The following is a 114,640-nucleotide window of genomic DNA, read 5'->3' as shown; positions in this document are numbered from 1 at the left end:
GCGATCCTGATGACGGTGGTGTGCGGCGTCCTGCTCGCGATCACCGCGGCAGGCATCGTGGGCCTGTCGAGCTTCTGGGTGGGCCAGCGTCGCAAGCAGATCGGGGTGCGCCGCGCGCTGGGTGCACGCCGCGCCGACATCCTCAGCTACTTCATGACCGAGAACTTCCTGATCGCGCTGGGGGGTGTCGCCGTCGGCACCGTGCTCGCGCTCGGCCTCAGCCAGTGGATGTTGAAGTACTTCGAGATGCCGCGCGTGTCGTTCACCTATGTCGGTGTTGGCATCGTGCTGTTGCTCGCGCTCGGCCAGGCGGCGGTGTTCGCACCGGCCCTGCGTGCATCGAGGGTGTCACCCGTGGAAGCGACGCGAAGCGTCTGATCACCACCCCTGGGAGTTGTGATGTTTGGTTATTACCTCGAGCTGGCCTTGCGTAGCCTCAAGCGAAGCAAGGCCCTCACCGCCCTGATGGTGCTTGCCGTGGCCATGGGGATCGGTGCGTGCATGACCACCCTGACGGTGCTGCACGTCGTGTCGGGCGATCCCATCCCGAGCAAGAGCCACAGGCTGTATTACCCCCAGCTGGAGCCGCGTGACACCGACAACGGCTTTTACACGAAGGGCGAGCCGCCGGACCAGATCTCCTGGCAGGATGGCATGTACTTGCTCAAGGCCAGGCGAGCCAACCGCCAGGCGCTGATGACCGGCGGTATCGCACCGGTACAGCTGCCTGGCTCGAACCTCGAGCCCTTCTTCGCACGGGCCCGTTACACCACCGCGGATTTCTTCCCGATGTTCGAGGTGCCCATGCGTTACGGGCACGCGTGGTCGGAGAAGGAAGACGAGGCGCGTTCGCGAATCGCGGTCATCAGTACGACGTTGAACGAACGGCTGTTCCATGGCGAAGACAGCACCGGCAAGACCGTACGCTACAACGGCATGGACCTTCAGGTGGTCGGTGTTATCGACCCATGGCGAGCGCACCCGCGCTTCTACGATCTGAACGACAGTTACGCCGATGCGGAAGAGCTGTTCATTCCGCTCACCACGTCACGTGACCTCAAAGGCCCGCGCAACGGCTCACGTGATTGTTGGGGGCAGGGTGGCAAGGTGACGGAAGATGCACTGGAGACGGCCAATTGCACCTGGCTCCAGTTGTGGGTCGAGATCGATGATCCGGCCCGGGTCGCCGATTACAAGGCGTTCATGACCCATTACTCGCAAGACCAGGTCGCAGTAGGACGTTTCCACTTGCCGCCGAATGTCCGCCTGCGCGACGTGCTTGAATGGCTCGACTACAACCACGTGGTGCCCAGCGATGTGCATCTCCAGGTCTGGCTCGCGCTGGGATTTTTCGCGGTTTGCCTGGTGAACACGGTGGGTCTCATGCTCGCCAAATTTCTTCGTCGTTCCTCGGAGATCGGCGTTCGGCGCGCACTAGGCGCGTCGCGCGCCAATGTGTTCGCGCAGTTACTCATCGAGGCCGGCATGATCGGCCTGACGGGCGGCATCGCGGGCTTGCTGATGGCGCTGGGCGGTTTGTGGCTCGTGCGCCAGCAGCCGGATGCCTACGCCTCGCTCGCCCACCTGGACATGCCGATGCTTGCCGCAACGTTTGCGATTGCCATTGGCGCCACGCTGATCGCCGGCCTGCTGCCGGCGTGGCGTGCTTGCCAGGTTACCCCCGCCCTGCAGTTGAAGAGTCCGTGATGCTCGATATCCGACCGATCCTCTCGACACTGAAGCGCCACAAGGTGACGGCGATCCTCCTGGTGCTTGAGATCGCGCTGACCTGCGCCATTGTGTGCAATGCCGTCTTCCTGGTGCGCCAGCGCCTGGACTGGATGAACACGCCCAGCGGTATCGATGAAGCTCATGTGGTTGAGGTGCGGCCGGTGAACATTGGCTCCACGCCCGCCATGCATGGCAGGGTGGATGAAACGCTGCAGGCACTGCGGCAGTTGCCGGGTGTGCGTTATGCCAGCCTGGCCAACGAATTGCCCTTCGGGTTCGAGTCCTGGAACGATGGGATAAAGCTGGATAAGGACGTGGTTGCACCCGTCATGCACGTCACCGCGTTCTACGGGGAAGGCCTCATCAATTCGCTGGGCATCCAGTTGCTCGAGGGGCGGGATTTCACCCCGGATGAGTATGCCTGGCTCGATGACATCACCAGCGGTCGCAAGGATGTGGTGATTCCCCACGTGGTCATCATCACGAAGTTCATGGAAGACCGCTTGTTCCACGGCAGTGCGCTGGGGAAGACGCTGTACTACGGCGGCGAGCCCATGCGCGTGATCGGCGTGGTTCGCGATGTGGCCCGACCCAACGTGATGGACCGCTCACTCACCTACGGAAGCATGCTCCTTCCCGTCCGCATGAGTGAGGGCATCGGCGCGACCTATGTCATGCGCGTACAGCCGGGGCAGGGTGATGCGGTACTCAAGGCCGCAAGTACGATGCTGCGCGAGATGGACCCGAACCGCGTGATCCAGCGCAAGCGCCACTACAGCGAAGTACGCGCGGCCTATTTCGCCAGTGACCGCGCGATGGCAGGCCTCCTGGTGGGTGTCTGCGTCGCGTTGCTCATCGTGACGGCGCTGGGCATCGTGGGCCTGGGTAGTTTCTGGGTGTCGCAACGGCGTCGCCAGATCGGTGTGCGCCGCGCACTCGGTGCCACCCGTCAGGACGTCCTTCGTTATTTCCAGACCGAGAACTTCCTGCTGGCCACGATGGGTATCGCACTCGGGATGGTGCTTGCTTACGGCATCAACATCGTGCTGATGCTGCGCTATGAATCGCCGCGGTTACCTGCTGCCTACCTGCCGCTCGGCGCGATAGCCTTGTGGTTGCTTGGCCAGGCCGCCGTTTATGCTCCCGCGCGGCGTGCATCGCGTGTTCCGCCCGTCGAGGCCACCCGTGGGAACTGAGTTCTCGTACTACCTGGAAATGGCGGTGCGCAGCCTGCGCCGCAATCCGGTGCTTACCGCCTTGATGGTCGTCGCGATAGCCTTGGGCATCGGCGCGTGCATGACGACGTTGACGGCCCTTCACGTGCTGGATGGCGATCCCTTGCCTGGCCGCAGCGGCAGCATCTATATGCCTCGCATCGAGCCACGCGCCTCGGATGCATCGAACGAAGTGCTTCGCCCCGATCAGCTCACCTGGACCGACGGGATGGCGTTGTTGCACGCCGCGCGCGCCACGCATCAGGCGCTGATGGTGGGTGGCGAGGCAACCATCCGGCCGGGCGATCCCGGCGTGGATCCCTTCATCATGCCCGCCAGGTTCACTTCGGCAGATTTCTTTCCCATGTTCGGTGCGCCCTTCCAGTTTGGCCAGGGCTGGTCGGCCGCGGACGATGAAGGTCGAGCCCACGTGGCGGTCATCAGCGATGCGCTAAACGCGCGGCTGTTCGGCGGTGCTAATAGCGTGGGCCGCTCAATCCAGGTTAACGACACGTCGCTGCGCATCATTGGCGTGCTCGCACCCTGGCGTCCCGTGCCGCACTTCTACGACCTGAACACCGGAGCGTACGCCAGCCCCGAGGATATTTACCTGCCCTTGACCACGGCGCGTGCCACGCAGCTGCCGCGTGCCGGTGGCATCCAGTGCTGGAGCACCGGCAGCACGGAAGAGGCGCTGATGGAATCGGCCCCGTGTGCCTGGCTGCAGTTCTGGGTCCAGTTGGATAGCGCCGATGCGGTGAAGGCCTACCTTGCCTACCTCAATGATTATGTTCATGTCCAACATGCATCGGGCCGCTTCGAATTGTTGAAGCCCGCTGAACTGACCAGCGTAAAGGGGCTGCTCGATGAGAAGCAGGTCGTGCCTGGCGATGTTCGCCTGCAGTTCTGGCTTGCCTCCGCGTTCTTCGTCGTTTGCCTCGTGAACACAGTGGGCCTCATGCTCGCGAAATTCCTGCGCCGCGCAGGCGAGTTGGGTGTGCGCCGGGCTCTCGGCGCATCGCGCCGGCACATATTTGCCCAACTGCTGGTCGAGGCGGCGATCGTCGGGCTCGCTGGCGGTGTCGTAGGGCTCGGCCTCGCCTGGGCCGGGCTTGGGCTCGTCCGCCTCAACCCCAATCGCAGTGCGCAGCTTGCCCACATGGATATATCGATGCTGCTGACGACATTCGTGCTATCGGTGGTGGCGGCGTCGCTCGCCGGCCTGTTTCCCGCGTGGCGCGCCTGCCAGGTGCCGCCTGGCCTGCACTTGAAGAGCCAGTGACATGCGCCTGGATATCGCACCCATTCTTTCGGCGCTGCGGCGTCATCGCATCACATCGACCTTGCTGGTGCTGCAGATAGCCCTGACGTGCGCGATCGTGTGCAATGCGGTGTTTCTTGTATCGGATCGGCTCCATTGGATGCACACGCCTAGCGGTATCGATGAAGACCGTATCGCGGCCATTCGCCTTTCGGTGCCGGGGAAGGGCGTCGATATTCACTCACGGGCCGAGACGGACCTTGCGACGCTGCGTGCGTTGCCCGGTGTTGAGGCAGCCTCGACGATCAATTCGCTGCCTTTTAGCGGGCGCTCGTGGACGACCGGCATCCGCCTTGACCTCAGTGAAAAGGTGCCCCGCGCCGACATGGCGCAGTATTACGGCGAGAACGCGGGCCAACTGCTGGGAGCCAAGCTGCAGGAGGGCCGTTGGATCCGCCCGGACGAGTACGCGTGGATTGATGATGTCGCGACCAAAAGGGTGGCTTCCCCGCACGTCCTGATGCTGACCGAGCCGGCGGCACGCCGGCTGTTCCCGGGAAAGAGCGCCGTGGGCCAGGTCATCTACATGGGCGACGAGGGCTATCGTGTCGTGGGTGTCGTGCGCTGGCTGGCCAGTGCCGAAGGCAACCGGCAGACGATTGGCGAGGCGATACTGACCCCCTTCCGCATGGTCCCGACCTACGGCGCGGGCTATGTCATCCGCACCGCCCCAGGACGGGCGGGTGAGGTGCTGGCGGCCGCCGCTGCCGCATTGAAGAAGGTGGATCCACGGCGCGTGGTCACGGAAAAGACGACCTTCGCAGAGATTCGCAGTGACTTCTTCGCGAGCGACCGCGCCCTGGCGGCAATGCTCACGGGTGCTTGCCTTGTGCTGTTGGCGATCACGGCGTTGGGCATTGTCGGACTGGCAAGCTTCTGGGTCGCGCAACGCCGTCGGCAGATCGGAGTGCGCCGTGCGCTGGGTGCGACGCGCGGCGATGTCCTGCGTTACTTCCAGACCGAGAACTTCCTCCTCGCGACCATGGGGATCGCTTTGGGCATGGTGCTGGCCTACGCCATGAACATCATGCTCATGCTGCACTACGAGGTCCCCCGCCTGCCGTGGGGATACCTGCCGGTGGCGGCGCTGACGCTATGGCTCTTGGGGCAGGCCGCCGTACTGGCCCCGGCCCTTCGGGCAGCGGCGGTTCCCCCCGTGGAGGCCACCCGTGGCTAGAATGGGCATTGCAACCTTTTGGGGAGGAGCTGCATCCATGACACCATGGCAAGGGACAAAATGCGCTGCGTACTGATCATTGACGATAACCCCGCAGTCGGCGAGGCGCTTTCGCTCGCCCTGAGCCTGCGCGATATCCGCCCCCTGGTGGCGCTCACGCCCGACGAAGGCCTGGCCACGCTGGCGCGCGAGCGCGTCGATGTGGTCATCCAGGACATGAACTTCACTGCCGACACCACCTCGGGTGAGGAAGGTGCGGCGCTGTTCAAGGCCATCCGGGGGCGCCACACCGATCTGCCGGTGATCCTGCTCACCGCATGGACCCATCTCGAAGCGGCCGTTGAACTGGTGAAGGCGGGGGCGGCGGACTATCTCGCCAAGCCCTGGGACGACACCAAGCTGCTCGCCACCGTTGAAAACCTCCTGGAGCTCTCCGAAACCACCCGCGAGGTGACCCGGGCGCGCAATGAGCGCCGCCGCCGTCGCGAGGCTCTCGAGAGCAAATACGATCTGGATGGGCTGGTTTTCGCCTCCGAAGCCATGAGCCGTACGGTCGAGCTCGCCTGCCAGGTGGCGCGCTCCGACGTGCCGGTGCTCATCACAGGTCCCAATGGCGCAGGCAAGGAGCGCATCGCGGCCATCGTGCACGCGAATTCACCCGTGCGCCGTGGTCCCTTCGTGGCGGTGAATTGCGGCGCGTTGCCGGGCGAGCTGATCGAAGCCGAACTGTTCGGCGCGGATGCCGGCGCCTATACGGGGGCCAACAAGGCACGTGAGGGCCGTTTTGAACTGGCCGACGGCGGCACGCTGTTCCTCGACGAGATCGGTAACCTGCCACTGCCAGGCCAGATGAAGCTGCTGCGTGCGCTCGAGACCGGGCAGTTCGAACGGCTCGGCTCAGGCCGCACCCGCCAGGTGAAAGTGCGTGTGGTCAGCGCGACCAACGCGGACCTGAAAGCGATGATCGCCGCAGGCACGTTCCGCGAAGACCTCTACTATCGCCTCAACGTCATCGATGTGAACCTGCCGCCGTTGGCGGAGCGCACGGACGATATCCTGCCGCTCGCCGAGTTCTTCCTGGAGGGCAAGGCCGAGCTGAGCGAAGATGCGCGCGAAGCATTGCTGGCCCACGCGTGGCCAGGCAACGTGCGCGAACTGAAGAACGCCATGGCGCGTGCGGCCCTGCTGGCCGCGGGCAGCCGTATCGAACCCTCGCACCTCAACCTGCCCATGCCCACGGCGGCCACCAACCGTAACCTGGATGAACCCAGCCGTGAGTCCGTGGAGGCGGCGCTGGCCACGGCCGGTGGCGTGATCAGTCGCGCCGCCAGCAGCCTGGGCCTTTCGCGCCAGGCGCTGTACCGGCGGATGGAGCGCTACGGGTTGGCGGTCTGATACGTTCTCACCCATGAGGCGCTTCTCGCTCGAAGGTCGGATGGCCATCGTCGTCGGTATGTCGGCGATCATTGGCGCGCTGGTATTTGCCGGCGTCGCCATCTGGCCGTTCCCACAGGCCGTGGCCTGGCTCGATGAGCTGTCCAGGAACCCCGGGCACGCGGTGGTCCCGGGGCCTTCGGCGCCAGTCGATACCCGCACGGCACTGATCATTTGCCTGCTGCTGCTCGTGCCGCTTTCGGCATGGATGGCACATGTGCTGGTCGAGCCCATCCGCCGGCTCATGCGAGCGTTGGAAAGTGCCGTCGCGAGTTACCGCGATGGCGACTACAGCATGTCCATCGGCACCGACCGCATGGACGAGCTGGGCGATCTCATCCGCATGCACAACCAGTTGGGCACCATCCTGCGTGAGCAACGGCAGAACCTGGCCCAGCGTGAGCTGCTGCTCGATACCGTGGTGCAGAACACCCCGGTGGCGTTGGTCCTCACCGATGGTTCGGGCAAGGTGACCTACGCAAACATCGCCGCCCGCCATTTGTTCAACGAGGGGCGGACGCTGGCGGGACTCGATTTCGCCACCGTGCTCGAGGCCATGCCGGAGAACCTGCGCGCTGCGGCCGCCGCCGGTGAAGATGCCTTGTTCACGGTGGAGATGGAGGGTAGCGAGGAGACCTTCCACCTGTCCCAGCGTGGCTTCCGTTTGCAGGGACGCCCGCATCGGCTGCAGCTTTACCGGCGCATGACGCGGGAGCTCTCGCGGCAAGAAGTACATACCTGGAAGCGGGTCATCCGCGTCATCAGCCACGAACTCAACAATTCGCTGGCGCCGATTTCTTCGTTGTCGCACTCGGGCGCCGAGCTGGCCCGTCGCGGTGACCTTGCACGCTTGCCGGGTGTCTTCGCATCCATCGGCGACCGCGCGAAGCACCTGCACGGGTTCATCTCAGGCTATGCCAGCTTCGCCAAGCTGCCCGCACCGCAAGCCCGTGAGATCGCGTGGGAGCCGTTCCTGGAGGCCCTGGGGCTGCATGCCCGCTTCCAGCTCAGTGCACCGCCGCCGAAGCAACCCGGCTGGTTCGACCCCACCCAGATCGAACAGGTACTGATCAACCTGATCAAGAACGCCCACGAAGCCGGTGGCGACGAGAACGAGGTGTCGGTGGGTGTGCACGTGGTCGGCCGCGATTGCCTGATCGATGTGTCCGATCGCGGTCCCGGCATGAGCGAAACCGTGCTGGCCCAGGCGCTCCTTCCGTTCTATTCCACCAAACGCTCGGGTACGGGCCTTGGCCTGGCGCTGGCACGCGAAATTTCGGAAGCCCATGGCGGCCGTATCGCGCTCGCCAATCGCGATGGCGGCGGCCTGCGCGTGACCCTGGTGCTGCCCGCCGGCCCGCACTGATTCGCTTCGCCTATACTCCCGGTCAATCAACGCCGAAGGGAGTAGGGCACCATGGGAAGCATCGTCGCACTGGTCGTGATCGTGGTCGCGGTCATCGTCCTGGCCAAGCTTATTCGCATCGTGCCGCAGGGCTACGAATGGACCGTGGAGATGTTCGGCAAATACACGGGCACGCTGACGCCCGGCCTGCATTTCCTTATCCCGTTCGTCTACAACATCGGCCGCAAGATGAACATGATGGAGCAGGTGCTCGATGTCCCCTCACAGGATGTCATCACCAAGGACAACGCCGTGGTCCGCGTGGATGGCGTGGTGTTCTACCAGGTGCTGGATGCGGCCAAGGCCGCCTACGAGGTGGCCAACCTCGAAGCTGCCGCCCTCGCGCTGATCATGACCAACATCCGTACCGTGCTGGGCTCCATGGACCTGGACGAAAGCCTGAGCCAGCGCGATGCCATCAACGCCAAGCTGCTTACGGTGATCGATGAAGCCACGCACCCGTGGGGCGTCAAGGTCACCCGTATCGAAATCAAGGATATTTCGCCGCCGCGCGACCTGGTCGATGCGATGGCGCGGCAGATGAAGGCCGAGCGTGAGAAGCGCGCGAACATCCTCGATGCCGAGGGCTTCCGCCAGGCCGCCATCCTCAAGGCCGATGGTGAAAAGCAATCAGCCATCCTCGAAGCCGAGGGTAAGAAGGAAGCCGCGTTCCGCGAGGCCGAAGCCCGCGAGCGCCTGGCCGAGGCGGAAGCCAAGGCCACGACCATGGTCTCGCAGGCCATCGCCGGCGGCGATGTGAATGCGCTGAACTACTTCATCGCCACCAAATACGTGGATTCGCTGGTGGAAATGGCCAAGAGCCCGAACCAGAAGACCTTGCTGCTGCCGATGGAATCGGTGGGTATCCTTGGCTCGCTGGCGGGCATCGCCGAACTGGCGAAGGACTCGCTCACCAGCCAGCGCGCGCAGGTGCAGCCGGCCCCGCAGCCGCCGCGCACGCCGCCGCTGGCACGCTGATCACCATGGGGGAGGTCGCCATGCATTACATCTGGTGGATCGTGGCGCTGCTGCTGATCGGCGGCGAAGTGATCATGCCCGGTTACTTCATGCTGTGGATCGGCATCGCCGCGGCAGCCATGGGTATCGTGCTGTTTGCGGTGCCCGATCTCGGGCCGCTCGCTCAGGCCGTGCTGTTCGCCCTGTTCACGTTTGTTTCGTGCTTTGCCTACTGGAAGTTCGTGCGGCCCCGCATCGCACGCGTGCCCTCGGGAAACGAGCGCCTTAACCGCCGCGGCGAGCAGCTTATCGGCCAGCGCTTCACGCTGTGCGACGCCATTATCAATGGCCGGGGCAAGGCGCGCGTGGGCGATGGCATGTGGCTGGTGAACGGCCCCGACCTGCCGGTAGGCGCCACCGTGGAAGTGACGGGCATCGATGGCACCACCCTGCGCGTGAAGGCGGTGGACGTTGGCTGAGGTTGTACCGCTGACGGTACCGGTAAGCTTCGCCACCACGGCGATCAATACCCGTATCGCCTTCCTGACCGAGCTGGCGCGACGCCTGCACCAGTACGGTACGACGGCACCCCGACTGGAAACCGCCATCGCCAAATCGGCGCAGCGGGTGGGCCTTTCGGCGGAGGTGTGGTCCAGCCCCACGGCGATCATCGTCTCGTTTGCCGACCTGGGCCAGGGCGAAGAGAGCGTGGCCCAGGTCACCCAGGTGATGCGCTTGCCACCGGGAGACGTGAACCTCGCACGCCTCGTGGAGGCCGACCGTATCGCGGATGCAGTGATCGACGGCCAGATGGACCTGCGCGAAGGCTTCCACCTCCTGCGCAAGCTGGGGGCGCCGGAAACGTTCCGGGCGGAACTGGGCGTGATCGCCAGCTACGGTCTCTGCGCCGCCAGTGTCGTGGCGCTCCTCCTGCACAGCGCCTGGCCCGATCTGATCACCGCGGGGATCATCGGCGTGATCATTGGCTGCATCACCGTGGCATCCGGCAGCCGCCCGCGTCTTGCCGCTGCCAGCGAAGCCATCAGCGCGATGGTCGCCACCATCATCGCCACGGTGGTCGCGGCCTATGTCGTGCCGCTGGCGCTGAAGTCGGTCATCCTCGGCAGCCTTATCGTGTTGCTGCCGGGCATGGCACTGACCACTGCCGTCCGCGAGATCTCCAGCCAGCACCTGGTGGCCGGCGTCGCGCGCATGGGCGGTGCGGTGGCGACCTTGCTCAAGCTCACCTTCGGTACGGTGGCCGCGACCCAGCTTTGCGAAGCGCTGGGTATCGTGCCGCACGACTACGCGTTGCCGCCGCTACCCTCGTGGGCGGATTGGCCATCGCTGGTCCTGGGCGCATTTTCGTTCGCCATCCTGTTCCGTGCCGCCCGGCGCGACTGGCTGGTGGTCATGGGGTCCGTGGTGCTTGGATACCTCGCCACGCGTTGGGGCGGCCAGATCTCCGGCTCGATTCCCGGCGCGCCGTTCGGCGTGTTCATCGGTGGCGTGCTGCTTGGCTCGCTCAGCAATGTCTATGCCCGCTATGCGCAACAGCCGGGCGCGGTCGTGCGCGAACCCGGCATCATCCTGCTGGTGCCGGGCTCGGTGAGCTTCCGCAGCGTGTCGTACCTTCTGGATCACGATACGTCGCTCGGCATGGATACGGGCCTGCTGGGCGTTACCCTGCTGGTATCGCTCGTAGCCGGCCTGCTCTTCGGCGACCTGATCGTGGCCCCGCGCCGCTCTCTTTAGGGGCGCGCCAGCTCATGGCGCGTACTGCGCCACTCCATTGCCAAACGACCAGTTTTCCTTCTTTACCTCAACAAGGTTGATGAACACGTCACCCGGCTTCACGCCCGGCGCCTTGCCAAGGTTTTCGGTGATGGCCTTGTACAGCTGCTTCTTCTGCTCGAGCGTGCGCGTGTCGTTGAAGGTGATCTGGATGAACACGACATCGTCGGTGCGCTGGATGCCGAGGTATTGGGGGTCGTAGACCAGGCCTTCGGGATCGTGCTCGGCGATGACCTGGAAGCGGTCATCGTGGGGGGCGCCGATGGCGACCAGGGCATCATGGACGGCGTGGCCCAGTGCGGTGCGGTAGGCGGCATCCTTGCCACGGCGTACATCGATACGGACGAGAGGCATGGTGGTATCCAGCGAGTTGGGATACCACCCATGATACGGCACACATTAAGGCCCCGCAGGGTGGGGCCTTATTTGTGAACTGCCTGCGTTCTTCAGGCCAGCATGTCTTTTTCTTTCGTGCCGGCCTTTAGCGCATCGTTAAACCAGCGCGGGCGCTTGCCGCGGCCGGACCAGGTCTGTTCGGGATCGGACGGGTTGCGGTATTTGGCGGCGACCGTAGCACCGGCGCGCCTGGATTTCGGGGCGGCTTTACCAAAGACGTCATCGAAGGTGAGGCCTTCTTCCTTGATGAGTGCAAAGACTTTCTCGCGCAGCCGCGTGACTTTTTCCTTCTGCAGCTCGTTCTGGCGCGATTGCGCCTTGGCAATCAGGTCCGCAAGCTGGGTCTGGCTAAGGTTTTTGATATCGACGGCCATGGCATCCTCCCGAGTGGTGGTATCGACGGGCCATTAGGTAATGGCCATTGCATGGCATTGTGGCGCAATGAAATGGATTATGGGAGCCGTTTGATTATCTTTTTCCTAATATCAGAAAAACCCTACAAGCCAATGGGGTAATCACTGTCATTAATAGTGAGTATTTTCCCAAAGCCGGGTGAGAATCACGCCTTCGGAACGTGTATCGAGGCGCTCTCGATAGGGATGGCCCCCCGCTTTGCAGGGCAGGGCGAAAAGAAAAGGCCGCGATCGCTCGCGGCCTTTTCTGTTTCGTGCGGAGGACTAGCTCAGCCGTTCAGAACGGCCAGCAATTCCTCGCGGGTCACGTTGCGCGCCTCCGCATCCGTACGGGCGCGGTACTCGAACGTACCCGCCTCCAGGCCACGGCCGCTCACCACCACGCGGTGCGGGATGCCAATCAGCTCGATATCCGCAAACATCGAACCCGGGCGCAGGCCGCGGTCATCCAGCACCGTATCGATGCCGGCTTCCGACAGCTCGCGGTACAGCGACTCGGCCGCTTCCGCCACTGCCGCGTCGTTCTTCGGGTTGATGACGCACACCGCCACGCGCCACGGGGCCATCGCATCGGTCCAGATCATGCCGTTCTCATCGTGGCGCTGCTCGATCGCGGCGGCCACGATGCGGCTCACGCCCACGCCGTAGCAGCCCATGAACATCGTGCTCATCTTGCCGTTGCTATCCAGCACGCTGGCGCCCATGGCCTCCGCGTACTTCTGGCCCAGCTGGAAAATGTGGCCTACCTCGATACCACGGGCGAGACGCAGCGTGCCCTTGCCATCCGGCGAGGCATCGCCATCGACCACCTTGCGGATATCCTCCACGCTGGTGATGCGCGCATCGCGCACCCAGTTGGCACCCGTGTAGTGCGTGCCATCCTGGTTGCCGCCGCAAACGAAATCCGCGAGCAGTGCGGCGCTGCGATCCACGATGACCGGGATGTTATCGGGCAGGCCCACCGGGCCAATGAAGCCGGGGCGCGTGCCGGTGGCGGCGAGGATTTCTTCTTCGCTGGCCAGTTCGGGCTCGTCACCCAGCTCTGCCAGGTGCGATACCTTCACTTCGTTGATTTCGTGATCGCCACGCAGGCACAGGGCCACCAGGCCCTCGATGCCGCGGACCAGGATCGTCTTCACCGTCTGCGTGGCCGGCACGCCCAGGAACGCGCTCACCTCGTCGATGGTGCGCTGGGTGGGGGTATCGACACGCGTGAGCTCCGCCGACGGGGCAGGGCGCTCGCCGGCCGGCGCCAGGGCTTCGGCCTTTTCAATGTTGGCCGCGTAGGGCGACGCATCCGAGAACGCGATGTGGTCTTCGCCCGAATCGGCCAGCACCTGGAACTCGTGGCTGGCGCTGCCGCCAATGGCGCCGGTATCGGCATCCACGGCGCGGAACTCCAGGCCCAGGCGGGTGAAGATGCGCGAATACGCGTCGTACATCACCTTGTAGGTTTCGCCGAGCGATTCCGGGGTGAGGTGGAACGAGTAGGCATCCTTCATCAGGAATTCGCGCGCACGCATCACGCCAAAGCGCGGGCGGATCTCGTCGCGGAACTTGGTCTGGATCTGGAAGAAGTTGAGCGGCAGCTGCTTGTAGCTCTTCAGCTCGTTACGCGCGAAGTCGGTGATGACCTCCTCGTGCGTCGGGCCGTAGCAGAATTCCTGCTCCTTGCGATCCTTCATCTTCAGGAGCTGGCCGCCGAACTTCTCCCAGCGGCCGGTTTCTTCCCACAGATCGCGCGGCTGCACCGAAGGCATCAGTAGCTCGATGGCGCCGGCGCGTACCATTTCCTCGCGGACCACGGCTTCCACCTTGCGCAGCACGCGCAGGCCCAACGGCGACCACGTGTAGAGGCCCGAGGCCAGCTTGCGGATCATGCCGGCACGCAGCATGAGCTGCTGGCTGGCGATATCCGCATCGGCGGGAACTTCCTTGACGGTGGCGAGGTGGTACTGGCTGAGGCGCATCGGGCGGATATCGTCGGGGAAAAGCGGAATTATAAGGGGTTATGACTTGCAGTAGAGGGTCATCTGGGCCTGGGTGGTTTCCACCTGGCGCTGGCGGCCGGCGGCATCGAGCTGCTTCGTGCCCCCCTTGCCATCGTCCATGCTCACGACGGCTTCCTTCTGCAGCACGTCCATGTTCTTGCGCAGGGAGTCGCAGAGCTTGGCCCGGTTCGCCGGGTTGTCCGCCACGGGGGTGCCCGGCGGCGGGCTGCCGGCCGTGCTGGATTTGGCCGGGGCGGACTGCGCCGGGGAGGGGGCGTTCACGCCGCCCTTCATCTGGATCTTCTCGACCTTGGCCGAGTTGGTCGGGGGCGGTGAATCGGAGTAATGGGTAACGCCCTGGGCGTCCTTCCATTTGTAGGCCTGGGCGAAGGCCAGGGGACAGACGGCGGCGAGCAGGAGAATGGCGATGCAGCGGCGCATGCGGCGGTACCCGGGCTTGGATGAATGTGGGCGACACATCTAACACCCGCTTTCGGGCCACGCAAGCGACTGTGTCGCGCTTTGTGCCGGGAACGCGCCAACTGACGGTTTACAGCGGGTGGGCTAAACTGGGGGCCCAAGTGACGACTGAGCCGATGAGCGATCCGATCCAAGCCCGGGGGCCCCGCCATCGCGGTATCTACCTCCTGCCGAACCTGTTCACCACCGGCGCCATGTTCGCCGGGTTCTACGCGATCGTCTCCGCTTTCCATGGGAATTTCGGCACCGCCGCCCTCGCGGTGTTCGTCGCCGGCATCCTGGATGGCATGGACGGCCGCGTCGCCCGCCTGACCAACACGCAGAGCGAGTTCGGCGTCCAGTTCGATTCGCTTTCGGATCTGGTCAGCTTCGGCCTGGCGCCGTCGCTGGTCATGTACACGTGGTCGTTGTCGTCGCTTGCCGACTATGGCCGCACCTGGGGCAAGATCGGCTGGGCCGCGGCGTTCATCTACGCCGTCTGCGCCGCGTTGCGCCTCGCGCGCTTCAATACCCAGGTGGGAGTGGCCGACAAGCGCTACTTCCAGGGGCTCGCCAGCCCCGCGGCGGCGGCACTGTGCATGTCGTTCGTGTGGACCATGACCAAGTTCGATATCACCGGTGCGGAGGTGGCGTTCTTCACCCTGCCGTTGGCGGTGATCGCGGGCCTGCTCATGGTCAGCAATGTCCGCTATTACAGTTTCAAGGCGTGGCCGAAGGGTGATCGTGTGCCCTTCATCTGGCTGATTGCCGCCGTGCTCATTGTCGTGCTGTTGTTTATCGACCCGGCGCGCGTGCTGTTCGCGGGTACGGTCATCTACACCATCTCCGGACCGGTCATGACGCTTTGGGGTCGTGCGGCCCACCGGCGCCGCGTGCGCCGCCACACCCGGCCGGCTGAATAAGCCGTGGCTGCCGTCTCGCCCGCGCGTCGCGAACGCCTGCTCAAGGTCATGGGGGTTACCCCGTGGCGCTTGCGTGACGTAGGCGCAGGCGCGGCTGTCGCGGGGGATCGGCACCACGCGGTTAACGAGGGCGGGCAGGGTGACCGGGTGCCCTGCGTCGTCGTCCTGCCAGCGGGTGCCAGCGAGCGGGAGCTGGATCTGGTGGGAAGGGCGTTGCGCGCCTTTGGGCCCGTCATGGGCCGTGCCGCACGCCTTGAAGCCGGCGAGCGCGGCCTCGGTCACGTGCCGGTCGCCGCGCACTACCTCGTATTCGGGGAAGCGCAGGCCCGTGCACTCGGCCATGAATTACCTGCCGCGGTCATGAGTGCCGCACAGATCGTGCTGGTGGATCCGCCCGCGGCCCTCGTGGCCGATGCCGCCGCCAAGCGGCGCCTGTGGAACGGGCTGCGTGCCCTCGGCCGGTCACTAGGCAGGGGCTAAACGCCATGGTTGCCGTCGCTCGCCCTTCGACCGAAGTTCGCGCCATGCGCCGCGAGGATCTCGATGCGGTCGTGGCGATCGAGCACGCGTCGTACGAATTCCCCTGGAGCGCAGGCATCTTCCGTGATTGCCTGCAGGCCGGGCATAACTGCTGGGTGATCGTCCACGAGGGCGAGATCGCAGGCTACGGCATCCTTTCCGTCGCCGCGGGCGAAGCGCACGTACTTAACGTCTGCATTGGCGATGCGCATCGTGGCCTGGGTTATGGCCGGCGCATGATGCGCCGCCTGGTGGATCTTGCCCGCTGGTATGGCGCCGAGCGCATCTTTCTTGAAGTGCGCCCCTCGAATCCGGTGGCGCACACGCTGTATGAGTCCATGGGCTTCACCGAGATTGGCCGGCGGCCGGCCTACTACCCGGCGAAGAACGGCAGGGAAGAGGCCATCGTGATGGCGCTTGAGATGCACATCGCTGATTGAGTGGTGACGCGGCCCGGAGCGCGCTTGCGCGCGATGGCTCTTATCTCATTCCCGCAGCAACGCCATCGGCGACGTCCGCAACACGCGGCGGGTACCAAACAAGCCGATCAACATCACCACGAACGCAGCGATGGCCGCGGCACAGAACAGTGGCCACAACGGTGGTACGAAGTCCTGCAGGCGGAACACCGCCTTCCCGAGCCAGAATCCGGCGCCCGCGGCGCCTAGCCCGGCCGTAAGCCCCGCTACCAGGCCCAGGAGTGCAAACTCGCAGGCCGCGGCGGCACGTAGCTGTGCCCGTGTGGCACCCAGTGTGCGCAGGAGCGCCGCTTCTTTTCGGCGCTCCTGCGCGCTTGCGGCCAGGGCGGCAGTGAGCACCAGCGCACCGGCGAGCAGGCTGAAACCGAGCACCCAGCGCACGGCACCGCCCACGCGATCGACGATCTCGCGAACGCGATCGAGCAGCGCATCCACGTCGATCAGGCTGAGGTTGCCGTAGTCCCGCGACAGCTTCGACAGGTCATCGCCGTGGCCGCGCGGCAGGTAGAAGCTGGTGAGCCACGTATGCGGAATAGCCCCGGCATGCGCGGGGTCGATCATCAGGAAGAAGTTCACCCTGAATGAGGTCCAGTCCACCTTGCGCACGCTGGTGAGCTTCGCATCGAGCGTGCCTTCACCCACTTCGAAGCGAAGCGTGTCGCCGAGCTTCAGGTGGAAACGATCGCGCCACGAGGTATCCACGGATACCTCGGCCTGGGCGGGGGACGCGCCAGGCCAGGTGCCGGCGACCACGTCATTGGACGGTGGGAGATCGGCCGACCACGAAAGGCGCAACTGGCGGTCGGCAGCATCACGCGCCTCGTCGTTTTCCAGGAAGGGCAGCTTGTCCACCGGCGTGCCGTTGATCGCGGTGAGCTTGCCCACGGCCAGCGGCATCATGTTCGTTTTCGTTGCACCGATGTGCTGTAGCTGCTGGGCAAACGCATCGCGCTGGTCGTCCTGCAGGTTCAATACAAACCAGTTCGGTGTATCGGCAGGCAACTCACGGCGCCAGCCTTCCAGCAGCGAGGGCGCGATGACGGCAAGCAGTAGCAGCGCGCACAAGCCGAGCGACAGGGCGGTGGCCTGGACCAGCGACAGGCCGCGACGGCGCGCGAGGGCGGCGAGGCCCAGGCGCAGCGCAGGATGGGCGCCCGGCGCGACGCGGCGGGCGACGACGAGCAGCAACGCCGCCAGCAGCGCGGCGACGGCGGCGACGCCGCCCAGGCTGGCCGCAAGGATCCCCGCAAGTTTCGCGGAATCACTTTGCAGCCAGAGCAACCCGATCGCGGTGGCCAGCGGTACGAGGTAGAGCACATCGAACCGGCGCAGGCGGCGCTGCATGGATTCGCGGAACACCGCCACCGGCGGTACTTCGGCCAGCCGCACCAACGGGGGCAGGGCGAAGCCGGCCAGCACGGCAAGGCCCATGGCCGCCGCGGCAAAGGCAGGGCCCAGAGGCAATGTCGTGGGGATGTTGTCGAACAACTGGCGCGCGAAATACCACGCGCCTTCGGTAAGACCCAGTGCGATTACTACGCCTAGCGTGGCGGCAGGCAGCGCTAGGGCCGCAAGCGTCATCACCAGCAGCGATGCCACCTTGCGCCGGGGCGTGCCCAGGGCGCGGAGTAGCGCTACTTCGCCCGATTTGCGCCGCGCATAGCGCGCCGATGCCAGCGCGATCGCCACGCCTGAGAGCAGTGCTGAAAGCAGGGCAGTAAGGCGCAGGAACGCGCTCGCGCGATCAAATGCGCTGCGCATGCGCTCCTGCATCTTCTCGGGTGTAATCAGATCGGCACCGGCGGGCAGCGCGCCTTCTTCGACGTTCGTGCGCCAGCGCGCCACGGCGGCAGGGGTGCCCGACACGAGCAGGCGATGACGTGCGCGGCTGCCTACGCCGAGCAGGCCAGCCGCATTGGCATCATCGAGGTTCATGACAGCACGCGGTGCGAGGGCGAACAGTTCGCCGCCATCGGGCTGGCGCACCAGCTCCGCGGAAGCGACCAGGTCCTGACCGCCAATCTGTACGCGCTGTCCTGGCGTAATACCCAGGCTCACCATGGCGCGGTGGTCGAGATACACCTCGCCACGCGCCGGGCCGTGCGCCACATGGGTGCGGCCATCCGCGCCGCTCACTTCCAGCGTGCCACGCAACGGGTAGGCTGCATCGCTGGCGAGCACATCGAGCAGCTGGCTGTGCTCGCCGACGAAGGCGACGCTGCGGAATTGGGCGCCGCGCGTCATCGCCAACCCATCGGCACGCGCGGATGCCGCCATGGCATCGGGCAACGGTGCGGGCGCGGATACGCCAACATCGCCGCCGATCAGCTCGGCGGCACTGGCCAGGATGCCGCGTTCGATGCGGGTGGAGAGGGTGGCCACCACACCGAGCGCGACGACGGCCAACACCAGCGATGCCGCCAGTGTGCGCAACTCCACCAGGTGCCATTCACGACGCAGCGTGCGCAGGGCAAGCCGGGTCACGTTCATGCGGGCACCCCAAGACGCCCTTCGCGCAGTTCGGCCTGCCGGGCACAGCGCGCGGCCAGGCGTGGGTCGTGGGTCACCAGGATAAGCGTGGTCTGGTGCTGCTGGTTCATGTCGAACAGCAGATCGCCGACGTGCTCGCCGGTGTGCTGGTCGAGGTTACCGGTGGGCTCATCGGCGAAAAGGATACGCGGGCGGTGAACGAAGGCACGGGCCAGTGCGACGCGCTGCTGTTCGCCGCCGGAAAGCTGGGCCGGGTAATGGCGCCGGCGCGCTGCCAGGCCCACGGCATCGAGCGCGCCATGCGCGCGGTCTCGGGCGTTGTCGTCCCCCTCCAGTTCCAGCGGCAGCATGACGTTCTCTTCCGCGGTGAGGGCGGGAAGCAGGTGGAACGACTGGAAAACGAAGCCGACCAGGCGACGGCGGACGGCGGCACGGGCTTCTTCATCCATGCGATCCAGCGCCTGGCCATCCAGGCGGATAGTGCCCGCCGTAGGGACATCCAGGCCCGCCAGCAGGCCCAGCAGGGTGGTCTTGCCCGAGCCGGAGGCCCCGACGATGGCGAAACTTTCGCCAGCGGCCACCGCCAGGTTTACGCCGGAGAGAATGTCCAGCTGACCCTCCGGGCCGAAAACCGACTTGCTAACATCGGCCACTTCTAGAAGAACCCGGGAAGAATCGCTCATGCGTCGTAGCCTTGTCCTGTTGTTGCTTATGGTTTGCTGCGCCGTGGCCCACGCGGCGGGCGCGCCGCGGAAGGTGCTGGTGCTCGGGGACTCGTTATCGGCGGCGCACAACATACCGGTGGAAGCCGGCTGGGTGCGTTTGCTGGACGCGCGCACTTCGAACATGGCGACGCCGTGGACAATGGTCAATGCCAGTATCAGTGGGGAAACCTCGCTGAGTGGCCGTAACCGCCTGCCAGGGTTATTGAGCCGGGAGAAGCCGGGCGTGGTGGTGATCGAACTGGGCGCGAACGATGGCCTGCAGGGGCTGCCGCTGGGCAAGCTGGCCGAGAACCTGGATGCGATGATCACCGCCGCCAGGGGTGCGGGAGCCAAGGTTTTGCTGCTCGGGATCGAACTGCCGGTGAACTACGGCCCGCAATATCGCGACGGGCTGCGCAAGGTCTACACGGATGCCGCAGCGAAGCATGGCGCCGCCCTGGTGCCGTTCCTGCTCGATGGCGTGGCGCTGGACCCGGCGCTCATGCAGGACGATGGCCTGCACCCCACGGAGAAGGGTGAGCCGCGCGTGGCTGACAATGTATGGAAAGCGCTTGCACCGATGCTCATGTAATCCACGAAACGTCGACGTTCGCCTACCCAGAATGAATGCTTGTTTTCGGTCTTCACGCTGTTCTCACCGGTCCGGCCGTTAACTCTTCACATTTGTGAATCACCGAAAGGAGAGTGGAGCGATGAGCAACCGCGACGAACAAGCTGGCCTGATCCTCCTTGTCGAGGACAACCGTCAGATCGCCGAAATGGTGGGCGAATTCCTTGAACGCCGGGGCTACTCCGTCGACTACGCGGCCGACGGCGTCAGTGGCCTGCACCTTGCGGTCTCCAATAGTTACGACGTGATCGTGCTCGACCTGATGCTCCCGGGCATGGACGGCCTGGATGTGTGCCGCAAGCTGCGCAAGGACGGGAAGAAGTCCACCCCGGTACTCATGCTCACGGCACGCGATACCCTGGAAGACAAGCTGGTGGGCCTGGAAGCAGGCGCCGACGATTACCTCGTCAAGCCGTTCGAAGTACGCGAGCTCGAGGCTCGCCTGCGCGCCCTGATCCGTCGCGATCGCCGCCAGGTGTCGTCTGAGGTGCTCACGGTGGGCGACATGACCCTGGATACGGCGACGCTTCGCCTCACCCGTGGTGGCCAGGAACTTACGGTTTCTCCGATCGGCCTGAAGCTGCTGGCCATCCTCATGCGCGAATCGCCGCGTGTGGTGAGCCGCCGCGATATTGAACGCGAGATCTGGGGCGATACGCTGCCCGATTCGGACACCCTGCGTTCGCACCTCTACAACCTGCGCCGCGTGATCGACAAGCCGTTCGATCGCCCGCTGCTGCATACCATCCACTCGGCGGGCTATCGCCTTGCCGACCTCGATTCCGAGGTCGCCGCCTCCCAGACGGCCTGACGGAAGGTGAGGGGCCGGAAGTAATCGATGGAAGGCAGGACATCGCAGGGGGCAGGGCGGGGCTGGCGCGGATCATTCCGCGCCCGCATCGCCATTGTCTTCGGGTTACAGATGCTCGTGGTGGTCATCGCTTCGTTGATGGCCGCCTATAACGTCGCGCCCCTGGGTGCGGCGTTGGCGATCATGCTCTGTTCGGGCGCATTGGCATGGCTGGCCGTGTCACGGGCGTGGCTGCCCATCGCCGCGCTCGCGCGCTTGCTCAACGGGTGGGATCCCGATCACCCCGATATGGAAGGGCTGGCCGCGGAAGAGGGTAAGGGCAAGGGCAAGGATGGTGATGTCGCGTCGCTGGTTCGTGGCCTGCATGGGCTTGCTTCGCGCATCGAGGGTTATGGCGAACGCGAGCGCAACTTCACCCGCGATGCCAGCCATGAACTGCGTAGCCCGCTCACCGTCATCAAGATGTCCTCCGACATGCTGGCGGACGAGACGGATCTGTCCGAGTTTGGTCACCGATCGCTCGAACGCATCCGCCGATCGACGCGTGAGCTCGAATCGTTGGTGGAAGCCTTCCTTATCTTGTCGCGTGAATCCGACCAGGGCCTTGCCGAAGAAGATTTCATCGTCAACAAGGTGCTGCGCCAGGAAGTGGACTACGCGCGCGAACTGATCGCGGGCAGGCCCGTGGAGCTGATACTCGACGAGCCGGCGGCGTTCGCGTTGCACGCCTCGCCACGGGTGTTTGCCGTGCTGTGTGGCCAGCTCATCCGCCACGCACTGCAGCAGACCGACCAGGGAACCATCGTGGTCACCGTGATGCCCGGTAGCGTCAGCGTCATCAACCCGGCGGTCGACATGCCCGACCCGGAGACCCGTAGGCATGCGTCTGTCGACAGGCATGGCTTTGATCTCGCCATTGCACGACGTCTGTCGGACAGGTTCCAGTGGCCGCTGGAGTTGCGCGCCCTGCCAGGCGCCTCGCGCGTCGCCAGCGTTCGCTTCCCAAATCCGCAGCCCATCGAGGCTTAAACCTTCGAAATGTAGGAGTTGGGGCATCGGTGAAGCAGCTACGGTGTCAGGGTTTCGATTGATGTAGCAGGGTAGCGATACGCTCGGGCGTGAGTGCGCCGCTGTACGCCTGGCGTGATCCGTCAGCGTGTACGACCAGCGTACGTGGTGTTTCGCCACCCCAGCTTGGGTCGATCAGGAAGTTCAAGCGGTCCGGTGTGGCATCGGCGTATGCCCGTGCGGGCACATCATCGAGCTTCGCATGCTTCAGCCGCGCTTCCAGCGCCTCGCCCTGGCGTACCGGGTCCGTGGCGACGTAGATGAGATCGACATCCGGGTGCTGGCGCTGGTATGCACGCAGTGCCGCCAGGTTCTCTTCGCAGTACGCACAGTCGAGCGACCAAAGCGCGACCACCTTGCTGCCTTTCGCTGGCACCGCGACGAGCGCCGGGACTCCCTTCGCATCCAGTGCCTGTGGTGTAGCGGCAACGACAGGCGCGGCAGGAACCACGCTGCCGAGGACCAGCGCACCAAGCAGCAGCCCCCGCTTCACTGCAACGCCTCCGTGGGCACCAGCCGGAACTGTCCGCCCGGGTTCCATGCAACGAACGCGCGATGATCGTGCAGCACGAGCTTGGGCCATCCCGAGGGGCCGGCGGTATTCGCAATGGCGCGCGGCTCGCTGAACGTGGCACCGCCATCGTTCGATTCGCGCAGCATCAAGGCCAGTCCGTCGGCCGACATCTGGTGCCACGCGATCCACACATGCTTGCCATCCACGGCGAGGTCGGCATGCGAAGCGCCGTTGCCCGCCACGGTGAACGCATGCACCGGCGGCTTGCCTGGCTGCAGCTGGCCGTAGGTGATCTCGGGTTTCCCACCGGCGGCGCTGAACCACACGGCGTGACGCGTGCCGGTGCTATCGATCGCCAGCGAAGGCCCATGGTGGGGGCAGCCTTCGATATGCCATTGCGTGAACGTGGCCCGCGCGACAGCAGGCTTGCTACCCACCGGTAACGTGGCAAAGGCGTGGTCGCGGATGTTGTCGCCGTAAATGGCGCGGAAGAAGGCATCGATGCTGCCATCCGGCGCGCGCGCGAGCGCGATGCGGCAGCACTCACAGCTCTGGTCGGTGATCTTCTGTTCCGGCGCGAAGCTCGCGCCACGGTCAGTGGACCAACTGTAATACGTCGCTGCACCCAGGTAGGGCTTATGTGCCTTCGTGGCCGCCTCGAGATCGCGCTTGTCGATCCAGGCAACAATGAGGTTGCCCTTGCCGTCCACCGCCAGCGAATCGAAGCGGTGGGTAATCTCCGCCTTGTCGGTGTGTACGGTCTTGGGCGGATCGAAGTGCGCACCGTTGTCGAGCGAGCGCGAGAAGCGCACGAATCCGGTCCATGGCGCCTTGCGCGGCTGCGACCACGTTACGTACAGCTCACCCTTCGAGCCCAGCGCAATCTTCGGACGATTTTCGCCTTCGGCGTAGATCGGCTCGCCGGTGGGGTTCACGATGGTGGAGAGGGCGAATTCGCGACCCATGTCATCCGAGCGACGTACCCGGACATGCTCGCCTACGGTATCGACCACCCACAGGTGGCCCGCATTGTCGATGGTCGCATCGAAGCCGAGCGGGGCTTCGTTGGCCATCGCGGCCATGTCGTGGGCGTGGGCGGCGGGGGTTAGCGCCAGGGCCAGGAGCATCGCGCGCATGGCGTTCATCAGATCTCGTCCGGCCGCTCGCGCACGGGATGCTTGCTCAACTTGCGCTGGAGCGTGCGCCGATGCATACCGAGGCGACGAGCCGTCTCGGAGATATTGCCTTCGCACTCGGTCAGCACACGCTGGATGTGCTCCCATTCCAACCGCCGCAGCGGCAGCGGGGCGTCCGGCGCATCGACCAGGTCATCGCCTTCCGCGGGGCCTGCATCGCCATCGAGCAGCGCACGGACCACGGCATCGGCGTCGACCGGCTTGGCGAGGTAATCGTGGGCACCCCGCTTGATCGCCTCCACCGCGGTGGCGATCGATGCATAGCCGGTGAGCAGCAGCACGCGGATATCCGGCACCAGCGATTGCAGTTCCGGAATCAGGCGCAGGCCGTTCTCGTCGCCGAGCTTCAGGTCGAGCACGCAGTAGCGTGGCTGGTGGCGGCGGGTGAGCGCGCGCGCATCGTCGGCGTTATCGGTGGTGATGACCTCGAACCCGCGCGAGCTAAGTGCGCGGCCAAGCACGCGCGCGAAGGTGGGGTCGTCATCGACGATGAGCAGGGGGCGGCCGCCGGGCGGGATGAGTTCATTCATGTGTGGTCTCCAATGACCGAAAGGGGCAGGCGCAGGCGCATCTGCGCGCCATGCCCGGTATTGCTTGCAGCCAGCTCGCCATCCAGGCGTTCGGCGGTTGCTTCCGCCAGGGCAAGGCCGATGCCCAGGCCCGTCGCCTTTTGCGACAGGCCTAGCGTACCCAGTTCATCCACTTCATCGAACCCCGGGCCCTCGTCGGTGACGGTCAGGACCAGCCAGGGCCCCTCGACGCGGATATCGAAGCCGACGAAGGCGCTACCGTTGAGCGAGGAAGCATCCACGGCATTGTTGAGCAGGTTGATGAGCGCGTGGCGCAGTCCCGCCGGTGAGCGCAGCGCGAGGCGTTCGGCACCTGGTTCCACGCTCAGGGCTACATCGGCCTCGGGGCGCAGCAACTGGAAGCGCTCCATGCACACATGGATGAATTGCCCGACGGAGAGCCGCTCGGGTTCCTGTGAAAGCTGGGCCTGGCCGAAGGCCACCATCTCGCGCAGGATCGTACGGCAGCGCTCCACCTGGCCCTCGAGCAGATCAAGGTCATCGCCCAGCGCATTGTCACCGGCATGCTCGCGGCGGATCTCGGGCAGCAGGGTACGCATGGTGGAGAGCGGGGTGTTCAACTCATGCGCGGCACCCGCGGCCTGGGTGGCGATCGCGAGGATGCCCTCGTCGCGCAGCGCGCGCTCGCGCACACGGTTCACTTCATCCTGCTGGATGCGGATGGCCTTGGCCAGGTTGCTGATGAACACGCCAAGCAAGATCGCCATGATGACGAAGTTCACGCCCAGGCCGGCTACGTACAGGTCGAAATCGAGGCTCTTGTTGCCCAGCGTGGGCAGCGGCAGGTGGTAAGGCACCAGCAGCACATAGGCCACGCCCGTCAGGATCGACACCAGCGCGACGCCCACGATGGAGAGCGCGGCGGCGGAGAGCGCGATGGGCACCAACAGCAGCGTCACGAAAGGATTGGAGGCGCCACCTGTGAAATAGAGCAGGTACCCCAATACCAGCGTATCGAAGGCGATGTGCACGATCGCCTCGCCCTCGCTGATCTTCCAGGGCATGCCCAGGCGGAACGAAGCAGCAGCGGCGAACACTGCCAGCACGCACACGCCGATCATCAGCGGCAGTAGCGGCACATCGAGCTTGAGCAAGGTGACGCAGGAAAGGATGGCGACGCTCTGGCCGGCGATGGCGCACAAGCGCAGCCAGGCGAGCGTACGTGCCAGGACGAACGGACCGGAGCGGGAGGAGGGGCTGTGTAAGTGGTCGCTCATGGTCTCTTAAAGCGAAGGGCCGCCCCGGGTGGGACGGCCCTTGCGGCGTTACAGGTCTTCGTTATGAACCGGCGGCACCGGCGGGACATCGGCCAGTGCGTGATCAAGCGATAGCTTGCGCATCAGCGGCAGCATGAGCACGGCAAGCACCGTGCAGCCGACGCCGACGAAGCCAAGCTTGTTGAACAGGCTGGTATAGATCGGCAGCGACTGCAGCGGATCGTTGATGTCGCTGGGGATCGCGGCATAGTTCGCGACCACGCTGCCCAGGTACTGGGAGACGCCCACGGCCACGTAGTACGCGCCCATCATGAAACCGCCCATGCGTGCCGGCACGTAGCGGGCGATCATGGCCAGGCCCAGGCCGCTCACCAGGATCTCGCCCAGCGAATAGAGGCCGTAGCCCCACACCATGTACCAGGAGGAGATTTTGCCGTCCACGGCGGTATGCGCACCCAGGCCGTACATGAAGAAGCCCGCGGCCACGGCGACGAAACCCAGGGCGAACTTGGCGGCGACAGGGAAATCCTTACCGTGCTTGCCCAGCGTGTTGTACATCCAGACAAGGATCGGCGAGAGGATCACGATCCAGATAGCGTTGAGCGACTGGAACTGCTCGGGGATCCAGCGGAAGATCTCAAAGCCGAAAATGCCGAACGAGAGATCGACGTTACGCTGGGCGAACAGATTCAGCGAGGTCGACATCTGCTGGTAGAAGATGAAGAAGAAGATCGTCTGGATCGTGAGCACCAGCGCAGCGATCAGGCCGGCACGCTCGCCTGGCTCCACCGAGCGGATGAGGTGGGCAAAGATGAACAGGATCAGCACGCCAGCGGCGTAAACGCACATCTTGGCGACGGTCTGGTTCTGCAGGATGAGAGCCGAAACACCAATGATGAGGAGGCCACCGACGACCACGCCGAGGATGTTCTTCATGGGGGGACGGGTTTCGTCCGGCGTCGAGCCGATGTGCGCCAGGGTGTGGCGCATGAAGAAGTAGTTGACCAGGCCAAGAACCAGGCCGATCGAACACACGCCGAACGCGGTGTGCCAGCCCAGCGCATCACCGTAGTGCTCGCCTACGTAGTCACGGATCCACGGGGTGAGCAGCATCGAGATGGTCGAGCCGACGTTCACCGCCATGTAGTAGATGGTGAATGCGCTATCGATCTTGACCGCATCACCTTCGTAGATCTTGCGCACGAGGTTGCCGGCATTCGGCTTGAACAGGCCGTTGCCTAGGACGATGACGCCCAGGGCGAGATAAAGGAAGATCGCGTTGTCGGTAGGCACCCACAGCAGGGCATAACCGATCATCAGCACGACGGCACCGCTCAGCATCGTGCGGCGCGTACCGAGGAATTTATCGCCGATCCAGCCGCCGATGGCGGGCGTGGCGTAGATCAGCGCCGCAGCGGCGCCCCACACCAGGTTGGAGTCGGCTTCGGGGAAGCCAAGCTTCTTGACCATGTAGGTGACCATCAGCACCTGCATGCCGTAGAAGCCGAAGCGCTCCCACATTTCGATAAGGAAGACCGTGCTGAACGACTTGGTCTGTGAAACAGGCGGATTCTGGATTGCCATTTAAATTCCGGACACATTGGAAACAGCGAACGGCCACGAATGGCCGCTCCCGTTGCCATGACCCTGAACGGGGCCACAACCGGTCAAGCGTAATACAAATGGTCCGCCGGGTTGTGTTGCAGCGCCAGAGGGGCGCGGCGATACGCCACAAGGGTCCGGGGGCCGTAAGCTCGTGCGAAGGCCGCCTGTGGCATCATAGGGGGCCAACCCGAACCCTCCGGCCGCCCAGTCCCATGCCGCAGCGCACCTACAACCTCACCGCCCGGGCCACCCGTCCGGCCGCCCTGCGGCAGGCCTGATCCCATGGCATCGAACGTCCGTCGCGGCCCCCGCGAGATTTATGCGGCTTTCCAATGGTCCATGAAGGGCCTGAAAGCCTGCTACCAGTACGAAGCCTCGTTCCGCGCAGAGCTTTCGCTGGCCATCGTCGTCATCCCCCTGGGGCTGTGGCTGGGTCAGGGTGGGGTCGAAAAGATCATCCTCATCACCTTCCCGGTGCTGGTGCTGGCCGCCGAGCTGCTGAATTCCGCGATCGAGGCGATCGTGGACAAGGTCAGCCCCGAGTTCCATGAACTGGCCGGCCGCGCCAAGGATATGGGCTCCGCCGCGGTGTTCCTGCTCATGCTCATGGTCGGCATCAGCTGGGCGTTGATCCTGATTCCCCGGTATTTCTGAAGCCTTAGGGGGCTCTCCGCGCCCTCCTGGGTACCGGCCGAGTGCTGGCACGGCCCTACATCGAATGGGCCAATCCGTTCGGCGGCGCTTTGGGGTAAGTTGTGCTCCGCACACCCAAGGAACCCGCCGCCATGAAGACACTCCTCCGTACCTTTGCTCTCGTCGTGTTCGCCGGCATCCTGTCCGGCTGTGGTTACAACTCGATCCAGCGCGAGGACGAGGCCGTCAAGGCTGCCTGGTCCGAGGTGCTCAACCAGTACCAGCGCCGCGCCGATCTCGTGCCCAACCTGGTCAACACGGTCAAGGGCTACGCCCAGCACGAAGAACGTGTGCTCACCGAGGTGACCAACGCTCGCGCCAAGGTCGGCCAGGTGCAGCTCTCGCCCGAGCAGGCCAACGATCCGGAAGCCCTCGCCAAGTTCCAGGCCGCCCAGGGCCAGCTCTCCGGCGCACTGTCGCGCCTGCTGGTTGTTAGCGAGAACTATCCCCAGCTGAAGGCGGATGGCTCCTTCCGCGACCTGCAGGCCCAGCTCGAGGGCACGGAGAACCGCATCACCGTCGCCCGCAAGCGCTACGTCGATGCCGTGCAGTCGTACAACACGCTGATCCGTTCGTTCCCGAACAACCTCACGGCCAAGGTCATGGGTTATCAGGTGAAGCCGAACTTCAGCGTTGAGAACGAGAAGGCCATCTCCACCGCGCCCACGGTCGATTTCAATAGCACCCCGGCACCGGCGGCCTCGGCCGCGCACTGATGCGCCGGATCGCGGCACGGCTGCTGCTCGCCATTGCGTTGCTGGTGCCGCCGTTGGCGGCACTGGCCGATGATGCGGCGGCCGTTCCCAAGCTCACCCGGCATGTCACCGACCTGACGGGCACGCTCACCGCCGAACAGGTCAACCAGCTCGATGCCCGACTGGTGGACCTGGAGAAGACCAAGGGCGCCCAGGTGGTGGTGCTGATGGTGCCCACCACGCAGCCCGACGACCTCGAGAGCTATTCGCTCAACGTGGCCGAGACCAACAAGGTGGGGCGCAAGGGCACTGATGATGGCGTGCTGTTGCTTCTGGCGAAGAACGATCGGCGCGTGCGTATCGAGGTGGGTTACGGGCTGGAAGGTGCACTGCCCGATGCCATCGCCTCCCGAATCATCCGGGAATACATGGCGCCCAAGCTGCGCGCCAACGATTACTACGGCGGCATCACCGAGGCCCTGAACGCGATCACCCAGATCGTCCAGGGCGAAGCGTTGCCGCCCCCGGTCAACCCCGACGAAAGCCACGAGCGCCGCGGCAATGGGGGCGGGCATTTCCTGATTCCGCTGCTGTTCGGCGTGCTGTTCCTGCGCGGTGTGCTCGGTCGTGCGCCGCTCGGCGTGCGTGCCCCCATCGGCGGCCTCATCGCCGGCGGCCTCGGCTGGCTGCTGCTCAACTCCCTGTTCTTCGGCGTACTCGGCCTGGTCGGCGGCGCGCTGCTCATGGCCATCCCCATGGGCGCGGGCCGTTCCATCGGCGGCGGTGGCTGGGGCGGCTGGGGTGGTTTCGGCGGCGGTGGCGGTTTTGGTGGTGGCGGGTTTGGCGGTGGTGGCGGTGGCGGCTTCAGTGGCGGCGGTGGCAGTTTTGGCGGCGGCGGTTCGTCGGGGAGCTGGTGATGGATATGCAACGCATCGCTGCGAACCTGTTCGGCGCCTGGTTCCAGATCGGGAAGCAGTTCCCGAAGTACGCCCTTGACGCCATCGCGGCTAGCGTGGCCGCAGGCGAAACCACCCACCGAGGGGAATTACGCGTGGCGGTGGAATCACGTCTGCCGTTCGCCGCGGTCACCGATGGCGTGACCGCACGCGATCGCGCCGCGGAGCTTTTCGCCCACCTGCGCGTATGGGATACCGAAGATAACTGTGGCGTGCTGCTTTACGTGCTGCTGGCCGAGCACCGCATCGAGATCGTCGCCGACCGCGGTATTGCGCGGAAGGTGGCTGCCGCCGAGTGGGAGGCGATCACGGCGCACATGCGTGATGAGTTCGCCAAGGGGCATTTCCGCGAGGCGGTGCTCACCGGCGTGAACGAGGCGGGCGCGCTGCTTGCGCGGCATTTCCCGGCCGATGGCACGCCGCGTACCAACGAACTGCCTGATCAGCCGCTGTTGCTCTGACGTCAGCTGGCGGTGCAGAAGCATAAAAAAGGGCCGCCCGATGGGCGGCCCTTTCATGTCCAGCGTGCGATGAATTACAGGCTGAAGTCGTACTGGACCATCAGGCGCAGGTAACGCGGCGTCTGGTAGTACGTCGGCACACGGTACGTCGTGCCGTAGTAGTTCGAATCCGAACCGTTCTCGCCGATCTCGTTGATGGCGGTCTTCTTGTCGTTGTTGAACAGGTTGATCACGTCCAGCTGCACCGTCACGCCCTTGGCGTAAGCCGGGGTGTAGACGACGTTCGGGCTGAGCGACCAGTTCCACGGCAGGCGCTTGGCCGTGCCGCGCGACGAGATCTTGCCATCGCAGTAGAAGAACTCCGAGTTGTAGCTCGGGATACCGCCCACGGTCTCGTCGCCGCCGCCGAAGCAGCTGGTCGGACGACCGGATTCAAGCAGGCCATTTACGCCAACCTGCCATTCCGGGGTGATGCGCCAGCCGCCGTACACCTTGAAGCTGTGGCGACGATCGTTCGGCAGGTAGCCGGTCGCGCCGACCATCAGTTCCGGGTAATCGAACGCGCTGGTGGTGCCGGTATCGTCCTGGCCGTTATCCGACTTCACCAGGCCTTCCGTGTTGCCACGGTTCTTCGACCAGGTGTACGACGCATTGACGTACCAGTTATCGGTGGCCTTCTCAGCCGACAGGGTGACGGCTTCGTACGTGCGCTTGGCCTTCTCGCCGAACGCCTTGCCCGGGATGGTGACGTTGCGCAGCACGCCGCTGCCATCCAGGTCGACATCAACCGAGACCTTGCTGCCCGGGTTGTAGATGAAGCAGCCCGGCATCGAGGACGGCGGGGTGAACTGGTCGCCGTTGGCGTCCATGTCCAGGCCGATCGACTTGCCGTACGCGTAGAACGGACGCCAGTCGCAGGTGTCGTCGATAGCGTTGTTGAGCTTGCGGTAGGTTGCCTTGGCGCCGACCACCCAGTCGTTCAGGAAGTCGTTGTCGCTGGTGATGCGGTGCTGGATACCCAGGATGAATTCATCCTGCGAGTACGGCTTCAGGTCCTTCGTGGCGACCGAGCGCGGATCCGGGGTGGAACCGTTCTCGCCGTTCACGATCGACTTGTCGGTCAGCGGTGCGCCGAGGGTCGGCACGCCGGTCACCGGATCAATGGCCGAGTACGAGAAGTTCTGGATCGTGTAGTACGACGCCGTGGCGGCGCGCAGGGCGACGTTCGCGGCGATCGGCAGCGAGTAGCGGCCGGCGGTACCGAAGATCTTGGTGCTCGAATCGCCGAACACGTCGTACGAGAAGCCCAGGCGCGGCTGCCAGATGTTGCCCTGGCGGACGAAGTTCTCGGCAGCGCCGTTCTTGTTGTTGAACGAGTCGTTGCGCACGCCGATGTAGGCGAGGAACTTGTCGGTCACCTGCCAGTTGTCCTGCAGGTACCACGACTTCTGGTCGATCGAAACCGAACCACCGGTGCGGTAGTTGTATTCCGAGACGTAGTCCTGGCCCGCCGCATTCGTGCGGTAGTAGTACAGCGCGCCACCGGCGTAGCTCTGGCCGGCGTCCGAGCTCCACTTCTCGCGCGAGAAGCCGCCCGACAGATCGTGGTCGCCCACCTTCCAGTCGAGGTCGACGCGGTACGCGGTACGCTGGTCTTCGCCATTGAAGCGATCGATGGTGCTGGCCAGGTAGCACGAGTGGACCGGATCGGTCAGGCCGCTCTGCGTGCTGCTGCGGCGATCGATCACGTACGGGCAACCCTGGTTCGGGCTGTTGATGTTGCCGTCGTACTTGGTGACGGTGCCATCGGCCGAGGTGTAGTCCGAGGAGTTCTTGGACTTCATCTTGCCCCACTGCGCGGTGGCAGTCAGGTCATCGGTGATGTAGCTGGTGTACTTGAACACGTTGACCGCACCGCCCGTCTTGACGTGGCGGTCGCCCAGGTAATCGGTGGTGTACGGCTTGCCGTCAGCGCCAATTTCCTGGTTGTAGTACTGGTTGGTCGTGTGCTTGGTATTGTTCATCCCCGTCCATTCGAGGATGTTCGAGTCATTGATGTTCCAGTCCATCTTGATGAGATAGAACGGATCACTGTACTCGTTGCGCTCAGCCGGCTTCGACGAGGTCGCTTCCTGGTAACCGGTGGTGGTTTCCTTGTGCGACTGGAAGATGCCGTAGAAGAACAGCTTGTCCTTGATCAGCGCGCCACCCAGCCAGGCCGAGTACACGTTGTCGTTATCGCTGTTCTTCTGGTAGGTGCGGTAAAGGTTACCGTCCTTCGTGTAGGTGGTCGGCTGCTGCTCGCGGCCCCAGGCCGGGGTGTAAACCCACGATGCGCCACCCTTCCATTCGTTGGTGCCACGCTTGGTGATCACCGAGGTCACGCCGCCGGTCGAGAAACCGTACTGCGCGCCGTAGCCGCCGGTCTGCACGTCGAGCTGCTGGATGGCCTGGAACGGCACTTCCGAGAACGACAGGTTGTTGTACAGGTTGGTGACGTTGAAACCGTTGACGTAGTAGCTGTTCTCGGCGACCGAGGCGCCACCGAACGACGGCAGGTTGCCGAACGCGGAGTCACCCTTCACGGTACCCGGGGTCAGTGCGGCCACGTCGACGACGTTGCGCGGCACCGGCAGCTTGTCGAGCTTGTCGGCGGTGAAGCTGGTGCGCGACTCGACCGAGGCCACGTCGATGGCGGAGAGGGCGTTGGCCGACACCGTCACGGTATCAAGGGCCTGCGCGCTGGTGGCGCCGCCATTGGCCGACGCGAAGTTCAGCTGGGCCGACTGGCCAGCGACGACGTTGATATCACGGGTCGAAACGGTGGCGCCGTTCTCGATCACGTTCACGCGGTAGCTGCCGATCGGCAGCGACGAGGCGCGGTAGTGGCCGTCTGCATCGGCGGTGACGGTGCGCGACGCGCCCGAGCCGAGGTTCTGGATCTGGATGGTCTGCGAGGCCGAGGCCGTACCGTAGATGTCGCCAACGGTGCTCTGCGCGAAGGCGGTACCGGCCAGCAGGCAGGCGCCGAGCGCGGAAACGAGCGCAGTGCGCTTCAACACGCGGGAGCGCGTGAGCAGGGTGGTGCTTGTCATGAGGTCAAAAACTCCCTGGCCCTGCATTTTCAGCAAGGCTGAACAGCTTGTAGTAGCGCCGTGGGACGGCACTCGGTTGTGGGTGTGTGAGGTAAACGGCGTGGGGACACCGACGTCGCGCCAACCCCTGGGCGAATGGCGACGTAACACGAACATAACGCCGTCGTCATGCGACTGCAAGCATTTGCGGCATTTCGTGCACAAACAACCGGATATCGTGACTTACTGCGACAGTGCGCAAGATGAGAGTGGTTCTCAGGTGGCGCGATCGGATTCCTCAGAAGCGCTGCTGATAGCCGATGTAGAAATACCGGTCGATATCAAACGCCGGGTTATACGGCGGGCTGCCACCGCCCGCGCTGGCCACGTTGTAATAGAACGGCCCCTTGCGCGCGAAGACGTTGTTGATGCCTACGCGCACGTTGCCGTTCCACGGCGTCGCCCAGCGGAACTGCAGGTCGTTGAACGCCACGCCACCCTTGCGGCTCACGCCGGTGACGCCGCTGATCACGTTCAACGTATCCGGCTGGTTGCACTCCACCGTGGTGGACCAGCATGAATCCTTCAGCCCGGAGTAGTAGCGCACGGTCCACGTCGCGCCGAACTGCTTCCAGCCCCAGTCGAGCGAGAGGTTGGAGCGCACGCGATACAGCCCCTGCACGCCATTCATGTAGCCGGCGAGCTGGCGCGGCTCGGCGCTGGCGCTGCTGCGCTGCGTGTAGTCCTTCAGGTAAGTGCTATCGGATAGCACCGTGAATTCGCCGAAGCGCGTCTGCGGGAAGCGGTAGTGCATGCCGAGGTCGTAGCCCTCGGTGCGCAGCGAACCCAGGTTCACCAGGCTCTCATCGAGCGAGGTGATGCGACCATCTGCCGCACGCGCGAAGCGCCCGCAGTAGGTGGGATCGTTGCGGACGTAACAGAAGTTGAGGATATCGCCGGCCAGGACCGGGGTGATGACGTCGCGGATGTCGACCTTGTAGTAATCCAGGGTGACATCGAGCCCATCGACGTACATGGGGCTGTAGACCAGGCCCGCCGTGCGCGTGATGGACGATTCCGGCTTCAGGTGCGGATTGGCACCGGTACGGAATGCTGAAGGGTTCTGGCCACCCGTGTTCGAGGTGATTTGCGCGCCCGACTGATCCACCTGGCGGTAGTTTGCCGGCACGCCGGCAGCGGCGCAGCGCGAGCGGACGGCGGCATCCGTGGCGGAAGCACCAAAGGCGCTATCGCAGGGATCGAGGAAGCTCTCGAAGCTCTCCGCCGAGCCACCGTACAGGTCGGACACCGTGGGGGCACGGAAACCCTGCGCGTAGGTGCCACGCAGCAAAAGGTCGTCCAGCGGCTTCCAGCGGAAGCTGTACTTGTTATTCGTGCGGCCGCCAAACGCCGTGTAATGCGAATAGCGCGACGAGGCATTGACCGCGAGTTCCTGCGCCAACGGCAGGTCGGCGAGGAGCGGCACATCGAACTCGAGGTAGGCCTCGTTGGCGATATAGCCGCCAGCGGTCGGATCGCTTGCCAACTGCGTGGTCAGGCCCGCCGAATCCGCCGCGTCGGGGGTGTAGCGGCCGTTTTCACTGCGATGCTCCAGGCCGCCAGCGACACGCAGCGTGCCTGCCGGCAGATCGAACAGCCCGCCCGTGAGGTTGGCGATGACATCGTTGGTGCGCGTGGTTTCGTGCGCCGTGGTGGTCGACGTCACGTAGTTCCATACCGCATCCGGCGTGCCGCCAGGGCCCGCCAGGATATTCCAGGGCACGCAGCCCGCCGCGCGGTCGGCCGCGTCCGCGCATGCCACCTGGCCATCGATCGTCGTGGTTGGGCCCAGCGCCGTGCGGGCGTTCACCAGGTTGATGTTGCCGCTGGTGGTCCGGCTGGCCCGGTCCTCGGAGTAGGCATACGTGACGTCCCAGCTCCAGGTGTGGTCGCCCCACAGGAACGTGCCTTCCAGGCCCGTATCGGCATGGAACACCTTCGACTTGGCCCAGTCCATGCGCGGCACTTCCACCGTGCGGCGGAAGAACGAAGTGTCGTAACCAGGGAAGGGGTTGTACGCGTTGCCTGGATCAATCGTCAGGCCATCGGCGCGGCCCGTGGCGCTTTGCAACGGGTAACCGGCCGCCTGGCTGCGCGTATCGCGCACACCATAGTTGGCCATGCCGCGCCAGGTGATGTCGTCGGTAACGTTGTAGCGCCCCGTGGCGAACAGGTTGCGCAGCTTGCTGCCCGCGCGGAAGGTCATGTCGCGCTGGGTGTTGTATTTGTCCGCCGTGCTGTCGACGTCGTACGGATGGTAGTTCGCCAGGTTGGCGCTATCGGTCGCGCCGTGGTTGATCACATAGCGGTTGGGTACCCAACTGCCATCCGCCGCGTAGTTGCCGGCGCCCGCGGTGCCCGCGGCGCGCGGATCCACGACGCCACCATAGGCGCCCATGTTGTAACCATCGAGCGGATGGCGGGGGCCGTAGGCCGTGCTGGTCAGCGTTCGCTTGTCGTCATCCAGCGAATCACCGTCCTCGTAGCTGGCGCCCAGGATGATCGATGAGCGCTCGGTGCTGCGGCCCCAGGTGAAGTTGCCATTCTTCTGGGCACCATCGCCCTTGCCGTTCACGCCATAGAGCACGTCGGCCGACGCGCCTTCGAAGCGATCGGTCGTGATGATGTTCACGACGCCGCCAATGGCATCCGAGCCGTAGATCGAGGAGGCGCCATCCTTCAGGACTTCAATGCGCTCGACGATCGACACCGGGATGGTCGACAGATCCGTGAGGCCACCCAGGCTGGTCGTCCAGCGGCGGCCATTCACCAGCACCAGGGTGCGCACGGCGCCGAGGTTACGCAGGTTGGCGTAACGGCCGCCCGCGTCGTTGCTGGAAGAGAGGGTGTCCTGCGGCGTGACCTCGGGCGTGCCGGCCGAGGGCATGCGCGCCACGATATCGCCCAGGCTCGTGAGGCCCGTGGCGCGGATGGCGGCACGGTCCATGGTGAAGACGGGCTGGGCGGTTTCGACATCGATGCCGCGGATGCGCGAGCCGGTGACGGTCACATTGACCGGGGCAAGCATCTCGGCAGGCGAGCTGGCGTCCTGGGCGAGCAGGTGGCCGGGCGCAAGGCAGCCGAGCAGGGCGACGGCAAGCACCGCCCGCCGCGCCGCGACGTGGCGCTTATGCCCACTACTGACGACCATACCCCGACAACCTCCCGATCCCCACCAGGCACCACCCGGGCCCAGCGATCACGCGAACATAACGCTTGCGGGCGCAAGGGGCAACCGCCGGGGGTCACGGCGGCTGCCCCGTGGCCATCAGGTCAGGGAGCGGCCGCCTTGCCCGCTGCGCCATCGCCGATGTTACGGTCCAGGAACGCGGCCATCTTGTTGAAGAACTCCTCGATGTTCTCCGGCTTGACGAAGCCGTGCTTTTCGCCCGACTTGGTCAGCGTCTCGTACGGCTTGTGCGCCGCGTCCAGCGCCGCCTTCATGGCCTTGAACTGGGCGAACGGGGCGCGCTCGTCATCCTCGCCGTGCACCAGCAGGATAGGCAGGTTCAGCTTATCGGCATTGCGGGCCGGCGAATTGGCAATGAGCATGGCCTGGTCGGTGCCCAGGGTCAGCTCCAGATAGCCGCGCCCGCGCTTGTTTTCCTGCACATCACCCTTGTCGTACTGCATGGGCAGGTCATAGACCCCGGCGTAGCCGACGGCGCACTTGAACATGCCCGGCTCCCGGATCGGCGCCATCAGGGCGGAGTAGCCGCCGAAGCTGCCACCGAAGACGCAAACCCGCGAGGCATCGGCAAACTTCTCATTGATGGCCCACTTCACGCCATCGATCAGGTCATCCTGGAGCAGGGTGCCCCACTTTTTGTAGCCCTCTTCGCTGAAATCGTGGCCCCGGCCGCTGGAACCATGGAAATTCACCTGCAGCACCAGGTAACCGCGGCTGGCCAGGAATTGCGCCGTATCGTCGTAGCCCCACGAATCCTGTTCCATGAAGGGGCCTCCGTGCGGCATCAGCACCATGGGCAGGTTGGTTTCGGGCTTGCCCTTGGGGAACGTTAGGATGGCTTCCAGTTCTTCGCCGTTACGCGCCTTGAAGTGAAGCGGCCGACGCTCCGCCATCCTGGCTGGGTCGATCCACGGGGCGACCGTGTACAGGGCGCTGACCTTGAAGGTCTTCGTATTGATCAGCATGACGCGGCCCGGGTCACGGTCGCTCCACACCGTGAACATCAGTTCGCTTCCATCCTCGCTGAAGGAGTTGAAATTCACCGCGTAGCCCGGGAATTTCTGCGAGATGGCCATATGCAGCTTGGCGGTGGGGTCCTGCGGATCGACATAGGTGACCGTCGGCAGGCCGGTTTCCGCGCGCGTGGCGAACGGACGTGCCGGCTGCGCCGTCCAGAGCCCGGTGGAGGACACGTCGCTGAACGCATCCTTGCGGATGATGCGGACGTTGCCGCCATCCTCATCCTGCTCCACCAGCGCGCCACCGATGCCATTGGGGCTGTATTCGGCGTACATGCGCTTGCTGCCGGCGACCTGCGCGAGCGGCGTGAACCGCTTGTGCTCGCTATCCATGTCCACCTTGGCCCAGCCGCCATTGGTGTCGCGGCGGTACACCACCCACTTGTGATCGGTATTCACGCCGTAAGTGAAGCGCGGCGTGCCTTCCGGATCGACCATGAAGGTCATGTAGCCAATGCCGATGTCGGCCATCTGTCGGCGTGCGCTGCTCTTCGCGTCCACGTCGTACAAGGTGCTGCGATCCTGGTTTTCCCAGGAGACGCTGCGCATGTAGAAGTGCCCGTTCGATTGCGGCGGTTTGCCATCCAGATAGCCCCAGCCGCGATCCAGTGCGCGCGTGCCGGTGCGCTTGCCGACAGCTTCGAAGCCATAAAGGTAATCCGGGTTCTTGCCGTCGATATCCACGGCCATCAGCTCGCCCGTGTACGTCTTGTTGCCGATGGAGCCATCGATCTTGCCGCGGGCGACCACGAGGCGCGTATTGCTGGTCCACATGACATCCGCCGGCAGTTCATAGGGCGGCATGCGGATCAGGGTGATCGGCTTGCTCATATCCGTGATCGCAAAAATCGCCAGGCCGTGCGTTTTTCCGTCCGGATCGTGGTAGGCCACGGACACGTGCTGACCATCGGGCGAGAGCAGCGGATCGGTGATCGGTGCGTGCCGGGCGAAATCGGCGGTCGGGATCAGGTCCGTGGCGGTGGCGGCACTGGCGCAGCCGGCCAGGCACAGCGCGGCCAGCAACGGCCGGGCAAGGCGGTTCATCATCTTGGTACTCCCCTGGAAAAGCTCCCTTGCCGCCATCCCCCCGGACGGCGGTCCGGATGGCTCTATAGCTCACCTGCGCCGTCTTCACAAGGCGGCATGCCGCAAGCCGGGGCGGTACACTTGGGGATCGCCCCTTTGCGTGCCCCTCCATGGCCTCTCCGTTTGTCGTCCACTTCGAACCCGTTGCCTTCCACGTTGGCCCGGTGCAGGTCCACTGGTACGGTTTGATGTACCTCGGGGGGTTCCTGGGTGGCTGGGCGCTGGGTGAATACCGCCGCCGCCAGGGGCGCCTGCCGGTGAACTCCGACCGGTTCAGCGACCTGATGTTCTACGCCATGATGGGCGTGGTGCTGGGCGGCCGTATCGGCTACATGCTGTTCTATACCGCCATCAACTGGATCTGGACCGACCCGCTGGCCATCTTCCGCGTGTGGGATGGCGGCATGTCGTTCCACGGCGGCCTGCTGGGTGTGCTGGTGGCCGGCCTGTGGTGGTCACGGCGCAACGGCGTCAAGTTCTTCGACACCATGGATTTCGTGGCGCCACTGGTGCCGCTCGGCCTCGGCCTTGGCCGCCTGGGCAACTTCATCAATGGCGAACTGTGGGGCAAGCCTACCGATCTGCCCATCGGCATGATCTTCCCGCACGCGCCGGATATGCTGCCGCGCCACCCGAACCCCCTGTATGAGTTCACCCTGGAAGGCGTGGTGATGTTCACCGTGCTGTGGGTGTTCTCGATGAAACCGCGCCCGCGCTACGCGGTATCCGGCCTGTTCGCGCTGCTTTACGGCGTGTTCCGCTTCACCATCGAATTCGTGCGCGTGCCCGATGCGCAGCTGGGTTACCTGGCCTTTGGCTGGGTCACCATGGGCCAGATCCTTTCGCTGCCGCTGATCGCCCTGGGCATCCTCTGGCTGCTGATGTCGCGCCGCGCGCCCTACGCGCCGGTCGCAGCGCCCACCGCTACCGCTACGTGATATCGTCCTTCGCCATGCAGCCCTATCTCGAACTGCTCCGCCACGTCCTTGAGCACGGCGCCGATAAGGCCGACCGCACCGGTACCGGCACGCGCAGCGTGTTCGGCTGGCAGATGCGCTACGACCTGGCGAAGGGTTTCCCGCTCGTCACCACCAAGAAGCTGCACCTGCGCTCGATCATCCACGAGCTGATCTGGTTCCTGCAGGGCGATACGAACATCGCTTACCTGAAGGAAAACGGCGTCAGCATCTGGGATGAGTGGGCCGATGCCAACGGCGACCTCGGTCCGGTGTACGGCCGCCAGTGGCGTGCGTGGCCCACGGCCGATGGCAAGGTGGTCGACCAGATCGCCTGGGTGGTGGAAGAGATTAAGCGCAACCCGGATTCGCGCCGCCTCATCGTTTCCGCCTGGAACGTGGGCGAGCTGCCGAAGATGGCGCTGATGCCGTGCCACACCATGTTCCAGTTCTACGTGGCGAACGGAAAGCTCTCGTGCCAGCTGTACCAGCGCTCGGGCGATATCTTCCTCGGCATCCCGTTCAACATCGCCAGCTACGCACTGCTGACCCACATGATCGCCCAGGTCACCGGGCTGGAGGTCGGCGACTTCGTCCACACGCTGGGCGATGCGCACCTGTATTCGAACCATATCGAGCAGGCGCAGAAGCAGCTCGCCCGCGAACCGCGTGCGCTACCGAAGCTGGTGTTGAATCCGGAAGTGAAGAACATCTTCGGCTTCCGCTTCGAGGATGTGTCGATCGTGGATTACGATCCGCACCCGGCGATCAAGGCGCCTGTTGCCGTCTAACGCAGCGCGGGCCCTGTAGGAGCGTGCTTGCACGCGATCGGGGCTTGCCGAACCATTGCATCGCGCGCAAGCGCGCTCCTACCGGGGGGCATGCAGGTAATTTGTCGGCCATGCTTTCCAGCCGGGTCACCGCCGAACCGGGCAAATCAGGACGTAGCGGGCGAATTGGGTTCAGGCGGCAGCACTTCACCGATGATGCGCAGCGCGTTCAACGTCCGCGGGTAGCCGATGAGTGGCAGCAGGTGGGTCATCACATCGATCAGCACGGCGCGGCCGTTGCCTGCACGCGCGTTCGCCGCGACATGTGCCTTGAGTTGCGGTTCACAGCCACCAAGCGAGGCGAGGATGGCGAGCGTGAGCAGTTCGCGTGTGGGCACACTCAGGCCCACGCGGGCAACATGGTCGCCGAAACAATTCGCGGAGAGAAGCTTCTGGATGTGGAGCAGATCCGCCGGCGCAGTGGCGTACATCGTGTCGATGGTCTCAGCGCCCACGATGTCCTTCTGCAGGGCGATGCCCTTCGCGTGTCGATCAGACGTCGTAACGGTCGCGTAGCCTTCGTGCCGCATCGGCAGGCTGTTCCGGGCGAGGAAGCTATTCAGTATATCGAGCGCTTCCAGTGCCTTGCCCATGCCAGCGTAAGGCACGGCCTGGTAAATCACCTCCTTGAATGTCGCCGCCTCAAGGCCGGCGGCAAGGGCAGCGTCCAGTAGAAGGGTAAGCTGGCGCATGCTGCCGATCGCCACCATGGCGCCTGATTGCACGACGAACTGCGCCGTTGCGTCCATGTGTGATGAAGCATCGATATCTTCGGCGACGCGCATCACAATCTGCGCCAAATCGGGGTCGGTGGCCTCGAGAGCCGAATGCATCGTTTGGATCAGTGGATTCATGCGTAGTCTCGCCGTTGGTTCGAAGTCCGGCGTTTCGGTGTCAGGGATTCACGTTTTAGCAGCACAGGGCTTGAGAATTAAGCCCGTCAACAGGGATGGTCCTATGAAACATCCGCATGAATGCCTCGCATGACGAGATCAACCAGGTGTAGGAGCGCGCTCGCCACAACCCTACATCGCGTGTTCGCGTACCCGCAGCGATGTGCCTTCAATCATGGTGGCTAACGCCTACAGACAAGGCGAAATGCTTTTGCTAGGGTCTGTTTGTCGCCTCGCCGGTCGCAAGGTCCGAGGCGACGCACCGCATGGCGGTGAAGTCGCGAGCCAGGTGTGCTGGAACACACCTGACCCGCTAACCATAACTAACTGAAAGGAAGTTAATCATGGCTGTTGTTGATCATACGGCACACGCCCGCCCGCCGGATCCCCCCGGCGGCATCTCATCGGTTAACGGGCCGCCTGCATAAGCCGCAGGCGCGGTTGAAGAACCGCTGCGACAGCCGTTTTTGAGGCAATTCTTGATCGAATGAGGCAGGCATCGCGCCTGGCAAGCCTCACGGGCAGTTGTCGCTGCAAACCACTTCATCAATCAAGCCGCCTGGCGCCCGGACACGGGCCGCCGGTGAACCCGCGATCCTATGGTCCGTGGCATGGCAGGTCGTATTGACTGTCGTGCCACGTTAGAACGCGTGGCGGCGGCTGCAGGGAGAAAGCGAATGAATGCATCTGAAGAGAACCTGGCGCCCCTTAACGCAGGCGCTGCCATCGAGAACGAACCCACCGTCCATGAGCTGTTGAACGAAGCCACACTCTGGCTCCAATACGCGCGTGGCGTCACGAGCACATTGGCTGATCTGGTTCACGAAGCCGATAGCGTGGATTACAAGCAGTTGGGCCTTTCCCTTGAGGCCGTGGCCGCCATGACGCAGGCGGGGGTGGAGCGTGTAGGGAGGGCGCATGCGCGCTGGGCATGGGACCAGGCTGATCGCCGCTAGCCAAACGGTCACGTCGACGCCACTTGTCCGAAGTTGCCGCGAGGCGCCAACCGTCTCGTAAAACAGACGGTGCGGATTGCGCGGGCCCATCGCGTGCAAGCACGCTCCTACAGGTTAGTTGCGTAGCACCCAGCGTTCGCTGGCGATTGGCTGCGGCGCGGTAAGGTCATCCAGCGGGAAGGCCACCAGCGCCGTGGGTGCGATGCGCAGCACGGCACCGGGTTGCAGCGAAAGGCGGCCGAGGTCTTCGCTGGCTACATCCACTTCAAGCGTCTGGTCGATCTCGGCCACATGGATATCCAGGTGGGCCACGCTGCCTGCGAGATACACATGGCGCAGGCGTGCTTCCCAGGCGGGCGCGTCGGCAGGGGGCGACAGTGACAGGTGCTCGGGCCGCACATAGGCCACGGCGCGCTTGAACCTGCCGTGTGATGTGGCCGCTGGCGTGGACCAGCCGCCGGCGACCCACATGCCATCGTGGCGCAAGAGCGGAATGCGGTTGGTGCGCCCGATGAACTCACAGACGAACGGTGTCGCCGGATCCTGGTAGATCGCATGCGGCGGCCCGACCTGTTCGATGCGGCCCTTGTTCATGACAACAAGCCGGTCGGCAAGCTCCAGCGCTTCTTCCTGGTCGTGGGTCACGAACACGGTCGTGAGTCCCATGTCCTCATGCAGTTCGCGCAGCCAGCGGCGGAGTGCCGTGCGCACCTGCGCATCGAGCGCGCCGAAGGGCTCATCCAGCAGTAATACATCCGGTTCGATAGCCAATGCGCGGGCAAGCGCGACACGCTGGCGCTGGCCACCCGAAAGCTGGCTAGGGTAGCGGTCACCCAGTTCACCCAACTGCACGCGCTTCAGCAGGGTGTCGACCCGTGCGCGAATATCGCTTCGCGACGGCCTGCGTCGCCGGGGCCGTACGCGCAGGCCGAACGCCACGTTCTCACGTACGGTCAGGTGGCGGAACAACGCGTAGTGCTGGAAAACCAGCCCGACGTTGCGCTCGCGCGCCGAAGCAGCGAGGAAATCCTGTCCGTTCTGGGTGACGGTTCCCGAATCGGGGTAATCGAGTCCGGCGAGGATACGCAGCAGCGTCGTCTTGCCCGAGCCCGATGGTCCGACCAGCGCAAGGAACTCGCCATCGGCAATATCAAGGCTGACATCGTCCAGGGCGGCGAGGTCATTGAACTGGCGGGTAAGCCGTTGCAAGGCAAGTGTCATCAGCAGTTCTCAGCGGCGCCGTGGCGCCGTAGCGTCCATGTCGTTGTGGTAGCGCCATTCCAGGAAGGATTTCACCGCCAGGGTGACCAGGGCCAGCAAGGCGAGCAGGCTGGCGATGGCGAAGGCGCCGACGTAGTTGTACTCGTTGTAGCGCATCTCGACTTCGAGCGGCATGGTGGTCGTCAGGCCACGGATATGACCGGAGACGACGGACACGGCGCCGAATTCACCCATGGCACGCGCGTTACACAGCAGCACGCCATACAACAGCGCCCAGCGGATATTCGGCAGCGTGACCCGGAAAAACGTCTGTAGGCCGCTGGCGCCGAGCACGCGGGCCGCTTCCTCTTCCTCGCTGCCCTGGGCCTGCATCAGGGGGATGAGCTCGCGTGCGACGAACGGTAGTGTGATGAATATGGTGGCGAGGATCAGGCCGGGCACGGCAAAGATGACCTGGATGTCATGCGCCGCGAACCACGGCCCGAACCAGCCTTGTGCGCCGAACATGAGGACGAACAGCAGGCCCGAGACCACCGGCGAAACCGATAGCGGCAAATCGATAAACGCACCGAGCAGGGCCTTGCCGCGGAACTCGAAACGGGTCATCGCCCATGCCGCCGCGATGCCGAAGACGACGTTGAGCGGCACGCTGATCACCGCGACCAGCAAGGTAAGGCGGATGGCGGCGATGGCTTCTGCCTGGTCCAGGCTATCAAGGAAAGCATGCGCGCCCTGGCGAAGCGCCTCGACGAATACGGATGCCAGTGGCACCACCAGGAACAGGCACAGGAACAGGCTGGCCAGCAGGATGATGAGCCCGCGGCCCAGCCGCCTGACGAGCCCGGCGCGGCGCTTGTCGATACGTGCTTTCACGCCGCTGCCTCCGCCCAGCGCCGGGTCCACCGCTGTACGACAGACACCAGCACCAGCAAGGCCAGCGAGAACAGGAGCATCACGATGCCGAGTGCCGACGCACCGGCGTAATCGAACTCTTCCAGCTTCTGCACGATCAGCAGGGGTGCAATCTCCGAGCGCAGGGGAATGTTTCCGGCGATGAAGATCACCGAGCCGTATTCACCCACGGCGCGTGCCAGCGCGAGTGCAAAGCCCGTAAGCAATGTAGGCAAGAGCGTAGGCAGGATCACCCGAAGAAAAGTCTGCGCCGCGGTGGCTCCCAGGCTTTCCGCCGCGTCCTCCACTTCCTGTTCCAGCGATTGCAGCACGGGCTGTAGCGTGCGTACCACGAAAGGGAAGCCGACAAACACCATGGCCACCAGCACGCCAAGTGGCGTATACGCCACCTGGATGCCGAGCGGCACCAGCCAGCGACCCAGCCAGCCGTTGGGCGCGTAGATCGCCGTCAGCGCGATACCCGCAACGGCGGTGGGCAGGGCGAACGGCAGGTCGATGAGCGCATCGAGCACGCGGCGCCCGGGGAAGCGGTAACGCACCAGCGCCCACGTCACGGCCAGCCCAACGACCACGTTGACGCAAGCAGCGACCAGCGCGCCGCCGAAGCTGAGCTTCAACGCCGCCTGCGTGCGTGGTGACGAGAGCAGACGCAGGATGCCACTGAACCCGACATCCGATGCCTTCCACGCCAACGCGGCCAACGGCAGAAGGACAATCAGCCCCAGGTAGGCGACGGCATAGCCAAGGCTCAACCCGAAGCCGGGCAATACACGCCGCCGCATACTCAGTTGCCCGGCCCGATCTGGTCGAAGAGGGCGCCTTCGGCAAAGAACTTCGCCTGTGCCTTGCGCCAGTCACCGAATACGTCGTTGAGGGTGAACGTGTTCACCTTGGGGAACTGCGCGGCATACTTCGCCGCCACGTCGGCCGAGCGTGGCCGGTAGAAGTTGCGCGCCTCGATATCCTGCGCCTGTGGCGAGTACAGGAATTTCAGATACGCATCGGCGACATCGCGCGTTCCGTGGGCCGCCGCATTCTTGTCGACAACGGCGACAGGCGGTTCGGCGACGATCGTCACCGAGGGAATGACGATCTCAAACTGGTCGCCACCCGGGCCCTGCTTGGCGAGCAGCGCTTCGTTTTCCCACGCGACAAGCACATCGCCGATACCGCGCTGGGCGAAGGTGTTGGTTGCCCCGCGTGCGCCGGTATCCAGGACGGGGACATGCTGGAACAGCGTTTTTACGTAGGCTTTGGCCGTATCGTCATTACCGCCGGGCTGCTTTAGGGCGTAGCCCCACGCCGCGAGGAAATTCCAGCGCGCGCCGCCTGATGTCTTCGGGTTGGGCGTGATGACCTGGACGCCATTCTTGACCAGGTCACCCCAGTCGTGGATGGCCTTCGGGTTGCCCTTGCGTACAAGGAAGACGATGGTGGAGGTGTAGGGAGAGGCGTTATCAGGCAGGCGTGATTGCCAGTCCTTGCCGAGCAGCCCCCGGTCGGCCACGGCATCGATGTCGTAGGCCAGCGCCAGGGTCACGACATCAGCAGGCAATCCGTCCACAACGGCACGGGCCTGCTTGCCAGAGCCACCGTGCGACATCTGGATGGTGACGCTATCGCCATGCTTTGCTTTCCAGTCGGCGGCAAAGGCGGTGTTGATACCCTTGTAAAGCTCGCGGGTAGGGTCGTACGAGACATTCAGTAGCGTGATGTCCTTCGCCATCACCGGCAGCGCCACGACGGCGGCCGCGAGGGATAGCAGGGTAGGGCGCAGCTTCATCGCCATGTTCCTTGCTCGGAAGGGTTGGGGCCTTGGGGGAGTATCGATGAAGCGGGCTGGCATGTCAGCACGGCGTGAAATGACCAGGGAACTTCAACGCATCGTGCGGGATTTCATGACAGTGCGGCAACGCGGCAGGCGGTAGCATGATCGGGCGTGACACACCCCAGACCCACCGGCATGAGGGCGACGCCTTGGATACACATGATCCCCTGACTATCTCTCGTCGTGGCTTTCTCAAGCTGACGGCCGTGTCAGCGACGGTGGCTGCCACGCCCCCGCTCGTCGCCAGGGCCACTGTCCCTGATGGAGGCAGGGCACCGGTCATGCAGCAGGTCGCCCTTGAGGTCAATGGCAAGCAGACCACGCTTTCGCTCGATACCCGGACCACGCTGCTCGACGCCTTGCGCGAGCACATGCACCTTACCGGCACCAAGAAGGGTTGTGACCACGGTCAATGCGGGGCCTGCACGGTGCTGGTCGACGGGCGGCGGATCAACAGCTGCCTGACCCTGGCGGTCATGCACCAGGGATCGAAGGTCACCACCATCGAGGGCCTGGGCACGCCGGAGAAGCTGCATCCGTTGCAGGCCGCCTTCGTAAAGCACGATGGCTACCAATGCGGTTATTGCACGCCGGGGCAAATCTGCAGTGCCGTGGGCGCATTGGATGAGATCCACCGGGATGTACCGAGCCACGCCACGGCCGACATCACGGCAAAGGCCGCCTTCAGCACCCTCGAATTGCGCGAACGCATGAGCGGAAACATCTGTCGCTGCGGCGCGTACTCGAACATTGTTGAGGCCGTGAGTGAATACGCGGGGAGCCAGGTATGAAGCCCTTTACCTACGAGCGCGCCACGAGCCCGGCGCAGGCCGCCGCGGCTGTGGCAAACGGGCGCAAGGCAAAGTTTATCGCCGGCGGCACCAACCTGCTCGATCTCATGAAAATCGAAGTCGAGGCGCCCGAGCACCTCGTGGACATCAACGGCCTGGGCCTGGATGCGATCGAGGCGACGCAGGAGGGTGGCCTTCGTATTGGCGCCCTCGTACGAAACACCGACCTTGCGGCGGACCGTCGAGTGCGGCGGGATTACGCTCTGCTGACGCGCGCCCTTGTCGCGGGCGCGTCCGGTCAACTGCGCAACAAGGCCACGACGGCGGGCAACCTGCTGCAGCGCGCGCGTTGCCCGTACTTCTATGACACGCACCAGGCGTGTAACAAGCGGCTTCCCGGCAGCGGATGCGCGGCACTTGGAGGCTTCAGCCGATCGCACGCGATCGTGGGTGTGAGTAACGCCTGCATTGCGGTGCACCCGAGCGACATGGCCGTCGCCATGCGGGCGCTGGATGCCACGGTGGAGACAGTGCAGCCCGGCGGGCAGGTGCGGAGGATTCCCCTTGCCGAGTTCTATAAGCTCCCCGGCTCGACGCCGCACATTGAGAACGTACTTGCGCCGGCTGAGCTGATTACAGCCGTTACGCTGCCGAAGCCATTGGGTGGCACCCACATCTATCACAAGGTGCGCGATCGGGCGTCCTATGCGTTCGCGCTCGTGTCGGTCGCGGCGGTGGTCCAGAAAGACGGCAGCGGGTGCGTTGCCCTCGGCGGCGTGGCTCCCATGCCCTGGCGATCAGGGGCCGCGGATGCGCACTTGCAGGAGGGGGCGAAGGCCGTGCATCGACATTGTTGGCAAATGCCCGCACGACACCGCAGAACGCCATGAAGGTAACCCTGGTGGAACGCACGCTCGGTGCGGTGCTGGCCGAAGCGAGGACGGGCGCATGAAATTCGACACGCCTGCCACCGTCAATCCCATCGACCGCCTCAAGGTGGTCGGCCAGCCCCATGACCGTATCGATGGTCCGCTGAAAACCACGGGCACTGCCCACTATGCGTACGAGCAGCACGATGCCGTACCCGCGCACGCATACGGGTACATCGTGCCTGCCACGATCGGCAAGGGCCGCGTCGTATCGATCGATACGTCGCGCGCCAAAGTGGCGCCCGGTGTGCTGGCCATCGTGACTGCCAAAGAGGCGGGCAAGCTCACCAAGGGCAAATACAACACGGCCATGCTGTTGGGTGGGCCCGACGTGCAGCACTACCACCAGGCCCTTGCCGTGGTCGTCGCAGAGACCTTCGAGCAGGCGCGCTCGGCCGCGGCGCTGGTCCGCGTCGATTACGCCCGTACCCCCGGCGCCTTCGATCTCGCCGCCGCGAAGGCCGCAGCGGTCAAACCTGATGATGGCCAACCCGATACTGCCGTGGGTGATTTTTCCGGTGCTTTTGCCGCGGCACCCGTGAAGCTCGATGCCACGTACACGACGCCCGACCATTCCCACGCCATGATGGAGCCGCACGCCTCCATCGCTGCCTGGGACGGCGGCAAGCTCACGATCTGGACCTCCAACCAGATGATCCACTGGGGCAAAGGCGACGTGGCGACGACCCTGGGCCTTTCGCCCGATAACGTTCGCCTCATATCGCCCTACATCGGCGGTGGTTTCGGCGGAAAGCTGTTTGTCCGGGCGGATGCGATTCTCGCGGCGCTGGGTGCCAGGGCCGCGAATCGACCGGTGGCCGTGGCGCTGCCGCGACCCGTCATGTTCAACAACACCACGCACCGGCCCGCAACGATCCAGCGCATCCGCATAGGGGCCACGCCAGACGGCAAGATCACGGCCATCGGGCACGAGGGGTGGTCGGGTGACCTGCGGGGCGGTGGGCCGGAAACGGCCGTGCAGCAGACGCGCCTTCTTTACGCCGGCGCAAATCGCATGACGGCAACCCGGCTGGCCACCCTGGATCTGCCCGAAGGTAACGCCATGCGCGCGCCCGGCGAGGCGTCAGGCTTGATGGCACTGGAAATCGCCATGGACGAGATGGCCGAGAAGCTCAAGCTGGACCCCGTGGATTTCCGCGTGCTCAACGACACCCAGGTCGACCCCGAAAAGCCCAACCGGCCATTCTCACAACGCAACTTCGTGCAGTGTATGCGCACCGGTGCGGAACGGTTCGGTTGGAACCAGCGTTCCGCCACGCCGGGGGCTCGGCGCGACGGGCGCTGGCTACTCGGCATGGGCGTGGCATCGGCATTCCGGAACAATCTCGTCATGAAGTCGGGGGCCCGTGTACGTCTCGGCAAGGATGGCCGGGCGACCGTTGAAACCGACATGACCGACATCGGCACGGGCAGCTACACCGTCATCGCGCAGACCGCCGCTGAAATGCTCGGCCTGCCGATCGGGCAGGTCACCGTGTTGCTCGGTGACTCCTCGTTCCCGGTATCGGCCGGGTCGGGCGGGCAATGGGGAGGCAACAGCTCGACGGCGGGTGTCTACGCGGCCTGCGTGAAGCTTCGCGAGGCGATCGCTGGCGCGTTGGGCATGGATCCGGCCACCGTCGTGTTCGAGGATGGCAAAGTGACGGCCGCTGGCAAGAGCAAGGCCATCGCGGAAGCCGCGGCTGGCGGTGAGCTCGTTGCCGAAGACAGCATGGAGTACGGCGACCTGGCGAAGAAGTTCCAGCAATCGACGTTTGGCGCCCATTTCGTCGAAGTGGGGGTGGATGCCGCCACCGGCGAGATCCGGGTTCGCCGTATGCTGGCGGTCTGCGCGGCAGGGCGTATCCTCAATCCCAAATCGGCGCGCAGCCAGGTGATCGGTGCGATGACCATGGGCGTCGGTGCGGCCTTGATGGAGGAACTGGTGGTCGATAAGCGACTGGGTTTTTTCGTGAATCATGACCTGGCCGGCTACGAGGTGCCCGTCCATGCGGACATCCCCCACCAGGAGGTCGTCTTCCTCGACGAAACCGATCCGGTGTCTTCGCCCATGAAGGCCAAGGGCGTCGGCGAACTCGGGCTGTGTGGCGTTGCCGCCGCCGTGGCAAACGCCGTATATAACGCTACCGGCGTACGCGTGCGCGATTACCCGGTCACCCTGGACAAACTTCTGGATAAGCTCCCGGCTGCATGAAGTCATACGATGAACTGCGCAGGCTGGCCCTGGCATGGCGGGGTCTCGCTGATTCGCCTGGCGAACGAGCCGCACTGGTCACCATCGTGCATACGTCGGGATCCACCTTCCGCCGCGTGGGTGCGGCGATGCTGGTGCGCGCCGATGGCAGCATCGTGAATCCCCTTGCGGGCGGTTGTCCTCAAAGGGCGATCGTCGAGCGATCCTTGCAGGTCATGGCATCCGGCGAACTGGCATACGCCGCGTATAACGCCGAGCAGGGGCTGGACGTGCTCCTGGAAGCGGGATGTGGCGGTGAACTGGAGGTTGCCATCGAGCCACTGGCGCCCGTCGTTCCTTCCTTCGTCGACGAACTGGATGCCATCCTCGCCACGAGCAAGCCTTTCCAGATCGTCACCCATTTTCCTGCATCGCCCGCGATGGCCCCGCCGACGCGGACATGTACACCGCTGCCCGTCGATGGTTTTGCCGCCACGTGCGACAACGTCGAGAGCGAACGGTTGGACGGTGGCACGCGGCTTATCGAAACGTTTGATGCGCCCGTGTCGCTCGTGGTCGCCGGCGCGTGTCACGAAGCCGTGGAGCTGGCTGCGTTGGCGGCGCGCATGGGGTGGCGGGGCATCGTCGTGGATACATCCGCCTATCGGCTGGCGCAGGTGGCGCTGGACTTGACCGGATGGCAGGCGCTCGAGGCTCGCCCCGAGAACCTGGCAGCGACGGTTCGGCTGGATGGTTCCACGGCATTGGTCAGCATGACCCACAACCTGGATCTGGATATTGCTTACCTGCGGGCAGGAGCCGCCTTCGGTGCCTTCTACCTGGGCGCCCTGGGCTCACAGCGTCGCGCCCGAACCATTGCCAGCGCCGTGCCGGCCGCCGCGCTGCGCGTGCCGGCCGGCCTCGATATCGGCTCCAACACCAGTCGCGAGATCGGCCTCGCCATCGTCGCGGAAATCATGGCCACGCGGCACAAGCGCGATGGGCAGGCCCTTAGCCACACGGGTCGCCCGATCCACTAAGGCACACCCCCTGTAGGAGCGCGCAAGCGCGCTCCTACACCATTTTTGTCAGGCCGCCATGCCCATGGCCGTGAGGCTCGGATGCTGGTCGCGCACCGGGCTCAACCGCTCCAGTACAGCGCCCAGATGCAGGATCGTCGACTCCGCCAGCCATGGTGCGACCAACTGCACGCCGATCGGCAGGCCGTCACGACTGGTGCCAAAGCGAAGGCTGAGCCCCGGCAGGCCGGTCACGCTGAGGGGCGCCGTAGCATCCATCACATGCAGGGAGGAGACGGCCTGGCCGTTGATCACGAACTCAGCCGCGTCGTGGGCGTGCGCCGGCACGGGTGTGACGGGGCAGAGCAGGGCGTCGTAACGCTGGAAGTACTGCGCAAAGCCGTCTCGCATCAACTCAATCTGTTGTTCGGCGAGAACGAAATCCTCGATGGACGTATCGGGGGTATCGAACACGGCCTGCACGTGCTTGTAGATCAGTGCCTCGTGGCCTTGGGTGGCTGCCCTGAATGCAGGCTTCGTCTCCATGGCCTGCAGCTTCCACAGCAGGTCCAGGGCATTGATCTCCTCAAGGACAGGCAGCCGCACGGGTTCGACGATCATGCCCGTCGACTTCAAGGCATCGGCGGCGGCCTGGACGGTCGCCGCGACGTCGCTGTCCACAAGGCCGAAGCCCGGTTCCACCAACCAGCCAATGCGCAATGGCCGTCCCAGCCCCGGGCCAGTCCCTGCATCAAGCGTGGGCGGGCTGATCGAGAAGCCGTCTGCACCATCCGGGCCCGCCAGAAGCGAATAGGCCAGGGCGACGTCACGCACTGAGCGCGCGATCGGCCCGGCATGCCAGAATCGACGCGGTACGCGCGGCCAGATCCCGGTCATGGGAATGCGGCCATGGGTCGGCTTGAATCCGACAACGCCGGTAAGCGCTGCCGGCCCACGGACCGAGATGGCGACGTCGGTGGCCAGGCCGATGGGCGACATGCCCGCGGCGACCGCGGCAGATTCGCCGCCGCTCGAGCCGCCCGGGGTGCGTTCCCGGTTCCACGGGTTGAGCGTGCGGCCGGAAAGCAGGTTGTCGCTTTCGATCCAGTACGAGAACTCGGGAAGGTTGGTTTTGGCGAGGAGAATGGCGCCGGCCTGCTTCATGCGGGCCACGCTGGTCGCATCGCTGTCGGGGACCCGGCCCTTGAATATGGGGGAGCCGAGCTGGGTCAGGACGCCGGCGGTGTCGAACGAATCCTTTGCGGTGAAGGGAACGCCGTGCAGCGGCCCGAGGTTTCCGCCGGCCATCACGGCCGCTTCAGCGGCCTTTGCCGCTTTCATGGCGCTGTCGGCGACGGTGACGATGGCGTTTAGGTGCGGATTGGCCGCGTCGATACGGTCCAGGTGCGCCCGCATGACTTCCACGGGTGAAACCTCTTTGGTGCGGATCAGGTCGGCGAGCTTCGTCGCATCCTGGTAAACGAGTCCGGAATTCATGGGTTCTCTCGGTTTGAAGGGGGGAGGCAACAAGGCCAGGCAGCGCGCCTACCTAACGTTTGTTAGGGCTGACGATACGCGCGATAATTCGGCTCGTCAACGGATTTCTACCCGCGCGAATTGGCCCTGCTTCCGGCTTTTGAGAGAATGACGTGGACATGTCGACCCGGCCCGGCATGGGGCCGGTGCCCTGTGTTCGGGGGAAGTCAGTGAATGTCCTGGCCCGTCGGGCTGGTTCACCTTATCGAGGGTACGGCTCGTGGATAGTCAGGCAGGCAGGAATTCCAAGGACACGATCCTTGAGGCGGCGACATTGATGGCGCAGGCCCACGGCTACGGTGGCCTGAACCTTCGCGGCCTGGCGGAAGATGTCGGCATCAAGGCGGCGAGCCTCTACCACCATTTCCCGAGCAAGGCGGATCTCGCCACCGCGGTGGCCCGGCGCTACTGGGAGGATGCCGCTGCGGGGCTGGAAGCGATCACGGCGCGATTCGCGGATCCCGCGGAGCGCTTGCGGAAGTACCCGGGCACGTTCCGTGCGGCGCTCGCCAACGATAACCGCATGTGCCTGTGCAGCTTCATGACGGCCGAGTTCGATGACCTTCCCGATGTGGTCAAGAAGGAAGTCGAGGTGTTCACCGACGTCAATGTGGCGTGGCTGGGCAAGACGCTCGTCGAAGCGGGCATCGTGACCGCCAAGGATGCTAAGAAGCGCGCACATGCCATTTTTGCGGCGGTGGCCGGCGCGCAACTCATGGCGCGCGGGCGGAATGACATCAAGCTTTATGACGCGATGATCAAGAACTATCAGGCAGCCGGCCTGCTGCCGGAGTAGGTTCCGAACGCCCTGATGTAGGAGCGCGCTTGCGCGCGATGGGTGCTTGCCGCAAACCCCATCGCGCGCAAGCGCGCTCCTACAGATGACGGCGTCGTGCCAATGTATCCGGTTGCGTCAGGCGCGCATCGGCGCGTAACGCTCCAGCCAGTGTGCGTACGACGGCGGCAGTGTCCACGACGGCCGTGGCACCTCCAGTGCCATGGCGGCCTTGTACGGCCAGTGCGGATCGGACAGGTGCGCGCGGCCGATCATCACGAGGTCCATCTGGCCGTCGGCAATCACGCGGTTTGCGGCGTGCGGATCATCAATGCCCCATGACGAGGCGACCGGCAGGCCGGCTTCGCGGCGCACGCGTTCGGCGATGGGACCCAGGAAGGCCGAGCCCCAGGGAATGTTCGTCTCGGGAATGGTGAAGCCGACACTGACGTTGAGCATGTCGAGGCCCTCGCCGTGCATCTTGCGCACCAGTTCGATCGACTCGGCGAGGGTTTCCTCGTCGCGGCCGTCGTACTCAAGCACGCCAAAGCGCGCAGTGAGCGGCAGGTTTTCCGGCCACACGGCGCGTACGGCCGCGAGCGTCTCCAGCAGGAAGCGGCCGCGGTTCTCCGCGTTGCCACCGTAAATATCATCGCGCTGGTTCGAGTGGGCGGAGAAGAAACTCTGCGCCAGGTAGCCGTGGGCAAAATGCAGCTCGAGCCATTCGAAACCGGCAGCACGGGCGCGCTTCGCGGCGGCCACGAAATCCGACTTCACGCGGGCGATGTCATCCAGGGTCATGGCACGCGGAACGCGGGGCAGGCCACGGCCATAGGCAAGCGCGGAAGGGCCAACGGTTTCCCACGCGCTCGGGTCGGCGGCATCGATGTGGTCATCGCCCTCCCATGGGCGCTGTGCGCTGGCCTTGCGGCCCGCGTGGGCGATCTGGATGCCGGGCACGGCACCGGAGGCCTTGATCGAGGCAGCAATGCGCGAAAGCCCCTCGACATGGGCGTCGTCCCAAATGCCCAGGCACGCAGGCGTGATACGGCCATCGGGCGACACGCCAGTGGCCTCGACGATGACCAGACCGGCGCCGCCGCGGGCGATGGCCGGGTAGTGCACCTGGTGCCAGTCGTTGGTGAAGCCATCCTCGGCGCGGTACTGGCACATGGGCGGGATGGCGATGCGATTGCGGAGCGTGACGTCCTTCAGGGTGAAGGGGGTGAACAGGGCGGACATTGATGCACCTACGGCAACAGTAATACGCAAACGATAGGGGCTGAGCACTATAATAAGAAGCGCGACTTCCTAATGGTTTCTATAAGAGTTTGTTATGATGAACCCGGCGTGGCTTCGCTCATTCACCACTCTTGCTGCGGAGGGCACCTTTACCCGTGCCGCCGAGACGCTCGAACTGACCCAGGCAGCGGTGAGCCAGCACATCCGTCAACTGGAAGCCCAGCTTGGCCCCTTGTTGATCCGGCGGCCACGCGGCGTGGAGCTGACGCCAGCGGGGCACGCGCTGCTGGCCTATGGTGAGGAAGTGGCGCGGGCCGAACGTTGCCTGGCCTCGCGCCTGTCCAATGCGGATGCGCTCGATGGCGTGGTGTCGATCATCACCCCGGGCAGCGTCGGCCTGTCGACCTACCCGAAGTTGCTGGATATCCAGCGGGAAACGCCAGGGCTGGTGGTGCGCCACCGTTTCGCCCCCGAAGAAGATGTGCTCCAGGCGGTGCTCGATAACCGGTTCGATATCGGCATCGTGTCGCGCCGCCCCGATGACGAGCGGCTGGCCATCGAGCGTTTCTGCGAGGAAGCCCTCGAGCTGGTCATTCCGGCGGATGCGGAGGTGAGTGATTGGGAGGATCTGCTCCGCTTGGGCTTCATCGACCATCCGGATGGCCAATCCATGGCGACTCGCCTCCTGGCCCGCCGTTTTCCCGGTAAACGCCTGGGTGAGGTACCGGTTACGGGGTTCACCAATCAGATCGCGCTTATCCTGGAACCCGTCGCCAGGGGGTTGGGTTTCAGCGTTTTGCCACGGCACGCGAGGCGGGCATTCGCGCGACAGGAGGCGATCCGCGTGCTCGATGCTGACCGGGCTATCGTTGAAACGCTATGGTTGATCCACCGGGCCGAGTGGGAATTACCCCGCCGTGCACGGCATGTCGTGGACGAATTGCACGTACGCCTGGCCAAGGACTGATTAACCCATTCTCGCGGCCAGTTACACATCGCCTTCCGTATTCGCACCACCGCCTTCACGTGGGCACGCTTGCGTCGTGCACGGCAGCGGCGGAGAGTGATCCTACCGGCCAGGATGGGACGGTTGGGGAGGTGTCATGGACAAGCGTTGCCTTGGGTGGGGCGTTCTGGCGTGTGCATCGATGGCGTATGCCGGCGATGCCGATACGCCGGGGCCGCGTACCGTCGCATCCGTACTTGAAGAAACGCACAGCGCGGCGACGGAAATCATCCGCGATGCGGGCGGCCAATTCGGCGTCGGCGCATTCATTGCCCGCCAGAACGCGGAGTTGCTGGTGCCGCAACTCGCGGCGGTCGGTGCGGCGACGGAAGGTAAGCTCGTGGGTGATCTAAACGATGTCCAGCAGTCGTTTTTGAACGGTACGCTCAATGCGGCTGATGACATGCGCCGCAGCGAGCGCTATCCGCGCAAGAAGGCAGCCGCCATGCTCGGCCAGGCCGATGCGCTGCTCAGCACGCTTGCGGCGACCTACCGCTTCCCTCGTGTCACCGACTTCAGCCCGCGCTACATCGTGGCGCCAGCGAAGCCATTGGCCGTGGAGCTCGTGATCGCCGGCCATGCCCTGGATGCACACAGCCCGGAGCTCACCGTGCAGGGGAGGCCATGCGAGCTGCGTGACGCAGGCGCGGAACAGCTTCGCTTCCTCTGCACCTTGGGCGCCTCCGTCAGTTCGCGTGCTCTCGGTTATGCGCCGATGACGCTCACGACGCATCCCGCGCAACCGTGGTGGGCTGCGATCGTCGGCTGGTTCCGCCCCGATCCCGAGCCCGTGCGTTACACGCTGGCGCTGGCGCTCATCCCACGCAGTGTGGGCGGCTTCGATGCCATGGCCCGGGTCAATACGGGCGATACGGGATCGGAGGCGAGCGTCCCGCTTGCCGTGGGCGAAGTGCCTTGGGGCGGTACGCGTGACATCGCCCTGCCCGACGGCGCGATCTTTGTTACGTTGCGCTGCCGCCAGGCCGATGGGCGGGTGTTCGAAGACACCAGCAGCGAGGCGCCGGCCCACCCGTGGTACGCGACCACCATTGACCTGAAGACGCGCCGCATGGTGATCCGCGCACGCGGCCTGGACGATGCGCTCGCACAGCCTTAGCACGGGGACCGGGGCGGGCTGGTGCGTGCCCCCACGCAACTTCAAACGCATGTTTGTTCCACCATCACATTCCTAGGACTACTATTTGCACGTACGGGCCATGTGCCCGGCTCCTCCATTTTTTGCGAAAGGAAGTTCCATGGCCGTCCACCTGGTTGCCGCGCTCGACGAAAACTTTGCCATCGGCAAGCAGGGCGGGTTGCCCTGGCACCTTCCCGACGACCTGAGTTACTTCAAGACCCTGACCACCGACAAATCCGTGCTGATGGGCCGCAAGACCGCCGAATCCATCGGCCGTGCCTTGCCGAACCGCACGAACTACGTGCTCACCCGCAAGGGCGAGGCGCCGTACCCCGGCCAGATCACGGTGCGCTCCATCGCCGAGGCGCAGGCGAGCTGCGGCCACACCGGCCTGATGGTCATTGGTGGTGGTGAGGTGTTCCGCGAAGCCTTGCCGTATGCCCGCACGCTGTACCTGACCTGGGTATATGCGGCCGTGGAAGGCGCTGACGTCTTCTTCCCGGGCATCGACTTCAAGGAATGGATCGAGGTCTCCCGTGTGTCGCACAAGGCCGACAAGACCCACGCGCACCCGTTCGATATGGTCGAATACGTCAGGGCCGTCTGATGCACGTGCTCGCCGGCGTCCTGCTCGATGGCGCCGGGCGCATCCTCGTCGCCCAACGCCCGCCCGGTAAGCACCTGGCGGGCATGTGGGAATTCCCGGGGGGCAAGGTGGAGCCGGGCGAAGCGCCCATGGCCGCCCTTGAGCGTGAGCTGGATGAAGAGCTGGGCATCGCGGTGGACCCACTGTCCTTCGAGGACCTGATCCGGGTGCCGTGGACTTACGGCGAGCGCAGCATGCTGCTCGAAGCCGTGGTCGTCCGGGCCTGGACAGGGGAGCCGCAAGCACTGGATGCCGCCGCGATCGATTGGCGGCTGCCGTGGGACATCGACCCGGCGCTCCTTGCACCTGCCGACCGGCCCATCCTCGCGGCGTTGCGCCTGCCAGAGCATTACCCCATCACGCCGGCGGGGGCCTCGGTCGCGCATGCGACGACCCTGGTACGTGCCGCGCTGGCGCGAGGCGAGCGCTTGCTTCAGTGGCGACTGCCGGGCGTGCCACCCGAACTGGCGCGAGCGGGCGCAGAAGCCCTGTTGCCCGAGGTCGAGCGCTTTGGCGCGCGGCTTATGTTGAATCGGGATATCGAGGGCGCGCGGCTGCTAGGTGCGGGTGTGCACCTTTCTGCGGCGCAGCTGCGTGAACTCAGTGAGCGCCCGTTACCATTTGGCCAACTGGTGGGCGCCTCGTGCCACGACCCGGATGAGCTGGTGCTCGCATCGGCACTAGGTTGCGACTTCGCCACGCTATCGCCCGTGGAAAGCACCGCCAGCCATCGGGATGCACCCCCGCTGGGCTGGCCGCGCTTCGCAAAGTGGGCCGAGAACGCCTCGCTTCCGGTTTACGCCTTGGGTGGCCTTGGCCCGGCGGACCTGCCGATGGCACGTATGCATGCCGCCCAAGGCGTCGCCGGCATCACCGGTTTCATGTAACCGGGCGTTCGCGTAACCCTGTTCTGTGTAGGAGCGCGCTCCTACAGGTGTGGCTTAGGCCTTCGATTTCAGGCGGGCCACCAGGGCATTGAGCACGCCCTGCGTTTCCTGGGCGAAGAAATCATCGATGAAGCCGGCATCGAGCAGACCGTTGGTGTCGCCCCATACGTCAAGCAGGTCAGCGCGCGCGATGGCGCGGGTGCGCAGCATGGCGTGCGGGGGCGATTTCAGGAGCTCGCTAAGCCACTGGACCGAGCGTTGCACGACTTGCTCGACCGTGGCGAGCTCATCGACCAGGCCGATCGCATGCGCAGCTTCCGCATCCACCATGGCGCCGGCCACCAGCAGGCGCTCGGCGCGGTAGGCGCCGACGATGCGGCGCATGGCGAACTGGATGGGCTCGGGCACGGAAAGGCCGACCTGAACTTCATTCAAGCCGATCTTGTACATGCCGTGCGCCATGACGCGGTAGTCCGCAAACAGCGAAAGGACCGCACCGCCGGCCGGGCTATGCCCGGTCACCGCTGCGACGACCGGCACCGGTGAAGCGGCAATCGCGCCACACAGCGCGAAGAAATCGTTCCAGAAGCCTTCGACACCGGCGCGGTCGAGCTGGAGCAGCGCAGGGACATCCACGCCCGCCGAGAACATGCCCTGCGCGCCCGAAAGCACGATGCCGCGGGCACCGTTGATCGGTGCCTCCAGGATAGCGCTGCGCAGGGCGTTCACCAGTGCGGTATCGAGGGCGTTGACCGGCGGCCGCGCCATCCGGATTTCATGAATGTCGCCGTCGTGGGGAAGAATATCCAGCATGGGTTTGCCTCAGGTCGGTTTAGCGGGGCCGGATGTCGGCGTCGGTCCAGGTGTAGCGTACGGCGAAATCGAGGGTGGCGCTGCCGTGGGCCGGGACATCCACCTTGAACTCGAGCACGTCGGCGGTGTTCTTCGAAGGCTTGATTGACGACGACACCAGCTGCCAGGCGCGCCAGCGGGTCGGGCGCTCGCGCACCGTAATCGTGCGCGTGCCATCGCCCGCATTGGTGAAGCTCAGGCGCGTGCCTTCGTCGATCTGCTTGCCCGCCACGTTGAACGACGTGCGCTCGCGTTTCGCGCGCAGATCGAACGCGTTGCCCAGGTCGATCGTGGCGTCTTCGTTCTTCGGCGTATCGCGGAGTGCGCCTTCCGCCAGCAGTTCGGCATTACCGTCGCGGTCACCGGTCATGACGCGCACGTAACCCGCTGGCAGGCTATCGAACGCCTTGAATTTCAGACTGGCGTTGATCGGCGTGCCATCGCTGGGTGCGAGGTTCATGTCGGGCTGCACAGTGGGCTCGCCGCCGTAGAAGCGCTGGCCCGTTTCGTACGTTGCCAGGCGTTCGCAAGCCACGGTGCGGGTGTCGTACAGCGGGCTTTGCGTGACACTGCCATCGGGCAAGTCGATGGGCTTGGGCAGCGTGTACGTGCGCAGGTCGCCCAGGGTGGCCGGGACGGCGTTGGTCGAGGCTTCCTCTATGCCCATGGCCGCGGGCGCCGGGGCGGCGCGGGACATGAACCGCGGTTGCGCGGGAGGTGCCTTGGCGCGCCGCGCATCGCCGGCCACCAGCTTGAGCGCGACATCCTTCCAGTCACGGCCACTGCGGTTGGCGATGCTTGCGTTGGCATCGAATGCCATGGAACAGGCGCTGCCGCTCGCGAGCGTGGCGACGTAGGCACCGCGCCAGCCGAGGCCGGACGTTGGGTAATCCAGCTGCGCGGTGCTGTTGCCTGTAGCGCTGCCGTCGATGCGCACCTGCAGGGTGGAGCCACGGGCCACGTTGTCGACACCTGCCACCCGCAGCGCCGCGTAATCGCGCACCAGGGTGAATTGGCCCGTGGCATCACGGAGCACCATGGGGCTGCCGGCCTGTACCAGGGTCCCATTCGCGATGTCCTGCCCGCCGTTACCCACGACCTGGACCTTCTGCCCGACCAGGCCGGCCACCGCGCCGTCGAAGCCCTGGCCCAGCAGTAGCCGCTGCGAAAGCACGCGGGTGCCCTTGCCGGGGAAGCGCAGGGTGAGCGCCTCGGCATCGAGCGCAGCGGGCAGGCCGCCGATGGAAAGATCCTGGGTGCCGCCCTTCAGGTCGAACGCGCGGCGCTCGTGCACCACGGCATAGCCATCGCTGGAGAGGGCATCGCCGGTTGTTTGAAACAGCTGGTCGCTGTCGGCGCGGTAGAGGGTGAGGGCGGTACGCTCATCGGCCGCGAACGCGGGCAGGGCGACGGCGCAGGCAATAGCCAGTACGAGGGTGCGGCGCATGGGTCTCTCTCCGTGTAGATCGCCGATGGATCATACCGGGAGCAGATGAATGCCATGCGTTACGAAGGCGCCCGCCTTCTGTACGAGCGCGCAAGCGCGCTCGTACAGGGTCGCTTAGCCCTTGGCGGCGTCGCGGATTGCCTGGGGCAGGGCGACGGGCCGGCCGGTCTTCGTATCGATCCATACCATGGTGACGCTGCCATCCGCGTGGATGCGGGTGGCATCCTGGCTATCGACGATGCGGTGGCCAACGGTCATGGAGCTGCTGCCTACGCGGTTCACATACAGCTCGATCTGGATATCGGCCGGCCATTCGATCGGCAGGCGGTAGTTGATCTCGCTGTGCGCCATCACCGGCGCGGCTTCCGGGGCGTACCACGGATCCGGCAGGTTCATGAGCCACTTCAGGCGGGCTTCCTGCAGGTACACCAGGTAGTTCGCGTTGTTCACGTGGTTGTACGCGTCCAGATCCTGCCAGCGCACATCCATCGGCGTAATGAAGATGGGGTTGGGCGCGGGCGTCTGGGAGGCTTCAGTGCTCATGCAGTCTTTTTCTTCTTCGCGGCCGGGGCCGCCTTGGTGGTGGCTTTGGTCGTGGCTTTGCCCACGGCCTTGGCGGGGACTTTGGCTGTCGCTTTCTTCGCCGCAGGCTTTTCCTGCGCAGCAGGCGCAGGCGCGTTCAGATGGGGCAGCAGGAACCGCCCGGTGTGCGAGGACTTCGTGTTGGCGACGGTCTCGGGCGTGCCGCTAACGAGGATGCGCCCACCGCCGGCACCGCCTTCAGGGCCGAGATCGACCAGCCAGTCGGCGGTCTTGATCACATCCAGGTTGTGCTCGATCACGACCACGGTATTCCCGTGGTTGACGAGGGTATGCAGCACCTCGAGCAACTGCTCGATATCGTGGAAGTGCAGGCCCGTCGTCGGCTCGTCCAGGATGTACAGCGTGTTGCCCGTGTCGCGCTTGGAGAGTTCCTTCGACAGCTTCACGCGCTGCGCTTCGCCGCCCGAGAGCGTCGTGGCGCTCTGACCAAGCTTGATGTAATCCAGGCCTACCGCACGCAACGTTTCCAGCTTGCGTGCAATCACAGGCACGTTCTCAAACAGCTTGAACGCGTCTTCCACCGTCATGTCGAGCACGTCGGCAATGGTGTGGCCCTTGTAAAGCACTTCCAGCGTTTCGCGGTTGTAGCGCTTGCCGTGGCACACGTCGCAAGGCACATACACATCCGGGAGGAAGTGCATCTCCACCTTGATCATGCCATCGCCTTCGCACGCCTCGCAGCGGCCGCCGCGCACGTTGAAGCTGAAGCGGCCGGGCGTGTAACCGCGCGAACGCGCCTCCGGCACCTGCGAGTACAGCTCGCGCAGCGGGGTGAACAGGCCGGTGTACGTGGCCGGGTTCGAGCGCGGCGTGCGCCCGATCGGCGATTGGTCGATATCGACAACCTTGTCGAACAGGTTCAGGCCCTCGATGGATTCGTACGGTGCCGGCTGCTCGCTGGCACCGTTCAACTCCATCGCGGCAATGCGGTAGAACGTATCGTTGACCAGCGTGGACTTGCCCGAACCGGACACGCCCGTGACACATGTGAACGTACCCACGGGAATACGCAGGTCCACGTCTTTCAGGTTGTTGCCAGTGGCGCCCTTCAGCTCCACCCACTGGCCATCGATCGCTTCGCGGCGTTTTGCAGGCACCTTGATGCCACGCTCGCCGCTCAGGTACTTGGCGGTGACCGAGGTGGGCGATTTCATCACCTGTTCCAGGGTGCCTTCGCCCACGATGGAACCGCCATGCACGCCCGCGCCCGGGCCGATATCCAGAAGGTAATCCGCAGCCCGGATCGCGTCCTCGTCATGTTCCACCACGATTACGGTGTTGCCGAGGTCACGCAGGCGGGTGAGGGTGCCGAGCAGGCGCTCGTTATCGCGCTGGTGCAGGCCGATCGACGGCTCATCCAGCACGTACATGACGCCCACGAGGCCGGCGCCGATCTGGCTGGCCAGGCGGATACGCTGCGCCTCGCCGCCCGACAGCGAATCCGCCTGGCGATCGAGGGTGAGGTAATTGAGGCCCACGTCGTTGAGGAACGTCAGCCGCTCGCGGATCTCCTTGATGATCTTCACCGCGATCTCGCCACGCCAGCCGCTGAGCTTCAGCGTGGCGAAGAAATTGAGTGCGTTGTCGATCGCCAGCCCGGTGATCTCCGGTATGGCCTTGTCGGCGACGAACACATTTCGCGCGGAAGGGTTCAGGCGCTGACCGCCGCAATCCGGGCACGGATGATCGGCGATGTAACGCTGCATCTCCTCGCGCACCGCCGCCGACTCGGTCTCGCGGTAGCGGCGTTCGAGGTTGTTGATGATGCCTTCGAACTTGTGTTCGCGCGTGACCTTGCCGCCGCGATCGGTGATGTAACGGAACGGGATCAGCTCCTTGCCCGAGCCGTACAGCACCGCGTTTTGCTGGGCCTTGCTGAGCTGGCGCCACGGCGTCTCGGGATCGAACCCGTAGTGCTTGCCCAGCGAGATGATCATCTGGAAGTAATACGCGTTGCGACGATCCCAGCCACGGATGGCGCCCCCGGCGAGGCTGAGCTCGGGGTGTCCCACCACGCGTGCGGGATCGAACACCTGGGTCACCCCCAGGCCATCGCAGGTGGGGCAGGCGCCCACGGGCGAGTTGAACGAGAACAGGCGCGGCTCGAGTTCGGGCAGCGAGTAATCGCACATCGGGCAGGAGAAGCGAGACGAGAACAACTGCTCGTCCGCCTTCGCGTCATCCATGTCCACCAGGATGACAATGCCATCGCCCAGGCGCAGGGCCGTTTCAAACGACTCGGCCAGGCGCTGCTTGATGTCGTCACGCGGGCGGAAGCGGTCGATGACCGCTTCGATCGTGTGCTTCTGGCGCAGCGTGAGCGGCGGCACGGCATCCAGGTCGTATACCTCGCCATCCACGCGGGCGCGGACGAAGCCCTGCGCGCGCAGCTGGTCGAAGACCTGTACGTGTTCACCCTTACGCTCACGGATGACCGGCGCGAGCAGCATCCAGCGCTTGTCGGCATCCAGTGCGAGGGCGCTGTCCACCATCTGGCTGACCGTTTGCGCCTCGAGCGGGATCCCGTGGTTCGGGCAACGGGGCGTGCCGACACGTGCGTAAAGCAGGCGCAGGTAGTCGTACACCTCGGTGATCGTACCGACGGTGGAGCGAGGGTTATGGGACGTCGACTTCTGCTCGATCGAGATGGCCGGGGAAAGGCCTTCGATCGTGTCTACGTCCGGCTTTTCCATCATCGAGAGGAACTGGCGGGCATAAGCCGACAGGGACTCGACGTAGCGACGCTGGCCTTCGGCATAGATGGTGTCGAAAGCCAGGGACGATTTACCGGAACCAGACAGCCCCGTAATGACAATCAGCTTGTCACGGGGCAGGTCGAGGTCGATATTTTTGAGATTGTGCGTGCGGGCGCCGCGGATGCGAATGCTGTCCATGTGCCGACAAAAATGGGGGAAGAGGACGACTATACCAAGGGCGTCAAGCCTTCATTTCACATCGACTTATGACGGTTCAGCACAAGCCTTGTGTCCGGATGGTCGCCACCCGGCTACCATGGCCCGGCCCCCGGTTTTGGGGCCCGTCTTTCCACCGTGAAGAGGACATACCATGCGTAAATGGACAGGGATCGCTGCCGGCCTGGTGCTGGCGACGTGTGCGGCAGGGCAGGCCATGGCGGCCCCCCCGAGCGAGGCGCAGGTGCGCCAGTTGATGGATGCCGTGGGCATGGGCCGCATGCTCAGCCAGATGAACAGCCAGATGGCCGGGGTTATGGCCAGTGCGCTGCCGTGCGTGCCGGCCAGCTACTGGCAGGGCTTCGTGGATGCCAACGCCACCACCCAGTTGATCGGCCGCATGGTGCCGGTCTACCAGAAGCATTTCACGGCTGAAGATATCGACGGCCTGCTCAAGTTTTACAAATCCCCCCTGGGCCAGAAGGTAATCACCCAGATGCCGGCCACCATGGCCGAGGGCATGCAGGTGGGCAAGCAGTGGGGCCAGGAGCGCGGCCAGCAGATGATCAGCCAGCTGCAGAGCCAGGGCACCCTGAACGCCCAGGGCCAGTGCCCGGCTACGGGCGCCGCGGCCAAGCCGGCCACCCCGGCCCCCGCTCCCGCTCCCGCCCCGGCCAAGAAGAAATAACCGGTGTAGGAGCCCACCCTGTGGGCGACGTCTTTCGCGGGGCACTGAACGGCCCGTGGCGAATGGGCGAAAGATGTCGCCCACAGGGTGGGCTTCTACAAGTAATCGTAAGGCCTTGATTTATAAGCTAACCATGTCACTGACTGGAACTCGTCCGAAAGTTAACCACCTGATTGACCTTGCCTTTTCGGCTCCGCTATAATTCGCGGTTCGTAACACCCGCAACACCCTAAAAAGAACTACATAACCAGTAACAGGAATCCACCATGAGCTACGCAGTCATCAAGACCGGTGGCAAGCAGTACCGCGTTATGCAGGGCGAAGTCCTGCGCGTCGAGCTGCTCCCCGCCGAAGTCGATGCAACCTTCACGTTCGAGGAAGTCCTCCTCGTCGGCGAAGGCGAATCCATCACCGTTGGCGCCCCGCTGGTCGCTGGTGCCACCGTCAGCGCGAAGATCCGCGCCCACGGCCGCGCCGATAAGATCCGCATCATCAAGTTCCGTCGTCGCAAGCACTACAAGCGCACGCAGGGTCACCGTCAGCATTACACCGAAATCGAGATCACGGGCATCAACGCCTGAGTCGCCGGAGGATATTGAGTCATGGCACATAAAAAAGGCGTAGGTTCCAGCCGTAACGGTCGCGATTCGAACCCGAAGTATCTCGGTGTGAAGATCTATGGCGGCCAGGCTGTTGAAGCCGGCAACATCATCGTTCGTCAGCGTGGCACCAAGTTCCACGCCGGCGTGGGCGTCGGCCTCGGCCGCGACCACACCCTGTTCGCGCTGGTCGATGGCACCGTTGCCTTCAAGACCCGCGGCGACAAGGGCCGCAAGTTCGTCGACGTCGTCCAGGCGTAATTCGCCCCGGCGCGATAACGAAGGCCCCGCCCCACGGCGGGGCTTTTCGTTTGTAAGGCTCCCCGATCACTGCCCAGGTTCTCCCCATGAAATTCGTCGACGAAGCACAGATTCGAGTCACGGCCGGTAGCGGCGGCAACGGCTGTGCCAGCTTTCGCCGCGAAAAGTTCATCCCGTTCGGCGGCCCCGATGGCGGCGATGGCGGCGATGGTGGTTCGGTATGGCTCGTCGCCGACGAGGGCCTGAACACGCTGGTCGATTTCCGCCACATGCGCCAGTTCAAGGCCCCGCGTGGCCAGAACGGCATGGGTAGCCAGATGTACGGCAAGGGCGGTGAGGACATCTTCATCCGCGTGCCTGTGGGCACCGTCGTCACCAACGTCGATACCGACGAAGTGATTGGCGATCTCACGTCCAACGGCCAGCGCCTGAAAGTGGCTGAGGGCGGTCGCGGCGGCCTTGGCAACATCCATTTCAAGAGTTCAGTGAATCGCGCGCCGCGTAAGGCGACGCCCGGTACACCGGGTGAAGTGCGCGACCTGAAGTTCGAGCTTCGCCTGTTGGCTGACGTGGGCCTGCTGGGCTTCCCGAATGCAGGCAAGAGCACCTTTATTCGCGCCGTTTCGGCCGCCACGCCGCGCGTCGCCGATTACCCGTTCACCACGCTGCACCCGAACCTGGGTGTCGTGCGCATCGGTACCGACCAGAGCTTCGTGATCGCCGATATCCCCGGCATCATCGAAGGTGCCGCGGACGGCGCCGGCCTCGGTATCCAGTTCCTGCGCCATGTCTCGCGCACCAGCCTGCTGCTGCACGTGGTCGATATCCGCCCCATCGATGGTTCCGACCCGGTGGAGCAGGTGCAGGCGATCGAGCGCGAGCTGGCCAGCTTCGATGCCGACCTGGTCGATCGTCCGCGCTGGCTGGTGATCAACAAGATGGACGTGTTCGACGACGAGGAAGAGCTCGAAGCCACGGCCAACGACATCGTCAACCGTCTCGGCTGGACTGCGCCGTCGTTCCTCGTTTCGGCCGCTGGCCAGCAGGGCACGCGCGAGGTCTGCCTGCAGGTCCAGCAGTTCTTCGACGCCGAGCGCGCCGCCCGCAAGGCTGAGACCGAAGCGAGCGACGACGTCCGCATGCGCGGCGAGTAAGGCGGCGATTCCTGGCGCGCCAACCTGTTTCTGTAGGAGCGCGCTTGCGCGCGATTGGCGCGACAGTAAATATGGCAATCCCCAGTCGTCCACACTCGACGAGGCCAAGGATGCGTTTCAGAATGGGTATGCCGCCGATCGTGGAGTGCCAGCTTTCCGATAAAACGAAGCTGGTCACGGACTACTCGCGCGTACACGTCATTGCGATGATCATCGGTATCGTGATCGTAGGACCCCTGCTTTATCTCTCGTGGCGTTCACTGTGGCCGAACGCGATTGTGTTTGGCACATTCGACCAGCCCCCCGAGATTTTTATCCCCACCTTGCTGGGCGTGATCGTCATTCACGAACTGGTTCACTTGCTGTCGCACCCTTACGCTGGTTTTTCGAGCCAGTCGGTCGTGGGTGTGCTGCCCAAGAATTTCCTGTTCTATGCGAGCTACAACGGTGAGCAGTCCCGTGGAAGGCTGGCATGGACGCTGGTTGCGCCGATCGTGTTCCTTACGGTGCTGCCGTGGGCCATCTCGCCCTATGTGCCGGCGGCGGTGGTGCCTTTCCTGGCCACGCTGTCGATCATGAACGGACTGGCCGCTTCGGGCGATGTACTGCTTATCGTCAAGCTGTTCCGTGAGATTCCGCGGGGTGCCCGCGTCCACGGCGAGTACTTTGGATTTCCGCCAGCCGCCTGAGTGGCCGCCCGGTTGGGCGGGGTACGGCGGGCAACAAAAAAGCCGGCTTGCGCCGGCTTTTTCGTGAACAGCGATGTCGCGCAGGCGTTAAGCCAGGTCGCGGATCTTCGCGTTCAGGCGGCTCTTGTGGCGAGCAGCCTTGTTCTTGTGGATCAGGCCGCGGGCGGCGTAGCGATCCATGACCGGCACGGCGACGGCGTAAGCGGAGGCAGCGGCTGCCTTATCCTTGGCGTCGATCGCCTTGACGACCTTCTTCAGTGCGGAACGCACCATGGAACGCGCGCTGACGTTGCGCAGCCGGCGCTGCTCCGACTGACGCGCACGCTTCTTCGCGGACTTGATGTTGGCCAAGGTAAAGCTCCAGTGTTCGGTGGGTTTTAAGAAAGACGCCCATTTTGCGGCCAAACTGGGGCTGCGTCAATAGGTTAGCCCCCGCGCGGGAGGCCGGGCGGGCAGGTGCCCCGGGGGCTGCCCGGGAAAATCCAGAATGAGGACTGTCCCGCGCCCGCCCGCCTTTGTCAAACTAGCGGTTTATCGGCGGCCCCAGGTACGGATGAAAGCTCCCAGCCTCTTACGCAGCATGCTGTCCTTCAGCAGCATGACCATGGTTTCGCGCGTGCTCGGCCTGGTCCGCGACATGTCCATCGCCCACTCGTTCGGTGCCAATGCGGCCACCGACGCCTTTTTCGTGGCGTTCCGCATCCCGAACTTCATGCGCCGGCTGTTTGCCGAGGGCTCCTTTTCCACGGCCTTTGTGCCGGTCTTCACCGAGGTTAAGGAAACCCGCACCCATGCGGAGCTGAAGGACCTGATGGCCCGGACCTCGGGCACCCTCGGCGGCGTGCTCTTGCTGGTCACGGCCATCGGCATCATCTTCGCCCCGCAGGTCACGGCGCTGTTTTCGCCCGGCGCGGTGAATGAGCCGGGCAAGTTCGACCTGACGGTGGACCTGCTCCGCCTGACGTTTCCCTTCCTGCTGTTCGTCTCGCTGACCGCCCTGAGCGGCGGGGCGCTTAATAGCTTCCATCGTTTTGGCCTGCCGGCGCTGACGCCGGTGATCCTCAACCTGTGCATGATTGCCGGCGCGCTGTGGCTGGCACCGATGCTGCACACGCCGATCATGGCCATGGGCTGGGCGATCCTCGTGGCGGGCATACTCCAGCTGGCGTTCCAGCTTCCGGCCCTGCGCCAGCTCGACCTGCTGACCCTGCCACGCTGGGGCTGGCAGTCGCCGGATGTGCGCCGGATCATGCGCCTGATGGTGCCGACCCTGTTTGGCTCATCGGTGGCGCAGATCAACCTGCTGCTGGATACGATCATCGCTTCGTTGCTGATCGCCGGCTCGCAGAGTTGGCTCTCCCAGGCGGACCGCTTCCTGGAGCTGCCACTGGGCGTGTTCGGCGTGGCCCTTGGCACGGTCATCCTGCCTTCGCTTTCCCGGCACCATGTGGCCAGTGACCGGGATGGTTTCTCCCGTGCCCTCGACTGGGGCCTGCGCACCACGCTGCTGATCGCGGTGCCGGCCATGTTCGCCTTGATGATCCTCTCGTTCCCGCTGGTGGCCACGATCTTCCAGAACGGCCGGTTCACCGCGTTCGATACGAAGATGGCCTCGCTGTCGATCACCGCCCTCAGCTTTGGCCTGCCGGCCTTCGCCATGGTGAAGGTCGTGCTGCCGGCTTTTTACGCCCGCAAGGACACAAAGACGCCGGTGCGGGCGGGTGTGGCCTCGCTGGTGTCGAACATGGTGCTCAACGTGCTGTGCCTGGCCCTGCTGGTCGCCCTGTGGGGTACCCCTGCCCAGAAGGAGGGCTCGTGGTTGCAGGCCATTGCGACCATCCCGGGCCTGCACATGGCCCTGGGCATGGCCAGCGCCATCGCCAGCTATATCAACCTGGGCCTGCTCTGGCGCTGGCTGGGCAAGGCGGGGGTGTATGAGCGCCAACCGGGCTGGGGCCGGCACATCGTTCGGCTCGCCGTCGCCTGTGGCGTGATGTCCGCCGTGCTGCTGGCGGGTCTGTATGTCTGGCCGGAATGGAGCGGGGTCGAAAAATGGACGCGGGTAGGGCGCCTGGCCGTGCTGGTTTGCGCTGGTGGCGGCTCATACGTGGCGGCCCTTTTCGCCATGGGTTTCCGGCCCGGCGAGCTTCGCGCCCGTTAAGCCGCCCACGGCGCTGGCGCACGCATTGTGCGGCGCAATGGGGCCGCTATACTGGCCCGATGGCTTTTATTCCGCATCGACCCCAAGGCGGCCACGCATGACGCTGCGACTGCATCGCGACGTGGATGGTGCCTGCCTGACGCCCCAGGGTAGCGTCGTCGCCATCGGTGCGTTCGATGGCCTGCACCTGGGCCACCAGGCGATCCTTGCCGAGGTGCGCCAGCGCGCCGCGGACAAGGGACTGGCCCCGGCCGTCATCACCTTCGATCCCTTGCCGCGTGCCTTCTTTTCGAAGGAGCCGGTGGCGCGCCTCTCCGGCGTGCGCGAGAAGGCGGAGGGCATGGCTGCCGCCGGCATCGTGGAGCTGCTTTCCCTGCGCTTCGATGAGGCCCTGACGAAGATGTCCGCCGAAGACTTCGTGCGCCAGGTCATCGTCGGCCGGCTCGCCGCCCGCGAGGTATGGGTGGGCGAGGATTTCCGCTTCGGCCACCGTCGCGGCGGCGACTTTGCCCTGCTGCAATCGATGGGCGCGGAGCTGGGCTTCACCGCCCATGCCGTGGCCCCGGTGCTGGTCGATGGCGAGCGGGTCTCGTCGTCAAAGGTGCGAACGCTGCTCGCCGAAAGCCGTTTCGCCGATGCCGGCGTGCTGCTCGGGCGGCCGTTCGTGATCGACGGGCACGTGGAACACGGCAAGCAGCTTGGCCGCGAGCTGGGTTACCCCACCGCCAACGTGCACCTGCGCGACCGCGTCAGCCCCATCCAGGGGATTTTCGCGGTGCGCATCGGTATTGGCGATGGCCCGTGCAGTTGGCCTGGCGTGGCCAGCCTGGGCTTCCGTCCCACGGTGAACGAAGTAAGCGAACCTTTGCTCGAAGCCCATCTGTTCGATTTCTCCGGCGACCTTTACGGCCAGCGCATCGGCGTGGAGTTCGTGCGGAAGTTGCGCGATGAAGAAAAATTCGACGGCCTGGACGCCCTGACCGCACAGATGCGCCAGGACGAACGCGCCGCCCGGCAGGCCCTGGGGATGAACCCCATCCTTGCCGATGCATGACACACCACGGTTGCCAGCGATGACCCAGGACTACAAGAACACCATCAACCTGCCGCAGACGGAATTCCCGATGCGCGGCGACCTGCCCAAGCGCGAGCCGAACTGGCTTGCCGGCTGGGAGCGTGTCGGCCGTTACCAGCAGATCCAGGAAAAGACCGCCGGGCGCGACAAGGTGTTCGTGCTGCACGACGGCCCGCCGTATGCGAACGGCGCGATCCACCTTGGCCACGCCGTGAACAAGGTGCTGAAGGATGTCATCGTCAAATCCAAACTGATCGCTGGCTACCGCGCACCGTACGTGCCGGGCTGGGATTGCCATGGCCTGCCGATTGAAATCGCCATCGAGAAGAAGTTCGGCAAGGCGGGTGACAAGCTCGACGCTGCCGCTTTCCGCCAGAAGTGCCGTGAATACGCACTGGCCCAGATCGATCTGCAGCGCATGGACTTCAAGCGCCTTGGCGTCCTGGGCGACTGGGAAAAGCCGTACCGCACGCTCGATTTCACGTACGAAGCCGACATGATTCGTGCCCTGGCGCGCATCGTCGATAACGGCCACGTCGTGCGCGGCGCGAAGCCCGTGTACTGGTGTTTTGATTGCGGTTCGGCGCTGGCCGAGGCCGAGATCGAATACGCCGACAAGACCTCGCCGGCGGTGGACGTGGCGTACGACGCCGTGTATCCGAAGGAAATGGGTGCCGAGTTCGGCGTGGACGTAGGCGACGCGATCGTTGCCGTACCGATCTGGACCACCACGCCGTGGACGCTGCCGTCCAGCCAGGCGGTCTCGCTGGGTGGCGAAATCGAATACGCGCTGGTCGAGGGGCCGGCCCGCGATGGCAATCGCGTGCTGCTCGTCGTCGCCTCGGCGCTCGTTGAGAAGGCACTCGCACGCTACGGTGTGGAGGGTGTGAACGTGCTTGGCCGCAAGCAGGGTGCGGCCCTGGAAAACCAGCAGCTCAAGCACCCGTTCTACGACAAGCACGTGCCGATCATCCTGGGCGATCATGTCTCGGATGAAGACGGTACCGGCGCCGTGCATACCGCGCCCGACCACGGTGCGGAAGACTTTGCCGTGGGCCAGCAGTACGGCATTGGCACGCTCAATTACGTGGATGGTCGCGGCGTGTATCGCAGCGACCTGCCGCTGGCCGGTGATGTCACGTTCGCCGGCATGCACATCTGGAAGGGTAACGACGCCATCGTCGACCTGCTGCGCTCGCGCGGCGTGCTGCTTGCCTTCGCGAAGCTCACCCATAGCTACCCGCATTGCTGGCGCCACAAGACCCCGGTGATCTACCGCGCCACGCCGCAGTGGTTCATCGGCATGGAAACCGCCGGCCTGCGCGATACGGCGCTCACCTCGATCAAGTCGGTGCGCTGGGTGCCCGCCTGGGGCGAAGAGCGCATCCGCGGCATGGTCGAGGGCCGCCCGGACTGGTGTATCTCGCGCCAGCGCACCTGGGGCGTGCCCATCACGCTGTTCGTCGACAAGAGCACGCACGAGCCGCACCCGGATTCCGTCGCCCTGATGGAGAAGGTGGCGCAGAAGGTCGCGCACGAAGGCATCGACAGCTGGTTCAACCTCGATCCGCGCGAGCTGATCGGTGATGACGCCGACAAGTATGAGAAGGTGACCGACGTCCTCGACGTATGGTTCGATTCCGGCGTTAGCCATTTTGCGGTCGTGGGCCAGCGCCCCGAACTGCAGGCTGGCGGTGCCAGCGAATACAAGGTGATGTACCTGGAAGGCTCCGACCAGCACCGCGGCTGGTTCCAGTCATCGCTGCTCACCTCGGCCGCCATCCACGGGCGCGCGCCGTACGACCATGTGCTGACCCACGGCTTCACCGTGGATGCGCAGGGCCGCAAGATGTCCAAGTCACTGGGCAACGGTATCGAGCCGCAGGACATCATGAAGACCCTGGGCGCGGACATCCTGCGCCTGTGGATCTGCTCCACCGATTACCGCAACGAAATGTCGCTGTCGGACGAGATCCTGAAGCGCGTCGCCGATACGTATCGTCGCATCCGTAACACTGCGCGCTTCCTGCTCGGCAACCTGGATGGCTTCGACCCGGACAAGCACCTGCTTGCCACCGAGGCTTGCCTCCCGCTCGACCAGTGGGCCGTGCAACAGGCTGCCGATACGCAGGCCGCGATTGTCGCCGCGTACGAGCGGTACGACTTCCCGGAAATCGTCCAGCGGGTGCAGAACTTCTGCACCACCGAGCTGGGTGCGCTCTACCTGGATGTCACCAAGGATCGCTTGTACACGATGCCGACGGAGAGCCGTGGCCGTCGCAGCGCGCAGAGCGCCATGTACCGTATCGCCGAGGCCATGGTGCGCTGGATCGCGCCGATGCTGAGCTTCACGGCGGAAGAGATCTGGCAGCACATGCCGGGCTCGCGTAGCGAATCGGTGCTGTTCGAGACCTTCTACGAAGGCCTCGAAGTGCGCCAGGACGCGGAAACCCGTGCATGGTGGGGCAAGCTCCTCGCCATCCGCGAGACCGCCTCGCGCGTGCTCGAAGGCATGCGCAAGGCCGGCCAGATCGGCGCGTCGCTGGATGCCACGATCACGCTGCACGCGGATTTGGCCACCCAGTCGGCCCTCGCCGAGTCGTCGGAGGAATTGCGCTTCTTCTTCATCACCTCGGACGTGGCCCTGGCACCGCTCGACGGCCGCCCGGCCACGGCGGAGAAGGTAGAGCTGGAAGAGGGCGAGGTGTACGTTTCGGCCTCTGTCACGGATTGGGCCAAGTGCATCCGCTGCTGGCAGCACCGCGCCGACGTGGGCCACGATCCGGCCCACCCGGAGATCTGCGGCCGTTGCGTGGAAAACGTGGCCGGTCCGGGCGAAGACCGCCGCTGGTTCTAAGCCACGCCCCTTGTAGGAGCGCGTTTACTCCCTCTTCGGGGGCAAGCGCGCTCCTACAGGAGAAGACCCCTCTATCAACTGGTTTTGTGAATGACTAACCGCCCCCGCCCCAACGCCCTTTCCTGGCTCTGGCTCACCCTCGGCCTGATCGTGGCCGACCAGCTGACCAAGTGGTGGGCGCTGGTGGCGCTGCAGCCGGCCGAGACGCCGCACCCCGTGATCCCGGGGTTCCTGTACTGGACGCTCACCTTCAACACGGGCGCCGCGTTCAGCTTCCTGGCCGATAGCGCGGGCTGGCAGCGTTGGTTCTTTGCCGTACTGGCCCTGGGCGTCAGCGCCATCCTGGCCACCTGGCTGGCTCGCACGCCGCGTGGCGACTGGCGCACCGCGGTGCCCCTGGCCATGATCATCGCGGGCGCGCTGGGCAATCTCATCGATCGCATACACGCGGCCAAGGTGACGGACTTCATCCAGGTGTTCCTGGGCAGCTACCCCTTCCCGGTGTTCAACGTGGCCGATTGCGCCATCAGCGTCGGCGCCTTCGGCCTTATCGTGTTCAGCTTGTTCCAGGCCAGCCCGAAGAAAGCCTGACGCCGCCGTGCGATAATCAGCGGCATCCCCACCAGCGGCCCCCGGGCCGCCACGAGGCCAATTTGGACATCCTCCTCGCCAATCCCCGCGGTTTCTGCGCCGGCGTCGATCGCGCCATCGCGATCGTGGAGCGCGCGCTCGAGTCGTACGGCGCGCCCATCTACGTGCGCCACGAAGTCGTGCACAACCGCTACGTGGTCGAGCGCCTGCGCGCCGATGGCGCCGTGTTCGTGGAAGAACTCGACGAGGTGCCTGATAACTCCACCGTCATCTTCAGCGCCCACGGCGTGCCGAAGGCCGTGCGCGAGGAAGCCGATCGGCGCGGCCTGCGCGTCTTCGACGCCACGTGCCCGCTGGTGACCAAGGTGCACATGGAGGTGGCCCGCCTGGGCCGCGCCGGCCACGACGTGATCCTGATCGGGCACGCCGGCCACCCCGAGGTGGAAGGCACCATGGGCCAGTGGAACCGTGCCAATGCTGGCAACATCTACCTGGTGGAATCGGTGGAGGATGTCGAGGAACTGGTGCCGGTGCAGCCGGACAAGCTCGCATTCGTCACCCAGACGACGCTCTCGGTAGATGACACCATCGCCATCATCAAGGCCCTGCGCGCGAAGTTCGTGTCCATCGAAGGCCCGCGCAAGGACGATATCTGCTACGCCACGCAGAACCGCCAGGATGCCGTGCGCCGCCTGGCCGACGCGGTGGACCTGGTGCTGGTGGTCGGCTCGGTCAACAGCTCCAACTCCAACCGCCTGCGCGAGCTGGCGGAGAAGCAGGGCGTACCTTCCTACCTGATCGATGGTGCCGAGCATATCGAGCAGGCCTGGATCGAAGGCAAGGCCCGTATCGGCGTTACGGCGGGCGCCTCGGCGCCTGAGAAGCTGGTGAAGGAAGTGATCGCCCGCCTGCAGTCGTGGGGCGCCGGCTCGGTGCAGGAACTGGATGGTGAAGCGGAGAGCATCACCTTCGCGCTGCCCAAGGAGCTGCGCCTGGCCTCCTGAGGTCTTGCACGGGGGGCCAAGGTCCCCTAGAATTCCGCGTCTCGCCGGAATAGCTCAGTTGGTAGAGCGCGTCATTCGTAATGATGAGGTCGTAGGTTCGATTCCTATTTCCGGCACCAGCTTGCTTCCCCGATTGCCCGGCGCGGTCGTGGAAGAAATGAAGAAACCCGCTAACGCGGGTTTTTTTTTGCCTTCTGTGCCAGTCCTGCACAGATCTTGTGTAGGAGCGCGCTCGCGCGCGATGCCGGCGCAGCCGGCTCACGCCGCCAATCGCGCCCCGTCGGCCAGGTACCGCAACCCAATCGACAACGCCATGTCATACCCCGCGGCCGCGTTGCCAGGCACTACCACACTCACCAACGCCGGATGCCCAGGCGCAAGCGCTGAAGCATCGCCTTCACGGCTATCGTCGTGGATCTCGATATAAGGCACGGGCAGGGCAGAAAGCGCCTCGCGCAACCCAGCGATATCGCACGCAGGCACGGTATCCGCATCCACATCGAGCAGGATTAACTCCGCATCATCCCCGCCGCGCAGGCAGCACCCCAGCTCATGGAAATCCCGGCACGGCCGCCAGCTCAGATCGATACCGGCCGATTGCGCGCGTTCCCACAGGCGGCACATGGCGGCATCGGCCAGTGGGGCAGCCATCCCGTCGTCGCGCGGGCCGGTGATCACGAGGATCGACATAGGTAGATATTCCCTAAGCAAGGTGGCGCCAGTATCTTCGCCGCTAGCGTAAAAACGCTGCCCGGTAAGGGCGCTTTCCGGGTAACGCCTGCGTAAAACCTTGCACGGCGTACCGGTCATCCATGGGTGGGATAGGCATGCAAGCAACACAGGACATAGCGATTGAAACGGCGCGGCTGCGCCTGGACCGGCTGGAGCCGGCCGATGCCCCGCAACTGTTCGCCTACCGCGGCGACGATGCGGTGGCCCGTTACCAGGGCTGGAAGCCAGCAAGCCTGGGTGATGCGGAAGCATTTATCGACGAGCAGTTGGCGCTGCCCTTCGGCACGAAAGACTCGTGGTGCCAGCTTGCGGTTCGTGACCGGGCCCACGGTGAACTCGTGGGTGATCTGGGCATTCACTTCCCGGCCTCCACCAGCGATGCCATCGAGTTCGGCATCTCGCTGCGGCCTGATCGGCAGGGCAGGGGCTACGCGCGCGAAGCCATGGCTGCCATGCTCGATCGTGCCTTCCGGGAGTGGGACTACCGGCGTACGGTGGGTTCGGTGGATCCGCGCAATGTGGCCAGCATCGCGCTTCTGCGGTCGCTGGGGTTCCGCCAGGAGGCCCATCACGTGGAGAGTTATTTCTTCCGGGGGGAATGGGTCGATGACGTGATCTACGCCATGCTCGAGCGCGAATGGCGGCAGCAGGCTGAACGCTGAGCTGGTTTTTGCCTTAAACGTGCACGGCATGGTGCGCGTGAAACACGGCGGCTTCATGGGGTGGCGGCGATAACGGAGGCTTACCCCGGCAAGGATGGGCAGCCTCCCGGTGCAGTTTCCCCCAGCATGGAACCGCCATGGATCACCCAGTGCACCACTACAGGGGCTACGAGATCCTCTGCAGCCTCACCGGCTACACCGTCATGAAGGGCGGGATCGAGGTGCTCAACATCGGTGCGGAGGATGCCGATCCGACGGTGCCCGATCGTGCTTCGGTCAACCACGTTCTCGACCACGCAAAACATGCCGTCGATCGCCTGATCGCCGAAGCGGTCCCCTGATCAGGCCGCGCTTGCCAGGCGCGCAAGGCTGGCCGGCGTAGGTGGGGGCAGGTGTGCGAGCGCGGAGGCGGGCAAGTAGCGCCAGTCGGCCAGGCGTCGGGGCAACCGGGCGGTGGGCTGGAGTTCGGAAAGCTGGCGAACGGCCTCGTCAGCGGATTCGTACCTGCCCAGTTCCTCATCGGCACGCAGGGCACGCCAGCGGCGGCCGTGGCTGATGATCCGAAATAGCGCGTCGGGGGCGGCGTGGATGTATTGCGCAAGCACGGTGCGGCTCCTTCGTTTCCTGGGTATTCTTGCTGCCGCCTTGTGACCGGGTTGTTATCTCCCGGCTACCGGACGGTGTCGTCAAAGGACTCGACCGCTCGTCGGCAAATCGCTTCCGCTTGTCGGCTTTCCCCTAGCGCTTGCGCGGCACATGGGTAATGTGATCGTGTCCGAAAGGTTCGGGGGAAACACACCGTGATTTACATCCGGTCGCCGCGCGTCCAGCGCGGTGCGTCTATGATCGAGGTCCTGATGGCCATCCTCATCTTCACGGTGGGGCTGATTGGCCTTGGCGCGATGATGGTGACGGCTACGAAGGCGAACCAAACCGCCTACGTGCGCACGCAGGTCACCTTCCTGGCCAACAGCATGGCCGACCGCATGCGCGCCAACCCGTGGGGTCTGTGGAATGGGTCATACGATGACGACAACTACCCCCTGACCGGCACGCCGGCCGCATGCGATGCCGCGACCGGCTGCAAGCCGGCCGATATCGCCGACCGCGACAAGAAGCTGTGGAGCCAGCAGCTGCGCGACTCCCTGCCCGCGGTCGGCAAGACCAGCATCAAATGCACCAAGGCAAGCGGTTTCGATCCTTCCGCCCAATACCAGATGCGGCCCCCGTACAGCGGTAGCTGCGTCATGACTATCAGCTGGGCCGAGCGAGGGTTCGCCACCGGCGGTGGCGACGATGCGGTGGCCAGCGGCAGCCTGCAATCCTTTACCTGGAAGTTTGAGCCATGACCGCGCTCCGTCCTTTGTCGCGCCAGCGCGGCGTCACCCTGGTGGAACTGATGGTCGCGCTGGTTCTGGGCCTTCTGGTGTCGGGTGGCATCGTGGTGACCTTTATGTCCACGTCAGCTAGCAATCAGGCGCAGGCCCAGCTCGCACGCCTGCAGGAGCAGGGGCGCTATGCCGTGACACGCATCGCCGCTGACCTGAAGATGGCGGGCGCGCAGTACTGCAGCAGTACCGGCGGTTCCGCGACGGTAGCTTCGGCGAGCGGCATTGCGCTCGATGCGCTGCGTACACCGCGAGTGCTTACCAAGAATCTCACCTTCCCCATGAACACGACGCCATGGGGTTCCCCCTATCCGGCCACACCGACGGCACCTTACTACCTGCCGTCGTTCATCTATATGCGTGGTTTTGCGTGCACCAAGACAACCTGCACACCGTCCAGCCCTCCCACCGCCGCCCAGGGCGTCCCGGTGATGGGCACTGCAGTGGGTAATCGCGTGAATGGCGCGGCGGTGTTGCAGCTTCGCTATGTGGATTCGAACAGGGGCTGGGCCATTGGTGGTAATAGCCAGGTGGTCCCCAAGGCGAATGGTGACATTGATCATGTGCACATCGTCCCCAAGACGGGTGAGCCCAGCCTGACGGGCGTGGCCAATAACGAACAGATGATGCTGGCCGACTGCTCGACGGCGCAGGTGTTCGAAACCACGGGAAATCCAGACTTCGTGCCCGTGGGCACCACATCCAACTTCTCCATGCCGCGCGCCCTTGCACCACAGTCTGCACCCCGCTTCTTCCGCATGAGCACGGATTTCAAGACCGTTACCTATTTCCTCCAGGTGGTAAGCGATGACGGCACCGCCACTGGCGTGAAGACTGGCGCGTTGATGCGCTGCGACAGTTCAGCTACCCCCATGTGCCAGGAACTGGTGCGTGGCGTGGAGCGATTGGACTTCAGTTACGGCGTGGAAGACAGCGGCGGCCTCATGCATTACCTGAGCGCCGCGGAAGTGGATTCGCGCGCCAGCGGGTCGGCCACGCTTACCTGCCCCAATGGTGCGACTGGCTCGACCGCTACCGACCAGGGTTGCCTGTGGCGCGCCCTCAAAACGGTAGAAGTCAACGTGCTGATGGACGGCCAATCGCCGTTGTATACGCTGACTGCGCCCGAACTTGCCTACGCCTATTCACCGGAAGGCAACACCACGCCCGTGGCGCCCGATGCGCGCGGCACCGGCGGAATTTCGCCGACCGACCAGGGTTTTGTGGTGCCGATGATGCGTCGGCAGTTCGGTACCGCCGTGATGATGCGTAACTACAATCCCTGAGCGAGGCGCCCCCATGACTACCCGCCTTTCCAGCCGCCCCTTCGCCGCCCGCGAGCAGCGTGGCGTCGTACTGATCGTGGCCCTCCTGTTCCTCGTGTTGGTCACCATGCTGGCGATCACGGCATCAGGCACTTCGCTGCTGCAGCAGAAGCTGGCGGGCGGCCAGCGCAATGCGCAGCTGGCCGAATGGAGCGCCGAGACCGCGTTGCGTGCGGCCGAGTGGCGCCTGTGGCGGGCCAGCTCCGATGCTGGCACGCGCATGCAGTGTGGCTCCGGGTCGCTGTCCAATTGTTACAACTACGCGCCTGATCCCACCGCTGCCGTGGCGACGTTTCGAACGGCGACCGGCTGGGTGACAGATGGTGCGACCCAGTTCACCGACGTGGATTACACCACGGCCAGCACCGACAACACGTTCAAGCTCAAGTACAACCCGTACTACCTGATCGAAGACCTGGGGCCCGAATTGCCTCCGGGCGCAGGCATCCAGCACGAGTCGGGTGCGACGGGATCTACGGGCACGGGTTACACCAGCACGACTCGCCATGTGTACCGCATCACGGCACGCGGCGTCGGCAACAACGAGAACGCCATCCGAGTGCTCGAAACCACTTTCGCGGCCAAGTCCGACTGACATGAACCTGCCCAAGTCATCCCGAGCAGTACCCTTCCTGGCGGCACTCCTGGCGTGCCTTTCTGCCTCGCCGCTTACCCAGCTGCATGCCCAGGTCACCCCTACCTATTACACCGTGGACCTCAGCACGGCGCCGCCGGATCTCACCGTGGCAGTGTCGCCGAACATCGCCGTGACGTTCGATGACTCCGGCTCGATGGGCGCGTCGAACCTGCCCGATACTCTGGATGGTACGGCGGGCAAGAAGTACTACTACTCGTCGACGACAAATTCGCAGTACTACAACCCAAACATTACGTATACGCCGCCGCTGAAGCAGGACGGACAGACGCGGTTCACCGCGCCTGCGTACACCAAGGCGCCGCGCGATGGTATCTGTGCGGAACTGGGCACCTGCTCAGGAGGGGCCAACTATGTGGACCTCTCAAGCGCGTTTCGTTCGCGCTTTTACACCTACACGAGCTCCGGCGTAGTCGCAAATTCGAGTGTCAAGGACAATGACATCTCCAGTGCACTGGCTGGCAACCAGGATGGCGGTTTCTACTACAACTGCCCCACCGTCACATCGGAGACGGGTTGCACCATCGTGACCATGAAATCGGCCACGGATGCGCAGCGGCAGAACTTTGCTAACTGGTACTCCTACTACCGCACGCGTAACCTGATGACCCGTTCGGCCATCTCCAGCGTGTTTGCCACGCTGGGTAGCAGCATTCGCGTGGTTTATCAGAATCTCAACGACAGTAACTACAAACTGACGGCGAGCAAGACGACGTTCGATGCCTTTGCCGATACAGCGCGCAGCAAATTCTTCACGTGGCTCTACCAGGTAATCAACAGCGGCGGTACGCCTGGGCGCACCGCGGTGTATCGCGCGGGCGAGATCTTCAAGTACGGCAAGGGCGTTACGGACAACACGAACCCCTACTGGGAGCCCAACATTGGCGACGACAGCGCAGGCATGGAGCTTACCTGCCGCTTGAACTACAGCCTACTCGTGACCGACGGTTACTGGAACGGCGCGGATCCGGGATTACCGGCCACAACGGCGCAGGCCGCCGTGACGTTGCCCGATGGCACTGCGTACAGCGGCGCCAGCGGTGATGCCGAGTCGAAAATCTTCTGGAACGTGCCCGCGACCACTTACGGCACCATGGGTGACCTCGGTTTCAATTACTGGGCCACGAACCTTCGGCCCGACTTCGTGAAGTCCGATGGCACGCCGAAACTCGATGTGCCACCGTCTTGGGTGGATTACACCGACCAGAACGGTAACCCAGTTACCTGGGACGGCACAGGCAACGCTCCCAAGTCGCTCTATTTTAACCCGGCCAACGATCCGGCCACGTGGCCCCACGTGGTTCAGTACATGATCACGCTGGGTATCGATGGTTCGCTGGATTATCCGGGCGATTACGCCGGGTTGCGCGCAGGTAGCAAGTCGTGGCCTACGCCGTCTATTGTGGGCAACGGCAACCTTACCGATATCGATGACACATGGCATGGCGCCGTGAACAGCCGCGGCCAGTATTTCAGTGCGCGCGATCCGGATGCGCTCTCCAGTGCACTCAACCAGCTGCTTACCCGCATTATCAGTCGCGCCACGTCTGCGGTGGCCGGTGCACTCAGCAGCTCCGTGCTAACCGGTTCCTCGGTGACCTATCTCACCGGCTTCGATAGCTCGAGCTGGTCGGGCTCGTTGGTAGCACGCCCCGTCGATGCGCAGGGTAACGTCGGCGCCACGAACCTGTGGAGCGCAGGCGATCTGCTGACCTCGCGCGCGGCGGCCAGCGATACCCGCATCATCCTCACCAGCTCGGCCCCCGGGAAGGGCAACGGCCAGGCGTTCACCTGGACGGCTATCGGCACTGCATTGAAAGCCGTGGATTCGAACTTCACGGACGCGAACGGCGACGCAAAGATCAAGTACCTGCGCGGCGATCCCTCGAAGGAGGGCACGGACTATCGGCGCCGGGTGTCCTCCCTGGGTGCCATCGTGAACTCGCAGCCGGTGTACGTTGCCTATCCGGCGAATGGCTACCGGGACAGCTTCCCGAACAACTCCGACGGCACGGTCGCGCCGGAAATGGCTGTCGACGGTACCGGCGCGCTGAAGTACAGCTATGCCCAGTTCGTATCCGATAACAACAACCGTGCTCCCACGCTTTATGTGGGAGCCAACGACGGCATGCTTCACGCATTCGATGCAACCACGGGTGCCAGTGGGTCCGGCAGGGAGCGCTGGGCTTATGTGCCACGCACCGTCTGGAGCAAGCTGAACGGGCTAACGCCAAAGAGCGGGTTTACGTACGCCCCGACGGTGGATGCCACGCCGGTAGAGCGCGATGTATTCTTCAGCACCGGTAGCAACCAGGGCTGGCACTCGATTCTCGTGGGTGGCCTGCGCTTCGGCGGCCGTGGTGTGTACGCCCTGGATGTCACCGACCCGACGGCGCTTGAATCGTCGCCAGGCAGCAAGGTGCTTTGGGAGTTCAACAGCGACGCAACCGGCGGCGCCAATCTCGGTTACACCTTCGGTAAGCCGAACATTGGCCGCCTTTCAAATGGCAAGTGGGTCGTACTGGTGCCGTCGGGTTACTTCCCGACAAACAGTACGGATGCAGCCGCTGCGAATACGACCAGCTCGCTGTTCGTGCTGGACGCACAGACCGGTGCGGTGATCAAGGAGCTGAAGACGCCCACGTCCGTGACTGGCGTGACGGGCCTTGTGAGCTATGGCCTGTCGTCGCCCGTCCTCGGCGACTACAACAACGATCAGATTGATGATGTGGCGTTTGCAGGCGACCTGCAGGGCAACTTGTGGCGCTTCGACCTGTCCGATCCCAAGCCGGCCAACTGGACCGTGAACCTGCTTTATCGCCCCAGTTCGGCGGCCTCGGGTGACCCGGCGCCGGGCGACCAGCCCATCACCGTAATGCCGCGGTTGTTCGCCGACCCCACTTCGTCGAACTTCATCGTGTTGTTCGGCACGGGCAAGTATCTCGGTGCGACCGATAACTCCGTGACGGGCACCATCAAGACGCAGTCGGTCTACGGCATTCGTGACCCTGGTACCAACGTGTTCACGCCGATCATTGGCCGAAGCACGTTGGTGGCGCAGACCATGGCGGAAGTAAACAATATCCGTGCGTTGACGACCAGAACGGTTCCTGCCACGGATACCAGCGGCAACGCCATACGCGGTTGGTATTTCGATCTCTTCACCGGCACTACCAAGGCCCAGACGAACAAGGGCGAGCGGGTGGTCGTGGATGCGACGGCACTGTTCGACAGCGGGCGCGCCATCATCACCACGCTGATTCCTGGCAGCACTGATCCATGCGCTCCCGTGCGTAAGGGTGCCGTGCTGGTGGTGGATGCAGCCACGGGCGGTGCGGCGAGCGGCGTCAACGTCGGCACGGCCAGTTTTGCTAACGGCTATTCCCAGGCGGGAGCTCGCGTCACCAACGTCCCCGTGACGGGTGGATTGCCGGCGGCCACGTCAATCGGCGGAGGCAATATCAGTCTCCCGGGCGTGAACATCCTCAATAAGGATTCAAGCTCTGGCGGTGTGTTCAGTGTCGGCGATGCCATCTGGCGCCGACGGTCCTGGAGGGAGTTGAACAATGTTCTCTGATATCGGGCAGTGGCGCATGCGCCGTGCTGCTGGCGAGGGCGGTTTTACCCTCATCGAGCTGATGATCGTGGTGGCAGTGATCGCCGTGCTTGCGGCGATCGCCTATCCGAATTATTTGAAGTATGCGTCCCGCGGGCGGCGGGGTGAAGCACAGGAGGCCTTGTTGCGCCTTGCCACGGCGCAGGAGCGCTACTACGCGACCTATAACAAGTATGCGGCCAGTGTCACCACTGATCTGAAGTGGAGCACGGCTACGTTGCCGTCGGGCAATTACGTGCTCAGCATCGCACCGCTTACCGGGTCTACGGACACCAGCACAGGCTACATTGCCACGGCGACAGCCCAGGCCGCGCAGCTGAGGGATGCCTGCGGTAACCTGACGCTGGATTCGCGTAACAACAAGTCGCAAAGCGGATCGGCGACGAGCAACGGGAACTGCTGGTGACCACCATGGCCAAACCATGTTCCAACTTGCGCCGGGTTTCTGGCTTCACGCTGATGGAACTCATGATCACGGTGATAGTGATCTCCGTCTTGATGGCCATCGCCGTGCCGAGCTTTCGGGGGACGATGCGCCGAAGCTATGTATCCAATGCCTTGAGCACAGTGAACGCGGACCTGCAGTTCGCCCGTGCGGAGGCCGCAAACAGGCATCAGTTCGTTAGTGTTTGCCGCAGCACCAATGGGCTCGTATGCGCCAACGGCCAGGATTTCGACGCGGGCTACATCATCTATGCATATAACGCGGCCGCGGGCGGTACAAACCAGGTGCTTACCACCTTATCGACGGGCATGACTTTATTGCGATACACGCAGGCCCAGCCCCGCGTGTCCATCCAGGCCACCGATGCAAACGTACTTACCTTCGGCCAGATCGGGCAACCCGAGCCGAACGGCACCCGCACCAATATGAACTTCACCGTCTGTGCCCGTTTACAGAACCAGACCACGGGTGTAGGCACGAACAACAACGAGTCCCTGGGCGGGAAGTTGGCGCTGGGCCAGTCGGGCTCTATTACAGCGTCCAAGCTGGCCGCCACGGCCACCTGCGCGGCGAGCTAAGAGGGCGTTGACGAGGGCTGCCGGGACACGTAAAATGCGCGGCTCGATGGGCGGTTAGCTCAGCGGTAGAGCACTGCCTTCACACGGCAGGTGTCACAAGTTCGATCCTTGTACCGCCCACCATCGATTTCGAAACCCGGCCTTGTGCCGGGTTTTTTTTGCCTTGCCTTCCCGTAAGGCGCCCGCCATGCCGTACGCCTTAGAATCGCGGGACGCACGCCCAGGACACCGCCATGCACGAAGCCCTTACCGAGCTCCACCTGATCACCCTGACCCCGTGGAAGATCATTGGCCTGATCGGCACCTTGCTGTTCACGGCACGCTGGTTCGTCCAGTTCTACGCCACGAAGAAGAACAAGAAGGTCACGGTGCCGATGTCGTTCTGGTACCTGTCCGTGAGCGGCAGCGTCCTGACCCTGGCCTACTTCATCTGGGGCAAGAACGATTCGGTCGGCATCATCCAGACCGCGTTCCCCATGCTGGTCTCGTTCTACAACGTGTTCGCGCACCTGAAGAACAAGGACCCTAAGGAAACCGTGAAGCCGGGCGGCCCTGAGGACAATTAAGGGCGGCCTTAATCCGGGTCGTAGTCGAGGTTCGTGGCCAGCCAGCGCTCGGCTTCCTGGCGGTCCCAGCCCTTGCGCTTGGCGTAGTCATCCACCTGCTCGCGGGTGAGGCGGCCGACCACGAAGTACTGGCTATCGGGGTGCGAGAAGTACCAGCCCGAGACCGCGGCGGTGGGGTACATCGCCATGCCTTCGGTCAGCTCCACCGTGGTGTGCTTCGTGGCATCCAGCAGCGAGAACAGCGTGCGCTTCTCGGTGTGCTCGGGGCAGGCCGGGTAGCCCGGGGCAGGGCGGATGCCGCGGTAGGCCTCGGCGATCAGCGCCTCGTTATCCAGCGATTCCTCGGGCTCATAGCCCCAGAACTCCTTGCGGACACGCTCGTGCATGCGCTCGGCAAACGCTTCGGCCAGGCGATCCGCCAGGGCCTTGAGCAGGATCGACGAGTAATCATCGTGCTGCGCTTCGAACCGGGCCACATGCGCGTCGATGCCGATGCCGGCCGTCACGGCAAAACCGCCCACCCAGTCCTGCACACCCGTGTCCTTCGGCGCGACGAAGTCCGACAGGCAGAAATCCGGGCGCTCCACAGGCTTGTCCACCTGCTGGCGCAGGTGGTGCAGCACAGCCATCGGCTTCCGCTTGTCGGTACCGGCCTCGGCGTACACCTCGATATCGTCACCCACCTGGGCCGCTGGCCAGAAGCCGATGACCCCCTTGGCGGTAAGCCATTTTTCGGCGATGACCTTGTCCAGCATCTGCTGGGCATCGTTGTACAAGTCGGTGGCCTGTGTGCCGACGACCTCATCAGTCAGGATGGCCGGGAACTTGCCCGCCAGCTCCCATGCATTGAAGAACGGTGACCAGTCGATGTACTGGCGCAGTTCGGCCAGGTCGTAGTCGTCGAAGACCGTGATGCCTGGCGCCTTCGGCGCAGGCGGCACGTACGCATCCCAATCGCCCTTGAATCGCTGCTCGCGGGCCTTGCCGAGCGACACCAGGGTCTTGCCCGTACCGCGGCCACGGTGGCGCTCGCGCACCTCGGCGTACTCCGAGCGCACCTTGGCCATGAATTCGTCGACCAGGTCTTTGCTGACCAGCGACTGCGCCACGCCCACGGCACGCGAGGCGTCCTTCACCCACACCGTCGGCGACTTGTAGTGCGGCTCGATGCGTAGCGCGGTGTGCGCGCGCGAGGTGGTGGCGCCGCCGATCAGCAGGGGCACCTGGAAGTCCTGGCGCTGCATTTCACGCGCGACCTGGCTCATCTCTTCCAGCGAGGGCGTGATCAGGCCGGAAAGACCGATGATGTCCGCGTTCTCGGCGCGCGCGGTATCGAGGATCTTCTGCGTCGGCACCATCACGCCGAGGTCGATCACCTCGAAGTTATTGCACTGGAGCACCACGCCGACGATGTTCTTGCCGATGTCGTGGACATCGCCCTTGACCGTCGCCAGCACGATCTTGCCGTTGCTGCGCACGGCTTCACCCGAGCGCGCCTTTTCTTCTTCAATGAACGGGATGAGGTGCGCCACCGCCTTTTTCATGACGCGGGCGGACTTGACCACCTGGGGCAGGAACATCTTGCCCGCGCCGAACAGGTCACCGACGACGTTCATGCCGGCCATCAGCGGGCCTTCGATCACGTCCAGGGGGCGCGAAGCCGCCTGCCGGGCTTCCTCGGTGTCCTCGACCACGTACTGGTCGATGCCGTGGACCAGCGCGTGGCTCAGGCGATCCTGCACGCCTTTCTCGCGCCATGCAGCCGATTCCACCACGGCGCCGGCCTTGCCGCCCTTGTACTTGTCGGCGACATCCAGCAGGCGTTCGGTAGCATCCTGGCGGCGGTTAAGCACCACATCTTCGACGCGCTCGCGCAGTTCATCTGGCAGGTCGTCGTAAATGGACAGGCCGCCAGCGTTGACGATACCCATGTCCATGCCTGCGGCGATCGCGTGGAACAGGAATACCGAATGGATGGCTTCGCGCACCGGGTTGTTCCCGCGGAACGAGAACGAGACGTTGGATACGCCACCGGACACGTGCGACGACGGAAAGCGCTTCTTGAGTTCGCGGGTGGCTTCGATGAAGTCCACCGCGTAGTTGTTGTGCTCTTCGATGCCGGTGGCGATCGCAAAGATATTCGGGTCGAAGATGATGTCTTCCGGCGGAAAGCCGATGCCATCCACCAACAATTCGTAAGCGCGCGAGCAGATCTCGACCTTGCGCTCCTTCGTATCGGCCTGGCCCTGCTCGTCGAACGCCATGACCACGACGGCGGCACCGTACTGGCGCACCTTGCGTGCATGTTCGAGGAACAGCGCCTCGCCTTCCTTCATCGAGATGGAATTGACGATGCCCTTGCCCTGCATGCAGCGCAGGCCGGCCTCGATCACGCTCCATTTCGAGGAGTCGACCATGATGGGCACGCGCGCGATATCCGGCTCGGAGGAGATCAGGTTCACGAAGCGCGTCATCGCGGCTTCGGAATCGATCAGGCCCTCGTCCATGTTGATATCGATGATCTGCGCGCCGTTCTCCACCTGCTGGCGGGCGACATCCACGGCCTCTTCGTAGCGGCCTTCCTTGATCAGTTTGCGGAACTGTGCCGAGCCGGTCACGTTGGTCCGTTCGCCGACGTTGATGAAGTTCAGGTCGGGGGTGAGGACCAGCGGCTCAAGGCCGGAGAGGCGGGTATAGCGAATGCTCATGCGGCTTCGGCGGTGCTCTTGGGTGCGCGCGGCGCGTAAGGGGCGACAGCGGCGGCGATGGCCGCGATGTGCGCTGGCGTGGTGCCACAACAGCCGCCCACGATGTTGATCAGGCCATCGGCCGCGAAGTCGCGGATCGTGGCGGCCATGCTTTCCGGCGTTTCGTCGTATTCGCCAAACGCGTTGGGCAGGCCGGCATTCGGGTGGGTGCTGACCGCAGCGTTGGCGATGCGGGCAAGCATGGCAACGTGCGGGCGCAGGTCCTCGGCGCCCAGGGCGCAGTTCAGGCCCACGGACAGCGGCTGGATGTGCTCCACTGAGTAGAAGAACGCTTCGGCGGTCTGGCCCGATAGCGTTCGGCCCGAACGATCAGTGATGGTGCCCGAGATCATGACCGGCACGCGTGCACCCATCTGCTCGAACAGCTCCGATAGCGCGAACAGCGCGGCCTTCGCGTTCAACGTATCGAAAATGGTTTCCACCATGATCGTATCGGCTCCGCCTTCGATGAGCGCACGGGCGGCCTCGATGTAGTTGGCCTTGAGCTCTTCGAAATCGATGTTACGGAAGCCCGGATCGTTCACGTCGGGCGAGATCGATGCCGTGCGGCTCGTGGGCCCAAGCACACCGATGACAAAGCGCGGCTTGTCAGGCGTCTTCAGCGTCATCGCATCGCACACTTCGCGGGCCAGGCGTGCGCCTTCGCGGTTCAGTTCGGGCACCAGGTGCTCCAGGTGGTAATCCGACTGGCTCACCCGGGTGGCGTTGAACGTGTTGGTTTCAATGAAATCGGCACCGGCTTCCAGGTAAGCCTGGTGCACGCCCTGGATGATCTCCGGCTGCGTGATCAGAAGCAGGTCGTTGTTGCCCTTGAGGTCGCACTCGCCTGGGTGGTCGTGCCCGTGGTCATGCGTGCTGTCGTTACCGCCGGCGAAGCGTTCGCCGCGGTAGCCGCTCTCATCGAGCTTATGGTTCTGCAGCATGGTGCCCATGCCGCCATCGAGGATCATGATCCGCTCGGCCAGGCCTTTCTGGATAAGCGCCACGCGCTCGGGGTGGAGCCAGGGTAGGTTGCTCATGGGTGTCTCCTCAGGCCTTGCGTGCCAGCAGGCTGATCACTTCGAAATGCGGGGCGCGGCGCTCGCGGCTCAGGCGGTCACAGCTCACGACGTCGAGGCCTGCGTCGCGCGCCATGGCCGTCAGGCGCGCGCAGCTGAAGCCGAGGTTGCGGTGGTCGAACGGTTCCACCACGGCGCGGTGATCGTGCTCGCCAAGCGTAACGGCCAAAACGCGGCCGCCGGGCTTGAGCACGCGCTGCACCTGGCGGAACACATCGCCCGGGCGTTCCGCGTAGGTAAGGGCATGCATCATCAGGACAAGGTCGAATTGGCGCTCGCCCACATCCAGCTTATGCATGTCGCCCTGGCGCACCTCCACGTTGCGGAAGTGCGAGAGGCGCTGGCGGGCGGCGTCCACCACGCGCTCGGAACTATCGATGCAGAGGATGGAATGGGCGTGCGGGGCCAGCAGTTCAGCGGTCACGCCATCGCCCGAGGCGATATCCAGCACATCGCCCGTTCCCAGCAACTGGAGCAGGGAGCGGGCCAGGGTTTCCCAGGTGCGGCCCGGCGAGTAATGGCGCTCCATATCACCGGCCACGGTATCGGCCCAGCCCTCCGTGCTGGCGCGCTGGGCCAGCACGGCCGGAAGCCGCTCGGCGTCTTCACGGAGTAGCGCATCGCTCAGCGTGTCACGCAGGGAGGCCACCAGCGCCACCAGGGTAGGATCGGCCTCGGCGTTGGCCCGGTAGTAGGCGGAGACGCCCGCGCGGCGGTCGCGTACCAGCTCAGCCTCTTTCAGCTTGGCCAGGTGGGTCGAGACGCGCGGCTGGGCCAGGTGCAGCACCGCGGCCAGCTCGGCCACGGTCAATTCTTCGCGATCGAGCAGCGCCAGAAGGCGCACGCGCGTGGGGTCGGCCAACAGCCGCAACACCGTCGAGGCAGTCGACAGATCCATCCCACATCCTTTTATCGCGATACAGAGATACTAAGGATGGGGCCGGGACGGCTCAACGTCAAGTTTCCATGTTGCGGTGCAGGGCAGGAAAACCTCGAACGACCGTTAGAATGGGCGGATTGCTTCCCCCCAAAGACTAGCCGAGCCGCTTGGCGGCCCGAGGTATGACCCATGGATTTCCGCTTTACCGACGACCAGCTGTCGATCCAGTCCATCGCCCGCGATTTCGCCCAGAAGCGTATCGCCCCGGTGGCCGCCGAACTCGATGCCAAGGGTGAATTCCCGCTCGAGAACATCCAGGAAATGGGCCAGCTGGGCCTGATGGGCATCGAAGTGCCGGAAGAGTACGGCGGTGCGGGCATGGACCCGGTGGCCTACGTGTTGGCCATGGTTGAGATCGCCGCGGCCGATGCCGCCACCTCCACCATCATGTCGGTGAACAACTCGCTGTTCTGCAACGGCATCCTGAAGAACGGCACCGAAGAGCAGAAGCAGAAGTACGTCCGCGCCATCGCCTCGGGCGAGGCTATCGGCGCTTACGCGCTCACCGAGCCGCAGTCGGGTTCGGATGCCTCGAACATGCACACCCGCGCGGTGAAGAACGCCGATGGCGACTGGGTCATCAACGGCAAGAAGAGCTGGATCACCTCCGGCCCGGTGGCGCGCTACATCGTGCTGTTCGCCGTGACCACGCCGGGGATCGGTGCCAAGGGCGTGTCGGCCTTCATCATCGATACCAAGCGCGACGGCTTCCTGGCCGGCAAAACCGAGCCGAAGCTGGGCATCCGCGCCTCGGCCACCTGCGAAATCGAGTTCCACGATTACGTCTGCCCGAAGGAAGACCTGCTGGGCGCGGAAGGCAAGGGTTTCGCCATCGCCATGGGCGTCCTGGATGCCGGCCGTATCGGTATCGCCTCGCAGGCTGTGGGCATCGCCCGTGCCGCTTACGAAGCCACCCTGCAGTGGTCGCGTGACCGCAAGGCCTTCGGTACGCCGATCGGCACGTTCCAGATGACCCAGGCGAAGATCGCCGACATGAAGTGCAAGCTGGATTCGGCCTTGCTGCTGACCCTGCGCGCCGCATGGACCAAGGGCCAGGTGGAAAAGACCGGTGGCCGCTTCGGCACCGAGGCCTCCATGGCCAAGCTCGTCGCATCCGAAGCCGCCATGTGGATCACCCACCAGGCCGTGCAGATCCACGGTGGCATGGGTTACTCCAAGGAAATGCCTCTCGAGCGTTATTTCCGCGATGCCAAAATCACCGAGATCTATGAGGGCACGAGCGAGATCCAGCGTTTGGTGATCGCACGTGCGGAGACGGGGTTGCGTTAAGCGCGCTCCGATTTGCGCAAATTGAGAAGCCCTGGCCATGAGCCAGGGCTTTTTTTATGGTTGAACGGCGCCGGCCCTTCGATCAACACGTCATCGTGTCTTCCGCAGTACTGGTGACCTTGAGGCTCGCCGCACGAGCGGCGAAGCGCGCTGGCCAATTCGGCATGTACCAGCTTTCGTCGATTGTCTGCTCGGGAAGATCGCTGAAATCGATGGGTGATTCATCTAAGGCTTCACCCTCGGCCACGCTCATCCGGCGCGGCGGAGCATCGAGATCAAGCACGTAGTAAACGGTTTTTCCAGTATCTGACTGTTTCATGGCGAGTAGCCTTTCGGGCCGATATGAGGCGGATGCAATCTCCGCGGAAAGTAAAAACGATGAACAAGATGCGGCTATCAGCGACGCCGATGGCGCGATGGCGATGCTCCGAGTGAGATGGCTCCTCGAGCTGCTCGAGCATGAAGTCGTCGCGAAATATCTCAGTGGCATCGAGGAACGAGATCTTGTGCTTCGATAGGTTGCTGCGCGCTTTCGTTGCGTTCCACTCGAACCTGACGCCTCTCACGACGGGCGGCATCATAGGGAGCCACAAATGCCGTGGCGAGGTAAACGTGGGTGACGCTCGAACTGCATAACTGATTAGCAACTCAAAGACGGGAAACAAGCGTCTTCGAAAGGCTTTTCTGGGTATGCAGGCCGTTAACGAAAGCGCGCGTAGGCCGCGCTCGGAAGGCGTGTCAGCTACTCGACGTTATACGAATGTCCGTAGTCACCAGCACGAAATGACGGTGCCTACCATCGATAAGCGACCCGCGTGTAAAGGTACCGTCCGCTATACCCAAACGGCGAGTAATCCGGGTAGGGCCACGTGCCGCCGACCGCACCATCGCTCCCCGCCTTGTACTTCTGCGGATACACATTGGTGAGGTTGTCCACACCGGCGGTAAAGGTCCAACCATCCAGGGCGTAGCTCGTGGATAGATCGAGCACCCAGCGTGCAGCGAACCATTGGTCATAACCGGGGTTGCTTACCGGATCCTGGTTCTGCAGGAACGTGCCATAGCGGGTGAGTGTTCCATGCGCGCTCCAGTTGCCCAGCGTGTAGTCGGTGCCCAGGGCGATCTTGTCGCGCGGTGCGCCGTTGGTGATGTAGCCCTGGGCGATGTGGCCAATGCGAACGAGTTCAAGGCCATTCTGTGCGAGCTGCGGCGGATTCGGCGCGACAGAGAGGATCGTCGTGTGGTTGCGGTTATACGCCGCCGTGAACTGAAGCAGGCCGGCATTGCCGAGGTCCAGCCGGTAGCCGCTGCTGAAGTCCACGCCACGTGTGCGGGTTTTCAGCGCGTTGGTGAAATAGCTGCCGCCCTGGATGTTCGTGTAACCCTGGCTGGTGAGGTAGGCCTGCACATCGTTACCCACCAGGTTCTCGGAAGGCACGATGCGGTCGCCGATGGTGATCTGGTACACATCGAGCGAGAACGTCCAGTCGCCCGGCAAGTACGTGGCGCCTAGGGTGTAATTGTGCGATTTCTCCGCTTTCAACGGCTCGGCACCCAGCGCGCGTGCTGCCGGGTCGCTGACCGAAAAATTGCGGATCTGCGTGGGCACGCCACCGATCACGTTGGTCGAGGTGGTGGTGTAGAACTGCTGGGCCAGCGAGGGCGCGCGGAAGCCCGTGCCCGCCGTGCCACGCAGCGCGAACGTATCGGTGAAGTCGTAACGGGCGGAGAGCGTGCCGGACGTCGTGTTGCCGAAGTCCGTGTAATCCTCGTGGCGCACGGCGAGCGAACCGCTGAGCTTGTCAGTGATCTGGTTTTCCAGGCTGAGGTATTCGGCGACATCGTGCCGCGAGTGATAGCCCGAGTCGCCGGGCGTGAACCCGGGAAATCCTTGCGAGCCTGTGCCGAAGTTCGATGCAGGATCACCGGCTTCGATGCCGTAGCGCTGGTAGAGGTATTCCACGCCGAACGCGAGGGTGACCGGGTTCTGTAGCCAACCGACCGAAAGGTCCTTGGCGATATCGACATCAAAGGCCTTCTGGGTCGAAATCAGGCGCCCGGCATTGAATCGAGTGGGGCTGGCAGCGCCCAGGTCGACGTTCAAGGTGTGGATCGGATCGATGCTGACGTGGTCACGGCCATAGTTGCCGCTGATATCCCAGCGCCATCCGCTGGTCGTCGTGCCCCGTACGCCGGCCACGAGTGCGCTATCGATGGAACGCACATCGTTGAGCGGCAGGAAGCCCTCCGGATAGATCGACGGAACGTTCCGCGAACTGTTGTAAGCGCGGAACAGGGCGGGGGAGGTGCCTTCGCGGCTGCTGGTGCTGGCGAACGCGTAAAACTCGGCATGCGGCGTGATGGCGTACTGCACATTCAGCAGCGCCTGGTGGTTGCTGATGTCGGGCTCGCCAATGCGCTGGGTGATCTGCCCGTACAACGGGGAGGTCGGATCCCGGTAATCGCGACCGCCGCGGTTGGTGGCATCGGCATGACCTTGCACGACGCTCAGTCGCGCCCAACCCTTGTCGCCGCCCAGTGGTACGCCAATGCTCGCCTCACCTTGCCACTGCTTGCCGTCGCCGGCGCTGTAGCGGCCCGCCGTGATGCTGGCCTCATTACTGCCAGGCTTTGCGGCGCCCTTGAGCACGATGTTGATCACGCCCGCGATCGCATCGGAGCCGTACTGCGCGGAGGCCCCGTCGCGGAGTACTTCGATGTGATCAATGGCGGAGATGGGAATCGAGTTCAGGTCGGCCGGTGCGGAGCCGCGTCCAAGGGCGCCTTGCAGGTTCAGCAGGGCGCTCGTGTGCCAGCGCTTGCCGTTGACGAGTACCAGAGTCTCGTCCGGCGAGAGGCCGCGCAGAGCCGCGGGCCGTACGATGCCCGAGCCGTCATTGCCGGGCGCACGGGGGAAGTTCAAGGAGGGCACGAGGCGTGAAAGCACGGCGGCGAGCTGCGTATCGCCAGCGGTTTGCAGATCCTTCGCCGTCACGATGTCGATGGGGGAAAGCGAGCTTTCCTGGCTGCGATTCACCGAGCGCGTGCCGGTAACCACCACCTGTTCGAGCTGGGTGGGCGGCTTGGCAGCGGGATCAGCTGGCGTCTCCTGCGCGTTTGCGACAGGCATGCCAAGGCTGGCGGTGATCAGCGCGGGAAGGGCGAGGCGGTGTAGCGGAGCGTGCAACATGGGGTGCGATCCTGGTGGGGGAGCGATGGATAAGCGACGCCATTCGCAATAACGCACGCGAACGACGCTAGCTCGCCGGTGGGGGCGATGGCTTGGAGGAAATGGGGGGATTAGCGGGGAACGGGCGTTGAGGGACGCCGGATCGCGCGCAAGCGCGCTCCTACAGGGGCAACGGCAACGAAGCCGGTGGGAGCGCTAGGGGGTTACGACCGACAGCGGCAACAACACGCCGCGACCATCAGGGTGGTCGGCAGGGAAGGCGTGTTGGCGGTGTGCTGGGTCGGGGTCACTGATGCCTCGTGGTTTGGCCCGGTGAGACGTCTGGATGGCCAGATCGTTATTTCATGCTGGTGGCAGGAGACCCGAATGTCAACCAAAAAAAAGCCCGGCTTTCGCCGGGCTTTTCGTGTTACGGGCGATCCGTTCCGCGTCGCGGGTCGGAATCGAAGGCCCTTACATCACCAATGTTCGGTGCGTGCGGGGCCGTGTTCACCGGCGGGTTGCCGCCGCCCTGCGGGCCATTGCCACCGCCATGCGGATCGTGGCCGTCGTGGCCATCATCGCCGTGGTGGCGGATGGTCTTCGACGCCTCGTCCAGCTTGTCACCCAGCAGGCGGCGCACCACCACGTAGAACACCGGGATGAGCAGCAGGCCGAGGAACGTGGCGAACAACATGCCGCCGATCACGCCGGTACCGATCGCGTGGCGGGAGTTGGCGCCCGCACCCGTGGAGATAGCCAGCGGCAGCACGCCGAGGATGAAGGCCAGCGAGGTCATCAGGATGGGGCGCAGTCGCAGGCGAGCCGCTTCCACCACCGAATCCTTCAGCGTCTTGCCCGTACCCTGCTGCTCCACCGCGAACTCCACGATCAGGATCGCGTTCTTTGCGGCAAGGCCAATCACGGTGATCAGGCCGATCTTGAAGAAGATATCGTTCGGCAGGCCACGCAGCTGCGAGAACACCACCGTACCCAGCATGCCCAGCGGTACCACCAGCAGCACGGCCACCGGAATGGACCAGCTTTCGTACAGGGCGGCGAGGCAGAGGAACACGATGACGATGGACAGGACCATGAGCATGGTGGCCGAGTTACCCGCCAGGATTTCCTGGTAGGACTGGCCGGTCCAGTCATAGCCGAAGCCCTTCGGCAGCTTGTCGTTCACGATGCCTTCGACGATGCCCATGGCCTGGCCGGTGGAATAACCCGGGGCCTGGTTGCCGACGATTTCCACTGCGGAGTAGCCGTTGTAGCGGGTGAGGCTGGGCGAGACGTTCGTCCACTTCGAGTGCACCACGCTCGACAGCGGGATCATGCTGCTGTCGGTGGTGGTCGAGGCGCTGGAGACGCTTGCGCCCGTGCTGCTGGCACTGCTCGAGGACGACGCGCTGAGGGTGCTCGGCGTGAAGATGTGCTCGAACGAATCCGTGCCCATGCGGTAAGGCGCATCGGCCTGCAGCATCACGCGCTTCACACGGCCGCCGTACTGGAAGTCGTTGATGTACACCGGTGCCAGCGTGAGCTGAATGGCGGTGTAGATATCGCTGACCGACAGGCCCATGGTCTGTGCCTGCGTGCGATCCACGTCAAGCTGCAGGGTGGGGGCGTCTTCCAGGGTGTTCGGGCGGATACCCACCAGGCGCTTATCCTGCGCGGCGGCGCCGAGCAGCATGTTGCGGGCCTGGGTCAGCTCCGTGCGCGACTGGCCGGCACGGGCCTGCAGGTACATATCGATACCGCCGAACTGCGACAGGCCGCGGATGGTCGGCAGGTTCACCACGAAGATCGTGGCGTTGGTCACCGACTGCATCTTGCCGTTCATCGCCTGGATGAACTGGGTTGCCGTGACATCACGGTCCGACCAGTCCTTCAGGCGGATGAAGTCCATGCCCACGTTCTCACCCTGGCCCAGGAAGCTGAAGCCGGAGATCTGGAACACGCCATCCACGGCGGGGTCGCCGAGGATGACCTTGCGGATGTCTTCCTGCGCCTTCTGCGTGCGAGCCAGGCTGGCGCCCGGCGGCAGCTGCACGATGGCCAGCGCGTAGCCCTGGTCTTCATCGGGGACGAAGCTGGTGGGCAGGCGGGTGAACAGGAAGCCGCAGAGCACCGCGATCAGCACGAACACCACCATCCAGCGCGGTGCGTGGCGCACCGCCGAGGTGATGTGGCCAGCGTAGGTGTGGGTCGTCCAGTCGAAGACTTCGTTGAACTTGCGGTAGACGATGTTCTTCTTCTGCTGGCCGTGATCGTGCTTCAGGATCGTGGCGCAGAGGGCCGGGGTGAACGACAGCGCGAGGAATGCCGAGAAGCCCATCGACACAGCGATGGTCAGCGCGAACTGCTTGTAGATGATGCCCGAGGCGCCCGGCTGCAGGGCCGATGGCACGAACACGGCCGCCAGCACCACGGTGATCGCGATGATCGCGCCGGTGATCTGGCCCATCGCCTTGCGCGTCGCTTCCTTCGGCGTGGCGTTCTCCTCGGACATGATGCGTTCGACGTTCTCGATCACGACGATCGCGTCATCCACCACGATACCGATGGCCAGCACCATGCCAAACAGCGTGAGCTGGTTGATGGTGAAGCCCAGCGGGGAGAGGCCCAGGAACGTACCGAGCAACGCCACCGGGATGACCAGGGTGGGAATGATCGTGGCACGGAAGTTCTGCAGGAAGATCAGCATCACGAGGAAGACGAGGATGATCGCTTCGACGAGGGTGTGGACCACTTCCTCGATCGAGATCACCACGAACTTCGTCGTGTCATACGGGGCGAACCAGGTCACGCCATCCGGGAAGCTCTTGGCCAGGTCGGCCATCTTCGCGCGCACGGCATTGGCCACGTCCAGCGCGTTCGCGCCAGGCAGCAGCTGCACACCGAACGAGCCGGTGGGCGTGCCGTTCCACTCGGTGGCGAAGCCGTAGCTCTGCGGGCCGAGTTCGACACGGGCGACATCCTTCAGCTTCACCACGGTGCCATCGTTGTTGGCACGCAGGATGATGTTGGAGAACTCTTCCGGCGAGGTGAAGCGGCCTTCGGCCGACACGGTCGCGCTGAAGCCCTGGCCGTTGGTGGCCGGGTCGGTACCGATCGAGCCCGCGGCGAACTGCACGTTCTGGGTGGACAGGGCCTGCTGCAGGTCCGTGGCCGAAAGGCCGTAACCACGCAGCTTGTCCGGGTTCAGCCAGACGCGCATGCCGTACTCGGAACCCAGCTGGCGGGTGCTGCCCACGCCGGGAATACGAGCGACCTGGTCGAGCACCTGCGACGACACGATATCCATCAGGCGATAGCTATCGATCGACGGGTTGGTCGAGGTGAGGGCGACGAACATCAGGAAGTCGGGGTTGGACTTGGCCACCACGACGCCCTGCTGGGTCACTTCCGAAGGCAGGCGGGGCGTAGCCAGCGAGACCTTGTTCTGCACCTGCACCTGCGCGATGTCAGGATCGGTACCGGTTTCGAAGGTAAGCGTGACCGTAGCCTGGCCCGACGAGCTGGACTGCGAGCTGAAGTACAGCAGGTGGTCGATACCGGTCAGCTGCTGCTCGATCACCTGCGTCACGGTTTTTTCGGTCGTATCCGCGCTCGCGCCCGGGTAGGTCGCCGTAACGACGACCTGCGGGGGTGCGATGTTCGGGTACGACTCGATGCCCATGTTCAGCAGCGAGATCGTGCCTGTAAGGCTGATCAGGATCGCCACGACCCACGCGAAGATGGGGCGGTCGATGAAGAAACTCGGCATGACGGAACTCCCTTACTGCTTGCCGGCGGGGGCGGCCGAGGTGCCCGCCTTCGCCGGTGCCGCGCCAGCGGCAGCCTGCGCCTGGGCAGGATGCGCGTTGACCGGCGAGTTTTCCTTCGCCTTGGGAAGGCCCTCGGTGATGATCTTGTCGCCCGGCTGGAGACCGCCGGTCACGACCCAGTCCGAACCACTCAGGCGGTCGGTCTGGATCACGCGGCGAACAGCGGCGGATTCCACCGTTTTCTCTTCACCCGTCTGGGGATCCTTCACCTTGCCCGTGCCCACCACCATCACGTAGGCGGAATTGGTATCGCGCAGCACAGCCACCTGGGGCACCAGGTACACGTTGTGCAGGTTGCCCAGGGTTGCCTTCACGGTGACGTACTGGCCCGGCAGCAGTCGCTGGTTGGTGTTGGGCAGCAATGCGCGCAGGTCGGTGGTGCCGGTCTGCGGGTTCACCGTGGCCGAGGAGAAATCAAGCTGGCCGGTTTCACCGAAATCCGAGCCATCCGGCAGCTGGATGCGTACCTTCGATTCATCGGTGGCCGAGAGCGTGGCGGCACCCTTGGCGGCGGCGCCGCGCAGGGTATCCAGATCGCCCACGGACATGCTGAAGTTGATGTAGACCTTGTCGAGCTCATCCACCTGGGTGAGCAGGGTGGTGTCGCTCTGGCCGACCAGGGCGCCTTCAGTAACCTGCTGCTTGCCGGCGCGGCCCGAAATGGGCGAGCGCACGTCGGTGAAGCCCAGGTTGATGCGGGCGGACTGCACGGCGGCCTCGGACTGCTTCACGGCAGCGTTCGAGGTGCGCTCGGTCGCTTCGGCCGTATCGAGGTCGGCGCGGGACACGTAGTTCTTGCCGATGAGGCCGCGGGCGCGATCCGCCTGGGCCTTGCTGTTCACCGCGGTGGCCTTGGCCGACGCAAGGTTGGCGAGCTGCTGGTCGAGCTCGGCCTGCAGCGGGGCAGGGTCGATCTTGAACAGCGACTGGCCTTCCTTGACGTCAGTGCCTTCGGTGTACAGGCGCTTCAGCAGGATACCCGGTACGCGGGCGCGTACATCGGCGGTGCGGAACGCCGAGACGCGGCCCACCTGGTCCTGGATCAGTGGGACATCTTGCGGGCTGGCCGTGATGAAGCCCACCTGCGGCGGGGGCGGCTGCTGTGGGGCTTCCTGCTTGTGGCAGGCGGCCAGTGCGGCGACGAGGCCGGCGGCCAGCAGGGTGGTGCGCAGGGGCAGGGGTTTCATGAGAACTCCGTTCCTTTTCCAGGTTTCTTGTTCGTTCGCGGCCGGCCATCCGGGAGGATGTCGTACGCATGCATAAATACTGTTACCGCGTGCCGGGCCCAGTCGTCCTGTGCCTTCGGTCCCCTTGCACGCAGGCCAAACAGGCGGCGGTCCCCTTCCAGCCCATGCAGCATGGACAGGAACAGTTCCGCAGCCGTCTCCGGGTCCTCCCGGCGCATCTCACCGTTTTCCATTGCCTCAGCCATGCAATGCGATAGCCGCACGGCCACCGTTTCGATGGCCGTGCGGAAAAATGTCCTGGCCGCCGCCGGGAAGCGGGGCGCCTCGGCGATCAACATGCGCCCAAGGGCGACGTTGTCGTGGTCCATCACGTGGGTCTGGTGCGCGTGCGCCAGGGCCTGCAGCGTGGCGGCCAGCCCGCGGCGCTCCGGGGCGAGGCTCGCGTGCAACGGCAGGACAAGTTGTTCTACAGCGGCGTGGAAGAGGGTGTCCTTGTTTTCGAAGTGCGCGTATACGGTCTGCTTGGACACCCCCGCCTCGCGGGCCACGGCACCCATGCTTACGCGGTAACCGTCGCGCAGGAACAGGGCGCACGCCGCCTGGAGCACCCGCTGCTGCCGGTCGGATGGCGGGCGGCTCTCCAGGTGAGACATACCTATACCTGCTGGACTATACCGTCCAGTTTAGAATCTCCCCGTGACCAGCGTCAACGGTCATGACGCCCATTCGCACGCGAATTGTTGCGACGCACATGTCGTGCCAATTGGATAGCCATGCGAAGTGCGTCGCCGGTTACCTATTTATTGTCGCGCTGCGGTGAAAATCACTTGAATTGCATATGCGATGGGTGTGGCTCTATGACACGTGCGGGAGCTATCCTTTTACGGTTTTCCCAACTTCCCCACATCGATATCCGCCCATGAATGCGATTCGCGCGGCCGAAAACGGCCAGTTCCAGACGCTCGTTTTCGATGAACTGAAGAAACTCGCCTTCCCCGCTGAGCGCCTGAATGAGGCGCGCTTTTTTATCGAAGCCTTTTTTGAGCGCATGGCGCAGGCCGACCATGCCCTGCACACGCCCGAGCGCTGGGCCGCGCTGATCGGCGATCTGATTGCCTTTGCCCGCGAGCGTACGCCCGGCAAGGCCAAGGTCCGGGTCTATAACCCCGGCGTCTCGGGCACGCGCGCCGTGATCGAGGTCGTGACCGACGACATGCCCTTCCTGGTCGATACGGTATCGATGGTGGGCGCCGCCCATGCCGATATCCACGCGATCATCCACCCGGTGGTGCCGGTCACGCGTTCGGCGGCGGGCCAGCTCGAAGCCATGGGCACCGGCGACCACAACGAATCGATCATGCGTTTCGAGATCGACCGGATCGACGACACCGAGCTGGACACGGTGAAGGCGAGCGTCGAAACCGCCCTTGCCGACGTGCGCGAAGCGGTCGGCGACTGGAAGGCGATGCGCGCCCGGATGACCGAGGTGGCCGACGACCTCGGCAAGCGCTCGCTGCCGTACACGGCCGAAGAAGTGCGCGAGGCCTCGGAATTCCTGCGCTGGGTGGCCGATAACCACTTCACGTTCATGGGTTACCGCGAATATGAAGTGGCCGCCGATGCCGGCGACGAAGTCCTGAAGACGGTCGAAGGTTCGGGCCTCGGTATCCTGCGCACCGCCGAGCGTTCGCTCGCGCCGCGTTCGCTGCGTACCCTGGTCGCCAGCGAACTGCCGCGCTCGGGCTCGACCGACGCGATCATCCTCACCAAGACCAATGCCCGCTCGCCTATCCACCGTGCGGGCTACATGGATTACATCGGCGTCCTGAAGTTCGATGCCAATGGCCGTCCGACGGCCGAGCAGCGCTTCCTTGGCCTGTTCTCCTCCAACGCCTACATGGCCCACCCGCAGCATGTGCCACTGGTTCGCGACAAGTGCGAGGCGGTCATGGCCCGTTCCGGCCTGAAGCGCGACTCGCACTCGGGCAAGGCCCTCCAGCACATCCTGGATACGCTGCCGCGTGACGAACTGTTCCAGTGCAGCACCGATGAGCTGTTCGCGCTGGCTTCGGGCCTGCTTGAGCTGGCCCAGCGTACGCGCACGCGCCTGTTCATCCGCCGCGACAGCTACGGTCGCTTCTTCTCGTGCCTGGTGTACATTCCGCGCGATCGCTTCAATACGGCCGTGCGCGAGCGCGTGGAAGCCGTGCTGCGCGACGCGTTCCATGGCGAGCACGTGGATTCCGCCGTGCTCATGGGCGAGGCCGCGCTGGTCCGCCTGCACGTGACGGTTCGCCCGCGCATTGGCGATCACCCGGTTTACGACGCGGCCGAGATCGAATCGAAGATCGTTTCGATCGCCCGCAACTGGTACGACGAACTGCGTGACCAGCTGATCGGCACCGCCGGCGAGCAGCAGGGCATCATCCTCGCCAACCGCTATGGCAAGGCCCTGCCTGCCGGCTACGTCGATGAGGTATCGCCCTCGGTGGCCGCCGCCGACGTGCGTGCCCTGGCGGGCCTGGATGGCCCCGACGCCATCAGCATGTCGTTCTACCACCCGCCGCATCGTCCGGAAGAGCTGCGCTTCAAGGTCTACCGTTCGGGTTCGGATATCGCACTCTCGGAAGTGCTGCCGCAGCTCGAAAACCTTGGCCTGCGCGTGCTCACCGAGCACATGTATGAAGTGAAGCTGGGTGAGGCGTCGCTGTACATCCAGGATTTCGAAGTGCAGCCGGTCGGCCGCCTGGCATTCGATGTATCCCAGGTCGGCACCATTTTCGAGGATGCCTTCGAGCAGATCTGGCGCGGCAACGCCGAGAACGACGGGTTCAACCGCCTTGTCCTTGGTGCCAAGCTCAACTGGCGCCAGGTGGCCGTGCTGCGTGGCTACTGCAAGTACCTGCTGCAGACCGGCGTGGCGTTCTCGCAGGCGTACATGGAAGACGCGCTGAACCGCTACCCGGCGATCGCCGGCCTCATCATTGAGTTGTTCAACGCGCGCTTCGATCCACGCCGCGAGAACATGGATGAGAAGGAGCGCGCCTACGCCGAGGGCATGCTCTCGCACGAAATGCACGCGCTGATCGACCAGGAAACGCTGGCCGCGCATCCGGCCCTGATCGGCACTCTCATCGCTGCGCTGTCATTGCCGCGCGAGCAGCAGGCCGCTGCTGTCGAGGACGCGATCAACGCGCTGCTCGATAACGTGTCCAGTCTGGATGAAGACCGCATCCTGCGTAGCTTCATCGCACTCGTGCATGCCACGCTGCGTACCAGCTATTTCCAGGCCTGGGATGGCGCGTTCCGCGCGTACATCGCCTTCAAGTTTGATTCGCACAAAGTGCCGGACCTGGCCAAGCCGGTCCCGTTCCGCGAAATTTTCGTCTACGCCCCGCGCGTGGAAGGCATCCACCTGCGCTTTGGCTCCGTGGCGCGTGGCGGCCTGCGCTGGTCCGATCGCCGCGAAGATTTCCGCACCGAAGTGCTGGGCCTGGTAAAGGCGCAGATGGTGAAGAACACCGTCATCGTGCCGGTCGGTTCAAAGGGTGGTTTCTTCGTGAAGCGCCCGCCGGTGGGGGGCGATCGTGACGCACAGCTGGCCGAGGGCATCGCGTGCTATCGCATGTTCATCAACGGCCTGCTCGATATCACCGATAACCTGGTCGAAGGCAAAGTTGTGCCGCCGCACGATGTGGTTCGCCACGACAACGATGACCCCTACCTGGTGGTCGCCGCGGACAAGGGCACGGCCACGTTCTCCGATATCGCCAACGCGATCTCGACCGAGCATGGTTTCTGGCTGGATGACGCGTTCGCCTCGGGCGGCTCGAACGGTTACGACCACAAGGGCATGGGCATCACCGCCAAGGGCGCCTGGGAGTCGGTCAAGCGCCACTTCCGCGCCATGGGCCGCGATAGCCAGACCCAGGATTTCACCACGGTCGGCGTGGGCGACATGTCCGGCGACGTGTTCGGCAACGGCATGCTGCTCTCCGAGCACATCCGCCTGCTGGCCGCCTTCGATCACCGCCACATCTTCCTCGATCCGAATCCGGATGCGGCGAAGAGCTTTGTCGAGCGCCAGCGCATGTTCGCGCTCCCGCGTTCCTCGTGGGATGACTACGACAGAACGCTGATCTCCGCCGGTGGCGGCGTGTACCCGCGCAGCGCCAAGTCGATCCCTGTCTCGGCCGAAGTGAAGGCCGTCCTGGGTATCCGTTCGGACGCCACGCACATGGCGCCGAATGACCTGCTGTCGGCCATCCTGAAAGCGCCGGTCGATCTGCTGTGGAACGGCGGCATCGGTACCTACGTGAAGGCCACCAGCGAAACGCATGCCGAGGTGGGCGACCGCGCGAACAACGCGCTGCGCGTCAACGGTAATGAACTGCGCTGCAAGGTGATCGGTGAGGGCGGCAATCTGGGTATGACCCAGAAGGGCCGTATCGAAGCCTCACAGGCGGGCGTGCTGATGAACACGGACTTCATCGACAACTCCGCCGGCGTCGATACCTCCGATCACGAAGTGAACATCAAGATCCTGCTGAACGATGCCGTCCAGCGTGGTGAGCTCACGTTCGAAGGCCGCAACAAGCAGCTGGCCGAGATGACCGACGAAGTCGGCCGCCTCGTGCTGTGGGATAACTACCGGCAGAACCAGGCTATCACCGTGATGGAGCACCAGTCGGTACGCCGCCTGGGTTCCATGGCGCACTTCATCAGCACGCTCGAGGCCGAAGGCCTGCTCGATCGCGCGGTTGAATCGTTGCCGACTGCGGCTGAACTGGCCGAGCGCAAGCAGCGCGGGCAGGGCCTGACCCGCCCCGAGCTGTCGGTACTGCTCTCTTACGACAAGATCCGCCTGTTCCAGCAGTTGCTGGATTCGGATGTGCCGGAAGATCCGTACCTGTCGCGCGAACTCGTCCGTTACTTCCCCGTACCCCTGCACGAGAAGTACGCCGAGCACATGCAGCGCCATCGCCTGAAGCGCGAGATCATCGCCACCGCGGTGACCAACTCGACGATCAACCGCATGGGCGCCACGTTCATGATGCGCATGCAGGAAGATACGGGCCACGGCCCGGCAGCCATTGCCAAGGCGTACACGGCCGCGCGGGAAATCCTCGATGCTCGCGATCTGTGGGCCGAGCTGGAGGCGCTGGATGGCAAGGTGGCCGAAGACACGCAGATCGATGCGATCCTGCAGATCTGGTCGCTGCTGCGCCACCTGACCCGCTGGCTCCTCAACCGTCCGGGCGGTTCGCTCGACATCGCCGCCAACGTCGACCGTTATGCGGCCGAAGTTACCACCCTGCGCAAGGCCTTGCCGGGTGCCCTGACCGACACCGGTCGCGGCGATTTCGAAGCCAGCCAGGAGAAGTGGGAAGGCTTTGGCGTGCCGACCGACCTGGCGGTTCGCCTGGCTCGCGTCTCGGTGCTGCGCTCGGCGCTCGACATGGTTGAAGTGTCGAAGCAGAGCGGCAAGGACATCGCCACAGTGGCCAAGGTGTTCTACGAGCTGGGCGAGGCGTTGGACCTCGAGTGGCTGCGTGGCCAGATCGAGGCCCTCCCGGTGGAAGGTGCATGGCATGCACAGGCGCGCGGTTCGCTGCTGGATGAGCTCAATGCCCAGCATCGTGCCCTGGCCCTGCAAGTGCTCACCATCGCCGGTGATCGCACCGATGTGAGCCCGGTGAAGGCCTGGCTGGATCGCGACGATGCCACGCTGAAGTACACCCGCAGCATGCTCGCGGAGATCCTGACCCAGAACGCGGATTACCCGATCGCCTCGGTCGCCGTACGCCGCCTGGCCCAGCTGGCGCAGATCCCGGTCTGACGACCGTCCATCCGCTCCTGTAGGAGCGCACAAGCGCCCCTACAGGAGCGGCCGCAAGCGTCGGGCTCATCCGCAAGCATGGTTCCCACCATCGGGGCCGTGGGCTAAGCTCCGGGCTGGTCCTTCAAGCCGCCCCCATGCGCCTAGCCTTCGTCGCCAGCGAAACCGAAGTCGCCCAGCGCGCCCGCGTTGCGCTTTCCAAGCGCTACGGCGGCGTGGAGCCGGGCGATGCCGAAATCATCGTGTCCCTTGGGGGCGATGGCTTCATGCTGCGTACGCTGCATGCCCATCGCACGCTTGGCATACCTTTCTACGGCATGAAGCTGGGCCGCCTCGGCTTCCTCATGAACAAGCACGAGATCGATGGCCTTCAGGAACGCATCGAGCGCGCCCATCCCGCGGTGTTGCACCCGCTGGAGATGCACAGCATCTGCTGCGATGGGGTAGAGCACCGTGCGCTGGCCTTCAACGAGGTGGCGTTGCTGCGCCAGAGCAACCAGGCCGCGCATCTGCAGGTTCGCCTGAATGGTGAGGTGAAGCTCGACGAACTGGTGTGTGATGGCATCCTGGTCGCCACGCCTGCAGGCTCCACCGCCTATAACCTCTCGGCCCACGGGCCCATTCTCCCGCTTGACGCCAATGTGCTGGCGCTAACACCGATCAGTCCGTTCCGCCCGCGTCGCTGGCGCGGTGCCATCCTGCCGCATGCGGCCAAGGTGGGTTTCGATACGAAAGACCCGAACAAGCGGCCGATCAGTGCGACCGCCGATTTTCACGAAGTCCGCGATGTCCGCACGGTGGATATCCGCCAGTCGCGCCGCCACGGCGTCCGCCTGCTGTTCGACCCCGAGCACAACCTGCAGCAGCGTATCCTCGACGAGCAATTCGCTCTTTAAGTCCTCTACGACGGCCGGCCCACGGTTGGTCTACGATAGGGCTGACCACGCTACGGATACACCCATGAACGCCCCCGAGGACCTCACCGCCACCAACGCCCACGCCGAGGCATCCGTGCGCGACAACCGCCTGGTGGTGGCCATCTCTTCCCGGGCATTGTTCGACATGGGTAGCAGCCACGAGCTGTTCGAGCGTGAGGGCCTGGATGCCTATCGGGCATTCCAGATTGAACACGAAGATGAGCTGCTGAAGCCCGGCGTAGCGTTTCCGTTGGTGCAGAAGCTGCTCGACCTCAACAAGCTATCCGGCGATGTGCCGGCCGTCGAGGTCATCCTGCTGTCGCGCAACTCCGGCGACACCGGCCTGCGCATCTTTAACGCGATCCAGCATTACGGCCTGGAGATTTCCCGCGCGGCATTCACCAGTGGCGCGCCCACCTCGGATTACATCGCGCCCTTCAAAGCGGATCTGTTCCTCTCGGCCAACGCCGAAGACGTGGGCAGGGCGCTGCGCGCCGGCGTCGCCGCTGCCACCATCCTCCCGTCGACCGCGCCCCCGCGTTCAACGGAGCAATTGCGGATCGCCTTCGACGGTGACGCGGTCATCTTTGGCGACGAAGGCGAACGCGTATCCCGTGAACAGGGCCTGGACGCTTTCCATCGCAACGAAACCGAGATGTGGGCCGAGCCGCTTTCCGGTGGCCCGTTCCGGGGTTTCCTGTCTGCGCTGCACCGCCTGCAGGCCGCATTTCCAGCGGAAACTTCGCCAATCCGCACCGCGCTGGTCACCGCGCGCTCGGCCCCCGCGCACAAGCGCGTGATACTCACGCTGCGCCGCTGGGGCGTCCGCATCGATGAAGCGCTCTTCCTTGGTGGCCGCGACAAAGGGCCGTTCCTGGACGCTTTCGGCGCAGATATTTTCTTCGACGACAGCCCAGCCAACGTGGAATCCGCCCGTCGCGTGGTGGCCACCGGGCATGTGCCTCATGGCGTAAGTAACACCTGAGCGGGGTGCTGCCGATTAGACGATGTTCGTCCACCGCCACCAGTCGGTCTTCTTTTCCTCACGCACGAACGTGAACAGGCCGGCACCGAGAATGAGCACGATGCCGATGAGCATCGGCCAGTCGAGGTGGTCGTGGAAGATGAGGTAGCCGAACAGGATGGCCCACAGCATCTGGCTGTATTGCGTGGGCGCCACGCGCGCTGCGGGTGCATGCTGCGTGGCCAGCATCAGGAGGACAGCGCCGATGGCGGCGAAGCCACCGTAGCCAAGGATCAGCAGCCACTGGTGTAGATCGGGCCACACGAAGTGCGGCAGCATCATGATGAAGCCGGCGAGCATGGGCCCGACCACACCGGCGCCATACAGCGTAATGCGCTTCTCGTTAGCGCCCGCCATGCGCAAGGCGATGATCGAAAGGGCGCCGGTGATCCCGCAGATGATCGCGGCGACATGACCGGTCCCCAGGTGGCGGAACCCGGGGCGCAGCACCACGAGTACGCCCAGGAACCCGACGACCACGGCCGACCAGCGCCGCCAGCCCACGTGCTCGCGCAGAAAGATCACCGAGAGGATGGTGACGAAGATCGGCAGCAGGAAGATGAGGCAGAACGCCTCGGCCATGGGTAGCGCGGTGAAGGCCATGACCGCGGTGACGTTGCCGATGGCACCGGCCAGGGCGCGGAGCAGCCACAACCCCGGCATCTTAGACACCACGATCTCGCTCCAGCGGTCGCCCGGCTTTTTGAGGAAGGGCAGGGCGGCCAGGGCCAGCACGGCGCCGAAGAAGACGGCCTCGTAGGCGGGCAGGGTGCCCTCCAGCGACTTCACGAACGCGTCGCTCCACGCGTAGGCCGCGTAGCAGGCGAAACCGAGGATCACACCCTTGAACATGGGGAAGGCCAGGTGACGGTGAGCAAGGCCATTATGTAATCGATTACCCGGCGACACACCCTTCGCAGGCGCATGGTGCCTGCCGGGCCCCCACCACGTCCCGTGGCCGCCCGCGTGCGGCGCTCCGTGGGGCCAGGGCCAGAACGGGTCCGGGCGCCCGGCCGTCCCATGGATTGCTGCGGCCCGCCATGACCCTTCCTTCACACAGGTCTACAATCAAGGGCTTTCCGGCTGCCGCTTACGAGTCCCCGCATGGCCCATCGTCTCGACCCGCTCGATCTTTACGACGTCCGCTCGCTGCTCACCGAAGAGGAGCGCATGGTGCAGGATGCCGTCGGCCGCTTTGTCGATGAAAAAGTGCTGCCGATCATCGGCGATGCCTTCGACCAGGCCCGCTTCCCGGCGGAGCTCGTTCCCGAGATCGCCTCGCTTGGCCTGCTGGGTGCCACGCTGCCCGAGGAATACGGCTGCGCCGGCATGAACGGCGTGAGCTATGGCCTGATCTGCCAGGAACTGGAGCGCGGTGATTCCGGCCTGCGCAGCTTTGCGTCGGTGCAGAGCTCGCTGTGCATGTACCCGATCTTCGCTTACGGCTCGGAAGAGCAGAAGCGCGAATACCTGCCGCGCATGGCGGCGGGCGAGGTCATCGGCTGCTTTGGCCTCACGGAACCGCACGGCGGTTCGGATCCGGCCAACATGAAGACCGTGGCGCGCCGCGATGGCGGCGACTGGGTCATCAATGGCGCCAAGATGTGGATCACCAACGGCAACCTCGCACACATCGCCATCGTGTGGGCGCAGACCGACGACGGCATCCAGGGCTTCATCGTCCCGACCGATACCAAGGGTTTCGCCGCGCAGGAAGTGCACAAGAAGATGAGCCTGCGCGCCTCGGTGACCTCGGGGCTGTTCTTCGATGATGTGCGTGTGCCCGATAGCGCGCGCCTGCCGAACGTGAAGGGCCTGAAGGGTCCGCTGGGCTGCCTGACCCAGGCGCGCTATGGCATTACCTGGGGCCCGATCGGCGCGGCGCAGGCCTGCCTGAAAGAGGTCATGGACTACTCGTCGCAGCGCATCCTGTTCGGCCGCCCGCTAGCCGCCAACCAGGCCGTGCAGCTGAAGATGGCCGACATGGCCCGCCGCATCACCACGGCACAGCTGCTGTCGCTGCAGTTGGGCCGCTTGAAGGATGCCGGCCGCATGCAGCCCACCCAGGTATCGCTGGCCAAGTGGAACAACGTGCGCATGGCGCTGGATATCGCCCGCGAGTGCCGCGATATCCTGGGTGGCGCCGGTATCACGACCGAGCATTCGGCCATTCGCCATGCGCTGAACCTGGAATCGGTCATCACCTACGAAGGCACCGAAACGGTGCACCAGCTGGTGGTAGGCCGTGAGCTCACCGGCATCAACGCGTTCTGATCGCGGCGCCATGCACGGCCCGCGCATTGAAACCGACCGGCTGATCCTTCGGCCAACCGCGGCGGAGGATTTCGACGCGTGGGCCGCGTGCATGGCCGACCCGGAAGTGAACCGATTCATCGGCGGCCCGCAACCGCGGGCCATCGCATGGCGCAATTTCATGACCATGGCGGGCTCATGGAGCATCCTCGGCTTCGGCATGTTTTCGGTCATCGAGCGTGCCACTGGGCGCTGGGTAGGTCGGCTTGGCCCGTGGCAACCCGAAGGCTGGCCGGGGCATGAAATTGGCTGGGGCCTGCTGCGCGAGACCTGGGGCAAGGGGTACGCGACCGAAGGCGCTGCCGCTTCGATGGATTGGGCCTTCGAAAACCTCGGCTGGAACGAGGTCATCCATTCGATCAACCCTGACAATGTCGCCTCCATCAGCGTCGCGAAAAAGCTGGGCTCCACCTTGCTCGGGCCCGGTACGCTACCTGCGCCGTTCGAAGGTGATGTCGTCGACCTGTGGGGGCAGACCCGTGAGCAATGGCTTTCGGGTCGCCGCTAGATTCCCTGTTTGCCGGAGCATCCTGTGAGCGAGAGCAGCATCGCTATCCCGACCGTGTACGGTCTGCGGTCGTCGGGCAATTGCTACAAGGTGCAACTCCTGCTGGATCTGCTGGATCGACCCTACCATTGGGTCGACACCGACAGCTCCGCGGGGGCCACGCGTACGCCTGAATTTCTTGCGCTAAATCCGAACGGGAAGGTGCCGTTGCTTGTGCTGGATGATGAGCGCCGTCTGGCGGAATCCAACGCGATCCTTTGCTACCTCGCGGAAGGTTCGTCGTACCTGCCCGCCGACGACTGGGACCGCGCGCGTACCCTGCAGTGGCTGTTCTTCGAACAATACAGCCACGAGCCCTACATCGCCGTGGCGCGTTTTGTTCGCCGCTGGCTGCCGGAAGGCCACGAGCGCCAGGCGGAGATTCCCCGCTTGCTGGAGCGCGGTGGCAACGCACTCGACGTGATGGAAGATCACCTCGGCAGCGAATGCTATTTCAGCGGGGGCGCCTTCGGCGTAGCCGATATCGCGCTATACGCATACACCCATTGCGCCGCCGATGGCGGTTTCGATCTTTCCCGGTGGCCGCGCGTCGGCGCATGGCTGGAGCGCGTGCGCGCCCAGCCGCGCTTCTCGCCGATGGCTGCCTGAACCCATTCTCCCCGAGCACATCATGTCCGTCCCGCACACCATCGCTGCCCGCCACAAGGGTTTCAATCGCGCCGAGATCGTCGACCAGAACTTTGTCGAGTTCGTGCAGTTCTGGCAGGGCGATGTCGCCCGTGCACCGCGCGACGACGAGCCGGTGCTGCCGGGTAGCTCGCTCGATGTGAAGGGGTTCCGCGATCTGCTCGAATCGCAGCTGATCAGCCGCCACCTCGACCTCATGGCGCGCGTGCTGCGTGTACAGAACAAGGTGTTCTACACCATCGGTTCGTCAGGCCACGAAGGCAACGCGATGGTGGCACGCGCAACGCGGCACACCGATCCGGCGTTCCTGCACTACCGCAGCGGCGGTTTCATGGCCGAGCGCTTCCGCAAGCTGCCGGGCATGGATCCTGTGATGGACTCCGCGCTCTCGTTCGCTGCGAGTAGCGAGGATCCAGCCTCGGGCGGACGGCACAAGGTGTGGGGAAGCAAGCCGTTGTGGGTGCTTCCGCAGACGTCCACGATCGCGTCGCACCTGCCCAAGGCGCTGGGCACCGCCGTCGCGATCGAACAGGGTAAGCGTATCGGCCACGCGCTGCCCATTCCCGAGGATTCGATCGCGCTGTGTTCGTTCGGCGACGCCTCGTCCAACCATGCCACCGCGCAGACCGCATTCAACGCCGCGGCATGGACCGCGTACCAGAAGTTGCCGGCGCCGGTGCTCTTCATCTGCGAAGACAACGGCATCGGTATTTCGGTGAAGACACCCAGTGGCTGGGTGGCGAGCAACTTCGAACGTCGTTCCAACCTTGATTACTTCTACGCCGACGGGCTTGACCTTGCCGGCGGCTACGCGGGCGTGCAGCGCGCCGTGGATCACTGCCGCAACACGCGCCGGCCCACGTTCCTGCATCTGAATACCACGCGCGTCATGGGCCACGCCGGCACGGATTTCGAGATCGAGTGGCGCTCGGTGGAAGAGTTGGTGGCGCTGGAAGCGACGGATCCCTTGCTGCGCAGTGCCACGATCGCGTTGGCTTCGGGCGTGTATGACCGTGATAGCCTGCTCGGGCTGTACGATCGCATTCGCAAGCGTTGTTTCGAAGCCGCAGAAGAGGCGGATCGCCGGCCGAAGATCACCAGCCTGGCCGAGGTAACCAGGCCGCTGGCTCCGTATACGCCGGATGCGGTGCGTGCCGAGGCCGAACGCATGGGCGATGCCGGCGAGCGCGAACGCGCCTTCGGTGGTGCGGAGAAACTCCCCGAGAAGCAGCCGCCGAAACACCTGGCCATCCAGGTGGGCCAGGCGTTGCATGACCTGATGGCGAAGTACCCCGAAAGCCTGCTGTTCGGCGAAGACGTGGCGCAGAAGGGTGGCGTTTATACCGTGACGAAGGGCCTGCACAAGGCTTTCCGCAATGCGCGCGTGTTCAACACGCTGCTCGATGAGACGATGATCCTGGGCCTGGCGCAGGGCTATGCCAACATGGGCATGCTGCCGTTGCCCGAGATCCAGTACCTCGCCTATTTCCACAACGCATGCGACCAGATTCGTGGCGAGGCGGCCTCGTTGCAGTTCTTCTCCAACGACCAGTACCGCAACCCGATGGTGATGCGCGTGGCCTCGCTCGGCTACCAGCGTGGGTTCGGCGGCCATTTCCACAACGACAATTCGATCACCGCCTTGCGCGATATCCCGGGTCTGGTGGTGGGCTGCCCCAGCCGTGGTGATGATGCGGCGACCATGCTGCGCACGCTCGCGGCGCTGGCGAAGATCGATGGCCGCGTCACGGCGTTCCTCGAGCCCATTGCGTTGTACATGACGAAGGATCTCTACGAAGCCGGCGACGGCCAGTGGCAATTCAGCTATCCGGCACCGGGCGAAGCGATGCCGCTGGGTGAGGGTCGCGTGTACAACGACGCGGCGGACGACCTGGTGATCTTTACCTTTGGCAATGGCGTGCCCATGAGCCTGCGTGCCGCCCGCCGGATTGAAGCGGAGCGCGGCTGGAACGTGCGCGTGGTGGACTTGCGCTGGCTCGTGCCGCTCAACGATGCCTTCATCGCTGCGCAGGCGAAGGGAGCAAAGCGCATCATGGTCGTGGATGAAGGCCGCAAGAGTGCCGGCGTGGGCGAGGGCGTGATCACTGCCATTGTCGAGGCAGGGTTCGGCAGCGTGCCGCTCCACCGCGTGGTCGGTGCGGATACGTTCACGCCACTCGCAGGCGCCGCGTTCCTGGTTCTGCCGGGCGATGACGATATCGTGGCTGCGGCAGCGAAACTCGCGTAGAAGCGCGCTTGCGCGCGATGGGTTGGCGCGTCACCGCTTCGTTGGCTTTTCGCGCGCAAGCGCGCTCCTACCGTTTGGGGGCGGCCTTGGTGCGGACCAGGGTGGGGCCGGCCGGGCCGGAGCAGATGACGCGGTTACGCCCGCCCAGCTTGGCGGCGTACATCGCCTGGTCGGCGCGTTCGATCAGGGATTGCACTGTATCGGCCGGCGTGCGGATCGCCACACCGATAGATACGGTCAGGGGTTCGTTGTCGCCTACGTGCACATCCAGCCGGCTGACGCGGCGACACAGGCGTGTCGCGATCTGGATGACGTGTTCCCGTTCGGCCCCCTGAAGCAGCGCTACGAATTCCTCGCCGCCGTACCGGCCAAGCAAATCACTGGGTCGCAGCTCATGCCGCAGGGCGCCGGCCACGGCAACCAGCGCGCGGTCGCCCGCCGCATGGCCGTGGCGATCATTCAGCGCCTTGAAGTGATCCAGGTCCAGGAACAGCAGCGCCACCGGGCGCCCCATGCCTTCGTCCAGCACGGAAAGTGCGGCGTCCGTCCACGCGCGCCGGTTAAGTACGCCGGTCAATGGGTCGGCATCGGCAAGCTTGCGCGCCTGGTCACGGTCGTGGCGAATGGTCAGCGCGCGATCGGAAAGGCCGATGGACAACACGATCGCCTCGAAGGCGCCCATGGCAATGGCGGCATCCGGCAGCCACGGGGCGCTGGCGAACATGCCCTGCAGCTGGGCGCCGCATGCGGCCGTAAGGAGCAGCAGCGGGGTCCAGCCCACCAGGAAAAACCACGCGTGCCGCGAGCCGCGCATCGCGGCGATCCCACCGGCCATGAGTAGCAGCAGCGCGCCAATCAGCAGCAGGGGCTGAAGCAGGAGATGGGCGGTTCCCACCAGCAGCGCAATGCCCGTCGCCTGGCAAATGGCGATGACCGGCATGCCAATCGCGAAGGCCAGCACCGGTGTGCGCAGCAGCGGTACGTAATCGTCCACCTTGCAAAAGCGCAGCATGAAGAGGGCCGCGAAGGATACGGAAAGTGCCGTCGCCGCCGTACCGAGCGAATCGCTCATGCCCGCCAGCGCCTGGAACTCAAGCGGATGGAAGACGTAACCCGTCCTAAGGCCCTGGATCAGCGCATAGCAGCACAGGTAGGCGGCATACCAGCCAAACGTCATGTCGCGCAGGATCAAGGTAAAGCACAAGGCCATCAGCGCCATGGTGAGCATGATGGCGAAGCATGCCGTGGCGAAGACGAGCCAGCTGGCGTCGTCGCGCAGGTAATCCGGCCAGGTGTCCAGGCTCATCGTGACGGCACCCGCCACCTGGTCCGTCGGTTCAAACTTCAGCAGCAGCGGTCGTGAGGCCGGTACGTCGGGCGGAATCGCAAACATCAACCGGCCGTGGCCGTGCAATGGCGGGCCAAAATCGTCCAGTGACGTCGTCCAGAGACGGTCGGGGGCTAGATAGAGACTGACCTTGCCAGCCCCCGGATTCAGGATACTCAGTACCCGCTCGCCCCCCGTCCACGGTGGCAGGGGGCGAAGGATGACCCAGGTGCCGGTGCCTGCATGGGGAAATGCCTGCATCCGGGCCGGATCGAACGCGGGCAGGGGTGTGGTCCATGCCTCGGCCAGGACCTTGGCCGGGTCGTCACCGGGGCGTACCTCGCGCCAGTTGCCCCCAAGGGCATCGTTTGCATGGGAGAGGCTGGCCGCCGCGAGCAGTACGCAGCAGGCCACCGCCTGGCACAGGCGGATGATCCATGCGTGTTGGCCCTGCTTGACCATGCCCGAATCCTGCGAAGACACTGCGGCGCGCCCATGGCGCGCGGCCTGGATCCGATGCGATCACCTGAAAGCCCCGTCTCCCCCAACAGCCGTTTTATTCTGCACTGCCGCCGAAACTGTGTCTTGTCTGCCGTTCGGGCTAGGTGAAGGCCCTATATCCCAGGGGCGAGGTTCACGCCTG

Annotated in this window: 98 protein-coding genes, 2 tRNA genes and 1 pseudogene (2 of these 101 cut by a window edge); 61 read left to right on the top strand and 40 right to left on the bottom strand. The window is 64.5% G+C overall.

Annotated features, from left to right (window positions below; all coding sequences use genetic code 11):
- The 10 genes in view from L2Y97_RS16510 to L2Y97_RS16465 are tightly spaced (at most 60 nt apart) and all read left to right on the top strand, a layout consistent with a single transcriptional unit that may run on beyond the window.
- Window positions 1-378, top strand: the 3' portion of a protein-coding gene (locus tag L2Y97_RS16510) for an ABC transporter permease (protein WP_247428722.1). 843 nt of this gene lie to the left of the window's left edge; only the last 378 of its 1,221 coding nucleotides appear in the window; its start codon lies off the left edge, out of view; the stop codon is at window positions 376-378.
- Between the two features lie 21 nt (window positions 379-399).
- Entirely contained in the window at window positions 400-1,707 is a 1,308-nt protein-coding gene (locus L2Y97_RS16505; protein WP_247428721.1) for an ABC transporter permease, read from the top strand.
- Window positions 1,707-2,927 carry an ABC transporter permease gene (locus L2Y97_RS16500; protein ID WP_247428719.1) on the top strand — a complete coding sequence of 407 codons (1,221 nt, stop codon included), beginning with the start codon at window positions 1,707-1,709 and terminating at the stop codon, window positions 2,925-2,927. Before L2Y97_RS16505 ends, L2Y97_RS16500 begins: the two co-directional genes overlap by 1 nt.
- Entirely contained in the window at window positions 2,917-4,227 is a 1,311-nt protein-coding gene (locus tag L2Y97_RS16495) for an ABC transporter permease (protein WP_343218376.1), read from the top strand. The genes L2Y97_RS16500 and L2Y97_RS16495 overlap by 11 nt, the downstream gene beginning before the upstream one ends.
- Before the next feature lies 1 nt (window position 4,228).
- Window positions 4,229-5,443 (top strand): ABC transporter permease, encoded by a 1,215-nt coding sequence (locus L2Y97_RS16490; protein ID WP_343218375.1) that lies wholly within the window; start codon window positions 4,229-4,231, stop codon window positions 5,441-5,443.
- A 60-nt stretch (window positions 5,444-5,503) separates the two neighbouring features.
- Window positions 5,504-6,838, top strand: a complete 1,335-nt coding sequence (locus L2Y97_RS16485) for a sigma-54-dependent transcriptional regulator (RefSeq protein WP_247428716.1) — start codon at window positions 5,504-5,506, stop codon at window positions 6,836-6,838.
- A 13-nt stretch (window positions 6,839-6,851) separates the two neighbouring features.
- Window positions 6,852-8,243, top strand: coding sequence for a sensor histidine kinase (locus tag L2Y97_RS16480; RefSeq protein WP_247428714.1), 1,392 nt, complete (start codon window positions 6,852-6,854; stop codon window positions 8,241-8,243).
- Between the two features lie 51 nt (window positions 8,244-8,294).
- A complete protein-coding gene (locus L2Y97_RS16475) occupies window positions 8,295-9,260 on the top strand; it encodes an SPFH domain-containing protein (RefSeq protein ID WP_247428711.1) in 966 nt (321 codons plus the stop codon).
- 20 nt (window positions 9,261-9,280) lie between these two features.
- The gene (locus L2Y97_RS16470; RefSeq protein ID WP_247428708.1) at window positions 9,281-9,718 is read left to right on the top strand and encodes an NfeD family protein; all 438 of its coding nucleotides are present in this window, start codon (window positions 9,281-9,283) and stop codon (window positions 9,716-9,718) included.
- Window positions 9,711-10,994 (top strand): threonine/serine exporter family protein, encoded by a 1,284-nt coding sequence (locus L2Y97_RS16465; protein ID WP_247428705.1) that lies wholly within the window; start codon window positions 9,711-9,713, stop codon window positions 10,992-10,994. The genes L2Y97_RS16470 and L2Y97_RS16465 overlap by 8 nt, the downstream gene beginning before the upstream one ends.
- A gap of 12 nt (window positions 10,995-11,006) precedes the next feature.
- Here the strand turns inward: L2Y97_RS16465 and L2Y97_RS16460 are convergent, their stop codons facing one another.
- The 4 genes from L2Y97_RS16460 to L2Y97_RS16445 form a co-directional block, all read right to left on the bottom strand.
- Window positions 11,007-11,387: a tautomerase family protein gene (locus L2Y97_RS16460; protein ID WP_247428702.1), complete on the bottom strand. Its 381-nt coding sequence runs from the start codon at window positions 11,385-11,387 to the stop codon at window positions 11,007-11,009.
- 92 nt (window positions 11,388-11,479) lie between these two features.
- Entirely contained in the window at window positions 11,480-11,803 is a 324-nt protein-coding gene (locus L2Y97_RS16455) for an H-NS histone family protein (RefSeq protein ID WP_247428699.1), read from the bottom strand.
- 308 nt (window positions 11,804-12,111) lie between these two features.
- A complete protein-coding gene (locus L2Y97_RS16450) occupies window positions 12,112-13,812 on the bottom strand; it encodes a proline--tRNA ligase (RefSeq protein ID WP_247428697.1) in 1,701 nt (566 codons plus the stop codon).
- A gap of 39 nt (window positions 13,813-13,851) precedes the next feature.
- Window positions 13,852-14,274, bottom strand: a complete 423-nt coding sequence (locus L2Y97_RS16445) for a DUF4124 domain-containing protein (RefSeq protein WP_247428695.1) — start codon at window positions 14,272-14,274, stop codon at window positions 13,852-13,854.
- A 155-nt stretch (window positions 14,275-14,429) separates the two neighbouring features.
- Here L2Y97_RS16445 and pssA point away from each other — a divergent pair, with 155 nt between their 5' ends.
- From pssA to rimI, 3 genes are read left to right on the top strand one after another with little or no spacing between them, the layout of a single operon-like run.
- Window positions 14,430-15,215: a CDP-diacylglycerol--serine O-phosphatidyltransferase gene (pssA, locus tag L2Y97_RS16440; RefSeq protein WP_247428693.1), complete on the top strand. Its 786-nt coding sequence runs from the start codon at window positions 14,430-14,432 to the stop codon at window positions 15,213-15,215.
- A gap of 3 nt (window positions 15,216-15,218) precedes the next feature.
- Complete coding sequence (locus L2Y97_RS16435) at window positions 15,219-15,695, top strand: hypothetical protein (protein WP_247428692.1); 477 nt, start codon at window positions 15,219-15,221, stop codon at window positions 15,693-15,695.
- 5 nt (window positions 15,696-15,700) lie between these two features.
- A complete protein-coding gene (gene rimI, locus L2Y97_RS16430; protein WP_247428690.1) occupies window positions 15,701-16,174 on the top strand; it encodes a ribosomal protein S18-alanine N-acetyltransferase in 474 nt (157 codons plus the stop codon).
- A 45-nt stretch (window positions 16,175-16,219) separates the two neighbouring features.
- Here the strand turns inward: rimI and L2Y97_RS16425 are convergent, their stop codons facing one another.
- On the bottom strand, window positions 16,220-18,703 hold the full coding sequence (locus tag L2Y97_RS16425; protein WP_247428688.1) for an ABC transporter permease: 2,484 nt from the start codon (window positions 18,701-18,703) through the stop codon (window positions 16,220-16,222).
- Complete coding sequence (locus tag L2Y97_RS16420; protein ID WP_247428686.1) at window positions 18,700-19,386, bottom strand: ABC transporter ATP-binding protein; 687 nt, start codon at window positions 19,384-19,386, stop codon at window positions 18,700-18,702. The genes L2Y97_RS16425 and L2Y97_RS16420 overlap by 4 nt, the downstream gene beginning before the upstream one ends.
- On the opposite strand from L2Y97_RS16420, the gene L2Y97_RS16415 reads away from it, so the two are divergent.
- The 3 genes from L2Y97_RS16415 to L2Y97_RS16405 all read left to right on the top strand — a co-directional run bounded on the left by L2Y97_RS16415 (window position 19,385) and on the right by L2Y97_RS16405 (window position 21,878).
- Window positions 19,385-19,999 carry an arylesterase gene (locus tag L2Y97_RS16415; RefSeq protein WP_283248283.1) on the top strand — a complete coding sequence of 205 codons (615 nt, stop codon included), beginning with the start codon at window positions 19,385-19,387 and terminating at the stop codon, window positions 19,997-19,999. The two genes, L2Y97_RS16420 and L2Y97_RS16415, sit on opposite strands and share 2 nt — an antisense overlap.
- Before the next feature lie 121 nt (window positions 20,000-20,120).
- Entirely contained in the window at window positions 20,121-20,849 is a 729-nt protein-coding gene (locus L2Y97_RS16410) for a response regulator transcription factor (protein ID WP_045831332.1), read from the top strand.
- A 27-nt stretch (window positions 20,850-20,876) separates the two neighbouring features.
- Window positions 20,877-21,878, top strand: coding sequence for a sensor histidine kinase (locus tag L2Y97_RS16405; RefSeq protein WP_247428684.1), 1,002 nt, complete (start codon window positions 20,877-20,879; stop codon window positions 21,876-21,878).
- A gap of 46 nt (window positions 21,879-21,924) precedes the next feature.
- On the opposite strand, the gene L2Y97_RS16400 is transcribed toward L2Y97_RS16405, so the two are convergent.
- The 5 genes from L2Y97_RS16400 to L2Y97_RS16380 are packed head-to-tail and all read right to left on the bottom strand — an operon-like array spanning window position 21,925 to window position 27,018.
- Window positions 21,925-22,410: a TlpA family protein disulfide reductase gene (locus L2Y97_RS16400; protein ID WP_247428682.1), complete on the bottom strand. Its 486-nt coding sequence runs from the start codon at window positions 22,408-22,410 to the stop codon at window positions 21,925-21,927.
- Window positions 22,407-23,576, bottom strand: coding sequence for a sialidase family protein (locus L2Y97_RS16395; RefSeq protein WP_247428680.1), 1,170 nt, complete (start codon window positions 23,574-23,576; stop codon window positions 22,407-22,409). Before L2Y97_RS16395 ends, L2Y97_RS16400 begins: the two co-directional genes overlap by 4 nt.
- Window positions 23,576-24,157: a response regulator transcription factor gene (locus L2Y97_RS16390; RefSeq protein WP_247428678.1), complete on the bottom strand. Its 582-nt coding sequence runs from the start codon at window positions 24,155-24,157 to the stop codon at window positions 23,576-23,578. The genes L2Y97_RS16395 and L2Y97_RS16390 overlap by 1 nt, the downstream gene beginning before the upstream one ends.
- Window positions 24,154-25,434 (bottom strand): ATP-binding protein, encoded by a 1,281-nt coding sequence (locus L2Y97_RS16385; RefSeq protein ID WP_247428675.1) that lies wholly within the window; start codon window positions 25,432-25,434, stop codon window positions 24,154-24,156. Before L2Y97_RS16385 ends, L2Y97_RS16390 begins: the two co-directional genes overlap by 4 nt.
- 48 nt (window positions 25,435-25,482) lie before the next feature.
- Window positions 25,483-27,018 carry a peptide MFS transporter gene (locus L2Y97_RS16380; protein WP_247428674.1) on the bottom strand — a complete coding sequence of 512 codons (1,536 nt, stop codon included), beginning with the start codon at window positions 27,016-27,018 and terminating at the stop codon, window positions 25,483-25,485.
- Window positions 27,019-27,321: 303 nt separating this feature from the next.
- Between L2Y97_RS16380 and L2Y97_RS16375 the strand changes: the two genes are divergently transcribed.
- The 4 genes from L2Y97_RS16375 to L2Y97_RS16360 all read left to right on the top strand — a co-directional run bounded on the left by L2Y97_RS16375 (window position 27,322) and on the right by L2Y97_RS16360 (window position 29,844).
- Window positions 27,322-27,693 (top strand): diacylglycerol kinase, encoded by a 372-nt coding sequence (locus tag L2Y97_RS16375; protein WP_247428672.1) that lies wholly within the window; start codon window positions 27,322-27,324, stop codon window positions 27,691-27,693.
- A 131-nt stretch (window positions 27,694-27,824) separates the two neighbouring features.
- Complete coding sequence (locus L2Y97_RS16370; protein ID WP_247428670.1) at window positions 27,825-28,448, top strand: LemA family protein; 624 nt, start codon at window positions 27,825-27,827, stop codon at window positions 28,446-28,448.
- Entirely contained in the window at window positions 28,448-29,344 is an 897-nt protein-coding gene (locus L2Y97_RS16365) for a TPM domain-containing protein (RefSeq protein WP_247428667.1), read from the top strand. The genes L2Y97_RS16370 and L2Y97_RS16365 overlap by 1 nt, the downstream gene beginning before the upstream one ends.
- The gene (locus L2Y97_RS16360) at window positions 29,344-29,844 is read left to right on the top strand and encodes a TPM domain-containing protein (RefSeq protein WP_343218374.1); all 501 of its coding nucleotides are present in this window, start codon (window positions 29,344-29,346) and stop codon (window positions 29,842-29,844) included. Before L2Y97_RS16365 ends, L2Y97_RS16360 begins: the two co-directional genes overlap by 1 nt.
- Window positions 29,845-29,918: 74 nt before the next feature.
- On the opposite strand, the gene L2Y97_RS16355 is transcribed toward L2Y97_RS16360, so the two are convergent.
- The 3 genes from L2Y97_RS16355 to L2Y97_RS16340 form a co-directional block, all read right to left on the bottom strand.
- Window positions 29,919-32,939 carry a TonB-dependent receptor gene (locus L2Y97_RS16355; RefSeq protein WP_247428663.1) on the bottom strand — a complete coding sequence of 1,007 codons (3,021 nt, stop codon included), beginning with the start codon at window positions 32,937-32,939 and terminating at the stop codon, window positions 29,919-29,921.
- 277 nt (window positions 32,940-33,216) lie between these two features.
- On the bottom strand, window positions 33,217-36,129 hold the full coding sequence (locus tag L2Y97_RS22430) for a TonB-dependent receptor domain-containing protein (protein ID WP_283248282.1): 2,913 nt from the start codon (window positions 36,127-36,129) through the stop codon (window positions 33,217-33,219).
- A gap of 122 nt (window positions 36,130-36,251) precedes the next feature.
- Window positions 36,252-38,234, bottom strand: coding sequence for an alpha/beta hydrolase family protein (locus L2Y97_RS16340; protein WP_247428661.1), 1,983 nt, complete (start codon window positions 38,232-38,234; stop codon window positions 36,252-36,254).
- 149 nt (window positions 38,235-38,383) lie between these two features.
- On the opposite strand from L2Y97_RS16340, the gene lgt reads away from it, so the two are divergent.
- Both lgt and L2Y97_RS16330 read left to right on the top strand, forming a co-directional pair.
- Window positions 38,384-39,211, top strand: coding sequence for a prolipoprotein diacylglyceryl transferase (gene lgt, locus L2Y97_RS16335; RefSeq protein WP_247428659.1), 828 nt, complete (start codon window positions 38,384-38,386; stop codon window positions 39,209-39,211).
- Between the two features lie 14 nt (window positions 39,212-39,225).
- Entirely contained in the window at window positions 39,226-40,020 is a 795-nt protein-coding gene (locus L2Y97_RS16330; RefSeq protein ID WP_247428657.1) for a thymidylate synthase, read from the top strand.
- Between the two features lie 146 nt (window positions 40,021-40,166).
- Here L2Y97_RS16330 and L2Y97_RS16325 read toward each other — a convergent pair whose 3' ends face one another.
- A complete protein-coding gene (locus L2Y97_RS16325; protein WP_247428654.1) occupies window positions 40,167-40,913 on the bottom strand; it encodes a carboxymuconolactone decarboxylase family protein in 747 nt (248 codons plus the stop codon).
- Window positions 40,914-41,629: 716 nt separating this feature from the next.
- Between L2Y97_RS16325 and L2Y97_RS16320 the strand changes: the two genes are divergently transcribed.
- A complete protein-coding gene (locus L2Y97_RS16320) occupies window positions 41,630-41,908 on the top strand; it encodes a hypothetical protein (RefSeq protein WP_247428652.1) in 279 nt (92 codons plus the stop codon).
- 114 nt (window positions 41,909-42,022) lie between these two features.
- On the opposite strand, the gene L2Y97_RS16315 is transcribed toward L2Y97_RS16320, so the two are convergent.
- Genes L2Y97_RS16315 through L2Y97_RS16300 form a run of 4 tightly spaced genes read right to left on the bottom strand, consistent with a single transcriptional unit; the run spans window position 42,023 to window position 45,824 of the window.
- Window positions 42,023-43,129 carry a sulfate/molybdate ABC transporter ATP-binding protein gene (locus L2Y97_RS16315; RefSeq protein ID WP_247428649.1) on the bottom strand — a complete coding sequence of 369 codons (1,107 nt, stop codon included), beginning with the start codon at window positions 43,127-43,129 and terminating at the stop codon, window positions 42,023-42,025.
- Between the two features lie 9 nt (window positions 43,130-43,138).
- Window positions 43,139-44,002 carry a sulfate ABC transporter permease subunit CysW gene (cysW, locus tag L2Y97_RS16310; protein ID WP_247428645.1) on the bottom strand — a complete coding sequence of 288 codons (864 nt, stop codon included), beginning with the start codon at window positions 44,000-44,002 and terminating at the stop codon, window positions 43,139-43,141.
- The gene (cysT, locus tag L2Y97_RS16305) at window positions 43,999-44,823 is read right to left on the bottom strand and encodes a sulfate ABC transporter permease subunit CysT (protein WP_247428643.1); all 825 of its coding nucleotides are present in this window, start codon (window positions 44,821-44,823) and stop codon (window positions 43,999-44,001) included. Before cysT ends, cysW begins: the two co-directional genes overlap by 4 nt.
- 2 nt (window positions 44,824-44,825) lie before the next feature.
- Window positions 44,826-45,824, bottom strand: coding sequence for a sulfate ABC transporter substrate-binding protein (locus L2Y97_RS16300; RefSeq protein WP_247428640.1), 999 nt, complete (start codon window positions 45,822-45,824; stop codon window positions 44,826-44,828).
- Between the two features lie 146 nt (window positions 45,825-45,970).
- Here L2Y97_RS16300 and paoA point away from each other — a divergent pair, with 146 nt between their 5' ends.
- The 4 genes and pseudogenes from paoA to L2Y97_RS16280 all read left to right on the top strand — a co-directional run bounded on the left by paoA (window position 45,971) and on the right by L2Y97_RS16280 (window position 50,823).
- Window positions 45,971-46,660 carry an aldehyde dehydrogenase iron-sulfur subunit PaoA gene (gene paoA / locus L2Y97_RS16295; RefSeq protein ID WP_425492775.1) on the top strand — a complete coding sequence of 230 codons (690 nt, stop codon included), beginning with the start codon at window positions 45,971-45,973 and terminating at the stop codon, window positions 46,658-46,660.
- A pseudogene (locus L2Y97_RS16290) lies at window positions 46,657-47,612 on the top strand (FAD binding domain-containing protein). Before paoA ends, L2Y97_RS16290 begins: the two are co-directional and overlap by 4 nt.
- Window positions 47,609-49,804: an aldehyde oxidoreductase molybdenum-binding subunit PaoC gene (gene paoC, locus L2Y97_RS16285; RefSeq protein ID WP_247428637.1), complete on the top strand. Its 2,196-nt coding sequence runs from the start codon at window positions 47,609-47,611 to the stop codon at window positions 49,802-49,804. The pseudogene L2Y97_RS16290 and the gene paoC overlap by 4 nt, the downstream one beginning before the upstream one ends.
- Window positions 49,801-50,823, top strand: coding sequence for an XdhC family protein (locus tag L2Y97_RS16280; RefSeq protein WP_247428634.1), 1,023 nt, complete (start codon window positions 49,801-49,803; stop codon window positions 50,821-50,823). Before paoC ends, L2Y97_RS16280 begins: the two co-directional genes overlap by 4 nt.
- A gap of 48 nt (window positions 50,824-50,871) precedes the next feature.
- Here the strand turns inward: L2Y97_RS16280 and L2Y97_RS16275 are convergent, their stop codons facing one another.
- Window positions 50,872-52,299 (bottom strand): amidase, encoded by a 1,428-nt coding sequence (locus L2Y97_RS16275; RefSeq protein ID WP_247428632.1) that lies wholly within the window; start codon window positions 52,297-52,299, stop codon window positions 50,872-50,874.
- 259 nt (window positions 52,300-52,558) lie between these two features.
- Between L2Y97_RS16275 and L2Y97_RS16270 the strand changes: the two genes are divergently transcribed.
- On the top strand, window positions 52,559-53,134 hold the full coding sequence (locus L2Y97_RS16270) for a TetR/AcrR family transcriptional regulator (RefSeq protein WP_247428629.1): 576 nt from the start codon (window positions 52,559-52,561) through the stop codon (window positions 53,132-53,134).
- Between the two features lie 117 nt (window positions 53,135-53,251).
- Here the strand turns inward: L2Y97_RS16270 and L2Y97_RS16265 are convergent, their stop codons facing one another.
- Window positions 53,252-54,355, bottom strand: coding sequence for an NADH:flavin oxidoreductase/NADH oxidase (locus tag L2Y97_RS16265; RefSeq protein WP_247428626.1), 1,104 nt, complete (start codon window positions 54,353-54,355; stop codon window positions 53,252-53,254).
- Between the two features lie 94 nt (window positions 54,356-54,449).
- On the opposite strand from L2Y97_RS16265, the gene L2Y97_RS16255 reads away from it, so the two are divergent.
- From L2Y97_RS16255 to L2Y97_RS16240, 4 genes are all read left to right on the top strand, one after another.
- Window positions 54,450-55,322, top strand: a complete 873-nt coding sequence (locus L2Y97_RS16255) for a LysR family transcriptional regulator (RefSeq protein ID WP_283248281.1) — start codon at window positions 54,450-54,452, stop codon at window positions 55,320-55,322.
- Between the two features lie 136 nt (window positions 55,323-55,458).
- On the top strand, window positions 55,459-56,478 hold the full coding sequence (locus tag L2Y97_RS16250; protein ID WP_247428623.1) for a hypothetical protein: 1,020 nt from the start codon (window positions 55,459-55,461) through the stop codon (window positions 56,476-56,478).
- 139 nt (window positions 56,479-56,617) lie between these two features.
- A complete protein-coding gene (locus L2Y97_RS16245; RefSeq protein ID WP_247428622.1) occupies window positions 56,618-57,106 on the top strand; it encodes a dihydrofolate reductase in 489 nt (162 codons plus the stop codon).
- A complete protein-coding gene (locus tag L2Y97_RS16240) occupies window positions 57,106-58,032 on the top strand; it encodes a Nudix family hydrolase (RefSeq protein WP_247428619.1) in 927 nt (308 codons plus the stop codon). The genes L2Y97_RS16245 and L2Y97_RS16240 overlap by 1 nt, the downstream gene beginning before the upstream one ends.
- A 54-nt stretch (window positions 58,033-58,086) precedes the next feature.
- Here L2Y97_RS16240 and L2Y97_RS16235 read toward each other — a convergent pair whose 3' ends face one another.
- The 4 genes from L2Y97_RS16235 to uvrA all read right to left on the bottom strand — a co-directional run bounded on the left by L2Y97_RS16235 (window position 58,087) and on the right by uvrA (window position 63,828).
- Entirely contained in the window at window positions 58,087-58,845 is a 759-nt protein-coding gene (locus L2Y97_RS16235) for an enoyl-CoA hydratase/isomerase family protein (RefSeq protein ID WP_247428617.1), read from the bottom strand.
- A gap of 19 nt (window positions 58,846-58,864) precedes the next feature.
- Window positions 58,865-60,331 (bottom strand): DUF4139 domain-containing protein, encoded by a 1,467-nt coding sequence (locus tag L2Y97_RS16230; protein WP_247428614.1) that lies wholly within the window; start codon window positions 60,329-60,331, stop codon window positions 58,865-58,867.
- A 114-nt stretch (window positions 60,332-60,445) separates the two neighbouring features.
- On the bottom strand, window positions 60,446-60,874 hold the full coding sequence (locus L2Y97_RS16225; protein WP_247428611.1) for an acyl-CoA thioesterase: 429 nt from the start codon (window positions 60,872-60,874) through the stop codon (window positions 60,446-60,448).
- Window positions 60,871-63,828 carry an excinuclease ABC subunit UvrA gene (gene uvrA, locus L2Y97_RS16220; protein ID WP_247428608.1) on the bottom strand — a complete coding sequence of 986 codons (2,958 nt, stop codon included), beginning with the start codon at window positions 63,826-63,828 and terminating at the stop codon, window positions 60,871-60,873. The genes L2Y97_RS16225 and uvrA overlap by 4 nt, the downstream gene beginning before the upstream one ends.
- A gap of 172 nt (window positions 63,829-64,000) precedes the next feature.
- Between uvrA and L2Y97_RS16215 the strand changes: the two genes are divergently transcribed.
- The 5 genes from L2Y97_RS16215 (at window position 64,001) to L2Y97_RS16195 (ending at window position 67,237) form a co-directional block, all read left to right on the top strand.
- Window positions 64,001-64,534 (top strand): DUF2059 domain-containing protein, encoded by a 534-nt coding sequence (locus L2Y97_RS16215; protein ID WP_247428605.1) that lies wholly within the window; start codon window positions 64,001-64,003, stop codon window positions 64,532-64,534.
- 266 nt (window positions 64,535-64,800) lie between these two features.
- Window positions 64,801-65,115: a 50S ribosomal protein L21 gene (rplU, locus tag L2Y97_RS16210; RefSeq protein WP_139984164.1), complete on the top strand. Its 315-nt coding sequence runs from the start codon at window positions 64,801-64,803 to the stop codon at window positions 65,113-65,115.
- Between the two features lie 21 nt (window positions 65,116-65,136).
- Complete coding sequence (rpmA, locus tag L2Y97_RS16205) at window positions 65,137-65,394, top strand: 50S ribosomal protein L27 (RefSeq protein WP_036111438.1); 258 nt, start codon at window positions 65,137-65,139, stop codon at window positions 65,392-65,394.
- 86 nt (window positions 65,395-65,480) lie between these two features.
- Entirely contained in the window at window positions 65,481-66,548 is a 1,068-nt protein-coding gene (cgtA, locus tag L2Y97_RS16200; protein ID WP_247428602.1) for an Obg family GTPase CgtA, read from the top strand.
- 122 nt (window positions 66,549-66,670) lie between these two features.
- The gene (locus L2Y97_RS16195) at window positions 66,671-67,237 is read left to right on the top strand and encodes a DUF3267 domain-containing protein (protein WP_247428599.1); all 567 of its coding nucleotides are present in this window, start codon (window positions 66,671-66,673) and stop codon (window positions 67,235-67,237) included.
- Window positions 67,238-67,324: 87 nt separating this feature from the next.
- Here the strand turns inward: L2Y97_RS16195 and rpsT are convergent, their stop codons facing one another.
- Window positions 67,325-67,588, bottom strand: coding sequence for a 30S ribosomal protein S20 (rpsT, locus tag L2Y97_RS16190; RefSeq protein ID WP_090052307.1), 264 nt, complete (start codon window positions 67,586-67,588; stop codon window positions 67,325-67,327).
- A gap of 202 nt (window positions 67,589-67,790) precedes the next feature.
- On the opposite strand from rpsT, the gene murJ reads away from it, so the two are divergent.
- The 6 genes from murJ (at window position 67,791) to L2Y97_RS16160 (ending at window position 75,044) form a co-directional block, all read left to right on the top strand.
- Window positions 67,791-69,398 (top strand): murein biosynthesis integral membrane protein MurJ, encoded by a 1,608-nt coding sequence (murJ, locus tag L2Y97_RS16185; RefSeq protein ID WP_247428596.1) that lies wholly within the window; start codon window positions 67,791-67,793, stop codon window positions 69,396-69,398.
- 97 nt (window positions 69,399-69,495) lie between these two features.
- Window positions 69,496-70,452: a bifunctional riboflavin kinase/FAD synthetase gene (locus L2Y97_RS16180; protein WP_247428593.1), complete on the top strand. Its 957-nt coding sequence runs from the start codon at window positions 69,496-69,498 to the stop codon at window positions 70,450-70,452.
- Window positions 70,453-70,471: 19 nt separating this feature from the next.
- Window positions 70,472-73,330, top strand: a complete 2,859-nt coding sequence (ileS, locus tag L2Y97_RS16175) for an isoleucine--tRNA ligase (protein ID WP_247428591.1) — start codon at window positions 70,472-70,474, stop codon at window positions 73,328-73,330.
- A gap of 90 nt (window positions 73,331-73,420) precedes the next feature.
- Window positions 73,421-73,921: a signal peptidase II gene (gene lspA, locus L2Y97_RS16170; RefSeq protein ID WP_247428588.1), complete on the top strand. Its 501-nt coding sequence runs from the start codon at window positions 73,421-73,423 to the stop codon at window positions 73,919-73,921.
- A gap of 62 nt (window positions 73,922-73,983) precedes the next feature.
- Window positions 73,984-74,925 (top strand): 4-hydroxy-3-methylbut-2-enyl diphosphate reductase, encoded by a 942-nt coding sequence (gene ispH / locus L2Y97_RS16165; protein ID WP_247428585.1) that lies wholly within the window; start codon window positions 73,984-73,986, stop codon window positions 74,923-74,925.
- Between the two features lie 43 nt (window positions 74,926-74,968).
- Window positions 74,969-75,044, top strand: a tRNA-Thr gene (locus tag L2Y97_RS16160).
- Between the two features lie 139 nt (window positions 75,045-75,183).
- Here L2Y97_RS16160 and L2Y97_RS16155 read toward each other — a convergent pair.
- Window positions 75,184-75,615, bottom strand: a complete 432-nt coding sequence (locus L2Y97_RS16155; protein WP_247428584.1) for a hypothetical protein — start codon at window positions 75,613-75,615, stop codon at window positions 75,184-75,186.
- Window positions 75,616-75,752: 137 nt separating this feature from the next.
- Between L2Y97_RS16155 and L2Y97_RS16150 the strand changes: the two genes are divergently transcribed.
- Together L2Y97_RS16150 and L2Y97_RS16145 are read left to right on the top strand one after the other, a co-directional pair.
- On the top strand, window positions 75,753-76,319 hold the full coding sequence (locus L2Y97_RS16150) for a GNAT family N-acetyltransferase (protein ID WP_247428581.1): 567 nt from the start codon (window positions 75,753-75,755) through the stop codon (window positions 76,317-76,319).
- Window positions 76,320-76,456: 137 nt separating this feature from the next.
- Window positions 76,457-76,660, top strand: a complete 204-nt coding sequence (locus L2Y97_RS16145) for a hypothetical protein (protein ID WP_247428578.1) — start codon at window positions 76,457-76,459, stop codon at window positions 76,658-76,660.
- Here L2Y97_RS16145 and L2Y97_RS16140 read toward each other — a convergent pair whose 3' ends face one another.
- Window positions 76,661-76,924, bottom strand: coding sequence for a hypothetical protein (locus L2Y97_RS16140; RefSeq protein ID WP_247428575.1), 264 nt, complete (start codon window positions 76,922-76,924; stop codon window positions 76,661-76,663).
- Between the two features lie 237 nt (window positions 76,925-77,161).
- On the opposite strand from L2Y97_RS16140, the gene pilV reads away from it, so the two are divergent.
- The 8 genes from pilV to L2Y97_RS16095 all read left to right on the top strand — a co-directional run bounded on the left by pilV (window position 77,162) and on the right by L2Y97_RS16095 (window position 84,892).
- Window positions 77,162-77,668, top strand: a complete 507-nt coding sequence (pilV, locus tag L2Y97_RS16135) for a type IV pilus modification protein PilV (protein WP_247428572.1) — start codon at window positions 77,162-77,164, stop codon at window positions 77,666-77,668.
- Complete coding sequence (locus L2Y97_RS16130; RefSeq protein WP_247428569.1) at window positions 77,665-78,993, top strand: PilW family protein; 1,329 nt, start codon at window positions 77,665-77,667, stop codon at window positions 78,991-78,993. Before pilV ends, L2Y97_RS16130 begins: the two co-directional genes overlap by 4 nt.
- Window positions 78,994-79,006: 13 nt before the next feature.
- The gene (locus tag L2Y97_RS16125; RefSeq protein WP_247428567.1) at window positions 79,007-79,627 is read left to right on the top strand and encodes a pilus assembly PilX family protein; all 621 of its coding nucleotides are present in this window, start codon (window positions 79,007-79,009) and stop codon (window positions 79,625-79,627) included.
- Between the two features lies 1 nt (window position 79,628).
- A complete protein-coding gene (locus L2Y97_RS16120; RefSeq protein ID WP_247428564.1) occupies window positions 79,629-83,264 on the top strand; it encodes a pilus assembly protein in 3,636 nt (1,211 codons plus the stop codon).
- Window positions 83,254-83,709, top strand: a complete 456-nt coding sequence (locus L2Y97_RS16110; protein ID WP_283248278.1) for a type IV pilin protein — start codon at window positions 83,254-83,256, stop codon at window positions 83,707-83,709. The genes L2Y97_RS16120 and L2Y97_RS16110 overlap by 11 nt, the downstream gene beginning before the upstream one ends.
- 5 nt (window positions 83,710-83,714) lie before the next feature.
- Window positions 83,715-84,326: a GspH/FimT family pseudopilin gene (locus tag L2Y97_RS16105; protein ID WP_247436838.1), complete on the top strand. Its 612-nt coding sequence runs from the start codon at window positions 83,715-83,717 to the stop codon at window positions 84,324-84,326.
- Window positions 84,327-84,374: 48 nt separating this feature from the next.
- Window positions 84,375-84,449 (top strand) — tRNA-Val (locus tag L2Y97_RS16100).
- Window positions 84,450-84,559: 110 nt separating this feature from the next.
- Window positions 84,560-84,892: a lipid-A-disaccharide synthase N-terminal domain-containing protein gene (locus L2Y97_RS16095; RefSeq protein WP_247428561.1), complete on the top strand. Its 333-nt coding sequence runs from the start codon at window positions 84,560-84,562 to the stop codon at window positions 84,890-84,892.
- An 8-nt stretch (window positions 84,893-84,900) separates the two neighbouring features.
- On the opposite strand, the gene metH is transcribed toward L2Y97_RS16095, so the two are convergent.
- The 3 genes from metH to L2Y97_RS16080 are packed head-to-tail and all read right to left on the bottom strand — an operon-like array spanning window position 84,901 to window position 89,616.
- Window positions 84,901-87,600 (bottom strand): methionine synthase, encoded by a 2,700-nt coding sequence (gene metH / locus L2Y97_RS16090; RefSeq protein ID WP_247428558.1) that lies wholly within the window; start codon window positions 87,598-87,600, stop codon window positions 84,901-84,903.
- Window positions 87,597-88,679, bottom strand: coding sequence for a homocysteine S-methyltransferase family protein (locus L2Y97_RS16085; RefSeq protein WP_247428556.1), 1,083 nt, complete (start codon window positions 88,677-88,679; stop codon window positions 87,597-87,599). Before L2Y97_RS16085 ends, metH begins: the two co-directional genes overlap by 4 nt.
- A gap of 10 nt (window positions 88,680-88,689) precedes the next feature.
- Complete coding sequence (locus L2Y97_RS16080; protein ID WP_247428553.1) at window positions 88,690-89,616, bottom strand: ArsR/SmtB family transcription factor; 927 nt, start codon at window positions 89,614-89,616, stop codon at window positions 88,690-88,692.
- A 171-nt stretch (window positions 89,617-89,787) separates the two neighbouring features.
- Between L2Y97_RS16080 and L2Y97_RS16075 the strand changes: the two genes are divergently transcribed.
- The gene (locus tag L2Y97_RS16075) at window positions 89,788-90,948 is read left to right on the top strand and encodes an acyl-CoA dehydrogenase family protein (RefSeq protein WP_247428550.1); all 1,161 of its coding nucleotides are present in this window, start codon (window positions 89,788-89,790) and stop codon (window positions 90,946-90,948) included.
- 82 nt (window positions 90,949-91,030) lie between these two features.
- Here the strand turns inward: L2Y97_RS16075 and L2Y97_RS16070 are convergent, their stop codons facing one another.
- The 6 genes from L2Y97_RS16070 to L2Y97_RS16050 all read right to left on the bottom strand — a co-directional run bounded on the left by L2Y97_RS16070 (window position 91,031) and on the right by L2Y97_RS16050 (window position 99,787).
- The gene (locus L2Y97_RS16070; RefSeq protein ID WP_247428548.1) at window positions 91,031-91,267 is read right to left on the bottom strand and encodes a hypothetical protein; all 237 of its coding nucleotides are present in this window, start codon (window positions 91,265-91,267) and stop codon (window positions 91,031-91,033) included.
- Entirely contained in the window at window positions 91,224-91,526 is a 303-nt protein-coding gene (locus L2Y97_RS22560; RefSeq protein WP_425492860.1) for a BrnT family toxin, read from the bottom strand. The genes L2Y97_RS16070 and L2Y97_RS22560 overlap by 44 nt, the downstream gene beginning before the upstream one ends.
- A 215-nt stretch (window positions 91,527-91,741) precedes the next feature.
- A complete protein-coding gene (locus tag L2Y97_RS16065) occupies window positions 91,742-94,138 on the bottom strand; it encodes a TonB-dependent receptor plug domain-containing protein (RefSeq protein ID WP_247428545.1) in 2,397 nt (798 codons plus the stop codon).
- Window positions 94,139-94,547: 409 nt separating this feature from the next.
- Complete coding sequence (locus tag L2Y97_RS16060) at window positions 94,548-97,886, bottom strand: multidrug efflux RND transporter permease subunit (RefSeq protein WP_425492774.1); 3,339 nt, start codon at window positions 97,884-97,886, stop codon at window positions 94,548-94,550.
- Between the two features lie 12 nt (window positions 97,887-97,898).
- A complete protein-coding gene (locus L2Y97_RS16055) occupies window positions 97,899-99,134 on the bottom strand; it encodes an efflux RND transporter periplasmic adaptor subunit (protein WP_247428543.1) in 1,236 nt (411 codons plus the stop codon).
- A complete protein-coding gene (locus tag L2Y97_RS16050; RefSeq protein ID WP_247428540.1) occupies window positions 99,131-99,787 on the bottom strand; it encodes a TetR/AcrR family transcriptional regulator in 657 nt (218 codons plus the stop codon). Before L2Y97_RS16050 ends, L2Y97_RS16055 begins: the two co-directional genes overlap by 4 nt.
- 266 nt (window positions 99,788-100,053) lie before the next feature.
- Here L2Y97_RS16050 and L2Y97_RS16045 point away from each other — a divergent pair, with 266 nt between their 5' ends.
- The 3 genes from L2Y97_RS16045 (at window position 100,054) to L2Y97_RS16035 (ending at window position 106,875) form a co-directional block, all read left to right on the top strand.
- Window positions 100,054-104,973 (top strand): NAD-glutamate dehydrogenase, encoded by a 4,920-nt coding sequence (locus L2Y97_RS16045; protein ID WP_247428538.1) that lies wholly within the window; start codon window positions 100,054-100,056, stop codon window positions 104,971-104,973.
- A gap of 137 nt (window positions 104,974-105,110) precedes the next feature.
- Window positions 105,111-105,869 carry an NAD kinase gene (locus L2Y97_RS16040; protein WP_247428536.1) on the top strand — a complete coding sequence of 253 codons (759 nt, stop codon included), beginning with the start codon at window positions 105,111-105,113 and terminating at the stop codon, window positions 105,867-105,869.
- A gap of 64 nt (window positions 105,870-105,933) precedes the next feature.
- Entirely contained in the window at window positions 105,934-106,875 is a 942-nt protein-coding gene (locus tag L2Y97_RS16035) for a 5'-nucleotidase (protein WP_247428533.1), read from the top strand.
- 15 nt (window positions 106,876-106,890) lie between these two features.
- Here L2Y97_RS16035 and L2Y97_RS16030 read toward each other — a convergent pair whose 3' ends face one another.
- The gene (locus L2Y97_RS16030) at window positions 106,891-107,766 is read right to left on the bottom strand and encodes a DMT family transporter (RefSeq protein WP_247428530.1); all 876 of its coding nucleotides are present in this window, start codon (window positions 107,764-107,766) and stop codon (window positions 106,891-106,893) included.
- Window positions 107,767-108,018: 252 nt separating this feature from the next.
- On the opposite strand from L2Y97_RS16030, the gene L2Y97_RS16025 reads away from it, so the two are divergent.
- From L2Y97_RS16025 to L2Y97_RS16010, 4 genes are read left to right on the top strand one after another with little or no spacing between them, the layout of a single operon-like run.
- Window positions 108,019-109,188, top strand: a complete 1,170-nt coding sequence (locus L2Y97_RS16025) for an acyl-CoA dehydrogenase family protein (RefSeq protein ID WP_247428527.1) — start codon at window positions 108,019-108,021, stop codon at window positions 109,186-109,188.
- Window positions 109,189-109,198: 10 nt separating this feature from the next.
- Entirely contained in the window at window positions 109,199-109,735 is a 537-nt protein-coding gene (locus tag L2Y97_RS16020) for a GNAT family N-acetyltransferase (protein ID WP_247428525.1), read from the top strand.
- 24 nt (window positions 109,736-109,759) lie between these two features.
- On the top strand, window positions 109,760-110,383 hold the full coding sequence (locus L2Y97_RS16015) for a glutathione S-transferase family protein (RefSeq protein ID WP_247428523.1): 624 nt from the start codon (window positions 109,760-109,762) through the stop codon (window positions 110,381-110,383).
- Window positions 110,384-110,405: 22 nt separating this feature from the next.
- Window positions 110,406-112,670, top strand: coding sequence for a thiamine pyrophosphate-dependent enzyme (locus L2Y97_RS16010; RefSeq protein ID WP_247428521.1), 2,265 nt, complete (start codon window positions 110,406-110,408; stop codon window positions 112,668-112,670).
- A 67-nt stretch (window positions 112,671-112,737) separates the two neighbouring features.
- Here L2Y97_RS16010 and L2Y97_RS16005 read toward each other — a convergent pair whose 3' ends face one another.
- Window positions 112,738-114,459: a GGDEF domain-containing protein gene (locus L2Y97_RS16005; RefSeq protein ID WP_247428519.1), complete on the bottom strand. Its 1,722-nt coding sequence runs from the start codon at window positions 114,457-114,459 to the stop codon at window positions 112,738-112,740.
- A gap of 172 nt (window positions 114,460-114,631) precedes the next feature.
- A protein-coding gene (gene ppk1 / locus L2Y97_RS16000) for a polyphosphate kinase 1 (RefSeq protein WP_247428517.1) crosses the window boundary here: on the bottom strand, window positions 114,632-114,640 show its final stretch. It continues 2,151 nt past the right edge of the window; only the last 9 of its 2,160 coding nucleotides appear in the window; the start codon falls outside the window, past its right edge; it ends in the stop codon at window positions 114,632-114,634.

The sequence above is a fragment of the Luteibacter aegosomatissinici genome (assembly GCF_023078495.1).
GTDB classification, from domain to species: Bacteria; Pseudomonadota; Gammaproteobacteria; order Xanthomonadales; family Rhodanobacteraceae; genus Luteibacter; species Luteibacter aegosomatissinici.
This window is presented reverse-complemented; position numbering and strand designations above follow the sequence as displayed.

Excerpts from the sequence above, each read along its gene's own strand:
- L2Y97_RS16245 (WP_247428622.1), top strand. The coding sequence starts at position 56,618 with ATGGCCGTCCACCTGGTTGCCGCGCTCGACGAAAACTTTGCCATCGGC.
- L2Y97_RS16215 (WP_247428605.1), top strand. The coding sequence starts at position 64,001 with ATGCGTAAATGGACAGGGATCGCTGCCGGCCTGGTGCTGGCGACGTGT.
- cgtA (WP_247428602.1), top strand. The coding sequence starts at position 65,481 with ATGAAATTCGTCGACGAAGCACAGATTCGAGTCACGGCCGGTAGCGGC.
- L2Y97_RS16370 (WP_247428670.1), top strand. The coding sequence starts at position 27,825 with ATGAAGACACTCCTCCGTACCTTTGCTCTCGTCGTGTTCGCCGGCATC.
- pssA (WP_247428693.1), top strand. The coding sequence starts at position 14,430 with ATGAGCGATCCGATCCAAGCCCGGGGGCCCCGCCATCGCGGTATCTAC.
- L2Y97_RS16455 (WP_247428699.1), bottom strand. The coding sequence starts at position 11,803 with ATGGCCGTCGATATCAAAAACCTTAGCCAGACCCAGCTTGCGGACCTG.
- L2Y97_RS16375 (WP_247428672.1), top strand. The coding sequence starts at position 27,322 with ATGGCATCGAACGTCCGTCGCGGCCCCCGCGAGATTTATGCGGCTTTC.
- L2Y97_RS16275 (WP_247428632.1), bottom strand. The coding sequence starts at position 52,299 with ATGAATTCCGGACTCGTTTACCAGGATGCGACGAAGCTCGCCGACCTG.
- L2Y97_RS16110 (WP_283248278.1), top strand. The coding sequence starts at position 83,254 with ATGTTCTCTGATATCGGGCAGTGGCGCATGCGCCGTGCTGCTGGCGAG.
- L2Y97_RS16045 (WP_247428538.1), top strand. The coding sequence starts at position 100,054 with ATGAATGCGATTCGCGCGGCCGAAAACGGCCAGTTCCAGACGCTCGTT.
- L2Y97_RS16315 (WP_247428649.1), bottom strand. The coding sequence starts at position 43,129 with ATGACACTTGCCTTGCAACGGCTTACCCGCCAGTTCAATGACCTCGCC.
- L2Y97_RS16155 (WP_247428584.1), bottom strand. The coding sequence starts at position 75,615 with ATGTCGATCCTCGTGATCACCGGCCCGCGCGACGACGGGATGGCTGCC.
- L2Y97_RS16085 (WP_247428556.1), bottom strand. The coding sequence starts at position 88,679 with ATGAGCAACCTACCCTGGCTCCACCCCGAGCGCGTGGCGCTTATCCAG.
- L2Y97_RS16330 (WP_247428657.1), top strand. The coding sequence starts at position 39,226 with ATGCAGCCCTATCTCGAACTGCTCCGCCACGTCCTTGAGCACGGCGCC.
- L2Y97_RS16425 (WP_247428688.1), bottom strand. The coding sequence starts at position 18,703 with ATGAACGTGACCCGGCTTGCCCTGCGCACGCTGCGTCGTGAATGGCAC.
- L2Y97_RS16130 (WP_247428569.1), top strand. The coding sequence starts at position 77,665 with ATGACCGCGCTCCGTCCTTTGTCGCGCCAGCGCGGCGTCACCCTGGTG.
- L2Y97_RS16475 (WP_247428711.1), top strand. The coding sequence starts at position 8,295 with ATGGGAAGCATCGTCGCACTGGTCGTGATCGTGGTCGCGGTCATCGTC.
- L2Y97_RS16450 (WP_247428697.1), bottom strand. The coding sequence starts at position 13,812 with ATGCGCCTCAGCCAGTACCACCTCGCCACCGTCAAGGAAGTTCCCGCC.
- L2Y97_RS16020 (WP_247428525.1), top strand. The coding sequence starts at position 109,199 with ATGCACGGCCCGCGCATTGAAACCGACCGGCTGATCCTTCGGCCAACC.
- pilV (WP_247428572.1), top strand. The coding sequence starts at position 77,162 with ATGATCGAGGTCCTGATGGCCATCCTCATCTTCACGGTGGGGCTGATT.
- L2Y97_RS16240 (WP_247428619.1), top strand. The coding sequence starts at position 57,106 with ATGCACGTGCTCGCCGGCGTCCTGCTCGATGGCGCCGGGCGCATCCTC.
- L2Y97_RS16050 (WP_247428540.1), bottom strand. The coding sequence starts at position 99,787 with ATGTCTCACCTGGAGAGCCGCCCGCCATCCGACCGGCAGCAGCGGGTG.
- L2Y97_RS16365 (WP_247428667.1), top strand. The coding sequence starts at position 28,448 with ATGCGCCGGATCGCGGCACGGCTGCTGCTCGCCATTGCGTTGCTGGTG.
- rimI (WP_247428690.1), top strand. The coding sequence starts at position 15,701 with ATGGTTGCCGTCGCTCGCCCTTCGACCGAAGTTCGCGCCATGCGCCGC.
- L2Y97_RS16145 (WP_247428578.1), top strand. The coding sequence starts at position 76,457 with ATGGATCACCCAGTGCACCACTACAGGGGCTACGAGATCCTCTGCAGC.
- L2Y97_RS16360 (WP_343218374.1), top strand. The coding sequence starts at position 29,344 with ATGGATATGCAACGCATCGCTGCGAACCTGTTCGGCGCCTGGTTCCAG.
- paoA (WP_425492775.1), top strand. The coding sequence starts at position 45,971 with ATGATCGGGCGTGACACACCCCAGACCCACCGGCATGAGGGCGACGCC.
- paoC (WP_247428637.1), top strand. The coding sequence starts at position 47,609 with ATGAAATTCGACACGCCTGCCACCGTCAATCCCATCGACCGCCTCAAG.
- L2Y97_RS16280 (WP_247428634.1), top strand. The coding sequence starts at position 49,801 with ATGAAGTCATACGATGAACTGCGCAGGCTGGCCCTGGCATGGCGGGGT.
- ileS (WP_247428591.1), top strand. The coding sequence starts at position 70,472 with ATGACCCAGGACTACAAGAACACCATCAACCTGCCGCAGACGGAATTC.
- L2Y97_RS16065 (WP_247428545.1), bottom strand. The coding sequence starts at position 94,138 with ATGTTGCACGCTCCGCTACACCGCCTCGCCCTTCCCGCGCTGATCACC.
- L2Y97_RS16070 (WP_247428548.1), bottom strand. The coding sequence starts at position 91,267 with ATGAAACAGTCAGATACTGGAAAAACCGTTTACTACGTGCTTGATCTC.
- L2Y97_RS16035 (WP_247428533.1), top strand. The coding sequence starts at position 105,934 with ATGAACGCCCCCGAGGACCTCACCGCCACCAACGCCCACGCCGAGGCA.
- L2Y97_RS16480 (WP_247428714.1), top strand. The coding sequence starts at position 6,852 with ATGAGGCGCTTCTCGCTCGAAGGTCGGATGGCCATCGTCGTCGGTATG.
- L2Y97_RS16320 (WP_247428652.1), top strand. The coding sequence starts at position 41,630 with ATGAATGCATCTGAAGAGAACCTGGCGCCCCTTAACGCAGGCGCTGCC.
- L2Y97_RS16025 (WP_247428527.1), top strand. The coding sequence starts at position 108,019 with ATGGCCCATCGTCTCGACCCGCTCGATCTTTACGACGTCCGCTCGCTG.
- L2Y97_RS16195 (WP_247428599.1), top strand. The coding sequence starts at position 66,671 with ATGGGTATGCCGCCGATCGTGGAGTGCCAGCTTTCCGATAAAACGAAG.
- L2Y97_RS16055 (WP_247428543.1), bottom strand. The coding sequence starts at position 99,134 with ATGAAACCCCTGCCCCTGCGCACCACCCTGCTGGCCGCCGGCCTCGTC.
- rplU (WP_139984164.1), top strand. The coding sequence starts at position 64,801 with ATGAGCTACGCAGTCATCAAGACCGGTGGCAAGCAGTACCGCGTTATG.
- L2Y97_RS16415 (WP_283248283.1), top strand. The coding sequence starts at position 19,385 with ATGCGTCGTAGCCTTGTCCTGTTGTTGCTTATGGTTTGCTGCGCCGTG.
- rpmA (WP_036111438.1), top strand. The coding sequence starts at position 65,137 with ATGGCACATAAAAAAGGCGTAGGTTCCAGCCGTAACGGTCGCGATTCG.
- L2Y97_RS16325 (WP_247428654.1), bottom strand. The coding sequence starts at position 40,913 with ATGAATCCACTGATCCAAACGATGCATTCGGCTCTCGAGGCCACCGAC.
- L2Y97_RS16235 (WP_247428617.1), bottom strand. The coding sequence starts at position 58,845 with ATGCTGGATATTCTTCCCCACGACGGCGACATTCATGAAATCCGGATG.
- L2Y97_RS16470 (WP_247428708.1), top strand. The coding sequence starts at position 9,281 with ATGCATTACATCTGGTGGATCGTGGCGCTGCTGCTGATCGGCGGCGAA.
- L2Y97_RS22430 (WP_283248282.1), bottom strand. The coding sequence starts at position 36,129 with ATGGTCGTCAGTAGTGGGCATAAGCGCCACGTCGCGGCGCGGCGGGCG.
- L2Y97_RS16230 (WP_247428614.1), bottom strand. The coding sequence starts at position 60,331 with ATGCGCCGCACCCTCGTACTGGCTATTGCCTGCGCCGTCGCCCTGCCC.
- L2Y97_RS16180 (WP_247428593.1), top strand. The coding sequence starts at position 69,496 with ATGACGCTGCGACTGCATCGCGACGTGGATGGTGCCTGCCTGACGCCC.
- L2Y97_RS16150 (WP_247428581.1), top strand. The coding sequence starts at position 75,753 with ATGCAAGCAACACAGGACATAGCGATTGAAACGGCGCGGCTGCGCCTG.
- L2Y97_RS16500 (WP_247428719.1), top strand. The coding sequence starts at position 1,707 with ATGCTCGATATCCGACCGATCCTCTCGACACTGAAGCGCCACAAGGTG.
- L2Y97_RS16075 (WP_247428550.1), top strand. The coding sequence starts at position 89,788 with ATGGATTTCCGCTTTACCGACGACCAGCTGTCGATCCAGTCCATCGCC.
- L2Y97_RS16120 (WP_247428564.1), top strand. The coding sequence starts at position 79,629 with ATGAACCTGCCCAAGTCATCCCGAGCAGTACCCTTCCTGGCGGCACTC.
- lgt (WP_247428659.1), top strand. The coding sequence starts at position 38,384 with ATGGCCTCTCCGTTTGTCGTCCACTTCGAACCCGTTGCCTTCCACGTT.
- L2Y97_RS16460 (WP_247428702.1), bottom strand. The coding sequence starts at position 11,387 with ATGCCTCTCGTCCGTATCGATGTACGCCGTGGCAAGGATGCCGCCTAC.
- L2Y97_RS16505 (WP_247428721.1), top strand. The coding sequence starts at position 400 with ATGTTTGGTTATTACCTCGAGCTGGCCTTGCGTAGCCTCAAGCGAAGC.
- L2Y97_RS16255 (WP_283248281.1), top strand. The coding sequence starts at position 54,450 with ATGATGAACCCGGCGTGGCTTCGCTCATTCACCACTCTTGCTGCGGAG.
- L2Y97_RS16250 (WP_247428623.1), top strand. The coding sequence starts at position 55,459 with ATGGACAAGCGTTGCCTTGGGTGGGGCGTTCTGGCGTGTGCATCGATG.
- murJ (WP_247428596.1), top strand. The coding sequence starts at position 67,791 with ATGAAAGCTCCCAGCCTCTTACGCAGCATGCTGTCCTTCAGCAGCATG.
- L2Y97_RS16010 (WP_247428521.1), top strand. The coding sequence starts at position 110,406 with ATGTCCGTCCCGCACACCATCGCTGCCCGCCACAAGGGTTTCAATCGC.
- L2Y97_RS16340 (WP_247428661.1), bottom strand. The coding sequence starts at position 38,234 with ATGATGAACCGCCTTGCCCGGCCGTTGCTGGCCGCGCTGTGCCTGGCC.
- L2Y97_RS16380 (WP_247428674.1), bottom strand. The coding sequence starts at position 27,018 with ATGGCAATCCAGAATCCGCCTGTTTCACAGACCAAGTCGTTCAGCACG.
- L2Y97_RS16095 (WP_247428561.1), top strand. The coding sequence starts at position 84,560 with ATGCACGAAGCCCTTACCGAGCTCCACCTGATCACCCTGACCCCGTGG.
- L2Y97_RS16385 (WP_247428675.1), bottom strand. The coding sequence starts at position 25,434 with ATGAGCGACCACTTACACAGCCCCTCCTCCCGCTCCGGTCCGTTCGTC.
- lspA (WP_247428588.1), top strand. The coding sequence starts at position 73,421 with ATGACTAACCGCCCCCGCCCCAACGCCCTTTCCTGGCTCTGGCTCACC.
- L2Y97_RS16080 (WP_247428553.1), bottom strand. The coding sequence starts at position 89,616 with ATGGATCTGTCGACTGCCTCGACGGTGTTGCGGCTGTTGGCCGACCCC.
- L2Y97_RS22560 (WP_425492860.1), bottom strand. The coding sequence starts at position 91,526 with ATGCCGCCCGTCGTGAGAGGCGTCAGGTTCGAGTGGAACGCAACGAAA.
- L2Y97_RS16445 (WP_247428695.1), bottom strand. The coding sequence starts at position 14,274 with ATGCGCCGCTGCATCGCCATTCTCCTGCTCGCCGCCGTCTGTCCCCTG.
- L2Y97_RS16225 (WP_247428611.1), bottom strand. The coding sequence starts at position 60,874 with ATGAGCACTGAAGCCTCCCAGACGCCCGCGCCCAACCCCATCTTCATT.
- uvrA (WP_247428608.1), bottom strand. The coding sequence starts at position 63,828 with ATGGACAGCATTCGCATCCGCGGCGCCCGCACGCACAATCTCAAAAAT.
- L2Y97_RS16355 (WP_247428663.1), bottom strand. The coding sequence starts at position 32,939 with ATGACAAGCACCACCCTGCTCACGCGCTCCCGCGTGTTGAAGCGCACT.
- L2Y97_RS16005 (WP_247428519.1), bottom strand. The coding sequence starts at position 114,459 with ATGGTCAAGCAGGGCCAACACGCATGGATCATCCGCCTGTGCCAGGCG.
- metH (WP_247428558.1), bottom strand. The coding sequence starts at position 87,600 with ATGAGCATTCGCTATACCCGCCTCTCCGGCCTTGAGCCGCTGGTCCTC.
- L2Y97_RS16410 (WP_045831332.1), top strand. The coding sequence starts at position 20,121 with ATGAGCAACCGCGACGAACAAGCTGGCCTGATCCTCCTTGTCGAGGAC.
- L2Y97_RS16490 (WP_343218375.1), top strand. The coding sequence starts at position 4,229 with ATGCGCCTGGATATCGCACCCATTCTTTCGGCGCTGCGGCGTCATCGC.
- L2Y97_RS16390 (WP_247428678.1), bottom strand. The coding sequence starts at position 24,157 with ATGAATGAACTCATCCCGCCCGGCGGCCGCCCCCTGCTCATCGTCGAT.
- L2Y97_RS16040 (WP_247428536.1), top strand. The coding sequence starts at position 105,111 with ATGCGCCTAGCCTTCGTCGCCAGCGAAACCGAAGTCGCCCAGCGCGCC.
- L2Y97_RS16030 (WP_247428530.1), bottom strand. The coding sequence starts at position 107,766 with ATGTTCAAGGGTGTGATCCTCGGTTTCGCCTGCTACGCGGCCTACGCG.
- L2Y97_RS16265 (WP_247428626.1), bottom strand. The coding sequence starts at position 54,355 with ATGTCCGCCCTGTTCACCCCCTTCACCCTGAAGGACGTCACGCTCCGC.
- L2Y97_RS16105 (WP_247436838.1), top strand. The coding sequence starts at position 83,715 with ATGGCCAAACCATGTTCCAACTTGCGCCGGGTTTCTGGCTTCACGCTG.
- L2Y97_RS16060 (WP_425492774.1), bottom strand. The coding sequence starts at position 97,886 with ATGCCGAGTTTCTTCATCGACCGCCCCATCTTCGCGTGGGTCGTGGCG.
- L2Y97_RS16125 (WP_247428567.1), top strand. The coding sequence starts at position 79,007 with ATGACTACCCGCCTTTCCAGCCGCCCCTTCGCCGCCCGCGAGCAGCGT.
- L2Y97_RS16300 (WP_247428640.1), bottom strand. The coding sequence starts at position 45,824 with ATGAAGCTGCGCCCTACCCTGCTATCCCTCGCGGCCGCCGTCGTGGCG.
- L2Y97_RS16405 (WP_247428684.1), top strand. The coding sequence starts at position 20,877 with ATGGAAGGCAGGACATCGCAGGGGGCAGGGCGGGGCTGGCGCGGATCA.
- L2Y97_RS16485 (WP_247428716.1), top strand. The coding sequence starts at position 5,504 with ATGCGCTGCGTACTGATCATTGACGATAACCCCGCAGTCGGCGAGGCG.
- cysT (WP_247428643.1), bottom strand. The coding sequence starts at position 44,823 with ATGCGGCGGCGTGTATTGCCCGGCTTCGGGTTGAGCCTTGGCTATGCC.
- L2Y97_RS16395 (WP_247428680.1), bottom strand. The coding sequence starts at position 23,576 with ATGAACGCCATGCGCGCGATGCTCCTGGCCCTGGCGCTAACCCCCGCC.
- L2Y97_RS16420 (WP_247428686.1), bottom strand. The coding sequence starts at position 19,386 with ATGAGCGATTCTTCCCGGGTTCTTCTAGAAGTGGCCGATGTTAGCAAG.